The following is a 115,343-nucleotide window of genomic DNA, read 5'->3' as shown; positions in this document are numbered from 1 at the left end:
GCTGAAGGCGGCCGGGCCGGAGCCGACGCGGCAGAAGCTCGTCGACGCGATGAGCTCCGGCGCGCTGAAGGGGCCGGGCCTGACGCCGTTCGGGTTCTCGAAGGACTCGCACGCCGGCTACACCGGCGCGTACGTGTTCAAGATCAACCCGGACACCACGACGACGGTCATCCAGCCGCCGGCGGTCACTGACCGGGGCACCGGCGCGATCACGCCGTACTCCGGGGAACGCGCCACCCCCGAGCAGGTCGACCCGGCGAGCAAGTGAGGTCGCGGGCCGGGCTGTGCGGCAGCCCGGCCCGCCCCCTTGAATAGGGTGGCGACATGACGGTCAGGGACAAGGTGGTGCGGGCGGCGGTGCGCCTGTTCGCCGAGAAGGGGTTCGAGGCCACGACGGTCCGCGAGATCGTCGAGACGGCCGGTGTCACCAAAGGTGGCCTCTACCACTACTTCGAGTCCAAAGACGACCTGCTGTTCGAGATCTACGCGGCGATGCTGCGGATGCAGACCCGGCGGATGGAGACGATCGCGGCGTCGGACCTGCCGCTGCCGGAGCGGCTGCACGCGATCATCGCCGACGTCGTGGTGACCAGCATCGCCGACCTCGACGCGGCGACCGTGTTCTTCCAGTCGTTCCCCCTGCTGGAGAAGTCCAAGCAGGTCCAGGTGCGCGCCGAGCGGCGCACCTACCACGAGCGCGTGCGGGACCTGGTCGCCGAAGGGCAGCGCGCGGGGGTCTTCCGCGACGACGTCCCCGCCGACCTGGTGATCAACTACCACTTCGGCGCCATCCACCGCCTCGGCATGTGGTACCACGCCGACGGCGAGCTGTCCGGTGAGCAGGTCGGCGAGCACTTCGCGGACCTGATGCTGCGCAGTCTCCGTCCTTAGTGGACGGACTATCGTGGGGACATGCACATCGTGGCCGTCCTCGCGCTGGACCAGGTGGTGGCGTTCGACCTGGCCACCCCGATCGAGGTGTTTGCGCGGACGCCCGGCTACGAGGTCCGGATCTGCGGGGTCGGCGGCGAGGTCGACGCGGGCACGTTCACGCTGCGGCCGCCGTGGGACCTGACCGGGCTGGCGGACGCGGACACGATCATCGTGCCGGGCCGCTCGGCGAACCCGCCGGTGCCCGCACCGGTGGTGGCGGCGTTGCGGGCGGCGGCCGAGCGTGGCACGCGGATCGCGTCGATCTGCTCGGGCGCGTTCATCCTGGCGGCGACGGGCTTGCTGGACGGCCTGCGCGCGACAACCCACTGGGCGGCGGCCGCGGAGCTGGCCCGGCGGCACCCGGCGGTCGAGGTGGACCCGGACGTGCTGTACGTGGACAACGGCCAGTTCCTGACATCGGCGGGCGCGGCGGCCGGGCTGGACCTTTGCCTGCACCTGATCCGCCGCGACCACGGATCGGCGGCGGCGGCCGACGCGGCCCGCCTGTCGGTGATGCCACTGGAGCGCGAGGGAGGGCAGGCGCAGTTCATCGTCCACGACGCGCCGCCGACACCGCGCGGGTCCGAACTGGCACCGGTGCTGGCGTGGATCGAGGAGAACTGCGCGTCCGAGCTGACATTGGCGGGGATCGCGGCCCAGGTGGGGATGAGCACGCGCACGCTCAACCGGCGGTTCCGCGAGCAGACGGGAACGACGCCGCTGCAGTGGCTGCTGCGCGCCCGGGTCCGGCGGGCGCAGCACCTGCTCGAGGCGACGGGGGCGCCGGTGGACCGGATCGCGGGCGAGGTGGGGTTCGGGTCGCCGACCGCGTTCCGGGAGCGGTTCAAGCGGGTGGTCGGGACCAGCCCGCAGGCCTACCGGGCGAGCTTCCGCGCTGGTGGAGTGTCTTGAGCGGCGCGGCGGAGGGTCGCGAATGAGTCATTGGGGACCGCTGGGGTCTCGAATGAGTCATTCGCGACCTCGCGGCGGGCGCCGCCACGGCATCGCGCGGCGGGGGCGGCCATGGCACCTGCGGCGGGCGGCGGGGCGGCGTCTTGAATGACTCATTCAGGGCGTGGGAGGTCCTGAATGACTCATTCAAGACGCGCGGGCGGTAGGGTCGGGGGCGTGTCGAGCCCCGAAGCGTCCAGGGCCGGGCTGTCGGTCCACCCGGCGGCCCGATAACTTCCCGCACCCTCCCGGGTCACCGGGTGACCACGAAATCGTCCTGTCGATCTCGTGATCCCTGGAGCCGTTCGTGCACCTGTACCTCCTGGCCCTCGGCGTGTTCGCCATGGGCCTCTCCGAATTCATGCTCGCCGGGCTCGTCCCCGGCATCGCCACCGCCCTCGACGTCTCCGTCGCGCAGGCGGGCTCGCTGACCTCCGCGTTCGCCGCCGGGATGGTCGTCGGGGCGCCGGTGATGGCCGCGCTCGCCCGGACTTGGCGGCGGCGGACCGCGTTGCTGTGCTTCCTGGTCGTCTTCGTCGGCTCGCACGTCGCCGGCGCCGTGACCACCTCGTTCGGTGTCCTGCTCGTGACGCGGTCGGTGGCCGCCGTCGCCAACTCCGGGTTTCTGGCCGTTGCCCTCAGCGCGGCCGCCGCGCTCGTGCCGCCGGAACGCACCGGTCGCGCCCTCGCCGTCCTGCTCGGCGGGACGACCCTGGCCTGCGTCGCCGGGGTTCCCGGCGGGGCTCTGCTCGACGCCGCCCTCGGGTGGCGTGCGCCGTTCTGGGTGGTCGCCGGGCTTTGCCTGCCCGCGCTCGCCGGGGTGCTCCGGATTCCCGACACCGTGGGCGGCGGCTCGGCCGACCTGCGCCGTGCAGCTCGCCGAACTCCGGCCGGTCGGCGGGGTGCTGCTGCTCGGCGCGCTCGTCAACGCCGCCACCTTCGGCGTCTTCACCTTCCTGGCGCCGGTCGCGGACGGCGTCGCCCCCGTGCCCGTGGTGCTCGCCGCGTTCGGCGTCGGCTGCTTCGCCGGGGTCACCGCGGCCGGGCGGCTCGCGGACCGGTGGCCGGGACGCGTCGTCGCGGTCGGCGGGCCTCTGCTGCTCGGTGGCTGGGTCGCGCTGGCCTCGGCGGCCGAGGTGCCGGTCGCGCTGGTCGGGCTCGCGTTCGTTCAGGGCGGGTTGTCGTTCGCGGTGGGCGGGACGGTGATCACCCGGATCCTCCGCTTGGCGACCGGTGCTCCGACGATGGCCGGGTCGTACGCGACCGCGGCCCTCAACGTCGGCGCCACGGCCGGACCCGTGCTCGCCGGGGCCGCCGCGAGCCCGTTCTGGGTCGCGGCGGCCTTGGTCGCCGGGGCGCTGGTGGTCGCCGGGCTCGTGCGGAACGCCTTGGCTAGCGATCGCGCTTGAGCGTGAAGGTGAAGTCGCCGGAGACTTTGCCGCTCAGCCGGACCGCCGACACGAGCTTTCCGTCGTCGAGCAGCCGGGCCACCTCGGCCCGGGAAAGCCCGCAGCCGTCGGCGATCAGGCGCACCGGCCGGACCGGGATCCTCGCCGCGAAGTGGACCGCCACGTCGATCACTTCGCGATCGAGGATCCCCGGCCCGCCGGCGTCGAGGCGCCAGGCCCCGTCCCAGTCGAGGGCGACGCGGTTGCGGTGCCGCACGACCGGGTCTTGCAGCAGCTCGGCCGCCAGCACGGGATCGTTGCCGTGCAGGCCGTCGAGCAGTTCACGCGGGATCGTGCGTACGTTCACCCGCTCGAGGACCGTGAGCTTCACGGTGTCCCCGCAGCCGGTGCACAGCGCGAGCAGCCAGATGTCGAGGAGCTTGTGGTGGGCGTTGACGCGGAACTTTCCGTCGACCCGGAAGCGCTCGGCGGCGCACCGGTGACAACGACGGATGACGAACGGAAGGCAGGTGGGGACGACCACCCAGGATTCGAGCACGGCAGGACACCGTTTCTGTGAGAAATCCGCAGCAAAAGGCGGCGCGACGCGGAAAGCGCGACGCGCGACGGTTCAGCGTTCGGGAGGTCTCACAGGGTGTACAACGGCACTTCCTCGCAGCCGGCGACAGGGGCTCGCGGCACGGTAACCGCGGACCGGGCCGCCGTTCCACCGGTTTTCTAACGCCGCCGCCGGACGTAGTGGACGATCAGCGCCACCAGCGCGATGGTCGCGATGGCGCCCGCGGTGATGCGGATCGGGTCGGGCAGTCCGGTCAGGGACCCGGCCGCGTTGACCCCGGCGCCGAGGACCAGGACCAGCCAGAGGAGGACGGGAGACGAGGAAGTGCGAGTGGGTGCGTTCATGCCGGAAACGCTAGAAAGCCGCGGGCCGCGAAACGATCCCGGCGGCACCCGGATCGGGGGTGGTGCCCGCGCTACCCCGCGTCGCGGCCGAGGTAGGCCAGCACCGCCAGCACGCGCCGGTGGCCGCTGCCCTCGTCGGACGGCAGGCCGAGCTTCGCGAAGATGTTGCGGATGTGCTTGAGCACCGCGCCGTCGCTGACCACCAGCAGCTCGGCGATCGTGCTGTTGTTGTAGCCCTCCGCCATCAGCGCCAGCACTTCGCGCTCGCGGGCGGTCAGCGCGGCCAGCGGATCGGCCGTGCGGCGGCGGGACATCAGCTGGCCGATCACCTCGGGGTCCATCGCCGTGCCGCCCTTGGCGACGCGGTTCAGCGCGTCGAGGAACCGCTCGACCTTGCCGACGCGCTCCTTGAGCAGGTAGCCGACGCCGCCGACGCCGTCCGCGAGCAGTTCCACCGCGTAACTCGTCTCGACGTGCGCCGACAGCACCAGCACCGGCAGCGCCGGGTGGATCTCGCGGGCACGCACCGCCGCGCGCAGGCCTTCGTCGCGGTGGGTCGGCGGCATCCGGACGTCCATCACGACCGCGTCCGGCCGCTCGCCTTCGACGAACGCGAGGAAGTCCTCGGCGTTGTCGAACGTCGCGGCGACCTCGATGCCCGCCGTCTTCAGCAGCAGCGCCAGTCCTTCGCGCAGCAGCGCGTCGTCCTCGGCGATCACGACCCGCATGGCAGCTCCACTCGCAGCACGGTCGGCCCACCGGGTGGGCTCGTCAACTCCAGGGTTCCGTCGAAAGCCTCGGCGCGGCGCCGGATCCCGGCCAGCCCGCTGCCGCGGGACTCGTCCGCGCCGCCGCGGCCGTCGTCCCGGATTTCCAGGCACAGCAGCGAAGCCGTGCCGCCCAGCGTGATGTCCACTTCGGACGCTTCGGCGTGCTTGGTCACGTTGGCCAGCATCTCCGCGACGACGAAGTACGCGGCCGCCTCCACCGCGGCCGGGCGGCCCGCCTCGTACTCGACGGTGACCGCCGTCGGCACCGGGCAGTGTTCGGCGAGCGCGCGCACCGCCCCGGCCAGTCCGCGCTCGCTCAGCAGCGGCGGGTAGATGCTGCGCACGACCGTCCGCAGCTCGGCCAGCGCGTCGGTCGCCGTGTCCTGCGCCTTCACCAGCAGGTCGCGCGCCGCCGCCGGGTCGCGCTCGTAGAGCTGGCCCGCGACGCCCAGCTGCAGCACCACCGCCGCGATCCGGGCCTGCGTCCCGTCGTGCAGGTCACGCTCGATGCGCCGCAGCTCGGCCCCGTGCGCCTCCAGCGCCGCGGCGCGCGTCGCGGTCAGTTCGGCGACGCGGTCGGCGAGGACCACACCCGGCCCGGGCGAGAGCAGGGAACGCGCGGTGCGGGCCTGCCAGCGCGCGGCCCGCGGCAGCAGGAGGGTGGCCGCGGCCATCGCGGCCCCGACGACGAGGGTCAGCGCCGCGCGCGGCCACGAGTTCACCATGATGCCGAGCGAGCCCTCGATCCCGCCGGGCACCGCGGGCCACACGAACGCCGTGACGACCTGCTGGACCGCGCCCAGCGGCAGGCCGACGGCCAGCGCGCCGAGCAGCAGCCCGGTCGCCGCGTGCAGCGCGAGCCACGCGAGGTCGCGGCGGGTCGCCGGGTCCTTCAGCGGGGAACCGTCGCGGTAGGGCTCGGGGATCGGCTCGCCCAGCCGTCGCGCGGCCCGGCGGCGGTCGACGCCCACCGGCCACCGCGCGAGCCGGATCGCCGGGGCCAGCGATGGGATCCCGACGCCGAACGGGCACAGCAGCAGCACGGCGAACAGCCCGGTGAGGGCGAAGATCGACAGCATCGACGTGCCGGCGCCGACGACGAGGTAACGAGCCGCCGACCAGCACTCACGCAGGCGGGTCGTCACGCCCACAGTGTGCACCCCACCACCGGGGTGGTGCCCGCGCTACCCCCGGTTCTCCCCTCCACGGGATCGATCGGGGCGCGCCGCGAACCTAGTTTTCCTTACGTGAAAACGATGACCACAGCGCACGCGCTGGAACTGTCCGCGGTGCGGAAGGTGTACGGCTCGGGGGACGGCGCCGTCACCGCCCTCGACGGCGTCTCGGTGACGGTGGAGCGGGGCACGTTCACCGCGGTGATGGGCCCGTCCGGCTCGGGCAAGAGCACCTTCCTGCACTGCGCGGCCGGGCTGGACCGGCCGACGTCGGGGCGGGTGCTGCTCGGCGGCACCGAGATCGGCGGGCTCAAGGAGGGTGAGCTGACGCGGCTGCGGCGCACCCGGATCGGGTTCGTCTTCCAGGCCTACAACCTGATGCCGTCGCTGAACGTGCTGCAGAACATCACCCTGCCGCTGCGGCTGGCCGGCCGGAAGCCGGACCCGCGGTGGCTGCGGGAGGTCGTCGAGGGCGTCGGGATGGCGAACCGGCTCGAACACCGCCCGGCGGAGCTGTCGGGTGGGCAGCAGCAGCGCGTCGCGATCGCGCGGGCGCTCGTCACGCGGCCCGACGTCGTGCTGGCCGACGAGCCGACCGGCGCCCTCGACACGCGCACCGCGCGGCAGGTCCTCGACCTGCTCCGTGCCGTCGTCGAGGGGATGGGCCAGACCGTGCTGATGGTGACCCACGACCCGGTCGCGGCCTCGGCCGCGCACGGCGCGCTCTTCCTGGCCGACGGCAGGCTGGCCGGGCACCTCCCGCACCCCACGCCCGAGCGGGTGGCGGAGCGGATGACGCACCTCGGGGAGTGGTGAACGTGCTGACGCTGGCTTGGCAGACGATCCGCAGCAGGCTCGGTGGGTTCACCGGCGCGTTCGTCGCGATCCTGTGCGGTACGGCTTTGGTGGCGGCCTGCGGGGTGCTCATGGAGTCCGGCCTGCGTGCCGGGGTCCCGACCCAGCGGTACGCCGCCGCGGCCGTCGTCGTCGGCGGCGCCCAGACCGTGCGGCCGCCGGGCGCCGACGCGCTCACCTTCGAGCAGGTCGGCGAGCAGCCGACGGTCCCGGCGGACCTGGCCGGGAAGATCGCCGGGGTGCCCGGCGTCCGCGCGGCGGTCGCCGAGCGGAGCTTCCCCGCGCACGTAGTGACCGGCGACGGCCAGGTGCTCGGCGGCGCGGAATCCCTGGGCCACGGCTGGGACACGGCCGCGCTGGCGCCGTTCACCCTCCGGGCGGGACAGCCACCGGCCGCGCCCGGCGACGTCGTCCTCGACGCCGACCTGGCCCGCCGCGCCGGGGTGGCCGTCGGGGGGCAGGTGCGGATCGCGACGCGGTCGGTGCCGGAGACGTTCCGGGTGACCGGCGTCGTCGACGGCCTTTCGCGGCAGTCCGCGCTGTTCTTCACCCCGGCGCGGGCCGCGGACCTGGCGGGACAGCCGGGCCGGGCGCACGCCATCGGCGTCCTGGCCGAGCCGGGCGTCGCGCCGGAAGCCCTGGCGGAACGGGTGCGCGCGGCCGCACCGGACGTCGAGGTGACCACCGGCGTCGAGCGCAGCTCCGTCGAGTTCCTCGACGTCAGCCAGACGCGGACGCTGCTGCTGGCCATCGCCGGGTCGTTCGGCGGCTTCGCGTTGCTGGTGGCCGTGTTCGTGGTCGCGAGCACCCTGGCGCTGACCATCAACCAGCGGCGCCGGGAGTTCGCGCTGCTGCGCGCGGTCGCGGCGACCCCGCGGCAGATCCGGCAGCTCATCGGCGCGGAGACGACGTTGGTCGCGCTCGTCGCCGGGGTGCTCGGCGGCGTGCTGGGACTCGCGCTCGCGTCCGTGCTGCGGGACGCGTTCGCCGCGATCGGCGTCGTCCCACCCGAGTTCGAGCTGGCGTTGAGCCCGCTGCCGTCCCTCGCCGCCGTGCTGCTCGGGCTGGGCGCGGCCCGGCTGGCCGCGTGGGCGGCGGCGCGGCGGCCGTCGTCGATCCGGCCGGTCGAGGCCCTGGGGGAGGCCGCGGTCGAACGGCGTGAGCTGGGCCGCGTCCGGGTCCTCACCGGCTGGGGGCTGGTGGCGGTCGGTTTCGGCGGCGCGCTGGTGCCGCTGTTCCTCCACGGCGAGGTGGCGACGGCGATCTCGACGATGGCGACCCTGGTCGTCGTCATCGGACTGGCGGTCGTGGGCCCGCAGGTGACCGGGCTGCTGGTGCGCGTGCTCGCGCCGGTGCTCGGGCGGGTTTGGCGGATCAGCGGTTACCTGGCCGGGGCCAACGCCGTGGCGAACACCCGGCGCGTCGCGGCGGCCGTGACCCCGCTGGTGCTGGCGATCGCGTTCGCGCTGTCGACGTTCTACAGCCAGACGTCCGCGACCGCGGCCGTGGCGGAGGAGTCCGCGCGGTCGACGACCGCCGACTACGTCGTGACCAGCCCGGCCGGGGTCTCGCCGGAGGCCGCCGCGGCGATCGGCGGGCTGCCGGGGGTGGCGGCCGCGACGCCGGTGGTGCGGACGTCGGTGATCACGGCGACGACGGTTGGCGACGGCATGGACGTCCAGCGGAACGCCGCGCAGGGCCTGGCGGGCGACAAGGTCCGGGGCGCGCTCGAACTCGGCGTCGACGCCGGGAACCTCACCGAACTGACCGGCGAAACCGTGGCGTTGAGCCGGTCGGAAGCGGACTGGCTGGACAAGAAGCTCGGCGACGACGTCGAGTTCTACTTCGGCGACGGCGTTCCGGCGAAACTGCGGCTGGTGGCGACGTACACGCGGGACAAGGCGTTCGGCGACTTCGTGCTGCCGGTCGAGCTGGCGCGGCAGCACACCGGCGGCCGCCTCGACGACTCGGTGCTGGTCCGGCGTTCCCCGGACGCGGACCCGGCGGCGGTGTCGGCGGCGCTGAAAGCCTTGCCGTACCCGGGTTTGACGGTCGCGCCCGCCGCGTCGATCGCCGCGCCCGAGGGCGGTGAGCGGCAGGCGCAGTTCTACCTGAACCTGGTCGCGGTCGGCGTGATCGTCGGGTACCTCGCGATTTCGGTGGCCAACACGCTGGTCCTGACGACGGCGCAGCGGGCCCGCGAGTTCGCGTTGCTGCGCCTGATCGGCACGACGCGCCGCCAGGTGCGGCACATGATGCGGCTCGAGGCGCTGGTGACGGTCGGGATCGCGGTCGTCGCCGGGACGCTGGTGGCGTTGGTACCGCTGGGGTTGCTCAACGTGGGCCTGCGCGGCGACCCGCTCCCGTCCGGGCCACTCACCGTCTACTTCGGAATCATCGGCGGGGCGGTGCTGCTCGGGATGGCGGCGATGGGGATCGCGACGCGGGTGGCGTCGCGGGCCCGCCCGGTCGAGGCGATCGGGCTGCGGGAGTAGGGGACCGGGCGCCGTCCCCCTCGGCCGGCGCCCGGAGTCTGTTCAGGCCGTTTTCGTGAGCAGGGCGGGGAAAACGAGCAGGACGGGCAGGATCGCGGCGACGGCCAGCACCGCGCAGCCGCCGTTCTCGGTGCCGCTGCTGTGCCGCGGCCGCGGTGGTGCCCCCGGGGTGTCGGGCGGTGGTTCGCCGGAGGAGAGCCACATGTCCACGGCGCGCCGCCGCACGACCCCGTGCGGGCCCTCCGCCAGGTCCTGCTTGGCGGCGTTGTTCCCGCCCGCGGCGGCTTTCCGGTACCACGGTTCGGCCCGCGACCAGTCGCCCAGCTTCTCGGCGTACAGGCGGCCGAGGAAGTAGGCGGCCTGCGCGTGGCCCAGTTCGGCGGCCTTCCGGTACCACTCGGCGGCTTCGGCGAGGTCGCCGACGCCTTCGTTGGGTGGGCGTCCCTCCATGGTGGCGCGGGTCTGGCCCTCGACGATCAGCCCGAGCCGCGCCATCGCGTCAGGTGACCCGGCTGCCGCGGCTTCCCGGTAGCGGCGCTCGATCTCGGGCAGATCCTCCAGCGAGCCGAAGAACTCCAGCTGGTAGGCGGCCTGGAAGAGCTCGTTCGCGGTCATTCCGCGGAAGCTAGTGCCTCATCAAGGAACGTTGACGCGGTAACCGTGTCGCGTGGACATCCGGGCCGGTGAGCGCGAGGCTGGCCGGTGGAGGTGAGGGATGGCGCGTCAGCCGGAGGTGTTCGCGCGGTCGTTGGAGCCCGAAGAAGCGCAGCGGCTGGTCAAGATCACGAGGTCGACTCGGGATCGGGTGCGTCTGCGGCGGTCCGGGATCGTGCTGGCCTCGTCGCAGGGTCGGTCCGCGGGAGAGATCGCGACGAGGTTCGCCGCGACCGAGGGATATGTGCGGGAGGTGATCCACGCGTTCAACGACTCTGGGTTCGCGGCGTTGTCCCCAAAATGGAAGGGCGGCCGACCTCGTAAGTTCGGGCCGGCCGCCCGTGAACAGATCTGCCGCGTCGCCGCCTGCAAACCGACCGAACTGGGGTTGCCGTTCACGACCTGGAGCCTGGCCAAGCTGGTCGACTACCTCACCGACCACGCCTGGATCAAGGTGAGCACCGAAACCGTCCGGCAGATCCTGCGCCAAGAGGGCGTGTCCTGGCAGGCGACGAAGACCTGGAAAGCCAGCAAGGACCCGGACTTCATATCGAAGAAGACCCGCATCCTCGACCTCTACGACCACCCACCCGCCGACGGACGGGTGATCTGCGTCGACGAGTTCGGGCCGCTGAACCTGCAACCCCGTCCCGGTCGCGGCTGGTTTCCTCGCAGCCGACCGGCCCGCCTGCGCGCGACCTACACCCGCACCAAGGGCATCCGGCACATGTTCGCCGCGCTCGACCTCGCCACCGGGCAGATGTTCTACCGGTTCCGTGACCGCAAACGCTGGCCGCAGTTCCTCGACTTCTGCAAGCAAATCCGCCGCCGCTTCCCGGCCGGGAAGCTCTACCTGGTTTGCGACAACTACGGACCGCACGGCAAGGTCGAGGTCACCGCGTGGTGCGCCGCCAACGGCATCGAGCTGGTCTACACGCCCACCAACGCCTCGTGGTTGAACTGGATCGAGTGCGAGTTCACCGCGGTTCGCTACTTCACCCTCGACGGCAGCGACTACCCCAGCCACGCCGCCCAGGAGACAGCGATCGCGGGCTACCTGCGCTGGCGCAACCGCCACTGCCACCCCAAGCGCCACTTCGCCGTCAACTCCAAGATCCGCCGACCGGATTACCTACCCAACGTTGCTTGATACGGCACTAGGCCGGTGCGCTGAAATTCCGGTGAAACGCCAGCTCAGCCGATCGTGACCACGAACGCGACGAGGGCGAGCAGCACGGCCAGCCCCACGACGGCGGCCAGCACGGCCCAGCCGCCGTCCGGCCGGTTTTCCCGGGACGGCCACGGCTCACCGTGCGGGCCACCGGCCAGCCGCCGGCGGGCTTCGTCGTGGCCACCGCGGGCGGCTCGCCGGTACCACGGTTCGGCTTTGGTCCAGTCGCCGAGCTTCTCGGAGTACAGGCGCCCCAGGGAAAAGGCGGCGTGCGGATCCCCGCGTTCGGCACCCCGCCGGTACCACTCGGCGGCTTCGGCGAGGTTTCCGACGGCCCGGCCGGGCCAGTGGCCTTCGAATTCCGCGCGCGTCCGCCCTTCGAGGAGCAGCCCGAGCCGGGCCATCGCCGCCGCCGAGCCGGCCGCCGCGCTCCGCCGGTAGAGGTGTTCGATTTCGGGCAGATCCGCGACGGAACCGCCGCGCTCCAACCGGTACCCCGCCTGGTACAACTCGTCCCCGCGCATGCCGCGACGCTAGGCGGGGGCGATGAAATCCGGATGAAACGCGGGCGATCGGGAAACCCTGCCGTACTCCCGAAACTTATCGAAAGTTATTGCCCCACCAGCGATGTCGATCGCATGCTTTCGCCATCCTGGCTCGCCTGCCAGCCTCGACGAGGAGGAAGCATGCTCACCAAGAACCGCTTCAGGGTGTTCGCCGGTGGGGCCGCCCTGGCGCTCATCGCGACGCTCGTGCCCGGGGTCGCCCGGGCCGACACCGTCATCACCACCAGCCAGACCGGGAACAACGGCGGGTACTACTACTCGTTCTGGACCGACGGCGGCGGCTCGGTCCAGATGACGCTGGGTTCCGGCGGCAACTACCGGATGAACTGGAGCAACGTCGGGAACTTCGTCGGCGGCAAGGGCTGGAGCAACGGCAGCCGCCGGACGGTCAGCTACTCCGGCAGCTTCAACCCGTCGGGCAACGGCTACCTCGCGCTCTACGGCTGGACGTCGAACCCGCTCGTCGAGTACTACATCGTCGACAACTGGGGCACCTACCGGCCGACCGGGACGTACAAGGGCACGGTCACCAGCGACGGCGGCACGTACGACATCTACCAGACCACGCGGTACAACGCGCCGTCGGTGGAAGGCACGAAGACGTTCAACCAGTACTGGAGCGTCCGCCAGCAGAAGAAGACCGGCGGCACCATCACGACGGGCAACCACTTCGACGCGTGGGCGCGCTACGGCATGCGGCTGGGCAGCTTCAACTACTACATGATCCTCGCGACCGAGGGCTACCAGAGCAGCGGCAGCTCCAACCTGACGGTGGGCTGAGCGGTGCGACCCTGGATCCTGGCCGCGGCGTTGGCGGTCTCGAGCGCGGTGGCCGTCACCCCGGCGGCCCACGCGGCGGCGTGCACCGGGTACGTCGGCCTGACGTTCGACGACGGGCCGTCGTCCGGGAACACCCCGGCGTTGCTGAGTGCGTTGCGGCAGAACGGGTTGCGGGCCACGATGTTCAACGAGGGCCAGTACGCGGCGGCGTACCCGGCCCAGGTGGCGGCGCAGGTGAGCGCGGGCATGTGGGTCGGCAACCACAGCTACACCCACCCGCACCTGACCCAGCTCGGCCAGTCCCAAGTGGACTCCGAGATCGGCCGCACCCAGCAGGCGATCGCCTCGGGCGGCGGCGGAACGCCCCGGCTGTTCCGGCCGCCGTACGGGGAGACGAATTCGACGGTCCAGACGGTGGCGTCGAAGTACGGCTTGCGCCAGATCATCTGGGACGTGGACTCCCAGGACTGGAACGGCGCGAGCGTGGACGCGATCGTCGCGGCCAACGCCCGGCTGCAGAACGGCCAGATCATCCTGATGCACGAATGGCCGGCCAACACCCGGGCGGCGATCCCCCGGATCGCGCAGACCCTGGCGAGCCGCGGCCTGTGCGCGGGAATGATCTCGCCGCAGACCGGGCGGGCGGTCGCCCCGGGCTGAGCCGGGGGCGGCGGGGCCTGTTCCGGTGTGGTCGCCGCACCGGAACAGGCTTCCCGGCGTGCTCAGGGCGATCTCAATGAGGTGGCGGGCTGTGCCGGGGCTGGTCTCGGCGCGGACCGGGCTGGCCGCCGCCCGAGGCTGCTCCAGCGGCAGACCCGGCTCCCCGTCACCGGGTCGGCGAGTGTGCTTCCGCCGAGGTGATCGCGGCCAGCGCACCCGGCAGTTCCGCGACATCCGCGAGGCGGGCGCCGATGTGCCCGTCGGGCCGCACGAGCAGGGCACCGCGCATCCCGAGCTGCTCCTCCGTCACCCGCTCGACGTGAAGCGGCCAAGACCCGGCCGGTGCCCCACCAGCGGTCGTGAAGAGGGCGAACCCCTCGCGGCAGGCGTCGAGCGTGGACCTACCAGGCGCCAGCCAGAAGTGCGGCATCCGGTGCCCCGGCCGAAGCGTCGGCACGTAGTCCGTCCCCGGCTCGGCAAGCTCGCCCGGATCGAGCACGGCGGAGGAGCGATACGCGACGCCGAGGACCAGCCCGAGCTGGGCGAAGTACTGCTCCGACCACGGCACCTCCCCGTCCCGGACCGCCATCGTGCGGCGGGCGTTGGCCACCGCCTGGGTGAGCGTCCGGTGCGCCACCGGGTGCCGTTCCGCCTCGTACGTGTCCAGCAGGCACGTCCCCGCCCAGCCGCGGAGCACGCCCGCCAGCTTCCAGCACACGTTGTGCACGTCGGCGACCCCCGTGTTCATCCCCAGCCCGCCGATTGGTGGCACCGCGTGCGCCGTGTCCCCGGCCAGCAGGACCCGCCCGCGGCGGAAGCCCGTCGCGACGAACGCGCTCATCTCCCACCGCTGGACCCGCCGGACCTCGACCGGGACCTCCGCGCCCAGCGCGCGCGAGACCACGGCTGGCCAGTCGGCGTCCGGGACCGTCGGGCCGAACCACGCCCAGCCGCCCTCCGGGTAGAGCGGGGTCAGCGTGCCGTGCGGGGTGAAGCACACGCCGGTCGGCGGGAGGCCGCCGAGGTCCGCGTCGAACACGGCCGTCGTGAAGGTCCCCAGCGACCCCGGCCCCTCCGTCCCGATGCCCAGCCGGTCCCGGACCGTGGACTTCGCGCCGTCGGCGGCGAGCACGAAGTCCGCGTGGACCTCGGTGCCGTCATCGAGCACCGCCCTCACATCGTCGGCTTCCTCGACGACGTCGACGAGTGCCGTGCCGAATCGCACCGGGGAGTCCGCCGCGGCGAGCAGGACGGGCTCGAGCCGGTCCTGCGAAGTGACGACGCCCAGCGCAGGGGACGCGGGCACCGGGTCGTGCACGCCCAGCATCGGCGCGGAGGCGAGGTCGGGGCCGCTCAGCGTGTCGCGGAAGCGGACGCGGCCGTACTCGCGTGCGAAGGCGACCGCCGTGATCGCGGCGTCGAGGCCGAGGGCGCGGTAGATCTCCATCGACCGCACGTTGACCAGGCGCGACCGCGGGAACGGCGACAGCTCACGGCGTTTCTCGACCAGCAGCGTCCGCACACCCCACCGGCCGAGCAGGGCTCGCGCGGTCAGCCCGACCGGCCCGCCGCCGACGATCAGCACCTCGGTGTCCATGCCGGTCACGCTCGCGCGAGGTCGCGGCGGTGGCAACGTCCGCTCGGGCAGCACAACGGGCGTGGCCGGTCAGGCGGGACGGCCGCCGTCGGTGAGGAACACCTGGTGCGCCCCGCCGTCGCACGGGTCTTGGATGAGCTGCACGCCGGGGTCGGCGCTGGCCTGGTAGACGCCGACGCACCACTTCGCGCCGGCGACCGACCGGAGCCGGTAGCCCGCGACGGGCGTGGTGACGGGTTCGAAGGTGAACAGCTGGTCACGGCGGCCGTCCTGGCAGTCGCCACCGGCGAGGAGGACTTCGATGGTCGTGCCGCCCTCGTCGACGGTGACGCAGCCGACGCCCTTGTCGGGGTGGCGCATGACGAGGCGGTAGGAGCCCTCGGCCGGTTCGGCGGTGATCGGCGGGAACGCGGTCTCGCAGGGGTGCTGGCCGACGACTTCCCTGGCCTGGCTGACGAAGCGTTCCCGGCCTTCGCCGAGGCAGAAGCCGGTGTGGGCGAGCCGGAGCCGGAACCCCGGGGAGGCGGCGGGTGCCGGGGCGCCGCTGGGTGCGGTCTCCTGGCCATCGGTGTCCCGGCTGAGCAGGACGAGCCCGCCGATGACGACGGCGACGACGGCGACGACGGCGACCACGGCGACCGGCAGCACGAGCCGTCGCTTCGGCCGGGGTGCTTCGGGCGCCGGGGGTTCGGGCGTGGTCCGGTCGGCGAGGTCCGCCCGGACGGAGATCCACCGGTCGACGGTGGCGGCATCCCCACCGCAGGCTTGGACGAACGCGGCGACCAGATCGGCGCGGGGCAGGGTGTCCCGGCTGAGGGCACCGCTGATGGTCGAGCTGGGCAGGGCGGAGCCGGCCTTGGCGGCCCGTCGTTCGAGGGACCGGTAGCTCAGATCGGTGACAACGCGCAACCGTCGCATGGCGGCGACGAAGGCGGCCGGATCGGTGGCCTCGCGCGGGTCGGGCCAGTCGTCGGGCACCGTCGCTCCTCCCCCTGGTGAGTGACTCGTCGCGCGAGTGTAGCGCCGTCCGGGAGTGTCCGGGACCGTCCGGAATGCTTGTCCGAGCAGGGCGCGGACGGCTTGGTTCGACAGCGGTGACCACCGAGTTCCGAGGAGGACAGCACCGATGCCGAAACGCCGGTTCCGCCCGGTTCGCCGCCGCCGCCCATGGGTCTGGGCGGGCTTCGCGGGAAGTGCCGCTCTGGGAGCCTTGACGGCAAGTTTGATCACAGGAAGTGATGACGGATCACCAGCCGCGACGCAGCTCGCCGCGGGGCAGCTGCCGGATGGGGTCAAGGAGCTGATCGAGAGTTATCTCGATGCCGAGGGGTACCGGGTGGAGGTGCCGCCGGGGGAGCCCGAGGTGCCTGATGTTCCCGCGGCGCCTGATGTTCCGGCTGCTCCGGCCCCGGTGGTCCCGGTGGCACCGGTTGCGCCGGTGCGGCCGGCGGTCGCGTCGGGCGGCGCGGGTGCGCCGCCGTGGCCGGTGGTCGTGGTGCCGGATCCGCTGCCCGGTTCGGGGGCCCGCGGAGGAGTGGCTGCGTCGGCGGGGCCGGTCGAGCTGCCGTTGGCCTTGCGCGCCGGGGCCGGGCTGAGCGGGGTGCCGGGGTCGCGTGCCGGGACCGGGCCGGGTGAGGTGCCGTCGGCGTCGCGGGCCGAGGCCGGGGGCGAACCGGCCGCGTTCTCGGCGGCGGAGCCGCTCGCGGCGCGGGAGGAGGATTTCGCGCGGGGTGAGCCGACGTTGCCGGCCGACCGGGGTGAGCCGGAGCTGTTCGCCGGTCAGGACTGGTCGGCTGAGCCGGAGCGGCTCGCCGGCCGGGGTGATTCGCAGGTGGGGCCGGAGTTGTTCACCGGTCGGAGCCAGTCGGCCGTGTCCTCGCGCGAGCCGGAGTCGCTCGCCGACCGGGGTGAGCCGGAGCTGGTTGCCGTTCCGGATGGGTCGCCCGCGTTCTTCGGCGAGCCGACCGCGCTCGCCGCTGCGGGGCAGCCCGGTTCGTCCACCGCGGGCGACGATTCGATCGCCCTGGCCGGCGCGCCGGAACCCGCCGAGCCGCCGACCGCGAGTGGACCCGAGGCGTTCGCCGGGACCGAAGGCGCGGGTGTCGAGGTGGCACCCGCGCCCTCGAAGGCCGCCGAGCCGACGGGTAAGCGGCCTGGCAAGGCGGCCGGAAGCTCCCGTGGCGGGCATGCGGGGGTGAAGCACGGCGGCGGTTCGCGGACCGGCGAGCCGATCGAGGTCTCCCGCGGCGGGCACGCGAAGGCGAAGCACGACCGCGACTCCGTGGAGGCATCGCGAGACGACCGCGAGGAGCGGACGGCCACCGGCTCGGCGGCCGCGTCCAGCACCGACCACGAGGGCATTCCGTTCCACGGCTCCGCGGATGGCGACCTCCCGGCGGGTGAGCGATGAACCCGCTCTTCAAACCCCTGCCGGGCACCGCCGTCGCGGCGGGGCTGCTCTCCGCCGCCGTACTCGTCTCCGGGCTGTCCGCGCCGCCGTCCCCTGAGCAAGCCGTCGCGCGGCTCGCGGCCGTCGATGTTCCGGGGGACAAGCGGTTCGAGGCCCGGGTCGACGCCGATGGCAACGTCCGCTTCTACCAGAACGGCAAGCAGCTCGGCGTGCCGATCCCGCCCAGCGCGTTGCGCGCCTACGCCGACTACGACTCGTCCGTGCCCGACGACCTGCCCGACAACTACCGCTGGGATCCCGACCGCAAGCGGTACCTGCCCAGGGCCGACCCCGACGGCGATCTCCCGGCCCGGTCCGACGAACGGAAGCGGCGGACCAGGAAGACCGCCGACGCGAGCACCGAACACGGCGCCCCGCTCGGCGAGAAGATCGAAAAGTTCACCAAGACCATGCAGGACGCCACGAAGGCGGCGCGGCAAGCGGGCCAGCTCGTCGGGCAGGTCCCCGGTAAGCCCGCCGTCTCGATGCCGGTCTCGGGGGACCTCACCCTGTCCGGACTGGCGACCCTCGTCGGGCTGACCGCCTCCGGTGTCGGCAACTGGGTGCGCAACCGGGACCAGCGCGCCGAGAATCGCGCCGCCCAGGGCAAGGTCGACCGGCGGACGCAGCGGGAAGCCCGTGACGCCCCCAAGGTCGTCGCCGACGCCAAGGCCAAGGAACAGCACGCCCGGACCCTCGCGGCCGACGCCCGGCGACTCGCCCGCGCCGGCCACCCCGAGGCCGATGCCGCCGCCGAGCGGGCCGACGTCGCCCGCGAACAAGCCGCGGCCGCCCGGGCCAAGGCCAAGCGGTACGAGGCCTCGTACGTGCGCTATCACGTCCAGGACGAACAGAAGAACGTCCACCGCGCCGAGCAGGCGCACGAGGCGGCCCGGCGGGACGTCGAACCCGCCGCGGAGGCGACCCGGGAGTCCTCCGGCAAGAAGGGCAGCCGGATCGTGCGGGATGCCCGCGTCCGGCGGACCGGCGAGGAAGCCGCCCGGCACCGGGCGACACTGGCCGCCGCCACCAAGCGGGCCCAGCGGCAGCTCGCCGACGAGGTCCGGCGGCACGGCGGGCCGGGCGATCCCGACGATCCGCCGAAGACCGTCACGCCGAAACAGCCCACCTCGCGCGACGGCACCGGTGGCGCGCGGCAACCCATCCCGGAACCGGCCACGGCCGTCGGCAGGAATCCCGTGGTTCCGTCGCGGCTGAGCAGCTTCTCGGCGATGCGCAGTGCCGTGCAGGTGCGGGCCGGGATGGGGATGCTGCAGGGGGTCGCGCCGCCGTACTCGTACAAGGAGATCCACGACAACCCCTACCTGCCCACCGCGTTCGGCCTGGCCCAAGGACTGCAGGACGCCGAGATGACCGGGGACCCGGAGAACGTGCGGTGGCTGGAGAACGCGATCATCAAGTACCACCTGCCCGACCCGCACAAGCGCAAGACGTTCCTCGAGGCACTGGCACGCACCTACCGCCCGCAGATCGTCAAGGTCGACGGCGGTTACGCCGAGGCAGTGAACCCGATCCGGACGTGGTGGGAGGACTACGTCCGCCTGCACTACCCGGTGAAGGTGCCGACGCCGCGGGAGCTGGCGGTCCGGAAGCAGGATCAGCTCGCTGCGCGCGATCGGCAGGACGGCACGCTCAAGCGGCCGTTGACGCCGCGGGAGGTGGCGGTCCGGAAGCAGGAGCAGCTCGACCGGCGTGACCGTCAGGACATGGGGACGCCGAAGAAGAAGGTGCACGTTCCGACGGGTCGTGAGGTGGCGGTCCGGAAGCAGGAGCAGCTCGACAAGCGCGACCGCCAGGACGCGGGCGCGCCGAAGAAGAAGGTGCACGTCCCGTCGAGCCGCGAGGTGGCCGTCCGCAAGCAGGACCAGATCAGCAAACGAGACCGTCAGGACGCGGGCAAGACACCCCGCACCAAAGCCCAAACCGCCAAAACCACGGCACCGAAGTCGGCACAGTACAAGGCGGCCCTGAAAAAACAGAGCATGCCGGCCTGAACGGTGTGGTGGCCCCCGAACGGCGAGGGGGCCACCACACCCACGAAACTCGAGCCGCCCGCGACGTCCACAGTGGACGTCTCAGGCGAACAGCTCCGGCCGCCGGTCGGCCAGGTAGGGGCTCAGCTGCCGAGCCGGCGGGATCTCCGCCAGGTCGATCTCGGCGATCCGCAACGGACCGTCGCCCGTGCGGACCCGGCCGTCGGGGCCGACCACGCGGCTCAGGCCGCAGAACGCCGGAGCCGCCCAGTTGCTGTACGCGACGAACAGCTGGTTCTCGAACGCCCGCGCGGGCACCAGCCCGGTCGCGACGAAGCCGCACGGCTCCATCAACGCCGTCGGCACGAGGAGCAGCTGCGTCCCGGCCAGCGCGTGCGCTCGCACGGCTTCGGGGAACTCGACGTCGTAGCAGATCAGCACGCCCACCGTGACGCCGTCGAACGACGTCTGCACCACGCCGTCGGAACCGGGGTCGAACGCCGCGCGCTCGATCGGCCCGTACAGGTGGCTCTTGCGGTAGCGCAGCAGCTCGCGGCCGTCCCCGCCGACCAGGCGGGCCGAGTTGTACACGTGCGGACCGTCCGCTTCGGCCCACCCGTGTACCAGCGCGATCCCCGTCTCGGCCGCGATCGCCGAGACCTCACGGCAGTGCGGCCCGTCCGGCGGCTCGGCGAGGGACCGCAGGCGCGCGGGGTCGTCCAGGTAGCCCGTGCCGGACAGCTCGGGCAGCACCAGCAGCGCCGCTCCCGCCGCCGCCGCGCGGGCGGCCACCGCGCGCAGCCCGGCCGGGGAGATGCCGCCCGGTGCGGCCTCCCAGCAGGCGATCTTCACCGCCCAAGCGTAAGCGCGGCGGCGAAAACCCGACAACCCCTACTCTGCCCCACCACGGGGGGCCGGGCGGGCGATCATGCGGCAGACTGCTGGTCATGGACAAGGTGCTCCGCGGCCTGAGGCTCCCCGAGAACGTGGCGCCGGGCTGGCTGGTGGTGCAGCTGCTGGGGTCCGTCGTGATCCTGGCGACGCTGCTGACCACCGCGGAGACCCAGCCACTCGTGTGGACGGCCTACGGCGCCGCCGCCGCGTGCTGGGTGGGGTTCCTGCTCGTCCACGAACGACTCCCGCGGACCGCCGCCGGGCTGCTCGCCGCCGGGGCCACCGTCGTCGCGCCCGTCATCAGCCTCGCCTCGGACACCTCCGCGCTCGTCATCGGCGTCGTCATGCTCGGCCGGTTCGCCGCGCTGACCACCCCGCGCGTGCGGGTGATCGTCGCCACCGGGTGCGCCGACATCGCGCTGTGCGTGCTCGGCGGCCTGCTCGCCGACGTCTCGCTCGGCGAAACCCTCGGCAACCCGCTCGGGCTGGTGATCATCCTCCTGTTCGGGCTGAACCGGCGGCAGTACCGGATCCACCTCGCCCAGACGCAGGCGTTGCTGGAGCAGACGAAACGCGCGCAGGCCGAGCAGGCGCGCGCGGCCGCGCTCGACGAACGCACGCGGATCGCGCGCGAGATCCACGACGTGCTCGCGAATTCCCTTGGCGCGCTGGTCGTGCAGCTCGAGCTGGCCGAGGCGCTGATGGAGAAGAACGAAGACGGCCAGGCGCTGGAACGGATCCTGGTCTCGCGGCGGCTGGCCGTGGACGGGCTCGCCGAGGCCCGCAACGCCGTGGCCGCGCTGCGCGCCGACGTCCCGCCGCTCGCGCAGGCGCTGGCGGATCTCGCGCAGCGGCACGGCAAGATGAACGAAACCGAAGTGTCCTTCCGGACCGAAGGCGAGGTCCGGGCACCCGCTTTCCCGGTGGTAGCCTGCCTCGTGGCGACGGCGCGGGAGGCGTTGACGAACGCCGCGAAGCACGCGCCCGGCCGTCCGGTGACGATGGTGCTGGGGTTCGAGCCGGAGTCGGTCCGCCTCGCCGTCCGCAACCCGCTGGACGGCGAACCGAAGCAGGGGAAGGGTTTCGGCGTCACCGGGATGCGGGAACGGCTGGCCCAGGTCGGTGGCCGGCTGTGTGCCGGGCCGGAGCGGGGGGAGTGGCAGGTGCTCGCGGAAGTGCCGGAACCCGACGGAGGGGATCATGGGTGAGCCGCAGACGATCAAGGTGATCGTGGTCGACGACCAGCAGATCGTGCGGGAAGGCCTGGTCGCGCTGATGAGCCTGCTCGACGACGTCGAGGTGGTCGGCTCGGCCGCGAACGGCGCCGAGGCGCTCGACCTGATCGGACGGCTCGACGCGCTCGACGTCGTGCTGATGGACCTCAACATGCCGGTGATGAGCGGGGTCGAGGCGACCAAGCGCATCACGCAGGAGCACCCGGACGTCGCCGTCGTCGTGCTGACGACCTACTCGGACGACGAGTCGATCGCCGGCGCGCTCGCCGCCGGGGCCCGCGGATACCTGACGAAGGAGGCGGGCCGCGGTGAAATCGGGTCCGCGCTGCGGGCGGTGGTCGCCGGGCAGCTCACGTTCGGCGCCGACGTCTCGCGCCAGGTCGTCAGCGCGCTGTTCGACTCGGGTGGCCAGGGCGCGGCGAAACCCGTGCCGCACAAGGAAGGCCTGCCGGACGGGCTCACCGCGCGCGAGGCCGAGGTGCTCGGCCTGATCGCCGCCGGGCTGAGCAACGGCAAGATCGCGGCCGAGCTGTTCATCGGCGAGGCGACGGTGAAGACGCACATCAACAACGCGTTCGCGAAGATCGGCGTGCGCAACCGCGTCGAGGCGATGCGCTACGCCGTCCGCAACGGGCTGGAGCGGGAGCCGAAGTCGCGCTAGGCCGGAACGGCTTCCCGGCGCGGCCGCAGCGCGAGCTTCGGGTTGTGCGCGTGGAGCCGGAACTCCTTCGCCCGGGGGACCCGGCTGAAGAGGTTGTCCGTCCCGCAGAAGTGCAGCTCGGTGACGCCGAGCCGGTGCAGCGAAGCGGTGACCGACGGCCAGCCGATCGGCCGGTCGAAGGTGTCCAGCAGCATGGCGCGGACGCCGTCGGCGGTGGTCACCACCGCACCGTCCTGATCGGACACCAGCGGGATTTCCGGGTCCCGCAGCGGGCAGTCGCCGAAGCCCGCCGCCGAAGCCCGGTGCCGCAACGCCTCGAACGCGGGCGCGTGCACCGGCGGCCGCATCGTGTACAGCGAATAGCCGCCCACCTCGCTGATCCGGCGGGTGAACCCGGCCAGCTCGCCTTCGCGCAGCGAGACCAGGTGGAAGCCGTCGTCGACGACGCCGGAGATCTCGTACCAGGTCAGCTCGCCGAGCACCGTGCGCCAGCCGTCCTCGGGCACGCGCATGACCGTGTGCGTCACGACGTCCTGGTGCTGCGAGGCGAAGTACTCCGCCTCGCAGTCCGCCTGGACGGCGGTCAGCCGCACGGCGTCGGCGAAGGTGAGCGCGCCCGAGTACACCGCGGCGGCCTTCTGCCCGAAGCTCAGGCCGGTCACCGCGTCCGGCCGCGTGTCGATCGCGTCGGCCAGCGCCACGCAGCTGACCAGGAAGGCCAGCTGCGCGGCGGGAGAGTAGTCGTGCTCGCTCTCGGCGTAGGCGTCCAAAATGGAGTAACCGACGACATCGTCGGCCTCCGCGACGCGCCGCCGGGCCCGGGCGTCCAGGACCAGGAACTTGGTCAGCTCCGCGAACTTGCTCGGCGCCATGCCCGGGAAGACGAACGCGGTGCTCATCCGTCGAGCCCCGCCTTCGCCAGCTCCTCCATGTGCTTCTTGTCCGGCTTGCCGTTGCGGTTCACCGGGAACTGGTCCACGACGACGACGCGGTTCGGCTGCTCGTAGGCGGGCAGCACCTCGGTCAGCTTCTCGCGCCAGTAACCGCTCTCGCGCCGCTCCGGGTCGGCGACGAAGAACACCAGCTGGGCACCCTTGCGCTCGTCCGGCAGCGAGATGATCCGCGTGCTGCAGCCCCGCGCGGCGACCTTCCGCTCGATGATCTCCGGGTGCAGCGTGTAGCCCATGCGGTGCACCGCGGCCTTGCGGCCGGCGATGAACAGGTTCCGGTGCTCGTCCAGGTACCCGAAGTCGCCGGTCGGGTACCAGCCCTGCGGGACCGGGGTGATGGCGCCGTCGTCGCCGAGCAGCCCGGTGAGCATGTCCGGGCAGTCGATGACGACCTCGCCGATCTCGTTCGCGGCGACCTCGCGGCCGTCGTCGTCGACGACCTGGACGCCGATGCCGTCCATCACCTGGCCGGTGCCGACCGGGTTGTCCAGCGTGGCGAAGGCGAGGTTGCCCAGCTCGGTGCTGCCGTAGCTGTCGAGCAGGGTCATGCCGAACTCGGCTTCGTACTCGGCGACCACCGGGCTGTCGAGCGGGGCGGCGCCGCTGCAGAACATCCGGACCTTGGCCAGTGCGGCGCGGGCCTCGGGGCGCTTGCGGACGATGTTGAGCATGCTCTGGTAGGTGGTCGGGGCGGCGTCGACGACGGTCGCGCCGCACTGGCCGGCCATCCGCAGCGCGCGGTCCAGCCGCCGGTAGGGGGCGATCACCAGCGAGCAGCGGGTCAGCCAGGCGATCATCACCATGGAGATGCCGTACTGGTGGGAGAAGGGCAGCAGCGGCAGCAGCACGTCGTCGGGGCGGTGCCCGACCTGCTCGGCGTTGCGCCGCATGTTCTTGAGGAACCGCGCGCCGTTCTTGACGATGCCCTTGGGTGAGCCGGTGGAGCCGGACGACCACATGATGATGCTGTCGGGCAGCTCGCCCCACCGGTCGAAGCTCAGCCGCTCGCCGGGCTCGGCCGGCACCGCGTCGGCGAGCAGTTCGTACAGGTAGACGGGGGTTTCGCCGTCGGGCAGCGGGGCGTCGTCGTCCACGATGGACATCCGGACGCGCGCGCGGTCGATGATCTCCTGCGTCTGCTGCGCCTTTTCCTGCGGGTCGACCAGCACGATCGACACGCCCAGGTGCATCAGGGCGAACAGCGTGGTCACGTAGCCGGCGGAGTTGCCGGCCTTCAGCATCACCCGGTGGCCGGGCAGCAGTCCCCGCGCGCCCAGCGCGTCGGCCACGCCCAGTGCCCGCGACTCGAACTCCTCGAGGGTCTGCACCGAGTCCGCGGCAAAGAGTTTCGACGGCATCGGCCCGTCCTTTCGGTGGGAATTGGCTGCGGCTCGAATATAGGAATGGGTGGCGAACACCCACCACCCCTATCTCGCGCGGACCGCCAATAGGGGGTGGATCGCCAGGTCGGGACCGCTTCCGACGAGCCGAAGCTAGGGGCGGTTAGGGGTGGGTGCGGCCGCCGCGCGTCGGTAGCCTCCCCGGAGGGTGCGGGAATTCCCGCCGATTCCCGCCGGGAAAACGATCGCTGGAGAACGAGGGAAAAATGGTGAACCCCATCCGGGACCTCGGAGACCTTTCCGCCTACGACCGTTCCCGCGTGCTCGGCGAATTCGTGCGGACGCACCTGGCCGCGGTGCTCGAGGAGCCGCCGTCCGACGTCCACCGGTCGTTCCTGGACCTCGGCCTGGACTCGGTCGCGGCGGTCGCGCTCCACGCGCGGCTGGTCGAGGAGACCGGCCTGAGCCTCCCGGTGACCCTCGCGTTCGACCACCCGACTCCGGCACGGCTGGCCGCGTACCTGGAGGAACGCCTGCTCGGCGGCAGCGCCCCGGCCCCGGTGGAGACGTCGTCCTTCGACGGCGAGCCGATCGCGATCGTCGGCATGAGCTGCCGTTTCCCCGGCGGCGCTTCGACCCCGGAGGAGTTCTGGCGGCTGATCGCGGACGGCACGGACGCGACGTCGGAGTTCCCGGCGGACCGCGGCTGGGACCTGGCCGCCCTCTACGACGCGGACGCGGACCGGCCCGGCACGACGTACACGCGTCGCGGCGGCTTCCTGCCGGACGCGGCCGAGTTCGACGCGGCGTTCTTCGGCATCAACCCGCGTGAGGCCGTCGCGATGGACCCGCAGCAGCGGCTGCTGCTGGAGAGCAGCTGGCACGCGCTGGAGGACGCGGGCATCGACCCGACGGGCCTGCGCGGCAGCCGCACCGGCGTGTACGTCGGGGCCGAGGCGCAGGACTACGGCCCGCGCCTGGAGGACGCCGACGGCGCCGAAGGCTACCTCGACATCGGCACGGCGGGCAGCGTCGCCTCCGGACGGATCGCCTACACGCTCGGCCTGGAGGGGCCCGCGATCACCGTCGACACGGCGTGCTCGTCTTCGCTGGTGGCGTTGCACCTGGCGGTGCAGGCGCTGCGGCGTGGCGAGTGCGGGCTGGCGCTGGCCGCCGGGGTCGCCGTGATGTCGAGCCCGGGTGGGTTCTTGTCGTTCAGCCGTCAGCGGGCGTTGTCGTCGGACGGCCGGTGCCGTGCTTTCGCGGCCGACGCGGGTGGTACCGGCTGGGCCGAGGGCGTTGCGACGGTGGTGGTGCAGCCGCTGTCCGAGGCGCGGGCGCAGGGGCGCCGGGTGCTGGCGGTGGTGAGCGGCACGGCGGTCAACTCCGACGGCGCGAGCAACGGGCTCACCGCACCGAGCGGGCCCGCCCAGCAGCGGGTGATCGAGCAGGCGCTCGCCGACGCGGGCCTCCCGGCGGCCGAGGTGGACGCGGTCGAGGCGCACGGAACGGCGACGCTGCTCGGCGACCCGATCGAGGCGAACGCGCTGCAGGGTGTGTACGGAGCCGGGCGCCCGGCGGAGCGGCCGCTGTGGCTGGGTTCGGTGAAGTCGAACATCGGCCACACTCAGGCGGCGGCCGGGCTCGCCGGAGTGGTGAAGATGGTGCTGGCCCTGCGCGAGGGCACGTTGCCGAGGACGCTGCACGTGGACGAGCCGACCCCGCACGTCCAGTGGGACGGCGGCGGCGTGCAACTGCTGACCGAAGCGCGGCCGTGGCCGGAGACGGGGCGGCCGCGGCGGGCGGGGGTTTCGTCGTTCGGGATGAGCGGGACCAACGCGCACGTGATCCTGGAGGCGGCGCCGGAGGAGAAGCCGACAGAACTGAAAGGTGAATCCTCCGGTCCTTACCTCCTGCCCATCTCCGCGAAGACCCCTGCCGCCCTCAAGGCGCAGGCCGCCGCCCTCGACGACTACCTCGATCGCTACCCCCTCGCCGACCTCGCCGTCGCGCTCGGCACCACCCGGGCCGCGCTCAAGCACCGCGCCGTCCTCGTCGCCGCCGACCTCGCCACCGCGCGCGCCCAGCTTCGCGCTCTCGCCACCGGCGAAGACGCTCCCGGACTGATCCGCGGCCGCGCCACCGACGGCGGTCTCGCCGTCCTCTTCCCCGGTGACCGGCCGTCGGACATCGACCACCCCGTCTTCGCCGAAGCACTCGCCGAGGCCCGCGCCCACCTGGACATCCAGCTCGACACCCCGCACCCCCTCGCCGAAACCTTCGCCGCCGGGGTCGCCCGGTACCGGCTCTTCGAGCACTGGGGCGTGCGCGCGGACGTCGTCGCCGGGCTGGGGATCGGGGAACTCGCCGCGGCGCACGTCGCCGGGGTGCTCTCACTTTCAGACGCCTGCGCACTGGCCGGCACCATCGCCAGGGGCGCGGGACAAGACGAGCTGCGGAGGCTCGCCCGGGCACTGTCCTTCGATCCCCAGCGGGGGCCGGTGCTCGACGTCACGACCGGTGACGAGGTGACGGCGGCCGAACTCGCCGACGCCGGTCACTGGGCGCGGCTCGCGGAGCCGGTCCAGCCGGAAGCCGGCTGGCTGGACCGGCACGGCGTGCGCGACGTCCTCGAACTCGGGCCGGACCCGATCGAGGCGCTCGCCACGCTGTTCGCCCGCGGTGGCGAGGTCGACTGGCGCGCCGTCCACGGCGATCGCGACGTGCGGCACGTGCGGCTGCCCGGCTACGCCTTCCAGCGGGAACGCTTCTGGCTCGACGCCACCGGGCCGCGCGGGACGCTCTTCGAGACCGTCCTCACCCACGCCGCGAAGGACGAGATCACCCTCACCGGGCGGCTCTCACTCGGCACCCACGCCTGGCTCGGCGACCACTGCGTCCACGGCGTCGTGGTCCTGCCCGGCACCGCCTTCCTCGAGCTGGCCGTGCAGGCCGGCGCGCAGGCGGGCTGCCGCGCCGTGGCCGAACTGACCCTGCACGCCCCGCTCGTGCTGCCCGAGCCGGGCGTGACCGTGCAGGTCACCGTCGGCGAGCCGGACGACGACGGGACGCGCCCCTTCACCGTCCACTCGCGACAGGACGGGCCGTGGACGCACCACGCCTCCGGGACACTGGCCGTCGCGCCCGTCGACGCCGTCGAAGTGCCCCAGCCCACCGAAGGCGCTCTCGACATCAGCGACGTCTACCCGGCCCTCGCCGACACCGGTCTCGGCTACGGCCCCGCCTTCCGCGGGCTCACCGCCGCGTGGCGCACCGGTGACGAGGTCGTCGCCGAAGTCGCGGTCCCCGACGGCGTCCCGGGTGGTTTCGCCTTGCACCCGGCCCTTTCCGACGCGGCCCTGCACGCCCTCGAGCTGTTCGAAGGCGCCTTCGGCCAAGACGGCCGCGCCTGGCTGCCGTTCTCGTGGAGCGGCGTCACCGTCCACGCGACCGGTGCGACCCGCGCCCGGGTGCGGCTGACCCGGACCGGCGCCGACACGGTCGCCCTGGCCGTCGCCGACCTCGCCGGGAAGCCGATCGCCGCCGTCGAGTCGCTGACCCTGCGGCCGGTCTCGGCCATCTCCGACGACCTGTTCACCACCCACTGGGAGCCGTTGACCGCGGCCGAGGCCACCGGCACCTGGGCGACGCTCGGCGAGCCCGCGCACCCGGATCTGCCCGCTCTGCTGCTGTCCGAGATCCCGGACTTCGTGCTCTCCCCGGTCGGCGCGAACAGCCCGCACGCGGCCGCGTCCGACGTCCTGGGCCTGCTCACCTCCTGGCTGGCGACCCCGCGGACGGCGGACTCGCGCCTGGTCGTGCTCACCACCGGCGCGCTCGCCGTCGGCGACGAGGCCGTCCCCGGACTCGCGCAGGCCACCGTTCCCGGGCTCGTGCGGTCCGCGCAGGACGAGGAGACCGGCCGGATCGTGCTGGTCGACACCGACGGCAGCGCCGCCAGCCGGGCCGCCCTGCCCGCCGCGGTGGCGGCCGCCGTCGCCGCGGGGGAGACCGAACTCGCCCTGCGCGACGGCGTCGCCCTGGTGCCGCGGCTCGGCCGGGCACCGTCCACTGAGGACACGACGACGCTGGACCCCGACGGCACCGTCCTCATCACCGGCGGCACCGGGGTGCTCGGCCGCCTGGTCGCGCGGCACCTCGTGCGGCGCCACGGGATCCGGCACCTGGTGCTGGTCTCCCGCACCGGAAAGGCCCCGGACCTGGGCCTCGACGCCGAGGTCGACGTCGTCGCGTGCGACGCGGCCGACCGCGAAGCCCTCGCCGCCGCCCTCGACCGCATCCCGCGGCTCACCGCCGTGGTGCACGCGGCGGGCGTCCTCGACGACGGCGTCCTCGGCTCGCTCACCGCCGAACGGCTGGCGAAGGTCCTCACCCCGAAGGTCGACGCGGCCCTCGCGCTCCACGAGCTGACGAAGGACCGGCCGCTCGACGCCTTCGTGCTGTTCTCCTCCTCGGCCGCGCTGCTCGGCGGGGCCGGGCAGGCGAACTACGCTGCCGCCAACACGTTCCTCGACGCCCTCGCCCAGCACCGCCGCGCCACCGGGCTGCCCGCGCTGTCGCTGCAGTGGGGTCTGTGGGAAGAGGCGAGCGGCCTGACCGCGCGGCTCGGCGAGGCCGACCACGCCCGGCTGCGGCGCTCGGGGATCGCCCCGCTGCCGACGGACCGCGCGCTGGCGATGCTCGACGCGGCACTGGGCGCGGCGGATCCCGTGGTGGCGCCGGTGATCCTGGACTACCCGGCCCTGCGCGCGAAGGACGACGTCCCGCCGCTGCTGCGCGGGCTCGTCCGGGCGACGCCGAAGGTCGCGCCCGTCGCCGAAACCGGCCCCGCCGACCTGACCGACCTGGTCCGCGAGCACGTCGCCGCGGTGCTGGGCCACTCCGCGCCGCAGGCCGTCGAGCTCGACCAGGCCTTCACCGAGCTGGGGTTCGACTCGCTGACCGCCGTCGAGCTGCGCAACCGTCTGGGCACCGCCCTCGGCAAGCGGCTGCCCGCCACGCTCGTCTTCGACTACCCGACCCCGGCCGCGCTCGCCGCCCACCTCGCCGAAGAGGCCGGGACGCGCGTCACGGCCGCCGTCACGACCAAGGTCGCGGACGAGCCGATCGCGATCGTCGGCATGGGCTGCCGCTTCCCCGGCGGGGTCACCGATCCCGACGGCCTCTGGCGGCTCGTCGCCGACGGCACCGACGCGATCGGCGACTTCCCGGCCGACCGCGGCTGGGACCTCGACGCGCTTTACGACCCGGACCCGGCCGCACCCGGCAAGATGTACGTCCGCAACGGCGGTTTCCTCCCGGACGCCCTGGAGTTCGACGCCGGGTTCTTCGGCATCTCGCCGCGCGAGGCGCTGGCCATGGACCCGCAGCAACGCCAGCTCATGGAGGTGACCTGGGAGGCCCTGGAGAACGCGGGCATCGACCCGAGCCGCCTCAAGGGCAGCCGCACCGGCGTCTTCGCCGGGATCATGTACCACGACCACGCGGCACGGCTGCGCGAAGTGCCCGAGGAGCTGGAAGGCTTCCTCGGCAACGGCAGCGCCGCCAGCGTCCTCACCGGCCGCATCGCCTACACGCTCGGCCTCGAAGGGCCCGCCGTTTCGGTGGACACGGCGTGTTCGTCGTCGCTGGTCTCCCTCCACCTCGCCGCGCAGGCGCTGCGCCGCGGGGAGTGCACGATGGCCCTGGCGGGTGGCGTGACCGTGCTGTCCACGCCCGAGGTGTTCGTCGACTTCAGCCGTCAGCGCGGGCTCGCCCCGGACGGCCGCTGCCGCGCGTTCTCCGACGACGCCGACGGCACCGGCTGGGCCGAGGGCGTCGGCGTGCTGGTCCTGGAACGGCTTTCGGACGCCCAGCGCAACGGCCACGAGATCCTCGCCGTGGTGCGGGGGTCCGCGGTGAACCAGGACGGCGCGTCGAACGGCATGACGGCCCCGAACGGCCCGTCGCAGCAGCGGGTGATCACCGCCGCGCTGGAGGACGCCGGGCTGAGCACCGCCGACGTCGACCTCGTGGAGGCGCACGGCACCGGCACCGCGCTGGGCGACCCGATCGAAGTCCAGGCGCTGCAAGCCACTTACGGCGTCGGCCGGACCGCCGACCGTCCACTGTGGCTCGGTTCGCTCAAGTCGAACATCGGGCACGCGCAGGCGGCCGCGGGCGTCGGCGGCGTGATCAAGGCGGTCCAGGCGTTGCGGGCCGGGGTCCTGCCGAAGACGTTGCACGCGGCGACGCCGTCGTCGAAGATCGAGTGGGACGGCGGTGGCGTGGAGCTGCTGCGCGAGCCGCGGCCCTGGCTGTCGGACCGGCCGCGCCGGGCCGCGGTGTCGTCGTTCGGGATCAGCGGCACCAACGCGCACGTGATCCTGGAGCAGGCCCCGGCGGTCTTGAATGAGTCATTCAGGACCTCCGAAGACTTGAATGAGTCATTCAAGACGCGCGTCGTCCTGCCGGTGGTGCTGTCCGGGCGGACTCCGGAGGCCCTGCGGGATCAGGCCGCGCGGTTGCGGGAGCACGTCCTGGCGCACCCGGATCTCTCCGTCGCCGACGTCGGTTACTCGCTCGCGACCGGGCGGACGGCGTTCGCGCACCGCGGCGCTGTGGTGGCCGCCGACCGCGACGAGCTGCTGAAAGGCCTCGCGGATCTCGCCTCGGGCGGGGAGTCCGCGGTGACCGGCTCCGGTTCCGGGGACGCCCGCGTGCTGATGGTGTTCCCCGGCCAGGGCTCGCAGTGGGTCCACATGGGACTGGAACTGGCCGGGCACGAGCCGGTGTTCGCCGAGCGGCTGCGCGAATGCGACGCCGCCCTGTCGGAGTTCGTCGACTGGTCGGTGTTCGACAAGCTGGCCGACGAGGAATCGCTCGGCCAGGTGGACGTCGTTCAGCCGCTGCTGTGGGCGATGATGGTGTCGCTGGCCGCGTTGTGGCGTTCGTACGGGGTCGAGCCTGCCGGAGTGGTGGGGCACTCGCAGGGTGAGATCGCCGCCGCGACCGTGTCGGGCGCGCTGTCGCTGAGTGACGGCGCGCGGGTGGTCGCGTTGCGGGCCAAGGCGTTGCGGGCCCTCGAAGGCATCGGCGGGATGGCGTCGGTCCTCGTGTCCGCCGAACGCGCCGCCGAGCTGATCGCGCCGTGGGGTGAGAAGCTGGCTGTCGCGGCGGTGAACGGTCCGGCGCAGGTGATCGTCTCCGGCGATGTGTCCGCTTTGGACGAACTGGCCGCGCGCTGTGAGAAGGAAGGCGCGCACTACCGCCGGATCGGCGTGTCGTACGCGTCGCACCACCCGCAGGTCGGGCAGCTGGCCGACGTCATCCTCGGTGACCTCGCCCCGGTCACGCCGACGTCGACCGGGATCCCGTTCTACTCCACGGTTTCCGGCCGAGCGATCGACACGAACGCGCTGACCGGCGAGTACTGGCTGGAGAACCTCAAGAACCAGGTCCGCTTCTACCCGACCGTCGTCAAGGCGCTCCAGGACGGCTTCACGCACGTCCTGGAGATCAGCCCGCACCCGGTCCTCGGCGCGCCCCTCGAAGAAGCGGCGCAAGGCATCCCGGTCCTCTCGACCCTGCGTCGCGGCGACGGCGGACCCGGCCGGTTCCGGACGTCGGTGGCCGAGTTCACCGTCGGCCAGGGCAGCCTCGACTGGACCGAGCTGTACCTGAAGGCGGGCGCGCGCCAGGTTCCGCTGCCGACGTACGCCTTCCAGCACGAGCGCTACTGGCTCGACGCGCGCCAGGGTACCCAAGACGTCGCCACCGTCGGGCTGGCCCCGGCCGGGCACGGGCTGCTCGGCGCCGTCATGCACGCCGCGGGCGACGGGACGGTCTACCTGTCCGGCCGGCTTTCGCTGGCCACCCAGCCGTGGCTGGCCGACCACGCGCTCGGCGACACCCCGCTCCTGCCCGGCGCGGCGATGGTCGACATGGCCGTGCACGCGGGTGACCAGATCGGCTGCCCGCACCTGGAGGAGCTGACCCACCACGCGCCACTCCTGCTGCCGCGCACCGGGTCCGTGGTCGTCCAGCTGATGGTGACCGCGCCCGACGACGACGGCCGCTGCGGCCTGACCCTCCACTCGCGACCCGAGGAGGACGGCGAGTGGGAGCTGCACGCTTCCGGTCTGCTGTGCCGCGAAGCCACCGAGCGCCCCCAGGCCCCGGCCACCTGGCCGCCGGCGGGCGCGAGGCGGATCGACACGACCGACGCGTACCACGTCCTCGCCGGTCAGGGTTACGCGTACGGCGCGATGTTCCAGGGCCTCGAAGCCGCGTGGCGCGACGGCGACGCGCTGTACGCCGACGTCAGCCTCGCGGACTCCCTGGAAGAGGACGGCTTCCTGCTGCACCCGGCGTTGCTCGACGCCGCCCTGCACGTCATCAGCCTGGCGAACCCGGGCGAGGACACCGCGATCCCGTTCGCCTGGCAGGGCGTCACCGTGCACGCGAGCGGCGCCCGGCGGCTGCGCGTGTGCCTCACCGGTAGCGCGGACGACACCGTCGCCATCACGGCCTTCGACCCGGCCGGGACGCCCGTGCTGGACGTCCGCGCGCTGGTTTCCCGCGCGCTGCCGACGCAGGCGCTGTCCCAGCTGGTCAACATCCGCGACAGCCTGTTCCAGGTCGACTGGCCCGAGTGGACGGCCGAAAGCGGCTCGACGGTCGTGGTCGACAAACCGGCTTTCGGGATCCTCGACGACACCAGCGGCCTGCGGGCGTGGTTCGCCGAAGCGGGTTGCGAACCCGTTCTCTACCGCGGCTGGGACGAAGTCGCCGTCACGCGGGAGACGCCGGACCTGGTGCTGTGGGACACCGCGTCGCTGCTGCGCCGCCCGGTCGGCCTCGACGACGGCCCGGAGCTGGCCGAAACCGCGGGCCGTCTCGTCGAAGCGGTGCTGCTGCGGCTGAAGCGGTGGCTCGCGCTGCCGCAGTCCGAGCGCACGCGGCTGGTCGTGGTGTGCTGGGGCGGCCCGGCCGTCGCCGGCGTCGCGGGTCTGATCCGGTCGATGAGCACGGAGTTCCCGGACCGCCTGGTGCTGCTCGACGTCCGCGGCAAGGGCGCGGTCGACGTCCCCGCGCTGATGTCCGTGCTGGCCACCGACGAGAACGTCGTCGGCCTGCGTGACGGCGTCGTGTGCGTACCCCGCCTCGAACGGACGGTTTCCGAGCTGGCCATCCCGGACGGTGAAGCCTGGTCGGTCGCCTCCGACGGCCACGGCACCCTCGACGGCGTCGGCCTGGTCCCGTCGGCCGCGGCCACCGCCGAGCTGGGCCCGGGCGAGGTGCGGATCGCGGTCCGCGCCGCGGGCGTGAACTTCCGGGACGTGCTGATCAGCCTCGGGATGTACCCCGACGAAGGCGCGATGATGGGCAGCGAAGCCGCCGGAGTCGTCCTGGAAGTCGGCTCGGACGTGCGCTCGGTCGAACCCGGCGACGCCGTGATGGGCTTGTTCACCGAGTGCTCCGGCTTCGGTTCGCACGCGGTCACCGACGCCCGGCTGGTCGTCCCGGTGCCCGAGGGCTGGTCGTTCGAGCAGGCGGGCGCGGCCCCGGTCGTGTTCCTGACCGCGTTCTACGCCCTGCACGACCTCGGCCGCTTGGCCGCGGGCAAGCGGATCCTCATCCACACCGCCACCGGCGGCGTCGGCATGGCCGCGTTGCAGCTGGCCCAGTACTGGGGTGCGGAGGTCTACACGACCGCGCACCCGAGCAAGTGGCCCGTCCTGCGCACGCTCGGCGTGCCGCGGGAGCGGATGGCGAACTCGCGCACCGCGGACTTCGAGGCCGAGTTCCTCGCCGCCACGCGCGGCGCGGGCATGGACGTCGTGCTGAACTCCCTGGCCAACGAGCAAACCGACGCGTCGCTGCGGCTGCTGCCGCGTGGCGGCCGTTTCGTCGACATGGGCAAGACCGACGTCCGCGACCCGGACGTCGTCGCCAAGGAGCACCGCGGGGTCAAGTACCGGGCGTTCGACCTCATCGAGGCCGGGCCGGACCGGATCCACGACATCCTCACCGCGCTGCACGAGCTGTTCACCGCGCGGGTGCTGCTGCCGCTGCCGGTGAAGGCGTGGCCGATGCAGCAGGCGCGGCGGGCGCTGCGGTTCGTGCGGGAGGCGCGGCAGATCGGCAAGGTCGTGCTGACCCTGCCGGAGGAGATCGACCCGGACCGCCCGGTGCTCGTCACCGGCGGCACCGGCACGCTCGGCGGGCTGCTGGCCCGGCACCTGGTCACCGAGTACGGCGTCCGCGACCTGGTGCTCACCTCGCGCCGGGGTCTGGGCGCGGTCGGGGCAGCGGCCTTGCGGGACGAGCTCCTCGACGCCGGTGCGGAGTCGGTCGCCGTCGTGGCCTGCGACGTCGCCGACCGCGACTCCCTGGCGGCGTTGTTCGAGCAGACCGGCCCGGTCGGGGCGGTGTTCCACACGGCGGGCGTGCTCGACGACGGCCTCTCGGTGAACCTCACCCCCGAGCAGGTGCGTCGGGTGCTGGCGCCGAAGGTCCAGGCGGCGACGTACCTGCACGAGCTGACCCTGGACATGGGCCTGTCGCACTTCGTGCTGTTCTCCTCGGCGGCGGGCGTGCTGGGCGACGCCGGGCAGGCCAACTACGCGGCGGCCAACACCTACCTCGACGAGCTGGCCGCGGCCCGGCGGGCACTCGGCCTGCCCGCGCTGTCGCTGTCGTGGGGCCTGTGGGCCGACGAGTCCGGGATGACCGGGCACCTCGACGACGTCCACCACGACCGGATGGCCGCGAACGGCATGCGGGCGCTCTCGGCCGGGCACGCGCTGGGCCTGCTGGACGTCGCGCTGACGTCCACGCACCCGCACTACGTGCCGATCTCGCTGAACGTCGGCACGCAGGCCGAGCCGATCTTCCGGGCGCTGGTGCAGCCTCGGCGGGCCCAGGCCACCACTTCGGCGGCCGCGGAAGACGGCCTGACCGAACGGCTTTCCGTGCTCAACGCCGAGCAACAGCTGCAGCTGCTGGAGAAGCTCGTGGCCGCGCAGGTCAACCTCGTGCTCGGGCACGCAGAGGAGCACGCGGTCGACCCGGACCAGCCGTTCACCGTGCAGGGCTTCGACTCGCTGACCGCGGTCGAGCTGCGCAACCGCCTGAACGCGCAGACCGGCACGCACCTGCCGGCGACGTTGATCTACGACCACCCCACCCCGCGGCACATCACGCGGCTGCTGCACAAGATGCTCGCGCCGGAGCAGGAGCCGCTCACCGCCGACGACGAAGACAAGCGGCGGCTGCAGGAGGTGCTGGCGAACGTGCCGGTGTCCCGGATCCGGGAGATCGGGCTGTTCGACGCTCTGCTGAGCCTGGCCGAGGAACCGGACGGCGCGAGCCTCGCCGCGCCGGCGGCGAACGTGGACGACATGGACACCGACGCACTCATCGCGTTGGCGATGGAGGGATCCGAGAACTCATGACTGCTCCCGAGGAGAAGGTCGTCGCCGCACTCCGGGCGTCGGTCAAGGAGACCGAGCGGCTGCGCCAGCAGAACCAGCAGCTGCGCGCGGCTGCGCACGAACCCGTGGCGATCGTGGGCATGGGCTGCCGGTTCCCGGGCGGCGTGGGTTCCGCCGAGGACCTGTGGCGGCTCGTCGCCGACGGCGCGGACGTGATCGGCGAGTTCCCCGCCGACCGCGGCTGGGACGCCGACGCGTTGTACGACCCCGACCCGGAGGCGGCCGGGAAGTCGTACGTGCGCACCGGCGGTTTCCTCCACGGCTCCAACGGGTTCGACGCCGAGTTCTTCGGCATCTCCCCGCGTGAAGCCCTCGCGATGGACCCGCAACAGCGGCAGCTCCTCGAAGTCGCCTGGGAGACCCTGGAAAACGCGGGCATCGACCCGGTCACGCTGAAGGGCAGCCCGACCGGCGTGTACGTCGGCGTGATCCACAGCTCCTACGCCGACCGGCTCCCGTCGGTGCCGGGTGAGCTGGAAAGCTATGTGGACAACGGGAACCTCAGCAGCGTGGCGTCCGGGCGGATCTCGTACACCCTCGGGCTGGAAGGGCCCGCGGTGTCGGTCGACACGGCGTGTTCGTCGTCGCTGGTGGCTCTGAATCTCGCGGTGCGGGCGTTGCGCAACCGGGACTGCACCCTCGCGCTGGCCGGGGGCGCGACGGTCATGGCCAGCGAAAGCTCCTTCGTCAACTTCAGCAGGCAGCGCGCGGTCGCGCCCGATGGTCGTAGCAAGGCGTTCTCGGATTCCGCCGACGGTTTCGGGGTCTCCGAAGGTGCCGGTTTCCTGCTGCTGGAACGACTTTCCGACGCCGTGCGGAACGGCCACGAGATCCTCGCCGTCGTGCGCGGTTCGGCGGTGAACCAGGACGGCGCGTCGAACGGGCTGTCCGCTCCTAACGGTCCTTCCCAGCAGCGCGTGATCACGGCGGCTCTCGAAGACGCTCGCTTGTCCGCCGCCGACGTCGACCTGGTGGAAGCGCACGGCACGGGGACCGCTCTCGGTGACCCGATCGAGGTTCAGGCGCTGCAGGCGACTTATGGGGTTGATCGTCCGGCGGACCGTCCACTGTGGCTGGGTTCGCTGAAGTCGAACATCGGGCACGCGCAGGCGGCTGCTGGTGTCGGCGGGGTGATCAAGGTGGTGGAGGCGTTGCGGGCCGGGGTGATGCCGCGGACGCTGCACGCGTCGAGGCCGTCGTCGAAGATCGAGTGGGACGGCGGTGGTGTGGAGCTGCTGCAGGAGTCCCGTCCGTGGGACTCTTCGGGCCCACGGCGGGCGGGGGTGTCGTCGTTCGGGATCAGCGGCACGAACGCGCACGTGATCCTCGAGCAGGCCCCGGCGGTCGTGAGTGAAAAACAGTGTTCTAACACTGTTATCCACTCACGAGCCGATGCGGTGCCGTTCGTGCTGTCCGGGCGTACGCCGGAGGCCTTGCGGGACCAGGCCGCGCGGTTGCGAGCCCATGTCTTGGCGCACCCGGAATTCTCCCTGGGTGACCTCGGGTTCTCTCTTGCGGGCCGGAGTCTGTTCGCGCACCGGGGTGCGGTCGTCGCGTCGGATCGGGACGAGCTGCTGGCCGGGCTCGAGGATCTCGACCTGGTCGGTGCGGGCTCTGGGCCGAGCCGGGTGCTGATGGTCTTCCCGGGTCAGGGTTCGCAGTGGCTGCGGATGGGCCTGGATCTGGCCGAGCGTGAGCCGGTGTTCGCCGAGCGGCTCCGCGAGTGCGACGCGGCCTTGGCCGAGTTCGTGGACTGGTCGGTGTTCGACAAGCTGGCCGACGAGTCCGCCCTCGGCCAGGTCGACGTTGTGCAGCCGCTGCTGTGGGCTGTGATGGTGTCGCTGGCCGCATTGTGGCGCTCTTATGGCGTCGAGCCAGCCGGGGTGGTGGGTCACTCGCAGGGTGAGATCGCCGCCGCGACGGTCTCGGGTGCGTTGTCGTTGCAGGACGGCGCTCGGGTTGTTGCGTTGCGTGCGAAGGCGCTTCGGGCGCTCGAGGGCTTGGGCGGGATGGCTTCGATCCGGGTCTCGGCCGAGGAAGCTGCCGGGCTGATCAGCGACAAGCTGGCGATTGCGGCGGTGAACGGTCCGGCGCAGGTGATTGTGTCCGGTGATGTGTCGGCTTTGGACGATCTTGCCGAGCGCTGTGAGAGCTACCGGCGCATTGATGTTTCGTATGCCTCGCACCACCCGCAGGTCAGCCAGTTGGCTGATGTGATCCTGGAAGACCTCAAGCCGGTGTCGCCGGACAGCACGGAGATCCCGTTCTTCTCGACGGTGTCGGGCGAAGCGATCGACACCGCGACCCTGACCGGGGACTACTGGCTGGAAAACCTGCGCAGCCAGGTCAAGTTCTTCCCGACCGTCGTCGAGGCGCTGAAGCAGGGATTTACCCACGTGCTCGAGGTGAGTCCGCATCCGGTGCTGGGCGCGCCCCTGGAAGAGGCGGCTGAGGGCCTGCCGGTGCTGGCGACCCTCCGTCGCGACGGCGGTCAGGAGCGGTTCCGGACCGCGCTCGCGGAGCTGCACGTCCGCGGTGGCCACGTCGACTGGACACCGCTGTTCGAGGGCGCGAAGAGGGTCCCCCTGCCCACTTACGCCTTCCAGCACCAGCGCTACTGGCTGGAGTCCGGGGGAGACGCGTCCGCCGGGCACGGGCTGCTCGGCGCCGTCCTGCACGCGGCGGACACCGGCGCGGTGTACCTGTCCGGACGGCTCTCGCCCGCCACCCAGCCGTGGCTGGCCGACCACGCCCTCGGCGACACCGTGATCCTGCCCGGCGCGGCGATGCTGGAAATGGCCGTGCACGCGGGCGACCAGCTCGGCTGCCCGCGCGTCGAGGAGCTGACCCACCACGCGCCCCTCGCGCTGCCCGCCGAAGTGCAGGTCACCGTCCAGGCCCCCGACGACAGCGGCCGCTGCGCCTTCACCCTCCACTCCCGCGCCGCCGACGACGACTGGGTCCAGAACGCCGAAGGCACCCTCGTCAAGGGCACCGCGGCCGCCGACACCGGGCTCGTCGTCTGGCCGCCGCGGGACGCGCTCCCCGTCGACGTCGACGCGTTCTACCCGGCGCTCGCCGAGGCCGGGCTCCGCTACGGACCCGTGTTCCAGGGCCTCCGGCGGGCCTGGCGGCGCGGCGACGAGCTGTTCGCCGAGGTCGTCCTGCCCGACGACCAGCCCGTCGACCGGTTCGTCGTGCACCCCGCCCTGCTCGACGCGGCCGTGCAGACCGCCGAGCTGGACGGCGACGGCACCACCCGGCTGCCCTTCTCCTGGCGCGGCTTCTCCGTGTTCGCCACCGGGGCCCGGGCGCTGCGCGTCCGGGTCGCCCCGACCGGCGACGACGGCGTCAGCGTCACCGTCGCCGACTCCGCCGGGGCGCCGGTCGCCCGGGTCGACGAGCTGATCTCGCGGCCCGCCCAGGCCACCGGTCCGGCCGTGCGGCTGCGGGACGCGATGTACCGCGTCGACTGGCAGGACTGGACCCCCGCGTCGGGCTCACAGCCCCTGGACACCGAAACCGTGCGGTGGCGGGCGCCCGAAGGCGACGCGAGCGACGTCATCGCGGCGACCCTGCGGCGGATTCAGGAGTGGCTGGCCGCGCCGGGTGACGCGCGGCTGGTCGTCGAATGCGCCGACACCCTCGACACCGCCGGGCTGCCCGGCCTGGTCCGCACGGTGGCCGCCGAATACCCGGGCCGCGTCTCGCTGCTGGTCACCGACTGGTCCGAAGTGGACGATGCGGCCCTGGCCACCGACGAGCCCGTCGTCGGCGTCTTCGACGGGGTGACGCGGGTGCCACGGCTCGGCCGCGTCGGCGCGGAACTCACCCTCCCCGAAGGCGGCTGGCGGATCGGCTCCACCGCCGAACCCGTGCCCTACGACGTCGCCACCGCGCCCCTGGAGCCCGGGCACGTCCGGGTCCGCGTGCGCGCGGCGGGCGTCAACTTCCGGGACGTCCTCATCGGCCTCGGCATGTACCCCGACCCCGACGCGGTGCCGGGCAGCGAGGCCGCGGGCGTCGTCGTCGAGGTCGGTCCCGGCGTCGAGTCCGTGCGGGTCGGCGACGCCGTGATGGGCCTGTTCACCGAGTGCGCCACCTTCGGCGCTCAGGCCGTGACGGACGCGCGGCTGCTCGTCGCGGTCCCCGACGGCTGGACGTTCGAGCAGGCCGGGTCGACGCCGGTCGCGTTCCTGACCGCCTTCTACGCCCTCGCCGACCTGGCGAACCTGGCCGCGGACGAGAAGCTGCTGATCCACACGGCCACCGGCGGTGTCGGGCTGGCGGCCCTGCAGCTGGCCCGGCACTGGGGCGCGGACGTGTTCACGACCGCGTCGCCGGGGAAGTGGGACACCCTGCGCGCCCTCGGCATCCCCCTCGAACGCATCGGCAACTCGCGGGCCCTCGACTTCGAGGCCGACTTCCGCGAGGTGAGCGGCGGCCTCGACGTCGTCCTGAACTCCCTGGCCCACGAGCACACCGACGCGTCGCTGCGGCTGCTGCGCCCCGGTGGCCGGTTCGTCGACATGGGCAAGACGGACATCCGCGACCCGGAGACCGTCGCCGCCGCGCACGACGGCGTGTCCTACCGGGCCTTCGACCTCATCGAGGCCGGGCCCGAGCGGTTGCACGAGATCCTGACGCAGCTGCACGCGCTGTTCACCGAAGGAGTGCTGACGCCGCTTCCGGTGCGGGCGTGGCCGATGCAGCAGGCGCGGGCGGCGCTGCGGTTCGTGCGGGAGGCCCGGCACGTCGGCAAGGTCGCGTTGACCCTGCCCGAGCCGCTCGACCCGGGCCGTCCGGTGCTGGTCACCGGCGGCACCGGCACGCTCGGCGCGTTGCTGGCCAAGCACCTCGTCGGCAACCACGGCGTCCGGCACCTGGTGCTCACCTCCCGCCGCGGCCTCGACGACGGACTCCGCGACGAGCTGCTCGAAGCCGGTGCCGAGTCGGTGGAGATCCTCGCTTGCGACGTCGCCGATCGCGACGCCGTGCGCGTGTTGTTCGCCGCGCACCCCGGCATCGGCGCGGTGTTCCACACGGCGGGCGTCCTCGACGACGGCCTGTCGGTCAACCTCACGCCCGAGCAGCTGACGAAGGTGTTGCGCCCGAAGGTGATCGCGGGCACGCACCTGCACGAGGCCACGCGGCACCTCGACCTCTCGCACTTCGTGCTGTTCTCTTCGGCGGCCGGCGTCCTGGGTGACGCGGGCCAGGCCAACTACGCCGCGGCCAACACGTGGCTCGACGAGCTGGCCCGCCGTCGCCGGGCCGAGGGCCTGCCGGGGCTGTCGCTGTCGTGGGGGCTGTGGGCCGACGCGTCCGGCATGACCGGGCACCTCGGCGACGCCGAGCGGGCGCGGATGGCGGCCGACGGCATGCGCCCGCTGACCGCCGAGCACGCCCTCGGGCTGCTCGACGCGGCGCTGACCTCGACGCACCCGCACTACGTGCCGATCGCGTTGACCGTCGGCTCGCAGCCGGAGCCGCTGTTCCGCGCGCTGACCACGGCCAAGCGGGCCGACGCGCACACCGCCGTCACCACCGGCGGGCTGCCCGAGCAACTGGCGACGTTGAACGCGGACCAGCAGCTGCACCTGCTGGAGACGATCGTCGCGGCGCAGGTCAACCACGTCCTGGGCCACGCCGAGACGCACGCGGCCGACCTGGACCAGCCGTTCAAGACCCAGGGGTTCGACTCGCTGACCGCGGTCGAGCTGCGCAACCGGCTGACCGCGCGGACCGGCGCGCGGCTGCCCGCGACGCTGATCTACGACCACCCGACCCCGCGGCACGTCGCCCGGCTGCTGCACGCCGAGCTGGCCCCGGACCAGGTCGCCGGCTCCCCGGTGCTGGCCCGGCTCGACGCCCTCGAAGCCGCGCTGGCCGGCCCCGGCGGCGACGAGGACCGCGCGGAGGTCACCGCGCGCCTGCGGGCCCTGCTCGACCGCTGGTCCGGGAGCGACGAGGCCGACGACGTCGACGACGCCTCGGCCGACGAGCTGCTCGACATCATCGCCAAGGAATTCGGAAGGTCCTGACCCATGCCGAACGACGAGAAGCTCCTCAAGGAACTGAAGTGGATGACCACCGAGCTGCGGCGCGCCCGCCGTCGCCTGGTGGAGGTCGAGGACGCCGCCCACGAGCCGGTGGCGATCGTCGGCACGGGCTGCCGCTTCCCCGGCGGGGTGACGTCGGCCGCGGACCTGTGGCGGCTGGTCACCGACGGCGCGGACGTGATCGGCGAGTTCCCCGCCGACCGCGGCTGGGACGTCGACGCGCTGTACGACCCGGACCCCGACGCGGCCGGCAAGACCTACGTGCGGTCGGGCGGATTCCTGCGTGGCTCCACCGACTTCGACGCCGAGTTCTTCGGCATCTCCCCGCGCGAAGCCCTCGCCATGGACCCGCAACAGCGGCAGCTCCTCGAAGTCGCCTGGGAAACACTCGAAGACGCCGGGATCGACCCCGGCTCGCTCAAAGGCAGCCTGACGGGCGTCTTCGCGGGCGTGCTGCAGAGCGACTACTCGACGCGGCTGAGCGCCGTGCCCGCCGACCTCGAGGGCTACCTCGACAACGGCAACATGGCCAGCACCGCCACCGGCCGCATCGCCTACACCCTCGGCCTCGAGGGGCCGACGATATCGGTCGACACGGCGTGTTCGTCGTCGCTGGTCGCGATCGACCTGGCGGTCCGGTCGCTGCGGAACCAGGACTGTTCGCTGGCGCTGGCGGGCGGGGTCACGGTCATGTGCACCCCGGCGACGTTCACCAGCCTCGGCAGGCAGCGCGCCCTGGCCCCGGACGGCCGGTGCAAGGCGTTCTCCGACGACGCCGACGGCTTCGGCGCCGCCGAGGGCATCGGTTTCCTGCTGCTGGAACGGCTTTCGGACGCTGTGCGGAACGGGCACCAGGTGCTCGCGGTCATCCGGGGGACGGCCGTCAACCAGGACGGCGCGTCCAACGGCCTCACGGCGCCCAACGGGCCTTCGCAGCAGCGCGTGATCCAGGCGGCTCTCCGCAACGCGCGGCTGTCGGCGACCGACGTCGACCTCGTGGAGGCGCACGGTACCGGGACCGCTCTCGGTGACCCGATCGAAGTCCAGGCGCTCCAGGCTGCTTACGGGGCTGATCGCCCCGCGGACCGTCCTTTGTGGCTGGGTTCGCTGAAGTCGAACATCGGGCACGCGCAGGCGGCGGCTGGTGTCGGCGGGGTGATCAAGGTGGTCGAGGCGCTGCGGGCCGGGATCATGCCTCGGACGCTGCACGCGTCGACGCCGTCGTCGAAGATCGAGTGGGACGGCGGTGGTGTGGAGCTGCTGCAGGAGTCCCGCCCGTGGGATGCCGACGGCCCGCGCCGGGCGGGGGTGTCGTCGTTCGGGATCAGTGGGACCAACGCGCACGTGATCCTCGAGCAGGCCCCGGCGGCGGTCGTGAGTGAAAAACAGTGTTCTAACACTGTTATCCACTCACGACCCGCTGCGGTGCCGGTGGTGTTGTCCGGGCGGACGCCGGAGGCTCTGCGGGACCAGGCTGCGCGGTTGCGGGCGCATGTCTTGGCGCATCCGGAATTCTCGCTGGGAGACCTCGGCTTCTCGCTGGCCACTGGACGGGCGGCGTTCGCGCACCGCGGGGCCGTGGTCGCCGCGGACCGGGACGAGTTGCTCGCCGGGCTGGAGAACCTGCCTTTGGTCGGCTCGGGCTCCGGGCCGAGCCGGGTGCTGATGGTCTTCCCGGGACAGGGCTCGCAGTGGGTTCGCATGGGACTGGAGCTGGCGGAATGCGAGCCGGTCTTCGCCGAGCGGCTGCGCGAATGTGATGCGGCCTTGGCCGAGTTCGTGGATTGGTCGTTGTTCGACAAGCTGGCCGATGAGTCCGCGCTTGGTCAGGTCGATGTGGTGCAGCCGCTGTTGTGGGCGGTCATGGTGTCGCTCGCGGCCTTGTGGCGTTCGTATGGGGTTGAGCCTGCCGGGGTGGTGGGTCACTCCCAAGGCGAAATCGCTGCGGCAACCGTTTCGGGCGCGTTGTCGTTGCAGGACGGTGCTCGGGTTGTCGCGTTGCGTGCGAAGGCGCTTCGGGCCCTGGAAGGGCTTGGCGGGATGGCTTCGATCCGGGTCTCGGCTGAGGAAGCCGCGGAGTTGATCGGGGAGAAGCTGGCGATTGCGGCGGTGAATGGTCCGGCGCAGGTGATCGTGTCCGGTGATGTGTCCGCTTTGGACGAGCTGGCCGAGAAGTGTGAGAGCTACCGGCGCATTGATGTTTCGTATGCCTCGCACCACCCGCAGGTGGGGCAGCTGGCTGATGTGATTCTCGAAGACCTCAAGCCGGTCTCGCCGGAGAGCACGGAGATTCCGTTCTTCTCGACGGTGTCCGGGGAGGCGGTGGATACGGCCACCCTCACGGGGGACTACTGGCTGGAGAACCTCCGCAGCCAGGTCAAGTTCTTCCCGACTGTGGTGGCGGCGCTCGCGGAAGGCTTCACGCATGTTCTCGAGGTGAGCCCGCATCCGGTGCTGGGCGCGCCTCTCGAGGAGGCGGCTCAGGGGCTTCCTGTGCTCGCGACCCTCCGTCGTGATGGTGGTCAAGAGCGGTTCCGGACCGCGCTCGCGGAGCTGCACGTCCGCGGCGGACACGTCGACTGGGCACCGCTGTTCGAGGGCGCGAAACGGGTTCCGCTGCCCACCTACGCCTTCCAGCACCAGCGCTACTGGCTCGACGCCCCCGAAAACACCGGGGCCGCCGACGCCGTCTTCTGGAACGCGGTCCGCGAGGACGACGTCGACGCCGTCGCCAAGACCCTCGGCGTCAAGGACGAGCAACGCGACGCCCTCGGCACCGTCCTCCCGGCGCTGTCCGACTGGCAGCGCCGCCGCGAGGAGCGGGCCACCCAGGACGCCCTCCGCTACCGGGTCGCCTGGACCCCGGTGCCCCGCCCGGCCGCGCCGCGGCTCACCGGACGCTGGCTGGTCCTCACCCCGGCCGGGGCCGAGGCACCGGCGCTCGACGGCCGGGGCGCCGAGATCGTCCACGTCGAGCCCGCCGCCACCGACCGGGCCGCGTTCGCCGAACTCCTCTCCGGCGCGCCGTACACCGGCGTCCTTTCGCAGCTCGGCCTGGTCGAGACGCTGCACCTGACCCAGGCCATGGGCGACGTCGAATCCCCGGCCCGCCTGTGGTGCCTCACCCGCGGCGCGGTCTCGCCGACCCGCGACCCGGGCGACGTCGACCCGGTGCAGGCTCAGCTCTGGGGGTTCGGCCGGGTGGTCGGCATCGAGGCCCCGCACCGCTGGGGTGGCCTCGTCGACCTCCCGGCCGACACTGACCCGGACCTGCTGGTCGCGGCGCTGTCCGGTACCGAAACCGAGGTCGCGGTCCGCGACGGCGAACTCTTCGGTCGGCGGCTGGTCCACAGTCCGGTCGGCGGTGCCGCCGGAAGCGAATACCGGCCGCGCGGGACCGTCCTGGTCACCGGGGGCACCGGGGCGCTGGGCGCGCACGTCGCCCGCTGGCTCGCCGGAAACGGGGCCGGGCACGTCGTGCTCACCAGCCGCCGCGGTGAGGCCGCCGAGGGTGCTGCCGAACTGGCGGACGAGCTGCGGACCTGGGGTGCCGAGGTCACCGTCGTGGCCTGCGACGCCGCCGACCGCGACGCCCTGCGCGAACTTCTCATGACCGTCGGACCGCTCAGCGCCGTCTTCCACGCTGCCGGCGTCCTCGACGACGGGGCACTGGACTCGCTGACCCCGGAACGGTTCGCCACGGTCCTGCGGCCCAAGGTCGACGCCGCCCGCAACCTGCACGAACTCACCGACGGCCTCGACGCGTTCGTGCTGTTCTCGTCCTTCGCCAGCGTCATCGGCAACGCCGGGCAGGCCAACTACGCCGCCGCCAACGCCTACCTCGACGCCCTCGCCGAACAACGCCGCGCGGCCGGGCTCCCGGCCACGTCGGTGGCCTGGGGCGCGTGGGGCGGCTCCGGCCTCGCCGCGGACGACGCCATCGCCGACCGGCTCGGCAAGGAAGGCGTCGCTCCGATGGCCGCGCCGACCGGCGTCGCCGCGCTCGGCGTGGCCCTGGACCACCGGGACGTCGCCGTCGGGGTCGCCGACGTCGACTGGCCGCGGCTGGTCGAGCGGCACGGCCCGCGGCCCCTGCTCGACCAGCTGCCCGAAGCCGTCCGGCCCGTGGCGGCCGCGCCGGTCGTCGCCGCGGCCGACGCCGGAGCGGCCCTGCGGCAGCAGCTCGCGGCCGCCCCGGCCGCCGAGCGGGAGGCCCTGGTGCTGGACGTGGTCCGCACCCAGGCGGCCGCGGTGCTCGGGCACGCGTCGGCGTCGGCGATCGACCCCGACCGCGGCTTCACCGAGCTGGGGTTCGACTCGCTCACCGCGGTCGAAACGCGGAACCGGCTGAACGCCCTCACCGGGCTGCGGCTGCCGACGGCGCTCACCTTCGACTACCCGACTCCCGCCGTCCTCGCCCGGTACCTCACCGGACGGCTCGCGCCCGAAGACACCACCACGGCCGCATCCGTGCTGGCCCAGCTGGACGAGCTCGGCCGGGTCTTCGCCGCGTCGGCCCCGGACGGCATCACCAAGGCCCAGCTCAAGGTCGGCCTGGGCTCCTTCCTCGCGAAATGGGCCGACGAATCGATTTCCGCCACCGAGGAATTCGATTTCGGCACCGACGAGGAACTGTTCGAGTTCATCGACAACGGCCTCGGCGCCTGACCCTCCCCACCCCTGCGCCCCCGGCGAGCTTCCCCAGCTCGGCGGGGGCGCAGGGGTGTCTAGGGGAACGGTAGGGGTTGTCGCCGCCGCGGCCGGTCCATAGCGTGAAAAGGGAATTCGCGGTGGGAAAACCGCGCTCATCCCCGCTGAATGAGGTCGTGGCTGAATGGCGAACGTGGAGAAGCTCCGGGAATACCTCAAGCTCGTCACGGCGGATCTGAAGCAGACCCGGCAGCGCGTCCGGGAGCTCGAGGACCACGATCCGATCGCCGTCGTCGGCATGGGCTGCCGCTACCCAGGTGGCGTGCACGGCCCGGACCAGCTCTGGCGGCTCGTCGCCGACGAGGTCGACGCCATCTCCGGGTTCCCCACGGACCGCGGCTGGGACCACGACGCGATCTTCGACCCGCGGCCGGCCAAGCCCGGCAAGACCTACGTCCGCCACGGCGGCTACCTGGCCGGCGCCGACCGCTTCGACGCCGAGTTCTTTGGGATCTCGCCGCGCGAGGCCGTCGTCATGGACCCGCAGCAGCGGCAGCTCCTCGAGGTCTCGTGGGAGGCGATCGAGCACGCGGGCATCGACCCGCGCGCGCTGCGCGGCAGCCGCACCGGCGTGTTCATCGGCGGCTGGTCCGACGACTACACCGCGGCCGCCCGCGGCATCTCCGAGGAGTACGAGGGCTACCTGTTCACCGGCAGCGCGGCCAGCGTCCTCTCCGGCCGGGTGGCCTACACGTTCGGCCTCGAAGGCCCGGCGGTCACCGTCGACACGGCCTGCTCCTCGTCGCTGGTCTCCCTGCACCTCGCGGGCCGCGCGCTGCGCAACGGCGAGTGCACGCTCGCGCTCGCGGGCGGCGTCACGATCATGTCGACCCCGCAGGGCCAGATCGAGATCAGCCAGCAGCGCGCCCTCGCCCCCGACGGCCGCTGCAAGGCGTTCGGCGACGGCGCCGACGGCTTCGGCGCGTCCGAGGGAGTCGGCGTCGTGGTGCTGGAGCGCCTGTCCGACGCCCGCCGCCACGGCCACGAGGTCCTGGCCGTCGTGCGCGGCACGGCCACCAACCAGGACGGCGCGAGCAGCGGCCTGAGCGCCCCGAACGGCCCGTCGCAGCAGCGGGTGATCCTGGCCGCGCTGCAGGACGCGCGGCTGTCGCCCGCCGACGTCGACGTCGTGGAGGCGCACGGCACCGGCACCGCGCTGGGCGACCCGATCGAGGCCGACGCGCTGATCGCCGTCTACGGCAAGGACCGCACCCCCGAACGGCCGCTGTGGCTGGGATCGCTGAAGTCCAACATCGGCCACTCGGCCGCCGCCGCGGGCGTCGGCGGGGTGATCAAGATGGTGCAGGCCCTCCGCGCCGGGGTGATGCCGAAGACGCTGCACGCCGAGACGCCGTCGTCGAAGATCGAGTGGGACGGCGGCGGCGTCGAGCTGCTGCAGGAGTCGCGTCCGTGGGAGTCGGACGGGCCGCGGCGGGCCGGGGTGTCGTCGTTCGGGATCAGCGGCACGAACGCGCACGTGATCCTGGAGCAGGCCCCGGCGGTCGTGAGTGAAAAACAGTGTTCTAACACTGTTATCCACTCACGACCCGCTGCGGTGCCGGTGGTGCTCTCGGGGCGTACGCCGGAGGCTTTGCGTGACCAGGCCGCCCGGCTGCGCGAGCACGTGCTGGCGCATCCGGAGCTGCCGCTCGCGGACCTTGGGTTCTCGCTGCTGGGCCGCACGGCGTTCGCGCACCGCGGCGCCGTCGTGGCCGCCGACCGCGACGAGCTGCTCGCCGGGCTGGCCGACCTGCCGCTGACCGGTTCGGGGTCCGGCGGGCCGAGCCGCGTGTTGATGGTCTTCCCCGGCCAGGGCTCGCAGTGGGTCCACATGGGACTCGAACTCGCCGTGCTGGAACCGGTGTTCGCCCGTCGGCTGCGGGAGTGCGACGCGGCCCTGTCGGAGTTCGTGGGCTGGTCGGTGTTCGACAAGCTGGCCGACGAGGAAGCACTGGGCCAGGTCGACGTCGTGCAGCCGCTGCTGTGGGCGGTCATGGTCTCGCTGGCCGCGTTGTGGCGTTCGTACGGTGTCGAGCCCGCCGGGGTGGTGGGCCACTCCCAAGGTGAGATCGCCGCTGCCACGGTGTCGGGTGCGCTCTCGTTGCAGGACGGTGCTCGCGTGGTGGCGTTGCGCGCGAAGGCGTTGCGGGCGCTGGAAGGCCTTGGCGGGATGGCGTCGATCCGGGTCTCGGCTGAGGAAGCCGCGGAACTGATCGGGGACAAGCTGGCGATCGCGGCGGTGAACGGCCCTTCGCAGGTGATCGTGTCCGGCGACGTGTCCGCTTTGGACGAACTCGCCGAGCGCTGCGAGAGCTACCGGCGCATCGATGTCTCGTATGCCTCGCACCACCCGCAGGTGGGGCAGCTGGCCGACGTGATCCTCGAAGACCTGGAGCCGGTCTCGCCGGAGAGCACGAACATTCCGTTCTTCTCGACCGTGTCCGGCGAAGCGATCGACACCGCGACGCTGACCGGCGAGTACTGGCTGGAGAATCTGCGCAGCCAGGTCAAGTTCTTCCCGACCGTCGTGGCCGCTCTTGAGCGCGGCTTCACGCATGTTCTCGAGGTGAGTCCGCATCCGGTGCTGGGTGGGCCCCTGGAGGAGGCGGCCCGAGGCATCCCTGTGCTGTCGACGCTGCGCCGCGACACCGCGCAGAAGCGGTTCCGGACCGCGCTGGCCGAACTGCACGTCACCCACGGCCACGTCGACTGGGCGCCGCTGTTCGCAGGCGCGAAAAGGGTTCCCCTGCCCACCTACGCCTTCCAGCACCAGCGGTACTGGCTGGAGCCGCGGCCGGGCACCCGGGACGTCGCCACGCTCGGCCTCCGCCCGGCCGAGCACGGCCTGCTCGGCGCGGTCCTGCATGCCTCCGACACCGGTGCCGTCTACCTGTCCGGACGCCTTTCCCTCGCGGCTCAGCCGTGGCTGGCCGACCACGCCCTCGGCGGCACCGCGGTGCTGGCCGGGTCGGCGATGCTGGAGATGGCCGCGCACACCGGCGAGCGGCTCGGCTTCCCGCGCGTCGAGGAGCTGACCCACCAGGCGCCGCTGGTCCTGCCGCCGACCGGCGCGGTCACCGTCCAGGTCACCGTGCACGACCGCGCGTTCACCCTCGCTTCCCGCGCCGAGGACGACGACGAGTGGGTGGTCAACGCGACCGGCCTGCTCGCCCCGGCCGTCCCCGAAGGGGGCGACGCCGAACTCGCGGTCTGGCCGCCGCGCGACGCGGAACCCCTGTCCCTCGAAGACTTCTACGAGCGGATGGCCGACGTCGGCGTCCACGCGGGCCCGGCCTTCCAGTGCGTCAACGCGGCCTGGCGCCGCGGCGACGACGTGTTCACCGAGCTGGCCCTGCCGGGGGACCTGCACCGCGAGGCGGGCTCGTACGTGCTGCACCCGGCGCTGCTCGACGGCGCGCTCCAAGGCGCGTGGTTCGGCGTGCTGGGTGACCCGGGACAGGGCCGTGGCCCGTTCAGCTGGAGCGGCGTCAGCCTGCGCCGCCCCGCCGGGACCACGCTGCGCGCCCGCATCCGCGCGGCCGGGCCCGACGCGCTTTCCGTGCTGGTGAGCGACGAAACCGGCGCCGAGGTCGCGGCCGTCCGGTCGCTCGTCATGCGTCCGGTCGGCGACGACGTCGCGCCGGTCGAACCGCCGCTGCGGGTCGACTGGGTGGACCACCCGGAGATCGCGCACCCGACGACGTCCGCGACGTTCGCCCTGCTCGGCGCCGACGAACTGAAGCTCGGCGACGCAGTCGACGCCGAGCGGTACGCCGACATCGCGGCGCTCGCCGCGGGACCGGCGCCCGAGTACGTCTTCCTGACGCTGCCGCCGAAGCCGTCGGCGAACCTGGCCGAGCAGGCGCGCGCCGCCACCACCACGATGCTGAAGACCGCCCAGGACTGGCTCGCCGAGCCGAACCTGCGGCACTCGCGCCTGGTCGTGGTCACCTCCGGCGCGGTCCGCGTCGGCGACCAGGACGACATCGACCTCGCGCACGTCCCGGTGTGGGGGCTGCTGCGCTCGGCGCAGGCCGAGTACCCCGAGCGGTTCGTGCTGGCCGACACCGACGGCACCGCCGAGTCGACCGCGGCCCTGGCCGGCACGCTCCTGGCCGGGGAGAACCAGTTCGCGCTCCGCCGGGGTCACGCGTCCGTGCCGCGGCTGACCCGGATTTCCCCGCACCAGCAAGGGGAAACGCCGAAGTGGGACAGGGGGACGGTGCTCGTCACCGGCGGCCTCAAGGGCGTCGGCTCGCTGGTCGCCAAGCACCTCGCGGCCACGCACGGCGTCCGCCGCCTGCTGCTGCTCGGCCGCCGCGGCGCGGACACCCCGGGCGCCGCCGACCTCGTCGCCGAGCTCGCCGAGCTGGGGGCCGACGCCCAGGTGCGGGCCTGCGACGGCGCCGACCGCGACGCGCTTTCCGCGGTGCTCGCCGAGATCCCGGCCGAGCACCCGCTGACCGCCGTCGTGCACTCCGCCGGCGTGTTCGACGACGGCCTCCTCCCGGACCTCACCCCGGGCCAGGTCGAACGGGTCTTCGCCCCCAAGGTCGACATGGCGCTGAATCTCCACGAGCTGACCGCCGAGGCCGACCTCGCGGCGTTCGTCCTGTTCTCGTCGTTCGCCGGGACCTTCGGCGGCGCGGGCCAGGGCCCGTACGCCGCGGCGAACCTGTTCCTCGACGCCTTCGCCGCCCACCGCGTCGCCCAGGGCCTGCCCGCGACGGCGCTGGCCTGGGGGCTGTGGGAGGAGCGCAGCGGTATGGCCGGGGCCCTCGGCGACGCGCAGCTGCAACGCCTGGAAGGCGGCGGGCTCGTCCCGATGACCGCCGAGCACGGCACCGCGTTGTTCGACGCGGCCTGCGCGTCGGGCGAGACGGCGCTGGTCCCGGTGCCGTTCGACCGCGCCCGGCTGCGGGCCGACGCGAAGGCGGGGGCGCTCCCGGCGATCCTGTCCGGCCTGGTGCCCGCCCCGGCGCGGGGGAACGAGCCGCGGACCGTCGACTCCGCCCGCTTCCGCGCCGAACTCGCCGCACTGTCCACTGAGGACCGCGAGAAGCGGCTGCTCGACCTCGTGCGCACGACGGCCGCGTCGGTGCTCGGCCACGCCGGGCCCGCCGCGGTCGGCGCGGACCGGGCGTTCGGCGCGCTGGGCATCGACTCGCTGACCGCGCTGGAGCTGCGCAACCGGCTGACCGCCGCGACCGGGCTGCAGCTGCCCGCCGCGCTGGTCTTCGACTACCCGAACCCGCGGGCCGTCGCCGGGTTCCTGGCCGGGGAGCTGGGGGAGCCGGAAGCACCGGCCGCCGTCCCGCTGCTCGCCGAGCTGGACCGCCTGGAAGCCGCGCTCGCCGCGCTCACCCCGGACTCGCTGGCCGCGCTCGTCCCCGACGAGACCGCGCTCGCCCGCATCACCAGCCGCGTCCAGGCCCTGCGCCCGCGGTGGGACGAGGTCCGCGGCGTCACCGCGGCGCCGCTGGAAGCGGCCACCGACGACGACCTGCTCGACCTGCTGGGCGACCGCTTCGGCACGGCCTGACGTCTTCGAAGAGGGACTACGCATGGACAACGAAGAGAAGCTCCGCCGCTACCTCAAGCGGGCGGTCGCCGAGCTGGACGACACCCAGGCGCGGCTGGCCGAGGCCGAGCGGCGGGCCACCGAGCCGATCGCGATCGTCGGCATGGGCTGCCGGTTCCCCGGCGGCGCGGACACCCCGGAGAAGTTCTGGGCCCTGCTCGAGAACGGCGTCGACACGGTCGCCGAGGTGCCGGGCGACCGCGGCTGGGACCTGGCCGCGCTCTACGACCCGGAGCTGAGCCGTCCCGGCACCAGCTACGTCCGCAGCGGCGCCTTCCTCGACGCCGCCGGGGACTTCGACGCGGACTTCTTCGGCGTCTCCCCGCGCGAGGCGCTGACCATGGACCCGCAGCAGCGCGTGCTGCTCGAGACGTCGTGGGAGGCCGTCGAGCGCGCCGGGATCGACCCGGCGTCCCTGCGCGGCGAGCGCGTCGGCGTGTTCGCGGGCACCAACGGCCAGGACTACGGCAACCTGCTGCTGCAGGCCCCCGAGGGCGAGGGCTACCTGTCCACCGGGTCGGCCGCCAGCGTCGTCTCCGGCCGGATCTCCTACACGCTCGGCCTCGAAGGCCCGTCCGTCACGGTCGACACGGCGTGCTCGTCTTCGCTGGTCACGCTGCACCTTGCCGCCCAGGCCCTGCGGAGCGGCGAGTGCTCGCTGGCGCTGGCCGGCGGCGCGACCGTCGTCTGCACCACCGACCTGTTCGCCGAGTTCAGCAAGCAGGGCGGGCTGTCCCGCGACGGCCGCTGCAAGCCGTTCTCCGCGGCCGCCGACGGCTTCGGCATCGCCGAGGGCGCCGGGATGCTGCTGGTGGAACGCCTGTCCGACGCGCAGCGGCTCGGGCACCCGGTGCTCGCCGTCGTCCGCGGCTCCGCGGTGAACTCCGACGGCGCGTCCAACGGCATCACCGCGCCCAACGGCCCGTCCCAGCAGCGCGTGATCCGGCAGGCCCTGACCGCGGCCGGACTGTCCACTTCGGACGTCGACGTCGTCGAGGCGCACGGCACCGGCACGTCGCTGGGCGACCCGATCGAGGCCGACGCCCTGCTGGCCACCTACGGCCGCGGCCGCACCGAGCCGCTGTACCTGGGCTCGGTGAAGTCGAACGTCGGCCACACGCAGGCCGCGGCCGGCGTCGCCGGGGTGATCAAGATGGTCCTGGCCCTGCGCCACGACCTGCTGCCGCCGACGTTGCACGCCGACGAACCGACCCCGCACGTCGACTGGACGTCCGGCGCGGTCTCCCTCCTGACCGAAGCCCGCCCTTGGCCGGAGTCGGACCGCCCGCGTCGCGCGGCGGTGTCGTCGTTCGGCATCAGCGGCACCAACGCCCACGTGATCCTCGAGCAGGCCCCGGCCGTCGTGAGTGAAAAACAGTGTTCTAACACTGTTATCCACTCACGAGCGGGGGCGGGGCCGGTGCCGCTGCCGTTGTCCGGGCGGACTCCGGAAGCCCTGCGGGCGCAGGCTGCCCGGGTGCTTGATGTCGTGCGCAGCGGGGCGCGGCTCGTCGACGTCGGGTTCTCCCTCGCCCGCAGCCGGGCGGGGCACGAGCACCGGGCCGTCGTGGTCGGGGATCCCGAACGCGCGCTGGCCGCGCTCGCCGCCGGAGAACCGGACGCCGACGTCGTCACCGGGTCCATTGTGGACGGCAAGGTCGCCTTCCTCTTCTCCGGGCAGGGCGCGCAGCGGCTCGGCATGGGCCGCGAGCTGTACGGGACGTCCGAGGTGTTCGCCGCGGCGTTCGACGCCGTGCTCGCCGAGCTGGACCCCGGCTTGCGCGACGTGATCTGGGGCGACGACGCCGACGCCCTCAACCGGACCGGCAACACCCAGCCCGCGCTCTTCGCCATCGAGGTCGCGCTGTTCCGGCTGGCCGCGTCGGCCGGGATCGAGCCGGACTTCGTCGCCGGGCACTCGATCGGCGAGATCGCCGCGGCCCACGTCGCCGGGGTGCTGTCCCTGGCCGACGCCGCCCGGCTCGTCACCGCCCGCGGCCGCCTGATGCAGGCCCTGCCCGAGGGTGGCGCGATGATCGCGCTGCAGGCCACCGAGGCCGAGGTGACGCCGCTGCTCACCGAGGACGTCTCGATCGCCGCGGTCAACGGCCCGCAGGCCGTGGTCGTCTCCGGCGCCGAGGCCGCGGTGACCGCGATCGCCGCGCACTTCGCCGACCGCAAGACGAAGCGGCTGCCCGTGTCGCACGCCTTCCACTCGCCGCTGATGGCGCCGATGCTCGACGAGTTCCGCGCGGTCGTCGAGGGGCTCACCTTCGCCGAGCCCGCGATCCCGGTCGTCTCGACGCTCACCGGCGGCGAGGCCGACCTCACCGAGCCGGAGTACTGGGTGCGGCACGTGCGCGAGGCCGTCCGGTTCGCCGACGGCGTCGCCAGCCTGCGCGAAGCCGGGGTCCGCACGTTCGTCGAACTCGGCCCGGACGGCGCCCTGTCCGCGTTGGTCGAGGGCGCGATCCCGCTGCTGCGCAAGAACCTCGACGAGCCGCGGGCCGTGCGGAACGCGCTCGCCCGGCTGCACGTCACCGGGACGCCCGTCGCCTGGGACTTCCCCGGCGCCCGGCTCGTCGACCTGCCGACGTACCCGTTCCAGCACAAGCACTTCTGGCTCACCCCGGGCGAGACCGGCGGCGACGCCGTCGCGTTCGGCCAGGGCGTGGGCACCCACCCGCTGCTCGGCGCGACGCTGACCCTGCCCGATGGCGCGTTCGTCGCCACCGGACGGCTGTCCCCGCACAGCCACCCGTGGCTCGCCGACCACGTCGTCCTGGGCACGGTGATCCTGCCCGCGACCGCGTACATCGACCTGGCCCTGCACATCGGCGACGGTGACGGCCTCGCGGAACTCACGCTGGCGGCGCCGCTGGTGGTGCCGGAGCAGGGTGCGGTGGCGATCCGGCTGTACGTCGGCCCGCCTGGGGAAGACGGCCGTCGCGCCCTCCGCCTCGACTCCCGCCCGGACGGCGAGGACGACTGGACCGCGCACGCGAGCGGCTTCCTCGGCACCGACGCGGGCGAAGCTCCGCAACCGCTGACCGAATGGCCGCCCGCGGGAGCCGAGCCGGTCTCGCTCGACGGGCTCTACGACCGCATCGCCGACAGCGGCCTCACCTACGGCCCGGCGTTCCGTGGGGTCCGGGCCGTGTGGCGCGGGGACGACGAGATCTTCGCCGAGGTGTCGCTGCCCGAGCACGTCCGGCCCGACGGCTTCGGCGTGCACCCGGCCCTGCTGGACGCGGCCCTGCACCCCGCCGTCGGCATCCCCGGGCTGCTCGCCGAAGCCGCCGACGCGGGCCTGCCGTTCTCCTGGACCGGCGTCCGGCTGCACCGCGGCGGCGCCGACACGCTGCGCGTCCGGCTGGGCGCGACCGGCACCCGCGGCCTCCGCGTCGAGGTCGCCGACAGCGAGGGCAACCCGGTCGCCTCGGCGGAATCCCTGGTCTCGCGGCCGCTTTCGCCCGAACTCCTCGCCGGGCCCCGCGCCAAGAACACGCTGTTCACCGTCGACTGGGTTCCGGTCCAGAGCACGTCCTTCCCGCGCGGCCGCGTCGCCCTCGCCACCTCGGACGACGACCCCGCGTGCGCGTTCGCGGACCTCGGCTCGTTCGCCAACCTGCCCGCCCTGCTCGCCGAGCTGGCCGAGCTGCCCGCGCCGAGCATGGTCTTCACCTCGCTTCCGGCGGACGACCCGCACGCCGCCGCCGAACAGGCGCTGCACCTCGTCCAGGCGTGGCTGGCCGACGCCCGGCTCGTCGACGCTCAGCTGGTGTTCGTCACCAGCGGCGCGGTGGCGACTTCGGCGGGCGAGGACGTTCCGGACCTGGCGCACGCGACGGTGTGGGGGCTGGTGCGGTCGGCGCAGTCCGAGCACCCCGGCCGGTTCGTCCTCCTCGACACCGACGGCGCCGCCCCCGCGTTCGCCGCGGACGAACCGCAGCTCGCCGTGCGCGGGTCGCGGACACTGGCGCCGCGGCTGGCGAAGGCGGAAGCGTCCGAAGTGGACTCATGGCCGACCGATGGCCCGGTCCTGATCACCGGCGGCACCGGCGGCCTGGGCTCGATCGTCGCCCGCCACCTGGTCGACCACGGCGTGAAGCACCTGGTCCTGGCCTCGCGCCGCGGCCCGGACGCGCCGGGGGCCGAAGAGCTGCTGGCTCTCGAGGCCGAGGTCGAGATCGTCGCCTGCGACGTCGCCGACCGCGCCGCCGTCGAGAAGCTGATGACGGCACACGAGTTCGCCGCGATCGTGCACACCGCCGGAGTCCTGGACGACGGCCTGGTGACCAGCCTGACGCCCGAGTCGCTGCACCAGGTCCTGTCGGCCAAGGTCGACGCGGTCCGCAACCTGCACGACCTGGCCGGAGACGTCGGCGCGTTCGTGCTGTTCTCCTCGGCTTCGGGTGTCCTGGGCAGCCCGGGCCAGGCCAATTACGCGGCCGCCAACGCGTACGTCGACGCACTGGCCCAGCACCGCCGAGCCCAGGGCCAACCCGCGATTTCGCTGGCCTGGGGTTCGTGGGAGCACACGGGCGGCGGCATGACGAGCACCCTCGGCGACGCCGACCGCGGCCGGATCAACCGCAACGGCGTCCTCCCACTGTCCATAGAGGACGGCCTGTCGCTCCTGGACACGGCTCTGAGCAGCGAACGCCCGCTGCTGGTCCCGATGCACCTGGACTTGCCGACTCTGCGCGCGAAGGCGGGCGACGGCGTCCCGCCGTTGCTGCGCGGCCTGATCCGCACCCCCCGCAAGGACCCGGCACTTTCACGTGAAAGTGCCGCCTCGGTCCTCGGGCGGCTGGCCGGGTTGGCCGGGGACGAGCGGGCGAAGGCGCTGCTGGACCTCGTCCGGACGCAGGCCGCGCTCGCGCTCGGGCACAGCGGCCCGGCCGACGTCGGTGCCGAACGCGGCTTCCTCGACCTCGGCTTCGACTCCCTCACCGCGGTGGAGCTGCGCAACCAGCTCGACGCGGCCACCGGCCTGCGGCTGCCCGCGACGCTGATCTTCGACTACCCGAACCCGGCCGCGCTGGCGAAGTTCCTCGACACCGCGCTGCCCAGCGCCGAGGCCGAAGCCGGGGGCGCGCTGCGCGCCGCGCTGGACGGCGTCGAAGGCCTCCTCAAGGCCGTCGACGCCGAAGAGGCCCAGCGCGCCGCCGCCCGGCTGCGGGCCCTCGCCGCCCGGTTCTCCGGCAGCACGCCGGACGAACTGGAGTCGGCGACCGCGGAAGAACTTTTCGACCTGCTCGACACCGAGCTGGACAGCTAGGAGCCCCGCTGTGGCGAACGAAGAGAAGTACCTCGAATACCTCAAGCGGGCCACGGCGGACCTGCGCGAGACCCGCCGCCGGCTGCGCGAGGTCGAGGAGGCGAGCCGGGAACCCATCGCGATCGTCGGGATGGCCTGCCGCTTCCCCGGCGGGGTGCGCACGCCCGAGCAGCTGTGGCGGATCGTCGCCGACGGCGTCGACGCGGTCGGCGACTTCCCCGCCGACCGCGGCTGGGACCTGGCCGAACTGCACGACCCCACCATGACCCGCCCGGCGACGAGCTACATCCGCACCGGCGGGTTCCTCGACGACGTCGCCGATTTCGACCCCGCGCTGTTCGGCATCTCGCCGCGCGAGGCACTGGCGATGGACCCGCAGCAGCGGCTGCTGCTGGAGACGTCGTGGGAGGCGATGGAACGCGCCGGGATCGACCCGGCGTCGTTGCGCGGCAGCCGGACCGGCGTGTTCGCCGGGATGATGTACCACGACTACCACACCCGCCTCGGCCGCGTTTCCGAAGAACTCGAGAACTTCCTCGGCAACGGCAACTCCGGCGCGGTCGCGGCCGGGCGCGTCTCCTACACGTTCGGGCTGGAAGGCCCGGCGTTGACCGCGGACACCGCGTGCTCGTCTTCGCTGGTCACCCTGCACCTGGCCGTCCAGGCGCTGCGCAACGGCGAATGCTCGCTCGCCCTGGCCGGCGGCGTCGCGATGATGGCCATCCCCGAGCCGTTCATCCAGTTCAGCCGCCAGCGCGCGCTCGCGAAGGACGGCCGCTGCAAGGCGTTCGCCGACGCCGCCGACGGCACCGGCCTCTCCGAAGGCGCCGGGATGCTGCTGGTGGAACGGCTTTCCGACGCCCAGCGCAACGGCCACCCGATCGTCGCCGTCATCCGCGGCACCGCGGTCAACCAGGACGGCGCCAGCAGCGGCCTCACCGCGCCGAACGGCCCGTCGCAGCAGCGCGTGATCCGGCAGGCGCTGGCCAACGCCGGACTGTCCACAGCGGACGTCGACGCCGTCGAAGGGCACGGGACCGGCACCTCGCTCGGCGACCCGATCGAGGCCCAGGCCATCCTGGCGACGTACGGCCGGGACCGCGACCGGCCGCTGTACCTCGGCTCGCTCAAGTCGAACCTCGGCCACACCCAGGCCGCCGCCGGGGTCGGCGGGATCATCAAGATGGCGCTCGCCCTGCGGCACGGCGTGCTGCCCGCGACGCTGCACGTCGACGCTCCGTCGTCCAAAGTGGACTGGTCGGCCGGGTCCGTCGAGCTGCTCACCGAGGCACGGGAGTGGCCGCGCGGCGAGGAGCCGCGCCGGGCCGGGATCTCGTCCTTCGGCATCAGCGGCACCAACGCGCACGTCATCGTGGAAGAGCCGCCCGCCGTCGAACCCGCCGAGCGCGCCGAAGCGACGTTGCCGCACACGCCGTGGGTGCTGTCCGGCAAAACCGCCGATGCCCTGCGCGCCCAGGCCCGGCAGCTGGCCGACCACCTGCGCGAGCACGAGGTCGACCCGCAGGCGGCCGCGGCGACGCTGTACACCGGCCGCGCCCGCCTCGACCACCGCGCGGTGATCCTCGCCCCGCGCGGCGAAGTCCCCCTGGCCGCCCTGGACGCGGTCGACAGCGCCATCACCGGGACCGGCACCGACGGCGCCCTCGCGGTCCTGTTCTCCGGCCAGGGCTCGCAGCGGCCGGGCATGGGCCGCGAGCTGTACGAGACGTTCGACGTCTTCGCGAAGGCGTTCGACGAGACCTGCGCCGCCCTCGACGAACACACGCGCGTGCCCGTCAAGACCGTGGTCTTCGGCGAAGAAACCGAGGCGCTGTACCAAACCGAACACACGCAGCCCGCGTTGTTCGCCGTCGAGGTCGCCCTCTACCGGCTGCTGGAGTCGTTCGGCGTCCGCCCGGACTACCTGGTCGGGCACTCGATCGGCGAGCTGACCGCCGCGCACGTCGCCGGGGTGCTCTCGCTGCCGGACGCGGCCGGGCTCGTCGTCCGCCGTGCCCAGCTCATGCAGACGCTGCCGCCGGGCGCGATGGCCACCCTCGCCGCGACCCCGGACGAGCTGACGCTGGACCCGGCCGCCGTCTCGATCGCCGCCGTCAACAGCCCGGACTCCCTGGTCGTCTCCGGTGACCCGGACGCCGTCGCCGCGCTCGTCGACGAGTGGAAAGCCCAGGGCCGCAAGGCGAAGCCGCTCAGGGTCAGCCACGCGTTCCACTCGCCGCACACCGAGGCGATCCTCGCCGAGTTCCGCGATTACGCGGCCGGGCTGACCTTCCACGAGCCGCGGATCCCGATCGTTTCGAACGTCACCGGTGAGCTCGGCGGCGCGGTCACCGACCCGGACTACTGGACGCGGCACATCCGCGAAGCCGTCCGGTTCGGGCCCGCCGTCGAAACCCTGGCCGCCCAGGGCGTCACCGGCTTCGTCGAGGTGGGCCCGGACACCACCCTGACCACCCTCGTCGGGCATACGCTCGGCGCCGGAAACCACGCGACCGCGGCCCTGCTGCACCCCGGCCAGCCCGAGGAACGCAGTGTCCTCGCCGCGCTCGCCACGCTGTACGCCCGCACGTCGGTCACGCCCGACCTCAGCGCGTGGCTCCCCGCGCGCGAGACGGCCGCGCTGCCGACGTATGCCTTCCAGCACAAGCGCTACTGGCTGGACGCGACCGACACCAGTGGCAACGTCGCGACCGCCGGGCTCGGCACCGCCGGGCACCCCCTGCTCGGCGCGGCCACCGGCCTCGCGGGCGGTGACGGCTTCCTGTTCACCGGACGGCTGTCCACCGCGACGTCGCCCTGGCTCGCCGACCACGTCGTGCTCGGCAACGTCCTGCTCCCGGCGACGGCCTACGTCGACATCGCCCTGCACACCGGCGCCCACGTCGGCGCCGAGCACCTCGCCGAGCTGACCCTCGCCGCACCGCTGGTCATCCCGGCGGACAGCGCGGTGCGGCTGCAGGTCTTCGCCGGTCCCGCCGACGCCGACGGCCGCCGCGAACTGACCGTGCACTCCCGCGACGAGCGCGCGGACGACGACGAGCCGTGGCAGCTCCACGCCACCGGCCTGCTCGCGGCCGCGCCTGCCGCGTCGCCAGAGGTGGTGGGGGAGTGGCCGCCGCGGGACGCCACCCAGGTCGACGTCAGCGACCTCTACGCCGACCTCGCGGCCGCCGGGCTGGACTACGGGCCCGCGTTCAGCACCGTGCGGGCCGCGTGGCGCCGCGGCGACGAGATCTTCACCGAGGTCGCCCTGCCCGAGGACCGCCACGAGGAAGCCACGGCGTTCGGCCTGCACCCGGCGCTGCTCGACGCCGCCCTGCACGGCATCGGCCTGTTCGCCGAGGACGGCGGTGCGCCGGAGCTGCCGTTCGCCTGGCAGGCCGTCGGCCTGCACGCGGCGGGCGCCACCGAGTTGCGGGTCCGCCTGAGGCGCGGCGAAGGGACCGTCGCCGTGACGGCGTTCGACGGCACCGGTGCCCCCGTGCTGGCCGCGGAGTCGCTGCGGACGCGCGCCGCCGAGCGGCCGCAAGCCCGTACGGAACCGGTGTTCCAGGTCGACTGGACCGTCCTCGACCCGGCCGCCGCGCCGCGGCCCGAGCGGATCGGCGTCCTCGGCGCGGACCCGATCGGGCTGCCCGCGGCCGTGCGCTACCTCGACGTCTCCGCCGTGGCGGCCGCCGAGGAACCGCCGCAGATCGTGTTCGCCGCGGTGTGCCCCAACGGATCCGGCGACCTGGCGGCCGATGCCCACGCGGCCGCCGAGCAGGCGCTGACCCTAGTGCGGTCCTGGCTGGCGGACGCCCGCCTCGAAGGCACGACGCTGGTCCTGGTCACGCGCGGCGCGGTCGCCGCCGGCGACGAGGACGTGCCCGGCCTCGCCCACGCCCCGGTGTGGGGCCTGGTGCGGTCGGCGCAGTCGGAGCACCCCGGCCGGTTCGCGCTGCTGGACACCGACGGGCCCGTCGCGGCGGACCCGGTGTTCGCCGCGCTGGCCGCGGGGGAGCCGCAGCTGGCCCTGCGCGGTGACCGGCTGCTGGCCCCGCGCCTGGCGACCACCCAGCTGTCCACTGTGGACGCACCCGCGTTCACGCCCGACAGCCGGGTCCTGATCACCGGCGGGACCGGCGGCCTGGGTTCTGCCGTGGCCCGGCACTTGGCCGCGTCCGGCGTCCGGCACCTGGTCCTGCTGTCCCGGCGCGGCCTCGACGCCCCCGGCGCGCGGGAGCTGCGTGACGAACTGGGTGCGGAGATCGTCGCCGCCGACGTCACCGACCGCGCCGCCCTCGCCGACGTCCTGGGGCGATTCGAGATCACCGGCGTCGTGCACACCGCGGGTGTCCTCGACGACGGGCTCGTCGACGCGCTGACGCCCGAGCAGCTCCACCGCGTCCTGGCCGCGAAGGTCGACGCGGCCACCCACCTGCACGAGCTGACCCGCGACCTCGAGCAGTTCGTGCTGTTCTCCTCGGCGTCCGGGGTGCTGGGCAGTCCCGGCCAGGCCAACTACGCCGCGGCCAACACGTTCCTCGACGCCCTCGCCCAGCACCGGCGGGCGGCGGGACTGCCCGCGCACTCGCTGGCGTGGGGCTCGTGGGAGCACACAGCTTCGGGCATGACGACTGAGCTGACCGACGCCGACCGCGGCCGCCTCGAACGCTCCGGCGTCACCGAGCTGACCGTCGACGAGGGCCTGCGGCTGTTCGACCTCGCCTGCGCCGCCGACCGGGCCCTGCTGGTGCCGATCAAGCTGGACCGTGCCGCCCTGCGCGGAGTGCCGGACCTGCCGCCGCTGTTCGGCGGCCTGGTGCGAGCGCGGCCGCGTCGCGTCGCGCAAGCCGCCGCCCCCAAGGCCGAAGGCGCGTTCACGTCGTTGGAGGCGTTGTCGGCGCTGGTCCGCGGCCAGGTCGCCGCCGTGCTCGGCCACGAGTCGGCCGCCGACGTCGAGGAACACAGCGCGTTCAGCGAGCTCGGCTTCGACTCGCTGACCGCGGTCGAGCTGCGCAACCAGCTCGCCGCCGCGACCGGCCTGCGGCTGCCCGCGACGCTGATCTTCGACTACCCGAACCCGAAGGTGCTGGCCGCGCACCTCGCCGCGGAGCTGTTCGGCGCGGACGCCGCCGTCACGGCCGTTTCGGCGGTGCAGGCGGCCGACGACCCGATCGCCGTCGTCTCGATGGCCTGCCGCTTCCCCGGCGGCGTCAGCTCGCCCGAGGGGCTGTGGGACCTGGTCAGCGCGGGTGCCGACGCCATCGGCGAGTTCCCCGCCGACCGCGGCTGGGACCTCGCCGACCTCTACGACCCGGACCCCGACCGCACCGGCAAGCTCTACACGACCCGCGGCGGCTTCCTCTACGACGCGGGCGACTTCGACGCCGAGTTCTTCGGCATCTCGCCCCGCGAGGCACTGGCGACCGACCCGCAGCAGCGGCTGCTGCTGGAGACGTCGTGGGAGGCCATCGAAGGCGCCGGGATCGACCCGAGGTCGTTGCGCGGCAGCCAGACCGGCGTGTTCGCCGGGGTGATGGGCGCCACCTACGGCACCGGCGTCGGCGACATCCCCGACGAGGTCGAAGGCCACCTGAGCACGGGCGCGGCGGGCAGTGTCGTGTCCGGGCGCGTGTCGTACACGTTCGGTCTCGAAGGCCCGTCGATGAGCATCGACACGGCGTGTTCGTCGTCGCTGGTCGCGCTGCACCTCGCCGCGCAGGCCCTCCGCTCGGGCGAATGCACGCTGGCGCTCGCCGCCGGGGTGCACGTCACGCCGACGCCCGACGCGTTCGTGTTCTTCAGCCGCCAGCGCGCGCTCGCGGCGGACGGCCGCTGCAAGGCCTTCTCCGAGGACGCCGACGGGTTCGGCGCTGCGGAAGGCGTCGGCGTCGTCGTGCTCGAACGGCTTTCCGAGGCACGGCGGCACGGCCACCCGGTGCTCGCGGTCGTCCGCGGCTCGGCGGTCAACCAGGACGGCGCGTCCAACGGGCTCTCCGCGCCCAACGGCCCATCGCAGCAGCGGGTGATCCGCCAAGCCCTGGCCAACGCCGGACTGTCCGCAGCGGACGTCGACGCGGTCGAGGCGCACGGCACCGGCACCCCGCTCGGCGACCCGATCGAGGTCCAAGCCCTGCAGGCGACCTACGGCGCGGACCGCGCGCCGGACCGGCCGCTGTGGCTGGGCTCGCTGAAGTCGAACATCGGCCACGCCCAGGGCGCGGCCGGGATCGGCGGGCTGATCAAGGTGGTGCAGTCGCTGCGCGCGGGCGTCCTGCCGCGCACGCTGCACGCGTCGACACCGTCGTCGAAGATCGAGTGGGACGGCGGCGGCGTCGAGCTGCTGCAGGAGTCCCGCCCGTGGCCGGAAACGGGCGCCCCCCGCCGGGCCGCGGTGTCGTCGTTCGGCATCAGCGGCACCAACGCACACGTCGTCCTCGAGCAGGCCCCGGCGGTCTTGAATGAGTCATTCAGGACCTCCGAAGACCTGAATGAGTCATTCAAGACACCGGGTGCCGTGCCCGTCGTGCTGTCGGGGCGTACTCCGGAAGCCCTGCGGGGCCAGGCCGCCCGACTGCGCGAGCACGTCCTGGCGGAGCCGGACCTCGTCCTGGCGGACCTCGGTTTCTCGCTCGTCTCCGGGCGCACGGCGTTCGCGCACCGCGGTGCCGTCGTCGCCGCCGACCGCGACGAGCTGCTCGCCGGGCTCGCCGAGCTGGCCGCGGGCGAGGACGAGAACGTCGTCGTCGGCACCGGCTCCGGCACGAACCGGGTGCTCATGGTCTTCCCCGGCCAGGGCGCCCAGTGGGTCCACATGGGACTCGACCTCGCCGAGCACGAGCCCGTGTTCGCCGCGCGGCTGCGCGAATGCGACGCGGCCCTCTCGGCGTTCGTCGACTGGTCCCTGTTCGACGTCCTCGCCGACGAAGCCGCGCTCGAGCGGATGGACGTCGTGCAACCCGCGTTGTGGGCCGTGATGGTGTCGCTGGCCGAGCTGTGGCGCTCCTACGGCGTCGTCCCGGCCGGGGTCATCGGCCACTCACAGGGCGAGATCGCCGCGGCCACCGCGTCGGGCGCGCTCAGCCTGGAAGACGGCGCGCGGGTCGTCGCCCTGCGCGCCAAGGCCCTCCTGGCGCTCGAAGGCACCGGCGGGATGGCTTCAGTGCTCATGACGCCGGAGCAGGCCGCTGAAGCAGTCGAGCCGTGGGACGGGAAGCTGACCGTCGCCGTCGTCAACGGCCCGTCGCAGGTCGTCGTCGCCGGGGACAACGCCGCCCTCGACGAGTTCGGCGCGGCCTGCGATCGCGACGGCGTCCGGTTCCGGCGGGTCAACGTCTCCTTCGCGTCGCACCACCCGAGCGTCGAGGCGTGCGAAGCCGAGATCACCGAAGCCCTGCGGCCGGTCAGCCCGGTCGGCACGGACATCCCGTTCTTCTCCTCGACGCGCGGCGATGCGGTCGACACCGCGCTGCTCACCGGCGACTACTGGTTCGAGAACACGCGCAACCCGGTGCGGTTCCACGACACCGTGCTCGCCGCGCTGGCGCAGGGCTTCACGCACCTGGTCGAGGTCAGCCCGCACCCGGTGCTCGGCGGCCCGCTCGCCGACGCCACCGCGGGCCGCCCGGTCCCGGTGCTCGGCACCCTGCACCGCGACGGCGGCCTCCGGCGCTTCCTGACGTCGGTCGCCGAGCTGCACGCCCACCACGGCGCCGTCGACTGGTCGAGCTTCTTCAGCCGCGCCGGCGCGCGGAAGGTCCCGCTGCCGCCGTACGCGTTCCAGCGACGTCGCTACTGGCTGACCCCGCGTCCGGGCCAGGGCCACTCCGCCGGGCTCAACCGCGGCGGCCACCCGATCCTGACCAGCGCCACCGACCTGCCCGAGAGCGGCACGCACCTGTTCACCGGGCAGGTGTCGCTCGGCAGCCACCCGTGGCTGGCCGACCACGCGGTCGGCGGCGACCCCCTGCTGCCCGGCACGGCCCTGCTCGACCTCGCGCTGCACGCGGGGTCGCGCACCGGCCGTCCGCACGTCGCCGAGCTGACCCTGCAGAACCCGCTGATGCTGCCGTCACGCGGTGCCGTCCAGATCCAGGTGACGGTCGGCGCGAACGGCGAGGTCGACATCCACTCCCGCGGCGCCGAAGAGGACAGCCAGGGCCCGTGGATCCGGCACGCCACCGGCCTCCTCGCCGAGACCGCCCCAGCCGGGAACTTCACGCTGGCCGCGTGGCCGCCGCCGGGCGCCGAGGAGGTCGACCTCGACGGCCTCTACGACCAGCTCGCCGCCACCGGCTTCGGCTACGGGCCCACGTTCCGGGGCCTGCGGGCCGCTTGGCGAGACGGCGAAGACGTCTACGCCGAGGTCGTCCTGCCCGAGCCGGTGCGTGAAGGCACCGACGGCTTCGGCGTGCACCCCGCGCTGCTGGACGCGGTGCTGCACGCGATGTCGCTGGGAGAGTTCGTCACGCCGAGCGAGGACCCGAACCTGGTCCGGCTGCCGTTCTCCTGGGCCGGGGTGAGCCTGCACGCCACCGGCGCGACCACGCTGCGCGCCCGGCTTTCGCCCGCGGCGAAGAACATCGTCGCGGTGCGGTTGGCCGACCCGGCCGGGGCACCGGTCGCCGAGATCGAAGCATTGGAGTCCGCCGAGGTCGACGTCCGGCAGCTCGGGGCGTCCGCCGTCGCGGCGAACGACACGCTGTTCGGGCTGGACTGGACGCCGGTCGCGCTGCCCGCCGCGACCGGCGGCGGGGTCGCCGTGCTGGGCACCGACCACCACGGCGTCGCGACCGCGTTCCCCTCTGCGGACGAGGACGCCGACGTCGTGCTCGCCGCCCCGCAGTCGGTCAGCGAGGCGCTGGAGCTGATCCAGGGGTGGCTCGCCGCGGACCGGGACGGCCGATTGGTGCTGATCACCGCGCTGGCCGTGGGCCCGGACGTCACCGACCTGGCCACCGCCGGGATCTGGGGCCTGACCCGGTCCACGATGTCCGAGCACGGCGACCGCTTCGCGCTGGTCGACCTCGACGGCACCGAGGAGTCCCTGACCGCGTTGCCGTCGGCGATCCGGAGCACCGAGCCGGAACTGCTGCTGCGCAAGGGTTCCGCGCTCGCCCCGCGGCTCACCCGGACCCCGGAAGCCGTCGCGGAACCGCGGACGTTCGACCCGGACGGGACCGTCCTCGTCACGGGCGGCACGGGCGTGCTCGGCTCGCTGGTCGCGCGGCACCTGGTCGCGTCCGGGGCCCGGCACCTGCTGCTCACCTCGCGGTCCGGGGCCTCGGCGCCGGGCGCGGAGGAGCTGCGGGCCGAGCTGACGGCGTCGGGTGCGTCGGTCACCGTGGCCGCGTGTGACGCGGCCGACCGCGAAGCCCTGTCCGCGTTGCTCGACGGTATCCCCGGCGACCACCCGCTCACCGCGGTGATCCACACCGCGGGCGTCCTCGACGACGCCGTCGTCACCAACCTGACGCACGAGCAGCTGGACCGCGTCCTGCGGCCCAAGACCGAAGCGGCGTGGAACCTGCACGAGCTGACCAAGGACGCCGACCTCGCCGAGTTCGTCCTGTTCTCCTCCGCCGGCGGCGTCTTCGGCGCGCCCGGTCAGGCGAACTACGCGGCGGCCAACGCGTTCCTCGACGCGCTCGCGCAGTTCCGCGTCGCGCAAGGGCTTCCGGCCTGCTCGCTGGCGTGGGGCCTGTGGTCGGACACGAGCGCGTTGACCGGCGAGCTCAGCGACGCCGACCGGGCCCGCCTCGGCGCCGGGCTGAGCGCCGCCGAAGGGCTCGCGCTGTTCGACACGGCCCGCGCCCACGGCGCGGCACTGCTGGTGCCCGCGAAGCTCGACCTCGCGGGTGTCCGGGCCCGCTCCGCCGAGGTCCCGGCCCTGCTGCGAGGCTTGATCCGGTCGACGACGGCCCTGCGGTCGGCCGCGGCGGCGTCGGCGGCCACGGCGGACGCGCTGCGCCAGCGGCTCACGCCGATGACCGGCGCCGAGCGCGAACAGGCCCTGCGCGACCTGGTGCTCACCGAGGTCGGCCGGGTGCTCGGCTTCGCGGCGGGCACGGCCGTCGACGCGGCCGCGCCGTTCACCGAGCTCGGCTTCGACTCGCTGACCGCGGTCGACCTGCGCAACCGGCTGGGTGCCGCGACCGGCATCCGGCTGCCCGCGACGCTGGTCTTCGACTACCCGACGGCGACCGCGCTGGCCGAGTACCTCGACGGCGAGCTGGCCCCGGCCGAGCCCGCCGCACCGCCGGTGCTGGCCGAGCTGGACCGGCTGGAGGCGTCGCTCGCCGACGTCGGCGACGACGTGCGGCAGCAGGTCCGCGACCGGCTCACCGCCCTGCTCGGCGCGTGGGACGGCGACCGCGGCGACGACGTCGCCGACCGGCTCTCGACGGCCACCGACGACGAAATGTTCGAGTTCATCGGCAAGGAACTGGGGATCTCATGACCGGCACGGAGGACAAGCTCCGGCACTTCCTCAAGCAGGTGACCGCGGAGCTGCACCAGACCCGGCAGCGGCTGGCGAAGGCCGAAGAGGAAGAGCCCATCGCCATCGTCGGCATGGCGTGCCGGTTCCCCGGCGGCGTCGACTCGCCGGAGTCGTTGTGGCGCCTGGTTTCCGAAGGCGTCGACGCGGTGAGCGAGTTCCCCGCCGACCGCGGCTGGGACCTCGAGCGCCTCCTCGACCCGGACGGCCCGGACTCGTCCTACACCCGCCACGGCGGGTTCCTCGACGGGGCGACGGAGTTCGACCCCGCGCTGTTCGGCATCTCGCCCCACGAGGCGCTCGGCATGGACCCGCAGCAGCGGCTCTTGCTGGAGACGTCGTGGGAGGCGTTGGAGCACGGCGGGATCGACCCGCTCTCGCTGCGGCGGGCGAAGGTCGGCGTGTTCGTCGGCCTGATGAACAGCAGCTACGCCAGCGGCGCCACGGAGATCCCGGCGGAGACCGAGGCGCACGCGGCGCTGGGCAACTCGACGAGCATCGCGTCCGGCCGGATTTCCTACACCTTCGGGCTGGAGGGGCCGTCGGTCAGCGTCGACACGGCGTGTTCGTCGTCGCTGGTGACCCTGCACCTCGCGGCCCAGGCCCTGCGCGGCGGCGAGTGCTCGCTGGCGCTGGCGGGCGGGGCGACGGTCGTCGCGCAGCCGGACGCGTTCGTCAGCTTCAGCCAGCAGCGGGCGTTGTCCCCGGACGGCCGCTGCCGCGCGTTCGCCGACGAAGCCGACGGGTTCGGCATGGCCGAGGGCGCCGGAATGCTGGTGCTGGAGAAGCTGTCCGACGCCCAGCGGCTCGGGCACCCGGTCTTGGCCGTCGTCCGCGGCTCGGCGGTGAACTCCGACGGCGCGTCGAACGGCCTCACCGCGCCGAACGGCCCGTCGCAGCAACGCGTGATCCGCGCAGCTTTGTCGGCGGCCGGACTGTCCACTTCGGACGTCGACGCGGTCGAGGCGCACGGCACCGGCACGTCGCTCGGCGACCCGATCGAGGCCCAGGCGCTGATCGCGACCTACGGCAAGGACCGCCCGGCCGACCGCCCGTTGCTGCTCGGCTCGCTGAAGTCGAACATCGGCCACTCGCAGGCCGCGGCGGGCGTCGGCGGCGTCATCAAGATGGTGCAGGCGCTGCGGAACGGCATCGTGCCGAAGACGTTGCACGCGGAGCACCCGTCGTCGCATGTGGACTGGAGCGCGGGGACGGTCGCGCTGGTTCCGGAGAACGTGCCGTGGCCGTCGGTGGACCGCCCGCGGCGCGCGGCCGTGTCGTCGTTCGGGATCAGCGGCACCAACGCGCACGTCATCCTGGAACAGGTCGTCGAGGAGGCACCGGCCGCGTCGCCGGATGGTCCGTTCCCGTTGGTTCTGTCCGGGAAGACGGCGGCCGCGTTGCGTGATCAAGCTGTTGCCCTGCGAGAGTTCCTGACCTCGGACTACTCCCGGGCCGACGTCGCTTACACCTTGGCGACGGCTCGCGCCGCGTTGCCGCACCGCGCGGCGATCACCGGCGACGTCCGTCTCGGCCTCGACGCCCTGGTCGAGGACCAGCCGAGCGACTTCGTGGTCCGGGGAACCGCTCGCGGCCCGGGCAAGGTGGCGTTCGTGTTCCCCGGCCAGGGTTCGCAGTGGCCCGCGATGGCTCGTGAGCTGCTGGCCGACGCACCGGCGTTCGCCTCGGCGGCCGAGGAGTGCGCGAAGGCGTTCGACGCGCACCTCGACTGGTCCGTGCTCGCGGTGCTGCGCGAGGAGCCCGGCGCGCCGGAGCTGAACCGCATCGACGTGATCCAGCCGGTGTTGTTCACCGTGATGGTCTCGCTGGCGGCGTTGTGGCGGGCGAACGGCGTCCAGCCCGCGGCGGTCGTCGGACACTCCCAAGGCGAGGTGGCCGCCGCGTACGTCGCGGGCGGCCTCGACCTCGACGACGCCGCACTGATCGTCGCCGCGCGCAGCCGGGTGTCGGCGCGGCTGTCCGGCCACGGGGCGATGGCGACCGTGGCCTTGAGCCGGGAAAAGCTGGAGCCGCGCCTCGAACCGTGGGGCGAGCGGCTGTCCGTCGCGACGGTGAACAGCGCGTCTTCCTGCGGAGTCTCGGGAGAACCCGAGGCTCTCGCCGAATTCCTCGCGGCCTGCGACGCAGACGGCGTCTGGGCGAAGCGAGTGCCGGGCCTCGACACGGCGGCACATTCCGCGCAGGTCGACGCATTGCGCGAAGACCTGCTGCGTGACTTGGCCGGGATCCGCCCGCGCCGGTCGGCGATCCCGATGTACTCGACGGTCACCGGAGCGGTCCACGACACCGCGGACTTCGACGCGGAGTACTGGTACCGGAACCTGCGCCAGGCCGTGCTGTACGAACCGGCCGTCACGGCGCTGGCCGAAGACCGGCACACGGTGTTCGTCGAGTGCAGCCCGCACCCGGTGATCGCGTTGCCGACCCGGCAGACACTCGAAGCCGCGGGAGCCGAGGCGGCGGTGGTCGCGACGCTGCGCCGCGAGGACGGCGGCCTGCCGCGCTTCCTGGCCGCGCTCGCCGAGGCCCACGTGCACGGCGCCGACGTCGACTGGGCGGGAGTGGTTCCCGGCCGTCTCGTGGACCTCCCGACCTACCGCTTCCAGCGGCAGCGCTACTGGCTGGACACGCTGAAGACGGCGGCTGGTGACGTGTCCGCGGCCGGTCTCACGGGCACGGGCCACCCGCTGCTCGGGGCGGCGGTGTCGCTCCCGGAGTCGGACGCGGTGCGCTACACGGGCCGCGTCTCCCTGGCGACGCACCCGTGGCTCGCCGATCACGCGGCGATGGACGCGGTCCTGCTGCCAGGGACGGCGTTCGTCGAGATGGCGATCGCGGCCGGGACCGAGTGGGGCTGCGGGACCCTCGCCGACCTCACCCTGGCCGCGCCGCTGGTGCTGCCCGCGGACGCGTCGGTTCAGCTGCACCTGGCCCTGGGCGCGGAGACCGACGGCACGCGCGCGGTCGACGTCTACTCGCGTGTCGACGGCGCGGAGTGGACGATGCACGCGACGGGTTCCCTGACAGCGACTTCCGCTCCGGAGCCGTTCTCAGAGTCCTGGCCGCCCGCCGGTGCGTCGCCGGTGGACCTGGAGCACATCTACGCCGAGCTGGCGGCGATCGGCCTCGCGTACGGTCCGGCGTTCCAGGGGCTGCGGGCGGCGTGGCGGCGTGGGGACGAGGTGTTCGCCGAGGTCGGCCTGGACGCCGAACCGGACGGGTTCGCCGTCCACCCGGCGCTGCTGGACGCTTCGCTGCACGGCGCGTTGCTGGGCGGATTGCTCGGTGACGGACGTCCGGGGCTGCCGTTCTCGTTCACGGGCGCGCGGCTGGAGGCATCTTCGGCGACGGCGTTGCGGGTCCGGCTCTCACCCGGCTCGTCCGGGATGCGGCTGTCGGCGACGGATGCGTCGGGCACGCCGGTCTTCTCGGTCGACGCCGTGCGGACGCGGGACCTGCCATCGGCCGACCCGCTGTACCACGTGGACTGGACGCCGGTTCCGCTCGGCGAGCCCACTGCTGTGGTTTCGCTGGGTCCGGACCGGCTCGGCCTGAATCTGCCGGTGATCGACTCCGTTGCCGACGCTCCCGCCATCGTTCTGGCCACTGTGGACGATTCGGGTCCGGATCTCGCCACCGCGGCCAGGAACGCGGCCCGTTCCGCCCTGGAGCTGGTGCAGCGCTGGCTCGCCGAAGCACCTTCCGGGAGCAAGCTGGTGCTGGTCACGCGTGGCGTGGCGGCGTCGACTGCCCGCGGCCTGCTGCGCTCGGCGGCCGCGGAGGAGCCCGGCCGGTTCGCCATCGTCGACGTCGACGCCGACTCCCTGGCCGCCCTTCCCGCGGCAGTGGCCCTCGACGAACCCGAACTGGCCTTGCGCGACGGCACGGCGTTGGCCCCCCGGCTGGCGAAAACCCCACCCGCGGACGGCCTTCGTGCGGTGGACCCGGACGGCACGGTACTGATCACGGGCGGCACGGGAGCGGTCGGTTCGCTGCTGGCGCGGCACCTGGTCACGGCGTACGGCGTCCGGAATTTGCTGTTGGTCAGCCGTCGCGGCCCGGCCGCGCCAGGTGCGGACGAGCTGTCGGCGGACCTGGCGGACCTCGGGGCGACAGTGACGATCGCGGCGTGCGACACGACGAACCGCGACCGCTTGGCGGAGGTGCTCCGGACGATCCCGGCGGCGCACCCGCTGACGGCGGTGGTGCACTCGGCGGTGGTCCTCGACGACGGGCTGGTCACGGGCCTGACACCGGAGCGCCTGGACGGAGTGCTGCGGCCGAAGGTCGACGCGGCGGTGGCGTTGCACGAGCTGACGGCGGACGCGGACTTGGCGGCGTTCGTCTTGTTCTCCTCGGCGGCGGGGGTGTTCGGCAACCCGGGCCAGGGCGCTTATGCGGCGGCGAACGTCTTCCTCGACGCTTTCGCGGCGCACCGACGGTCCCTCGGCCTGCCGGCGCATTCGATGGCGTGGGGGTTGTGGGAGGAGCGCGGCGAGTCGACGGAGTCGGTCACGGGCGGCGGATTGTCGACGAAGGCGGGCTTGGCGTTGTTCGACGCGTCGCTGGCGGGGGAGAGGGAGCTGACGGTGCCGCTGCGCCTGGACGTGGCGGCGGCCCTCCGGGCGGCGGACGGGGTGCCACCCTTGCTGCGCGGACTGGTCCGGATGCCAGCGCGGCGCACGACATCGTCGTCCCAGTTGCGATCCCGCATCGCGACGGCGGACCCGGCGGAGGCGGAGAAGCTGCTGGTGGACATGGTGCGCGGGCACCTGGCCGACGTCCTGGGCCTCCCCGACGCGGCCGAGATCGCGGCGGGGACGCGGTTCTTGGAGCTGGGCGTGGATTCGCTGACGGGGGTGGAGCTGCGCAACCGGATCAACGGGGCGTTGGGGCTGACGCTGCCCGCGACCCTGGTGTTCGAGCAGCCTTCGGTTCTCGAGGTGGCGCAGACGGTGTTGTCATCGTTGAGCGGACCTGCTCCGGTGGCGGCGTCGGGGGTGTTCGGCCCGATGCTGACGGAGGCGTCACGATCGGGCCGGTTCGGCGAGTTCGTGGAACTGCTGGCCCGGGCGGCTCGGTTCCGGCCAACGTTCTCTGTGGGCGACCAGCCAGACGGCATCGATGTGGTGCGGCTGGCGAAGGGGAACGCCGGGGCTGAGTTGATCTGCGTGCCGTCGGTGCTGGCGATGTCCGGGCCGCAGGAGTACGCGCGGTTCGCTTCTTCCTTGCGGGACCTTCGGGACACCTCGGTCCTCACCCTGCCTGGTTATCGGCCTGGTGAATCGTTGCCTGCTTCGGTGCCTGCGCTGGTGGCGGCGCTGGCCGAGGCGTTGTTGCGGCACACGGACGGGTCACCGTTCGCGTTGGCGGCGCACTCTTCGGGTGGGCCGGTGGCTTTCGAACTGGCTCGGCACTTGGAGTCTCTCGGTTCTGGGCCGTCTGGTCTGGTCCTTCTGGACACCTACCTGCAGAGTGCGTCAGTGCTCGCCGACGTCCAGGGCGAGTTGGCGGGGGAGATGTCGGTTCCGTCTGTCGGCGACTCCCAGCTGACGGCCATGGGCGGCTATCTGGAGATCTTCGACGGGTGGCAGCCGTCGTCGTTGAGCGCGCCGACGTTGTTCCTGCGGGCGGGGGAGCCGTTGCCGTCGTGGCAGGGGCGTTCCGGTTGGCAGGCTACGTGGGATGTGCCGGGGACTTTGGTGGAGGACACTCCGGGGGATCACTTCACGATGATGCGCGACCATGCGGCCGTTACGGCTCAACGGGTGCACTCCTGGCTCTCTCGGTAGCGCACGGTAGGCGAAGGCGGGCTTCCCAGGTGGAGGCCCGCCTTTGTCGTTCATCCCAACGGTTTCACCGGATCGTGTGGTGAACGGATGTTCGAAGGTCGGCTAACGTGGCTGGCATGGAAACCAAGCCAGCCCTGACCGATATCCCTTCCATGCCAAGCCATCCCGTCAACCACACTTCTCTTCGGGCTGCGCCCGTGGCCCCGGCGCTCCCCGATCTCGCCGGCCGTCTCCCGATCTCTCCGGTCGACGAAGCCGCGGCGCCCAAAGGCAACCGCGGCTCGCCGTCAACTCTGTCTTATGCGGCCGCCAGCCGGACACTTCCGAACCGCCTGCCGTCGCCCAGCCACCCGGCGAACGGCAAAGCCGCGGCCCCCAAGGGAACCGCGGCCCGCCATCAACTCCGACCTACCAGGAAGCCACCTCATGCCGCGGCATCTGCTCAACCTCACCGGCGTGCGTCAGCCACCGGTGCCCGCTGGGAAGTTCCGTCCGCCGATTGATGTTCAGCTTCCGGTAAACCCGGGTGAGGTGCTGCTCCACAGTGGAAACGGTGATGTAAAGCTTCCGCCCGATCTCCCGATTCGTGTGCCCGAGCGAGGCAAGCGAAGCAACCCGCTGCTCAGCGGCACTGAGCGTCGAAGGGCTCAGCTCCTCGGCAACCTGCTCGGTGACCGCGGGAGCCCCAGCCGGAGTGAGGCTCCGCCACAAGGGATCCGCCCCACACGACTTGGCCAGCTGAACCGCGCGCCGCTGAGCCGTCCGAGCCCGGTTGTAGTCGCCCAGCATCTGGGCGCACTCGCTGAGCCCGGCGAACACATGGGCCAGCTCGTACCGGTCATCGCAGGTCTGCAACTGCTCAGCCGCCTTGCGCAGCATGGGAAGGCGCTCCTTGAACTCACTCACCTCCGCCAGCGCGCGCAGGCACACGGCGTGAGCACGAACTCGCTCCTCACCACACCGGTCAAGCTGGTCGCGCAGAAGCTTGCGCGCCTGGTCGGCGCGGCCGAGACGGGCGTGCGCCTTCGCCGCGCTCAGCCGCCACGGCACCAGCTCCGGGTGGTCGATGTCCCACCGGACGGCCAGCGTCCGGACGGTCGCGAAGTCCTCGAGCGCCGCGTGCAGCCGGTCGGTCGCCAGGTAGTGGTTGCCGCGCGCGGTGAGGTACTGCAGCCAGATCGCCGTCCGGCGCATGCCCGGCGGGATGTCGCGCTTCAGCTCGGCCGCCGCCTCCTCGTAGCGGCCCATCCTGGTCAGCGCGTCCACCAGGTGCGCCAGCGGCAGGCCGATCAGCGTGCCCCAGTTCTGCGCCGGCAGGATCGTCAACGCCTCCCGCGCGCACCGTTCGGCCGCGTTCAGGTCGCCGAGCCGCAGCGCGACGCCGGCCTTCACGTCGGTGATCACCGCGCGCAACGTCGGCGACGCCTGCACGGCCTTCATCCGCAGCAGCTCGTCGCACCAGCGGTCCGCCCGGTGCGGCTCGCCGGCGAGGATCAGCGCCTGCAACGCGGCGGCGACCTCCTCCAGCTGCGGCACCTCGATCAGCCAGCAGCTCTCCAGCACCTGCTCGGCCGCGGCCAGCGCCTCTTCGCGGTACTTCGACGACAGCGCCAGGGAGAGCGCCTGACCCGAGCACGCGCTGTCGTAGCGGTCCGTGGCCCGCCGTTCGCCCGCGACCTCCGGGTACCAGACGCGCACCCACTGGCTGTCCGCGAAGCACTCCGCGGCCGGCTGGGCCAGCACGCTCGCGGCCCGGTCGAGCCGTCCGTGCCAGAGCAGCGAATAGACGTAGTCGGCGGTGTGCTGGGTGCTGAGGTGCCCCTGGTCGAACGACTCGCCGAGCGCGCCCAGCCGCATCGCCGCGGCCGCCGGGTTGGTGCGGTTCTGGATCTGGACCAGCCGCGCGGTGAACGCGGCCGCCTCGCGCGGGGTCATGTTCTCCGGCGAAGGCAGCGTCAAGCACGCCACGGCGACGTCGGTGCGGTCCTCCCGCACGGCTTCCTGCGCGGCGTTCCACAGCACGGGCAGCGCCCACGCCTCCGCGGCGCCCCCGCGCAGCAGGTAGTCCGCGACGACGCCGTCCGGCTTGCCCTGCTGGTGCAGCCGCAGTGCGACCTCGAGGTGCAGCGCCCGTGACTCGTCCTCGGGCAGCTCGCCGCGCACGGCCTTCGCGGCCCGCTCGTGGCGGAACCGGTTGTGCTCGACGAGCCCGCTGTGCTCGAGCGTGTTCAGCGCGGCGGCCACTTTGGACTGGTCGAGCCGCAGGATCTGCGCCAGGTCCTCGTCCCCGCCGTGCCCGTCGAGGACGGCGACGGCCCGGGCCGTCCGGACCAGGTGCGCCGGGCTGCGGTGCAGGCAGCTGAGCACGGCGTGTTCGTAGGCGATGCCCGCGGTCAGCTCACCGCTGCCGGCCGACTCGTAGTCGTCGGCGAGGGCGTGCGTGAGCAGCGGGTTGCCGCCGGTGAGCCGGTGGCAGGCGGCGGCCAGCCGGCCGGCCGCCTCGGTGCCCAGCCGCTCGGCGAGCACCTTCGCGACCCCGCCGACGGACAGCGGCGGAACGGTCAGGTGCCGAGCGTGCGGCTGCCGGATGATCTCCGAGTGCAGCCGCGACCGCGCCGGCCGCGCGCTCGCGCTCTCCGTCAGGATCATCAGGATCCGCGAGACACCGATCCGGTGCTGGATGTAGAGCAGCGTCCGCAGCGACGCGCGGTCGGCGAACTGCATGTCGTCGACCATGATGACGAGCGGACGTTCCTTCGACAGCTCCAGCAGCGCCACGCAGATGCCGTGCGCGACCCGCGCGTCGAAGCGCAGGCCGCTGTCCGCGTCCGCGGCCGACCCCATGATCCGGTGCGCCTGCGTCACCGTCTCGGGCGGGAGCAGGGGGTTGCCGAAGAGCTGGTCCAGCATCCCCAGGTGGACGTCTTCTTCCGCGAAGGAGCCGCAGGCGCTCAGCACGAGCGCCCCGGAGTCGCCGGCCCGCTCGGCGAACCGGCGGAGGAGGCTGGTCTTCCCGCTGGCCACGCCACCGGTCAGGAGGGCGACGACCCCGTTGCCGCCGCGGCTTTCGTCGAGGAAGCTCGATCAGACTGTCTAGTACCTTTTCCCGTTCCACCAAAGCCATGTGCCAATCACCCCAGTGATGTTCCCGCCGAAGGTGTGTGACCACCCCAGTGACAACCTTCGGCGTAGCTTGCTATCCCCAGTTACTTCCTGTGACGAACAGCCGGTAACTGTCAACCGGCTGCTCTTCGACAAAAACAAACGTAGCCGGATGGGCACGGGTTGACCAGCGCAGGTGGAGGCGGGTGCGAGTCCATCCCACCGCCCGCCGGGACGGCATTCACCAGCCTGAAAAGCCTTCGTTTTTCCCGTCGGCCGACGAGCGCGCCCGTGGCTTCAATCACCCATACGAGTGAAAAACCGCTTCCGGAGCGTCAGTTGACCCCGGTTTTTGACGGTTGGTGGCAGGCCCGTCACGGAGGGATGCAGAACGCACGAGCGGGGCAGGCGGAACGAATGGGGTAAATCGGACGTCGAGTCGGAATCGATCGAGGGTCTAACTCGTTCGGCCTAAACTACGGCGCTCCGTGGTCGAAGGGGCGGTCGAACGCTACTCACCGTGGTCGCGTCCGAGGGGTGAGAGCGGGCGCAGACCACCGTCCGCCCGCGTTTTTGGAGATGATCTCCAGGTCGGGGCCGGGAAGCGGCATTACCGTACGGGGCAGAATTCTGACAAGGAGTCATATACCGTCACCCGTTCGGACTACAACTGACGCTCCACCCGGTCGTCGGCGGGGTGTCCGGGGTCTCCACCCGAGGTGGACGGGATCGGTGTGACCCGGATCCCCGGCCGGTGCCCCGGAGTAGGGGGCGAGTAGGGGTTCCGGTCCCCACGGCTACCCCTGAAGCGGGCAAACCGGACATGCGAATTCGGCGGGCAGCCGGAGATCTCCACCCTCTTGAGGACCCGACCGCCGCCCGGGAGCCGTTTTGGCGGGGCTGGACGACGCGGTAATGGGCCGCGGCGGAAAGCCGCCGGAATTCCGCGGGGCCCGGTGAGCGGGAAGACGCGCCCGGGCAAACGGAAACCTCACAAGAGGCGGATGTCCGCGCCGAGAACGGGTCTTGCCAGGTCATTCGCGAGAAGAACGATTTCGGTCACGTGATCCGCGCGGCTTTCGCAGCGCGACGCCGCGTGCGGGGGCAGCGTGCGATGGCGAGGTGGCGTGCGACGGCGCGGGGTGCGAGGTGGTGTGCGACTGGCGGCGTGCGAGCGGCGTGCGACGGCAGCCTCGGCGGCCGAGATCGCGGCGCGAACACCGTCGCCAATGACTCATTCTGGACCGCGGATGTCCCCAATGAGTCATTCGCGACGCTCGGCGAGCTGGGCTGCCAAGCCGAGCACGGGCGCGAGGTGGCGTGCGACGGCGCGGGGCGTGAGGTGGCGTGCGGGCGGCGTGCCACGCCGCGGGGCGCAGGCCAGCGAACGACGGCGCGGACGCGGGACGGCGCGGAAGGCGGTGCGACGGCGCGGGGCGCCGTCGCCAAGGCGGCGGGGAAGGCGGAACTACCGGCTGCCGTCGACGCTGGGAGGAAAGGACCCTTCAACGCACCAGACGCGACGAACGTCCCCTTCAGCGCACCAGATGCGATGAAAGTCCCCTTCAGCGCGCTCGGGCCACGCCACTTCGCCGAGCCCCCAACAGCGCAAAACCCCGGGCACGAGAAAGGCCACCCCGGCAACAGCCGAGGTGGCCTCCCACGCGAACAAACCCTACAAGCTGGTCACCGAAGCAACCTCACCCGCGGCCCCGGTCGTGTCGAACAACCGCTCAGCCGCCCCCAGCACCTCAGCCGTGTACTCGCGGTGCGGCTGCAGCAGCACCACCAGATCAGCCGAAGCCATCGCCTCCGCCAGATCCGGCACGCACTGCAGCCCGGCGAACACGTCCACATAAGGATCGTGGAACGACACCGAAGCCCCGCGCTCGAGGAACTGGTGGACGATCGGCTCGGCCGGTGTCTCGCGCGTGTCCGCCACGTCCGGCTTGTACGTCACGCCGAGCACCAGCACGTTCGCGCCGTCCACCGCTATCGAACGGTCCTCCAGGTGCTTGCACACCCGGTCGGCCACCCACAGCGGCATTCCCTTGTTCACGTTGTGGGCCGTCTCGGCCATCTTGAACCTCAGGCCCAGCGTGGTCGCGTGGTGGACCAAATACAACGGGTCCGCCGGGATGCAGTGGCCGCCCACTCCCGGGCCCGGCCAGAACACCTTGAACCCGTACGGCTTCGTCGCCGCCGCCTTGATCGTGTCCCACACGTCCAGCTCCATGCTGTGGCACAGCTGGGCGAACTCGTTCACCAACGCGATGTTCACCTGGCGGAACGTGTTCTCCAGGATCTTCGCCGCCTCCGCCTCGCGCATGCCCTTCGTCAGGTGCACCAGCGTCACGCCACGATAGAACTCCGCCGCCCGGTCGCGGGACTGGTCCGTCAGCCCGCCCACCAGGCGCGGGGTGTTGCTCAGGTCGAAGTTCGCGTTGCCCGGGTCGATCCGCTCCGGCGAATACGCCAGGTCGAAGTCGACGCCCGCCAGCAGGCCCGACTCCTCCAGGATCGGCAGCAGCAGCCCGTCCGTCGTGCCCGGGTACGTCGTCGACTCCACGATCACCAGCTGGCCCGGCTTCAAGTGGTCCCGGACCGTCGCGATCGCCGACTCCAGCGGCACCAGGTCCGGCTGGTCGTCCTCGCGCACCGGGGTCGGGGCGCACACCACCACCACGTCCGCCTCCGCGAGCACCGACGGGTCGGTCGTCGCGGTCAGGTTCCCCGAAACCGACGCCAGGTCGGAGTCCAGCACAGTGTCCACAGGGGACCGCAGCGCGTTGACGGCTTCGACGCGCTCCGTGCTGATGTCGAAACCCGTCACCTGGCGGCCGAGGCGCGCCTGCGCGACAGCCAAGGGCAGACCGGTGTACCCGATCCCCAGAATTACTATGTGCCGATCGGTGTCAGCCATGGCGATTTCCTCGAATTCTTCCGGTTGGCGGACGGCGGTCACCAGGACATCCGGTACGGGACGAACGATTCGCCGTATTCCCAGCAGTGCGACCCGCCGGTGGCGGCGTCGATGGTGCGGACGTGCTTCAGCGACCGGGGCTGGTTCCCCGGCCGCATCTGGGTGCCGTAGGCACGCAGCGCTTCTTCCTTGTCGGCCCAGTGCGCCGACGTGTCGACGTGGACCCACCACGGCTCCGAATCGGCCGACCAGCGGTCCTCGACGCCGCGGTACCCCAGCACCATCTTCGGCGTCGGCTTCAGGCCGGGGCCCTGGACGCGGGCGGCCGCGAACGCCGCGCGGAACACCGCCTGGTGGTCCTGGTGGTAGCCGCCGGCCGCGGGGATGACCAGCGCCGCCGGGCGCACCGCCGACAGCGAGCACTCCTCGTGCTTCTCGATGAGGTTGACCAGGTCACGCTGCTTGGTCGTGATGTCGAGCTCGCCGGTCTCGTCGACCCACGCGATCGTCCGCGTCGTGACGCCCAGCGCCTTGCAGGCCGTCTCGAACTCGGCCAGCCGCGTGTTCGGGTCGCTGTGCGAGCCCCACATCTTCGCGGCCCGCACCGTCACGCACAGCACGTGCACGCCGATGCCGGCGGCGGCGAGCCGGGCGATCGTGCCGCCGGGGCCGATCGTCTCGTCGTCCGGGTGCGGGGCGACGACGAGGACCTGGTCGCCCGTCGAAAGCCCGAAGGGGTGTCGTGCACTTTCGTTGGTCTGCATCGCGGACTCTTTCGTCTTACGGCCGCGTGCTCCCACGAGAATGAACAGGGGAAAGGTGACGGCCGATTTCCGGAAATCCCGGGATCCGTTTGCCTGAAGGCTAGTAAGACGACGAAGAGCGGACAACCCCTGCCGGGTTTCGGCGACCCCTACCGCGCCCCAGGATCGATGCCCCGGGGAATAGGGGTGCGGAAATCAGTCCGCGAGTCCGTGCTGGTAGACGTACCGGACAGCCTCGCTGCGGTTGCGCACGCCGATTTTCATGAACACATTGTTGGCGTGCGTTTTCACGGTCGCTTCGCCGATCAGCATCGCGGCCGCGATCTCGGCGTTGCTCAAGCCGCGTGCGATCAGGGAGAGCACTTCGGACTCGCGAGTCGTCAACCCGGGAATGACGGCGCGCGCCGGTGGAGGCGCGGCGGCGGGTTCGCCGGTGTGGTTGAACGCCGCCACCAGCCGCTGCGAAACGGCGGCGTCGAAGGTGATCTGGCCGGCCGCGGCGGCGCGCAACGCCGCCGCGATCTGCTCGCGGCCCGCGTCCTTGGTCACGTAGCCCTTGGCGCCGGCGTGCAGTGCGGCGGCGATCGACTCGTCGTCGACGTAGGTGGTGAGCACCAGCACCGCGACGCCGGGGTGCTCGGCGGCGATGCGCCGGGTGGTCTCGATGCCGTCGAGCACCGGCATGCGCAGGTCCATCAGGACGGCGTCGGGCGGGTCCTGCGCGATCACGCGCAGCGCCTCTTCGCCGTTGCCGACGTTGCCGATGACCTCGATGCCGTCCATCAGGTCGAGCAGCGCGACGAGGCCTTCGCGCATGATCTGCTGGTCGTCCGCCACGATCACGCGGATCGCCGGTCCGGTCATTCCGGGACCTCGGCCGTGACGAGCCAGCCGCCGCGGGCCGGGTCGGCGGGCCGCGCGACGAGCGAACCGCTGACCAGCGCCAGCCGTTCGCCCATGCCGACCAGGCCGTAGCCGGAGGGCTGCGGATCGGGCTCCGGGTCCGGCGGCGCGGGCACCGGCTCGTTGTGCACCCGCAGCGTCACCTTCTCCGCCGCGTAGTCGAGCAGGACGCTGACGGGCGCGCCGGGCGCGTGCTTCGCCGCGTTCGTCAGCGCTTCGCGGCCCGCGCGCAGCAAGGAAATCGCGGTCTCCGGACGCACGGACCGCGGGGCACCGGTGGTCTCGAAGGCGACCGGGACGCCGTGGTCGTGCTCGTGCTCGGCGGCCATCTCCGCCAGCGACGCCGGCAGCGGCGGGGTGTTGCGGCGCAACGCGGCGACCGCCCGCCGGGCTTCGTTCAGGCCTTCGTTCGCGAGCCGCCGGGACCGGCGCAGCCGCTCCAGCGCGGCTTCGCGGTCGCCCTTGACGCTCAGCAGTCCTTCGGCGAGATCCAGCTGCACACTCAGGGCGCCGAGCGAATGTGCCAGCACGTCGTGGATCTCCCTCGCGATGCGGGCGCGCTCCTGCAGCGCCGCGGCTTTGGCGTGTTCGTCGTGCATCAGGCGCGTCTGCTCCAGCAGCAGTTCCGCCTGGTGCGCCTGGACCTGGTACTGCCGCCGGTTCAACCCGAACAGCGTCGAAATCAGCATCACGATCGCGTAGCCGAGCATCGTCGCCCAGCCCTGGTGGGTCAGCGCGCAGCTGGCCACCTCGACGGCGATTTCGAAGCCGGCGAACGCGACGATGAGGTTGGCGCTGATCCCGGCCAGCGCCGCGAAGACGCCGAGCGGGACGCCGGCCATCAGGATCGCCGTGCCGTCCGTGCTGAGCCCGACCACGGGCACCGGCAGGAGCGAGCACAGCGCGAGCGCGGCGGTCGAGACCCGCGGCCAGGTCCGGTCGGACAGCGCGAAGAGCAGCCAGCAGAGGAAGCTCGCGCCGCAGACCGTCCACACCAGCGGGGACGCCTGCGCCGTCAGCAATGCGCCCAGCAGGAGCAGCGTGCTGACGACCTGGACGACGAGCCACCCCGGCGCGACCCGTTCGGCCAGCCCCAGTTCGGTGCTCTCGTCGCCGGACCCCCGCACGGCCCTAGCTCTTCTTCTTGAACATCAGGACGATCACGCCCAGCATCAGGATCGCGAGCAGGGCGATCCCGCCGATGATCAGGTACCGGTGCAGCATGATGTCCATGACGTCGCTCAAGCTCGTGTCGGCGAGCACGGTCGTGGTGTCCATCGTGGTTCCTCCCCGTCAGCCTTTTCCGGCTGTGGTCAGTCCGTTTCCTTGTGCTTGACGCCGCCCTGCTTTTCGCGCTCGCTCAGGTAGTCGAGCGCTTTGGTGCCGAGCGCGCCTTTGTAACCGGTGTTCTTGTTGAGCTTGTTGCGCACGACGGGTTCCACCATCTGCTTCGCCTGGTCGAACCGGCCGGTCTTCTTCAGCGCGAACACGACGACGCCGAGCAGCAGCAGAAGGAGAATGATGCCACCCCCGATCATGGCGAACCGGAGAAGCATGAAACCGATAACCTCACCCATGGCCGATTTACCTCCGTTGTCTTTTCCCGGGTGTTTCCCACGCCGGTTCCGGGTGCTTCCGACACGATGAACACTAGTGCTCCACCCGGGTGGAGCAGGACCTCCGCGCGGTGGAGATCCGGGTGGAGGTCCAGCGGCGGCGACCGGGGGAGGTGCCACCCACCCAGCGGTGGAAAACCGACGCTGACCTGCGCAAACAGCAGCCGGGCACGCGAGTGGCGTGCCCGGCTGCTGTCATACCCCCTGGATCGGCGCTGGGGGAGGGGGCGCCTGCTCCGGGGTGGCTCCGGCGACGAATACCTAATCCATCGGCAGGTCCACCGGGGCGAGTTCGGAAAAGAGGTCACCCGGCCCCGGATTGCCCGGAACCGTGGTGCCGCCGAGATGGTTCAGTACGCCCCAGACCGCGTTCAGCGCCGTGGTGACGGCGCCTTCCGCGAAACCGCCTGTCCACGATATGTCATCTCCGGCGAGAAAGAAACCCCGCTGTTCGGGGGACATCTCCTGCTGCATGAAATGGGTGTACAACCGCCGTTGGTAGCGGTAGTGGCCCGGCAGGTTCGCCTTGAACGCGCCGTTGAAGTTGGGCTCGTTCTCCCACGTGACCGTGATCGGCGGGCCGACGATGCGGGAGCGGATGTCCACGCCGGGGTAGATGCGCGCCAGCGCGGCGAGGATGCTGTCCAGCCGCTCGTCGTCGTCCAGGGTGGCCTGCTTCGCCGAGTCGTCGTTCCACGTGTAGGACAGGCACATCACGCCGGGGCGGTCCGGGCCGTCGTCCATCAGGTACACGCTGCGCGGCCCGCGGTCGGTGAGCGTCATGCTCAGCGTGTCGCGGCCGGTGCCAGGGTCGGCGTCCCGCCAGAACGGCCGGTCGGTGAGCACGAACACCTTGGACGAGCCCATGTAGTGCGTGCGCTCCACGGCGGTCCACAGTGGACGCGAAAGCAGGCGCTCGTCGGTGCGGATCCGGGTGGTCAGCAGCCGCACGTGCGGGGTGAAGACCACCGCCGGGTACGTCCGGCGGTCACCGCAGGTGTCCTGGACGGCGATGCCCGCGCCGTCGCGTTCCAGGCGCGCGACGCCGGGGCGCGGCTGGCCGCCGTGCAGGTCGGCGAGCGACGTCCCGTCCGGCCAGTGCGCGAGGCCGTGGTGGCGGTGCGTCCAGAGCCGCTCGGGCAGCTGCTGGCAGCCGCCGACGATGCTGCGCTGCTCGTCGTCCGCGCCGCTGAACACCACCCGCAGGATCTCCAGGATCGAGTTGGGGAAGTCGGTGTCCCAGCCGCCGGTGCCGAAGCCGACCTGGCCGAAGATCTCGCGGTGGCGGAAGGAGGAGAACGACGTCGAGTTCGCCAGGAACTCGTAGAAGGACTGGTCGTCCAGCCGGGAGACCAGGTTGTTCCAGATGGCCTTGATGGTCCCGACGTCGCGGCGGCGGATGGCGTCCTCGATCGCCGAGCGCTCGGCGTTCTCCTGCAGCGCCTTGTCCCACGCGTCGGACACCTGCTGGTAGATCGACGGCAGGTCGGCGGCGGTGCGCGCCCAGTGGCGGCGGCCCTCCAGGTCGACGACCGTGCTCGGGGTTTCCGGGCCGAGCGGGTTCGGGAACGCCTTCGTCTGCAGGCCCGCTTCGGTGATGTAGTGGTAGAGCGCGGTGGCCGAGACCGGGAACCGCATCGCGCCGAGCTCGGCGACCGCGTCCGGGTGGCCGTCGAAGGCTGCCGAGCGCATCCGGCCGCCGAGCTGCTGCTCCGCCTCGTAGACGACCGGGCGCAGGCCGAGGCGGAGGAGCTCGTGCGCGGCGACGAGGCCCGCGATGCCGCCGCCGACCACGGCCACCTCGGTGCCGTGCACCCCGTCGGGGAGGGTGCCCAGACCGCCGGGGTGGGCGAGCCAGTCGTCGTAGGCGAACGGGAAGTCCGGCCCGAACATCGTCAGCGGACCGGAAAGCGTCCCGTTCTCCCGCGGACGCTCGAGGGGGAAGGTAGTCATGCGCGATCGTGCCTTTCTGCGGGGCCGGGGATCGACTGCGGTGGCCGAGCACGAAATGGCTGAACAACGAACGGATACGTCGTGCCCGTGCCGAAGGTATTCGCGGAATCGTGTCCCCGGATACCCCTTTCCACCCCTAGCCCGTCACTCGGCTACCCGCGTGCGGCCGCACCAGGTGAACACCGGCACCTGGTCGCCGCCGCTGGTCGTGGTGAACTCGCCTTCGTGGGAGAAGTGCTCGTAGCCGGCGCCGTAGCTGACCTTCGCGACGTCGCCGATGCTGCCGACCGTCCACTCGCGGTGCCGCTCGATCAGCTCGGCGGGACCACCGGAAAGCGTGACCGTGATTTTCGACATGATTCGACCTCCGGTTCGTTCGTGGAGTGTTCCGCGAGAATTGCGGAATGTGTTCTGCGTCTCTCGAGGATGCCGGGCGCCCGATCTTCGTGTCAAGGTGGGCGGCTCCTATTCCGAAATGGCGTTGAACAGGGGTTACGAGGGTTTCGATAGGGGTTGTCCCCGGTGCCGCCGCACTGGGAACCTGCTGGCGGAAGACCTCGGAAAGGGAGCCGACGTGCACGAGAGCCGCTGGATCCGCAGTTTCCACCGCCGTCCCGGCGACGGCCACCGGCTGGTCTGCTTCCCGCACGCGGGTGGCTCGGCCAGCTTCTTCTACCCGATGGCGAAGGCGTTCGCGGCCGAGGGTGGTCCGGCGGAGGTGCTCGCCGTGCAGTACCCGGGCCGCCAGGACCGGCGCGCCGAGCCGTTCGCGGCGGGCATCGAGGAACTCGCCGGCGCGATCGCCGCGGTGCTGGCGGACGCCGACGACCGGCCGATGACGTTCTTCGGGCACAGCATGGGCGCGTCCGTCGCGTTCGAAGTGGCCCTGCGGGTGCCGCCCGCTGCGGTCGTCGTCTCCGGCCGCGCCGCGCCGTCGGAGCACCGCGGCGGGACGGCGCACCTGCTCGGCGACGACCAGCTCATCCGCGAGGTCCGGGCCTTGGCGGGCACCGACGCCGCGTTGTTCGCCGACGACGACCTGATCCGGATGGTGCTGCCCGCCATCCGCAGCGACTACCGCGCGGTCGAGACGTACCGGCCCGACCCGGACGCGGTCGTGGACGCGCCGATCGTCGCGCTGACCGGCACCGACGACCCCCGCGTCACGGTGGCGGAGATCGCCGCCTGGGAACGCCACACGCGCGGCGGGTTCGCCCTGCACACCTTCCGCGGCGGGCACTTCTACCTCGGCCACCACCTGCCGGAAATCGCCGCGCTCCTGCGCCCCGGCCTGCGGGAACGCGTCGTCGCGTAGGGGTGGCTAAGGGTTGTCGCCGCCCGAGCCGCGTCCCTAGTGTCCCAGGCATCGGCGATCCACAATGGAAGGTGTAGACCGTGCGAGTTCTGTGCACTGTGACCGGTTCGCCCTCGCACGCCAGGGCGATGCTCCCGATCGCCCGGGGTCTGGCGGAGGCGGGGCACGAGATCCTGGTGGCCACCTCGGACTACCTGGTGAAGACCTACGACGGCGAGCCGGTGGACGTCCACGTCACCATGCCGGACCTCGGCGAGGTCATCCTCAACATCCGCGAGTACTCCGCCGTGCACAACGGCGGCGTGCCCGACGAGCGCCTGGACATGATTTCGTTCGCCGGCGAGAAGCACGTGACGTCGGCGTACGAGAAGACTTTCCCGCTGGCCAAGGACTTCGCACCCGACCTCGTCCTCCGGGACGGCTCGGAGCTGTCGGGCTGCCTGATCGCCGAGGCCCTCGACGTCCCGCTGCTGTCCGTCCCGTCGGGCGCGGGCAACACCCTCGACCCGGACGGCCTCCTGCCGCTGCTGAACGAGCGCCGCCGCGAAGTCGGCCTGCCGGAAAGCACCGACCGCGACGCGATCTACAAGAACGGCCGGATCGACTGCATGCCGCACCGGTACTCGTTCGCGAACTACGCGCCCCCGCAGGCGTTCGCCTACCGGCAGCCGCTCGACATCAAACGCAACCTGCGGCTGCCCGCCGAGGTGGCCGCCCTCTCCGGTGACAAGCCCCTGGTCATCGCGTCGATCGGGACCACGCTCGGCATGGTCAAGACGATCCGCGAGCAGGGCGTGGCGGCCGACGAGCACTCGCCCGAGGCAGCCACCCCACTTGCCGCCATCGTCCGCGGCCTGTCCGAAGTGGACTGTCACGCGGTCGTCGCGACCGGGGGCTATCCGGTCGAGGTGCCGGTGGGCGACAACGTCCACCTCTACGACTGGATCCCGCAGCCGCTGCTGCTGCAGTGCGCGCAGGTCTTCCTGACCCACTGCGGTTACAACAGCACGCGGGAAGCGGTCGGCGCCGGGGTTCCGATGGCCGGGCTGCCGCTGATGGGCGACCAGGAATACCACGCCACGCGCGCCGAGGAAATGGGACTGGGCAAGAAGGTCCCGGAGGAGAGCGGGCCCGCGATCGCGGAGACCGTCACCGCGCTGCTCGGCGACGGCGACGTGCGCGCCGAGATGCGCCGCGCCCACCGCGAGATGCTCGCCCTGCCCGGTGTCGACGGCGTCGTCGAGCACCTCGAGAACCTGGTGCGATGAGCGAGTTCGCCATCGAGGCGCACGCGCTGACCAAGGCGTTCGGCAAGGCCCGCGCGGTGGACGGCGTCGACCTGGCGGTCCGCACCGGCGGCGTCTACGCGATCCTCGGACCCAACGGCGCGGGCAAGACCACCACCGTGCGGATGCTGTCGACGCTCCTGCCGCCCGACGGCGGCACGGCCCGCGTGCTCGGCCACGACGTCGTGACCGAGGCCGACCGGGTGCGCGGCCGGATCAGCCTCACCGGGCAGTTCGCCTCGCTGGACCAGGACCTGACCGGCCGCGAGAACCTCGTGCTGCTGGGACGGCTCTTCGGGTTCCGCGGCCGCGAAGCCCACGACCGGGCCGACGAGCTGCTCGCCGTCTTCGAGCTCACCGACGCCGCGAACCGCCCGGTGAAGACGTACTCGGGCGGGATGCGGCGGCGCGTGGACATCGCCGCCGGGCTGGTGGTCCAGCCCGACCTGATGTTCCTCGACGAGCCGACGACCGGGCTCGACCCGCGCAGCCGCAACCAGGTCTGGCAGATCGTCCGCGCGCTGGTCGCGGCGGGTACCACGGTGTTGCTGACCACGCAGTACCTCGACGAGGCCGACCAGCTCGCCGACCGGATCGCGGTGATCGACCACGGCCGCGTCATCGCGGAAGGGACTTCGGGCGAGCTGCAAGGCGTCCGTCGGCTCGGCCGCGCTGCGCCTGCGGCTCACCGACCCGGCCGACCGCGACCGGGCCCAGGCCCTGCTCGCCGGCCAGCTCGGCGTGGCCGTCCACCTCGGCGCCGAACCGGGGACCTTGACCGCGCAAGTCTCCGGCGCGGTCGCCGAGCAGGCGTCCGCCGCGCTGGCCGGGCTGTCCCGCGCCGACGTCGGGATCGCTGACTTCGGCCTGAGCCACCCGAGCCTCGACGAGGTCTTCCTGACCCTGACCGGGAAACCGGCCGCCGCCGAGGAGAAAGGCGTGCTGACGTGACGCGGACCCAGGCCCCGCCCGGCGACGAACTCGCGCTCGCGCACCTGCGCGGGGTGCTCACCTCCCGCCCGCGGCCGTCGCGTCCCGGGCCGCTCACGACGTCGCTGGTGTTCGGCAGGCGGACGCTGCTCAAGCTCAAGCACCTGCCCGAGCAGCTGATCGACGTGACGGCGTTCCCGATCATGCTGACCCTGATGTTCACCTACCTCTTCGGCGGCGCGATCGCCGGCTCGACCGGGGACTACCTGCAGTACCTGCAGCCGGGGATCCTCGTGCAGACCATCGTGATGATCACGATGACGACCGGGAGCGCGCTGAACACCGACCGCGTGTCCGGGGTGTTCGACCGCTTCCGCTCGCTGTCCATCTGGCGGCCGTCCGCGCTGGTCGGCGCCCTGCTCGGCGACGGCGCCCGGTACCTGCTCGGCTGCGTGATCGTCATGACGCTGAGCCTGATCCTCGGCTTCCGGCCCGCGGGCGGGTTCGGCGGCGTGCTCGCCGGGGTCGCGCTGGTGCTGGTGTTCTCCTTCAGCCTCGGCTGGCTCTGGACGATGCTCGGGCTGCTGCTGCGCACCCCGCAGGCGGTGACCAGCCTGAGCATGTTCGTCATGCTGCCGCTCACCTTCGCCAGCAACATCTTCGTCGACCCGAAGACGATGCCGGACTGGCTCGAGGCGGTGGTCGGCCTCAACCCGATCACCCACCTGACGACCGCGGTGCGCGCGGCGATGCAGGGCACGCTCACCTCCGGGCAGACGGCCGTCGTGCTGCTCTGGTGCGCGGCGCTGGTCGGCGTGTTCGCCCCGGTCACCATGCGGCTGTATCGGACCCGGCACTGAGCGTGAGCTCCTGGTACCGTGGAAAGTGAAGATCAAAACAGGGAGGAACGGGAAAAATGGGGTTGATCTCGAAGATCGCGGGGATGCTGGGCGGCAAGAAGGGCATCGACCGGGAGCGCCACAACCGGGAGAAGGACCTCGACAAGGAGCGCCGCCGGGACAAGAACGGCAACCGCCGCTGAGTCCTCTTAGGACAGCTCGCGCCGCAGCCGGTGCAGGCGCAGCGCGAGCTGGACGTCCAGCGCCCGGTCCCCGTCCTGCCAGTCTTCGCCCAGCAGGGCCGTGATCCGGTCCAGGCGCTGGTAGAGCGTGTTCGGGTGGATCGTCAGCGCTTCGGCTGCCGCCGACTTGCGGCGGCCGCACCGCAGGAACACCTCCGCGGTGCGGACCAGGTCCGTGCCGCGGTCCTCGTCGTGCGCCAGCAGCGGCGCCAGCGTCCGGCCGACGAACGCGCTCGCGTCGTCCCGCCCGGCTTGGCCGAGCAGGTAGCGGTACGGGCCGAGGTCGTCGGGCGTGGCCGTGGAACCGGTGCGGCCCAACGCTTCCAGCACGCGGACGCACGCGCTCGCGTCGTCGTACGCGTCGGCCAGCGCGCTCGCTCCGGTGGCCGGGCCCGCCAGGCCCGTCGTGCCCAGCTCCGCCGCGCGGACCGTCGCTTCGTCGGCGCGGAGGACGCCGACCGCCTGTCCGTCCACTGTGGTCACGAGACCGCCGTGGCGTGCGGCGAGTTCGCGCAGCCGGGGCAGGGCTTCGAGGTCCGGCGTCACCACGGCCAGGTGCGGGCGGCGCAGGTCGAGGCCCAATGACCGCGCCCGGCGCGTGAACGCTGGTTCGTCACGCACCCGCCGCGTCACCAGCTGTTCCAGGAGTTCTCCGGCCGTCCGGCGTTCGGCGTCGGTCACGGCCCGCTCGACCGACGCCACCAGCGCGACGGTCATCGCCGCCCGCTCCAGCAGCCGGACCTCGGCGTCGTCCAGTGGCGCGGCCAGAACCACTTGCAGAGCGCCGAAATACGCGTTGGCCGACGCGACCGGCACGGTGATCGTCTTGTCGCCGACGTGCGTGCGCCGCGCCGCCGGATCCGCGAACCACGCCGACGGCGTGCCGTCGAGCACCGCGTCCACCGGGACGCCGTCACGGGCGGCCGCGCGGACCTCGTCGTGCTCGTCGGCGACGACGACCAGCCCGGGCACCAGCTCCGACAGCGGGACGACGACGTCTTCCGCCGCGCCGCCGTGCAGCGCGACCGCCAGCAGCCGGTCGTGCAGCCGTACCGCGCGTTCCAGCCGGTCGTTCGCCGCGCCCAGCGCCGTGACGAGCTTGGCGTTCTCGATGGCGATCGCGGCGAACGAGCCCAGCGAAGTCAGCAGCGACGACTCCGCCGCGGTGAACCGGCGCACCGCGCGCTGCGACACCATCAGCACCCCGGCCACCTTGCCCCGCAACCGCAACGGCACCCCGAGGATCGTGCGCAGGCCTTCGTCCTCGGCGACGCGGTCGACGTCGCCGAGGTGGGTCAGCGCGGCGTCGCCGAGGTAGTCGGCGCTCTGCACCGGTTCCCCGGTGTCGGCCACGCGCCCGGCCAAGCCGCTGTGCGGCGGCAGCACGACCCCGCGCAGCCGCGGCCCCAGCGACCCGTCGGTGACGCGGATGACGAGCGAGCCGTCCGGTTCGGCCAGCGCCAGGTAGGCGACGTCGACGCCGAGGAGCCGCCGGGCGTGGTCGACGACCTCCTGCACCAGCGCGTCGAGGTCGTGCACCGCCGACAGGCGCAGGACGAGGTCGTACAGCTCGCGCAGCCCGTGGGTGTCCATCAGCCCAGTCGCGTTGTCGTGTCCTCGGGCCAGCCGGGGGATCCGGTCGCGGCGAACCGCGTCCAAGCGGCGTTGACCTCGCGGGCCAGCTCCGCCGGGGCGTCGTCGCCGACGAGGCTCGCGGCCGCGGGCAGGGAGTCGAACACGAACGGCAGCTCCACGCCGTGGCACGCGCCGAGCCTCGGCGACCGCCACTCGAACTCGTAGCGGAAGGTCCGGCCCTGGTGGCTCTCGACGAGTTCCTCGACACCATCACGGAAAACGAGGTCGGTCATGGCGTCGACGAGCACGTCGCCCGGCCGCCGCTCGCCGAGACCGTAGGCCCGCAGCACGCCCGCCGCGTCCGGGTGTGTCGCCGAGAGCATGTCCACGGCCTGCTCCTCGGTCAGCGTGTCGAGGATCCCGGTGGGCGCGAAGTACAGGAGCATCTCCTCGCGGCAGGTCCCGGCGATCAGGTCGACGTCGGCGCCCGCGCCGTTCCGGATCGCCTGGCCCGGGTGCACCGGGAGGACGTCGTCGCCGACCAGCGGCAGGAACGGACTGAGGCCGTGGCTGCGGTCCCGGCCTTCGTCGTCGCGCAGGTCCGGGGCGGCACCGGGCCGCAGGACGGCGTCCTGGGCGCCGAGCAGCTGTTCGGCTGTCAGGGCTCGGAAGGCTTCGGCTCTCGGCTCGACGCCGAGGTTTTCGGCGACCACCTTGGCCAGCCGGTCCAGTTCCGCGCGTCCGCGCACCATGTTCGCATGTCCACTTTGGACGACGGCGCGGCGGAACAGTCCCGTCGCCAATGGGGAACCGAGCAGGCAGGCGACGCTGACCGCGCCCGCGGATTCGCCGAAGAGCGTGACGTTGCCGGGATCGCCGCCGAACGCGGCGATGCTGTCCTGGACCCAGCGCAACGCGGCGAGCTGGTCGCGCAGGCCGAGGTTCGTCGCGCCGCCCTCGAGCGGCAGGAAACCCTCGACACCCAGCCGGTACTGCACGGTGACCAGCACGGCGCCGCCGCGGGTGAACGCCGTGCCGTCGTAGACCGGGGCCGAGCCGGTGCCGCCGAGGAACGCGCCGCCGTGCACGAACACCAGCACCGGCAGCCCGGTCGCGCCCGGGTCGGGCGTCCACACGTCGACGGTCAGGTACTCCGCGCCGGGGCGCCACCCGGGACCGACCAGCGCCGTCAGGTCGAGACCCGGGATCTCGCGGTGCCGTTGCGGGGCGGTGGGTCCGGCTTCGCGGGCGTCGCGCACGCCGGTCCACGACGGCGCCGGGACGGGCTCGGCGAACCGCAGCGCGCCTTCGGGTGCGGCCGCGTAGGGGATGCCGCGGAACGGGACGCCGGTGGCGATCGGCTCGCCGCGGACGTCGCCGGCGGGGGTGCGGACGATCATGCGGGTGTCCCTTCGGGGAAGACCTTGCCGGGGTTGAGGATGTGGTGCGGGTCGAGGGCGTGCTTGACCGCGCGGTGCAGCGCGAGGACCTCGTCGCCGAGCTCACGGGCGAGGCCGGGTCGCTTGAGCAGGCCGACGCCGTGCTCTCCGGTGACAGTCCCGCCGAGGGCGAGCGCGTCGGCGATGATGTCTTCGAACGCGGCTTGGGCGCTCGCGCGGGCCGCGTCGTCGCCGGGCGGGGTGACCAGCAGCGGATGCAGGTTGCCGTCCCCGATGTGCGCGACGTTGGCGATGAGGACGCCGTGCTTGCTCGCGGCCGCGTCGATGCGGGCGAGCATCTCGGGCACGGCTTGCGTGGGGACGCAGACGTCCTCGGTGAGCACCGGGCCGAGGCGTTCCAGCGCGGGGTAGGCCAGCCGCCGGGCGGCGAACAGCGCGTCGGCCTCGGCCTGGTCGGTCGACTGCGCGGCCCACGTCGCCCCGGCCCCTTCGAAGCACGCGAGGATCTCCGCGGCTTCGTGCTCGCCCAGCGCGCCGGGAGCGTCGGTGCGGGCGAGGAGCACGACGTTCGCGTCCGCGCTCAGGCCCATGTTCTTCCACTCGTCCACGGCGGCGAGGCAGTGCCGGTCGACGAGTTCGAGCGCCGAGGGCAGCACACCGCGCGCCGCGACCGCCGCGGCGGCCTTGCCCGCGTCGACGGTCGAGTCGAAGTACCCGGCGACCGTGCGTTCGGCGGCCCGCGCGGGCCGCAACCGCACGGTGATCTCGGTGACGACGCCCAGCGTGCCCTCGGAGCCGACCATCAGCCCGGTCAGGTCGTACCCGGCGACGCCCTTCGCGGTGCGGCGGCCGAGCCGGACCAGTTCGCCGGTGCCGGTGACGACCTGCAGGCCCAGGACGTAGTCGCGGGTGACGCCGTACTTGACGCAGCAGATGCCGCCGGCGTTGGTGGCGACGTTGCCGCCGATCGTCGACCACGGCGAGCTGGCCGGATCCGGCGGGTACCAGAGCCCGCGTTCGGCGCAGGCGGCACGCAGGTCGTCGTTGACCACGCCGGGCTCGACGACGGCGTACCGCTCCCGCTCGTCGATCTCCTTGACCGCGGTGAGCCGGTCGGTGACCAGCACGACACAGCCGTCGACGGCGTTCGCGCCGCCGGAGAGCCCGGTCCCGGCGCCGCGCGTGACCAGCGGCGTCCGGTGCTTCAGGCAGGCCCGCACCACGGACTGGACTTCTTCGGCCGAGTGCGGCCGGACAACGACGGCGGGCAGTGCGTACGGCGCCCATTCGGCTTCGTCGTGGGCGAAGCTCCGCACCACGTCCGGGTCGCGCACCAGCCGGTCGGCGGGCAGCGCGGCCGCCAGGTCGTCGATCACCATCCGCGGGAACCTCCTCGTCACCTGGCCCCCACGCTAGGGCGGCGGACGAGGTCTGGCCATGGGGAAAGTCTCCACGGGATGGCCCCGCGGGTGGCGGAATGGCACAGTGCTCACGTGCTACCGGACTGGGTGCCAGCCTGGTGCCGGGACCGGCTGGGTGCCGGGCCCGTCGCCGTGCTGTTCCACGCGCGGCCGATGTCGTCGGTCTTCGGGCTCCGCCTGGCCGACGGCGCGGAGGTGGTGGTCAAGGCGCGCGCCGACGACGGCCGGGCGGCGTCGTGCGTCGCGGCGCAGGCCCGGCTAGCCGAACGCGGGTTCCCGTGCCCCCCGCCCGCTGACCCCGGTGGACGGCGTCGGCTCGCTGGCTGTGCACGCCGAGGAGTACCGGCCGGGCGGCGAGGTGCTGCGCGGCGATTCCCCGGACGTCGCCGAGCGGTACGCGGAGGTATTCGCGCTCCTGATGGCCGGACTGGCCGACGTGCGCGTCGCCCCGCCGCTGCCGAACCCGCGCTGGGCGCGGTGGGACCACGCCGATCCGGGGCTGTGGCCGTCGATCGCGGTCCTCGACGAGCGGGACCAGCGTGCGGTGCCCGCGCACGTCGTCGAGACGGCGGCGCGGGTCCGCGCGCGGCTGCGGGCGTCCGGTCTGCCGTGCGTGCTGGGCCACGCCGACTTCGAGGCGCAGAACCTCCGGTGGCGCGGCGGCGAGGTGTGGGCGGTGCACGACTGGGACAGCCTGGCGTGGCAACCGGAGGCGGCCCTGGCGGGAGCGGCGAGCGGGACGTTCGCGGGCGCGGGGCCGCCGACGTTGGCCCCCATCGAAAGCTCGGCGGCGTTCTTGGCGGCGTACGAGGAAATCCGCGGCCGCCGGTTCACGGCCGAGGAGCGCGAGATCGCCTGGGCGGCGAGCTTGTGGACGGCCGCGCACAACGCGCGCTGGGAAGCCCTGCACGGCGATGCCCCCGTGTGCGGCGACGCCGTCCGGGCGCAGGCCGCCGAACGCCTGCGCCGCGGGAACGCGTAGGCCTCAGGCGTGCGCGAGCAGCGCGGGCACGGCTTCAGCCGGGGAGGGCATCGCGGCGATCTCCGCAGCCACCGCGCGGGCCGCGTCGTGGACCGACGAGTCTTTCAGCAGCCCCGCGACCCGGTCGGTGATCACCTCCGCCGTCACCTCGTCGGGCGTCAGGCGGGCTCCCGCGCCCGATTCCGCCACCGCTTCGCTGTTCGCGAACTGGTCGCCGCCCTGGGGGAGGACCAGCTGGGGGAGGCCGGCGGCGAACGCGCCCAGCATCGTGCCGTTGCCGCCGTGGTGGACGACGAAGTCCACGTGCCGCAGCAGGCGGGCCTGGGGGACCCACGCCACGCTCCGGACGTTCGGCGGCAGCTCGCCCAGCGCGGCCGGGGCGATGGTCGGCCCCGAAGCCACGAGCACGTCGACGTCCAGCACGGCCAGGCCGTCGATCACCGTGCGCAGGACGTCCGCGCTGCCCATCACCGTGCCGAGCGTCAGGTAGACCAGCGGCCGGTCGCCGTCGGGCAGGTCCGGCAGCTCGCCGTCGGCGCTCCAGCCGACCGGGCGGACCGGCAGCCGCGGCACCAGCTCGCGGAACCCCGGGTGCTGCACGGAATCCGGGCAGATGTCGACGAAGGGGTGCCCGAGCTCGGCGAGCCCGAGCCAGTCGAGCCCGAACTCGGCGGCGAGCCGGGCCAGCGGCGCGACCTGCTCCTCGTCGGCCTCGACGCGCATGACGTGCCCGAAGGTGTGGCCGACGGCGGGAATCCCGGCCGCCCGCGCGGCGAACGAGCCCCCGAGGTTGGACGCCTCGTAGACGACGAGATCCGGCCGCCGCCGCTCGAACAACGCCGTGAGGTCGGCGAAGTAGCTGCGCGGCAGGACGTCGCCGAAGACCCGGCCCATCACCTCGGTCATCCGCTCCAGCGGCATCTCGGCCCCGGGCGTCTCCCCGGCCTCGGCGAAGAGCCGATCGAAGGCGACGCGCACGTCGAGCCCGGCGGCCACGGGTTCGACCCCGGCGTCGCGCAGCTGAGGCAGAAAACCTTCGGCGGTGGCGAAGAGAACCTCGTGCCCGGCCGCCCGCGCGGCGACGGCGAGCGGCAGCAGCGGGTAGACGTGCCCGTAGGCGGCCAGGGACGTGAAGAGGAGGCGCATCTCTTCGACGGTAGTGAGCCGGGGGTGCGTTCCGCTCTCCGACGGTGCGGACTTGCCGCCTCTCCTCGGGGTCAATGATAGTTGATGTGCAACAATCATTTCCGTGAGCGCCGAGACTCCGCGCGGGCGGACCGTCGTGCTGCTGATCTGCTGCCTGAGCGTGTCCGTGGCGGCCCTCGACGTGACGGTCGCGAGCGTCGCGCTGCCGTCGATCCAGCGGGAGCTGAACGCGCCCGTCAGCGGTCTGCAGTGGACCATCGACGCCTACGGCCTGGTCATCGCGTGCCTGCTGGTCTTCTCCGGCTCGCTGGCCGACCGGTTCGGCAGGCGACGGGTGTTCCAGACCGGGCTGGCGATCTTCTCCGCCGGGTCCCTGCTGTGCGGGCTCGCGCCGTCGCTCACGGCGCTGGTCGTCTTCCGCGCGTGCCAGGGCGTCGGCGGCTCGATGCTCAACCCGGTCGCGATGGCGATCGTCGCCACCACCTTCCCCGAACCGGCCGCCCGCGCCCGCGCGGTGGGCGTCTGGGGCGCGGTGGGCGGCCTCAGCATGGCGAGCGGTCCCGTGCTCGGCGGCCTGCTCGTCGACAGCCTCGGCTGGCGGTCCATTTTCTGGCTGAACGTCCCGATCGGCGCCGTGGTCATCTTCCTGACCGGGAAGTTCGTCCCCGAGTCGAAAGCCGTGCGCGGCAAGCGGTTCGACCCGCTGGGCCAGCTGCTGGTCTGCGCGTTCCTCGGCCCGGCCACTGCCGCGGTCATCGAGGGCCCGCGCTACGGCTGGGATTCGCCGCTGATCGTCGGGTTGTTCGCCGTGGCGGCGGTGTCCGTGGTCGCGCTGGTCGTGGTGGAGCGACGGCGCGCCGAGCCGCTGGTGGACGTGAAGTTCTTTCGCAGTCCGGTGTTCTCCGGCGCGGTCGTGGTCGGCGTGGTCGCCCTGATGGCGGTCGGCGGGTTCCTCTTCCTGAACACGCTCTACCTGCAGGACGTCCGCGGGTGCACGCCGCTTCAGGCGGGCTTGCTGACGATCCCGATGGCGGCGGCGGTCGCCGTCTGCTCGCCGGTGGCCGGGCGGATCGTGGCGGTCCGCGGCCCCGGCCCGGCGCTGGTCCTCGCCGGGCTGCTGCTGACGGCGGGCACGGCACTGCTGACGGCGACCGGACCCGAGACGAGCGTCGGGTACCTCGTGGCCGCCTACGTCGTGGTCGGCGCGGGCGCGGGCCTGGTCAACACGCCGATCACCCACGCGGCCCTGTCCGGCCTGCCGCGCGACCAGGCGGGGGTGGCCGGCGCGATCGCGTCGACGTCCCGCGCGACGGGCGGGGCGATCGGCGTCGCGGTGTGTGGTTCGATCGTGGCCGGAAGTGCGGCCGGGTTCCGGCCGGCGAGCCACGTGGCGTGGACGGTCCTCGCCTGCTGCGGCGGCGCGACGGTGCTGTTCGGCCTGGTTTCGTCCGGGCGGACCCGGCGGCGACTGGTGGATGAGGCTCGATGAGTGCGGAGAAGACCGCCGCGGCGGCCACGGCGTGGGCGGAGATGCTGGCGTTCGTCACGGGTCAGGACCGGCTCCGCGCGCTGCGGCTCGAACTGGACCTCGGGGTCGGCAAGGCCGAGCTGCTGATGAAGCTCGCCGAGGCCCCGATGACGTTGCGCGAGATCGCCCAGGTGGCCGAAGTGGACCCGTCGGCGGCCACGGTCGCGGTGGACCGTCTCGAACACCGCGGTCTCGTCCGACGGCAGCCCCATCCCGACGACAAGCGCCGCAGGCTGGTCCACCTCACTGACGAAGGGGCTCGCGCGGCCGAAGCGGCGAAGCGGATCCTGACCGACCCGCCCGCGGCGTTGACGGCGTTGAACACCAAGGACACGGCGGCCCTCGCACGCATCTTCCGCGCGTTGAACGCCGAACGCCGCTGACGTCGCCCGAGCTGAAGGGGACCTTCCTGGCATGACATGCGCTGAACGTCCCCTTCAGCGCATCACATGCACTGAACGTCCCCTTCAGCCCGCTTTCGGCGGCCCCCCTTGCTTTCGCGGCAAACGATCAGGCACGAGCGGGGTTATTCACTCTTTCCGGTGAGATCAGCCGGGATACCCGCCGTTCCCGGCGCGGGGTGTACAGAAATTGAACATTCGGTGCGACCGTCCACACGGCATGGTGTGGCCTCACCACTTCTCGAACCCGGTGGAACCCCTCCGCCGCCCCACCATGTCGAAAGGGGAGCAGTGTGACCCTCAGCCACGACGCTCCGAGCTTCCGAAGACGCAGCACGGGGCGTCTCCCGGCGCGGTTTCTTCGGCTACGTCCTCGCCGCCGGCACCCTCGTCGTCGCCGCCGACTTCGCGCAGGGCTCGCCGGCCGCCGCCGCCGTCCCGTCCCTGCCGCAGCCGCCCGAGCTCTACGACCTCAACGACGCGCTGACCGACGCCGCGCGCGCCACGTCGCAGCTCATCACCGTCACCGTGCACCCGGACGGCACCGCGTCGTTCGAGCTGCCGCGGATGGAGGTGGGCCAGGGCATCACCACCTCTTCGGCGATGATCATCGCCGAAGAGCTCGACCTGCCCGTCGACAAGGTCCACGTCACCCTCGCCCCGGCGCGGCCCGAGCTGATCTTCAACCAGCTCACCGGCGGCTCGAACACCACGATCTCCACGTTCACGCCGATCCGCGTCGCCGCGGCGATCGCGAAGCAGCAGCTGCTCGAAGCGGCGTCGATCCTGCTCGGCTCGGCCGTCGCCCTGCTCGAGTCCAAGGCCGGGGTCATCTCGGCGCCGGACGGTTCGTCGGCGACCTACGGCGAGCTCGCGACCAAGGCCGCGTCCAGCGAGACCAAGCAGGTGACACTCGACCCGAGCCAGCTCAAGTCCGCGAGCTCGTTCACGGTGCTGGGCAAGCCGCAGAACCGCGTCGACGCGCTCGACATCGTCACCGGGCGCAAGCAGTTCGCGATGGACATCGACGTCCCGGGCGCGCTGCCGACGATGATCTGCCGCCCGCCGACGCTCAACGGCAAGCCCAAGGCGGTCCTGAACAAGGCCGAGGTGCTGGCGCTGCCCGGCGTCGCCGGGGTCGCGATCATCCCGACCGGCGTGGCGGTCCGGGCGCAGACGTTCGGCCAGTGCATCGACGGCGTGCGCGCGCTGCGGGTCGACTGGGGCCCGGGCACCGTCGAGGGCCAGGACGACGAGTCCGTCCTGGCGAACCTGCGCAAGGCCGAGCTGCCGCTCGCGGTGCCGAAGGTGCCGCTGCTGACCCGGACCATCGACGCGGACTTCGAGTTCATGTTCCGCTCCAGCGCGGCCCTCGAGCCGTACTGCGCGGTCGCCGACGTCCGGGCGGACAGCGCCGAGGTCTGGGCCGGGCTCAAGTCGCCGATCGTCGCCCAGGGCGAGGTCGCGCAGGCGGTCGGCCTGCCGCAGGGCAAGGTGAAGGTCAACGTCGTCACCGGCGGCGGCTCGTTCGGGCACAAGCTGTTCGGCGACCACGCCGTCGAGGCCGCGCAGGCGTCGAAGGCGTTCGGCAAGCCGGTGCGGCTGATGTGGCACCGCGCGGACGAGCCGCGCCAGGGCCGGCTGCACCCGATGGCCACGTCCCGGCTGCGGGCCACGGTCCTCGCGGGCAACGTGCTGACGTTCGAGCAGCGGCACACCTCGGTCGAGACGTCGTTCCGGCACGGCCTCGGCGAGATGCTCACTTCGGTGGCGACCAAGCTGCCGACCGGCCTGGGCAACCTCGGCGTCGCGGAGACGGTCTTCGCGCTGACCCAGGAGGTGCCGTACAACTTCGGCGTCGTCGACCAGCTGCTCACCGAGACCGACCAGCGCTTCAACACCGGCTCGATGCGCAACGTCTACTCGCCGGACGTCGGCTGCGCCGCGGAGCTGATGGTCGACATCCTCGCCAAGGCGTTGGGCAAGGACCCGCTCGGGTTCCGGCTGGAGTTCGTCAAGAGCGACGTCGTCAAGGGCGTGCTCCGCAAGGTCGCCGAGGTCGGCGGCTGGGGCCGGAAGCTGCCCGCGGGCTGCGCGCAGGGCATCGCGATCCACAAGGAGTACAAGGGCGCGAGCGCGTGCCTGGTGGAGATCGACTGCCGCCCGGAGACGGTGAACCGCAAGATCCGCGACGGCGTCGGCGGGCCGCGGGTGACGAAGGCGGTCATCGCGATCGACGCCGGTCTCGTGGTGAACCCGCGCGGCCTGGAAGCCCAGATGATGGGCTGCTTCGCCGACGGGATGGCGCTGGCGCTGACCAGCAGCGTCCACCTCAAGGACGGGCACTTCCTGGAAGCCAGCTGGGACAACTACTTCTACACGCGCCAGTGGAACGTGCCGACGGACTTCACGGCCATCGCGATGCCGTCGCACGGCGAGCAGCCCGGTGGCGGCGGGGAAGCGGGTGTCGCGTGTTCGTTCGCCGCGGTGGCGAGCGCGTACGCCCGCGCGACCGGCAAGATGCCGAAGCGGTTCCCGATCAACCACGACGACCCGATCGGGTTCGACGTCAAGTCGTTCGTCCCGCCCGTGCCCGAGTCGCCGACCGACGGCCTCGACTACACCTTCTGAGGAGAAGCCCGATGAGCAAGCACACCTTCGTCCTCAACGGGAAGCCGGTGACCGTCGACGTCGACGACGACGTGCGCCTGCTGTGGGTGCTGCGTGACGTCCTCGGCGTGCGCGGGCCCAAGTACGGCTGCGGCATCAACGTCTGCAAGGCGTGCACGTCGCACTTCAACGGCAAGGCGTTCAACCCGTGCTCGGTGCGGGTCGCCGACGTCAAGGCCACGGACGAGATCACCACGATCGAGGGCCTGCCCGCCACGGTGGGCAAGGACCTGCACCCGATGCAGGAGGCGTGGCTGGAGAAGGACGTGGCCCAGTGCGGCTACTGCCAGCCGGGCCAGATCATGGCGGCCGTCGCCAAGGTGAAGCAGGTCCGGGCCCAGGGCCGCGAGATCAGCGACAGCGACCTGGACGAGATCCGCAACGTCTGCCGCTGCGGCACGTACTCCCGCATCCGCGAAGCGATCAAGGCGGGCGCGGCGAAGATGTAGGGCGCACGACGGGCCGGCTCACCCGCGGGTGAGCCGGCCCGGTCACGCTCGGTCGTCCCAGCTGGGCTGCCGCATCCCGTGCAGGTTGCGGTAGGCCGCCGGTTCCGGTGGCCGCCAGCCTTCCCGCAGCTCGTCGGGGATCCGGTGGACCTCGACCGCCAGCGGGCGGCACACCTCGAGCGGGTCTTTCGCGTCCGGGCCCCACATCGGCACGGACAAGTCACCGCCGGGGCAGGTCGAGCACCGCGGGCGTCAGGTTCGAGTGGCCGCGGTAGGCGAAGTCCTCGCCGGTGAGCATGCGGTCGGCGTAGTCCGCAGCGGCCGCAGGAACGGCAGCGTCGACCAGAGCCGGTCGAAGGTCGTGACGTGGGCCGCCTGCAGCCGGCGGGAACCCCGTCGGGCACCCTCGCTGTGTCCGGTGTGGACGGTCAGGACGGGGCGCTTCAGCCGTCAGTCGGTGACGAACATGCCTTCGGGGACCCCGGCCATCTCGATCCCGCGCCAGATCGACCGCCACCGCGGCAGCTCGTGGTAGCGCCGCAGCGCCGCGATGCCGCCGAGCCAGCCCGCCCAGCCCGGGTACGGCGGGTTGTCCGGGTCGAAGCCGCTTTCCACCAACGTGAGCCGGGTCTTGCCCTCCGAGCCCTCCAGCTCCCACGCGTCCGTGATGCCGTCGGCGAAGCGCAGCGTCGCTTTGCGGCCCGGCTCGAACTCGACGAACGTGGCGCCGCCCGGGTCCAGGTCGAAGCCGCCCATCGCGAAGCGGCCGCCCAAGCGCGGCTCGATGTCCACGTTGGCGCCGAACCACTCGCGGAACCGTGCCGGCTGGATCATCGAGTCGAACACCTCGTCCGGTGCCGCGTCGATCACCACCGAAGCGCGCAGCTCGGTCGAGGTGAAGTCGCACTTCGGGGTCAGCTCGCGGCCGGACAGGTAGTCGGCCAGGTTGGCGATCGCCAGCGACCAGAACGTCTGCAGCGCGCCGCGGGCGCCGGCCTTGTCGGCGATGATGTCCTCGAAACTCGGCAGGTCGCTCTGGCTCAGCGTGACCAGCGTGCCGTCTTCGTCGTCGGCCAGCTCGATCTGCGAGATCGTCTCCACGCCTTCGACGGTCCAGGCGAGCCGGATCGTGCGCTCGTCGGCGTGCAGGACGCGCTGGTGCGGCTCGGCGCCGTCGGGCGTGTGGCGGCCCCAGAACTCGTATCTGCCCGGCAGGTCGACTTCGGCGTGGTCGGTGAGCCACACGCGCAGCGCGGCCGGGTCGGTCAGGGCCTCGTACACGACCTTCGGCGGGGCCGGCACGACCGCGCGCAGGCGCAGGTCAAACTCGGTCATCGGGATCTCCCTTCGGGTAGCAGGCGACGGCCAGGCGGAACGCGTCGCCCTCGGCCCCGCCGTAGCGGGTGAACAGGTCCTGCAGCGTCCCTTGCAGCTCGTCGAGGAACGCCTTGCGCTGCTCCGGGCGCACCCGGATCTCCCCGGACACCCCGATCGAGGGCAGGTCCGGCCGGCTGAGGTCGAGCGCGGCGACGTCCGCCTGCACCTCCTCCATCAGGTCCAGCAGGTGGCCGAGGCTGAGCCGGTCCCGGGTCTGCCGCAGCCCGATCCGCCCCACCAGCCGCGGCGACAGCCAGTACGACCGCGCGGCGGCCTGGTAGATCCCCTCGTGGATGCCCCGCACCCGGCGTTCGGCGACCTGCCGCACGAGCCCGGCCTCGACCAGCCGTTTGACGTGGTAGTAGACCCGCTGCGGCGACTGGTCCAGCACCCCGGCGACCTCGGTGCACGACCGGGGCTCGGCGAGCTGCCGCAGCACGTCGATCCGCTGCGGCTTGAGCAGGGCCTCGGCCTGCTCGATCTGCTCGAGGTAGACGACATCTCTCATGGCGAAAACGAGTCTTTATGTAAAAGAAGTTTTTGTCAATGGCAGGATCGGGCCCATGACCTCGGAAGAGCGCGCGAACGACTACGACGGCCTCGCCACCGCCTACACGGCCGAGAACGAGACCAGCCTGATGAACGCCTACTACGAGCGACCGGCGACGTTGGCCCTGGTGGGCGACGTGACCGGACGGCGGATCCTCGACGCGGGCTGCGGATCCGGCCCGCTGTCCGCGGCCCTGCGCGACCGGGGCGCGATCGTGACCGGCATCGACTCCAGTGCCGGGATGCTGGCGCAGGCCCGGCGGCGGCTCGGTGCCGACGCGGACCTGCGCGTCGCCGACCTGGCCGACCCGCTGCCGTTTCCCGACGACGCGTTCGACGACGTCGTGGCGTCCCTGGTGCTGCACTACCTGCGGGACTGGGCGCCGACGCTCGCCGAGTTCCGGCGCGTCCTGCGGCCGGGTGGTCGGCTGATCGTGTCGGTCGATCACCCCTTCGCGATCAACCTCATGCACCGCCAGTCCGGCCCGAGGCCCGACTATTTCGCGACGTACAACTGGACCGAGGAATGGACGTTGGACGGGAAAAGCGTCCCGATGAGCTTCTGGAACCGGCCGCTGCACGCGATGACGGACGCCTTCACCGCGGCCGGTTTCCGGATTTCGGTCGTCCACGAACCGCGGCCGGTGGCAGCCGCCCGCGAGCTGTTCCCCCAGGATTTCCCTGTCCTGGACACGTTTCCGAGCTTCTTGATCTTCGTCCTGCGGCTCGGCTGACCGCTGTTCGGGGCAGCGCAATCGAGGAGACGTCGGCGTTCCGCCCGGTCGGCACTATGGGAACACGCACGGCGAAGGTATGAGGAACGCATAGGACGGCAGTGAGTCGCACCCGATGGTGGGCCACGCCGACGCAGCCTCTAAGCCGGGCGTTTGTCCCGATAACCAACGAGGAAGGAACCACCCGGAAATGCTGGAGATCTTCGAGTCCTTCGAGAACGAGAACGAACTCGCCATCCTGGCGAACAACAACGTCGCCCCGGAAATCGAGTTCAGCTGGGACGAGGACTGATCCCACGATGATCGGATCGGTCCCCGGGGTGCGTCCCTAGCACACCCCGGGGGCCATCCGGCACGTCCAGGGTAACGCGCGCAGCGGCGTGGAGGAAGCAGATGTCATCTGAATGGATCGCCGGACACGTACGGGTCGTCGCCGACGGGCCGGACCGCTGCCTGCTGGTACCGCCGAGCCGGACCGTGCTCCGCGTCCGCGTCGCGGCCGGGCCGATGCGCGACTGGCTCGCGCTCCTGGACGGCACCCGGACCCGGGAAGAGCTGCTGGCCGTGGCGCCCGGTGAGTTCGCCGAGGTCTGGGCCGCCCTGACCCGCGACGGCTGCGTGCAGCCCGTCGCCGACACCGGCGACCGGTCCTGGTACCGGTTGCTCCCGCAAGCCCTGCGCACGCAGCGGCTGCGCGACTACCGGTTCCTCTGGCTCGGCCCGGCTGAGCCCGTGACGGCGCTGGCCGAGGCCTGGCAGGCCGCCGGACTGCGCACCGACGTCCGCGAATGCGCCCAGGACGACCTCCTCGCCGCCGCCGAACAGGCGCGGGCCGAGTTCGGGTCGCGGCTGGTCGTCTGCCCGGTTTTCCGCCACGCGACGGCGAAAACCGTGATCGCGCTCGACGACGAGCTCGAACGGCTCGACACCCTTCGCTTGGTCGTCCGGCTGTTCGACCACAAGGTCTTCGCCGGGCCCGTCATCAAGCCCGGCTTCGGCGCCACGATGTCGGACGTCTACCGCCGCCGGGAAGCCGCCGCGGCCTCGCCCGCGTTGTTCCTCGCCGAGCACGGGGATCCGCCGCCACCCGAGCCGGATTCGCTGCGGCCCGCGGAACTGCGCTGGGCCGCCGCGACGCTGGCCGTGCAGGCCGAACGCTGGCTCGCCGGGGCCGCGCGCGCCGAAATCCAGTCGGCCGAGCTGGTCCTCGACTGCGCGCACCAGACCGTCGACCACCACGGCGTCCTCGCCCTGCCCGACCAGGACCGGCGGCGCCCGGTCCGCCGCACCGACGCCTGGCACCTGCGCGACCCCGAGGCCGGGGTGATCCGGTCGGTGAAGACGCAGCCGACGCCGGCGCACTTCCCGCGTTCCCTGCACATCGCGGTCGCCCGCGCCGCCGACATGCGCCGGGTGATGGACTTCCCCAACGACCTGACGGCGTTCGGCTCCAGCTGGGAGAGCGCGGCGGCCGCCGAAGGCCCGGCGATCGGTGAGCTGATCGAGCGCTACTGCGCGAACTGGGTGTCGCCGCGGACGCCGATGGTGTCGGCGAGCTACACCGAACTCACGCGCCGCGGGCTGGCCGCGGTGGCGCCGGGCAGCCTCGTCGGCTACTCCGCCGCCCAGCACGCCGAGCGCGGGTTCCCGTTCGCCCCGCTGGCCGACGACACGACCGTGGCGTGGGTCCCCGGCCGCGGGCTGGTGAGCGGCGCCGAGCGGTGGGTCCCGGCGTGCTGGGTGTACGTGTCGTGGAACGCCGTCCGGCCGGACGGCGAACAACGGCACCTCTACCCGAACCTGTCGGGCATCGCGGGCGGGCGGACCTGGGCGGAAGCCGTCGCGAACGGCCTGTCCGAGACGATCGAGCGCGACGCCTCCATGGTGTGGTGGGCGAACACGCCGGTGCTGCCGCGGGTTCCGCTCGAGGAGTTCGCGCCGGAGCTCGCCACCGAGCTCGGCGACCGGTTCCGGACGGCGATCATCCCGCTCTCCGAGCGCTACGGCATGGCCACCGTCGCCGCCTGCGTGCAGGACGTGCGGTCGGACTTCCTGGCCATCGGGTTCGCGACCCGGCCCGGCTTCACCGAAGCGGCGCGGAAAGCGCTCGCCGAAGGCGTCGGTCTGCAGTGGACCGGGCTGACGATGGCGGGGGCGCGGCCGGGCAGCGCGCAGGCGAACGTCCTGTCCGCGCAACGGAACCTCAAGCCGTTCCGCGAGGACGCCCGGTACCTGGACTCCTACCGGCCCGACTTCCGGGACGTCAAGGACCTGTCCTGCCAGCTGCAGATCTACCTGGACCCGCGGGCGGGCGCGTACGTCTCGCCGTGGACGCTCGACGTCCCCGCCGGCCCCCGCCCGGCCGAACCGGCGCGGGAACCCGAATCCGCCGACGCGCTGATCGCGCAGGTCGCCGGGGCGCTGCGGGCGGAGTTCGGCGAAGAACCGATCGCCGTCGACCTGACCACGCCGGACGTCGCCGAGGCCGGGTTCTCGGCGGTGCGCGTGCTCAGCCCCGGCCTGGTGCCGAACTTCGCGGCGGCGTTCCCGCAGTGGGGCCGCGACCGCGTGCGCCGCGCCGCCGTCGACCTCGGCTGGCGCGAGACGCCGCTGCCCGAGGCCGAGCTGAACCGCTTTCCGCTCGCGCACTACTGAGGAGGCCGGATGTTCGCCCGCTGGACGCAGCTCGACCTGACCCGCATCCCGCGGGGCCGGTCCGTGCTCGCCTCCGTCGCCATCGACTCGGTGGCCAGTGGTGCCCTGCTGCCGTTCGTGCCGCTGTACTTCGTCTTCCGGGCCGGGCTGTCCCAGTCCGCGGTCGGCGTGCTGATGACGCTGGCCGCGATCCTCGCCCTGCCCGCCGGGACCCTGACCAGCCGGTTCGTCGGGCGGTACGGCTCGGCGCGCTGCCTCGTGGTCATCAACTGCGTGCGGGCGCTGGCCGCGGTCGGGGCGTTGTTCGCGACCAGCCGGCTGCTCGCGCTGGTCGTCCTGCTGCTGTCGACGGCGGGGGACAACGCCTTCTGGGCGGGCAACTCGACGTTCGTCGCGGACATCACCGGGGACCAGCGGCGCCGGTGGTACGCGCTGGAAGGCAGTATCCGCAACGCCGCCATGGGGCTCGGCGCCCTGGCAGGCGGGGTCATCGTCGGGTTCGCCGGGAACGGCGGGCTGACCGTGTTCATGGCGCTGAACGCCGTGTCGTTCCTGGTCGCGGCCGTGCTCCTGCGCGGGGTGCGGACGACGCCGCGGGTCACCGGCGGCGACCGGCCCGCCCGCGCGTTGTCCGTCTACACCGACGTCAAGTTCAGCGTCTTCCTGATCGCCTCGGTGCTGCTGGTGGTGCCGCTGCTGGCGATGCCGTCCGTGCTCACGCTCTCCCTGGTCCAGAAAGGACAGTGGGGTGCCGGGCTGGCCGGGGTGCTGATCGCGCTCAACGTCGTGATCCTCGTGCTGACGCTGCCGGTGGTGTCGCGGCGGGTGGAGCGCTACCGGCACCGGACGGTGATGATCGCGGCGGCGCTGTCGATCGCGGCCGGTGCCGCCGTGCTCGGCGTCGGGTTCCTGCTGCCCACCTGGGGAACGGCGGTGTGCGCGGTGGTCGGCATGGTCGGGCTGACCGCCGGCGAGCTGCTCAGCACGTCGGTGATGAACGACTTCGTGGCCCGGATCGCGCCACCCGCGCGGCTGGCCCAGTACATGGCGGCCTACCAGCTCGGCTGGGCCGCGGCCGGGCTGCTCTGGCCGGTGGTCATGCTGTCGCTGACCGCCCGGGGCGGGACGGTGGTGTGGCTGGTGACGGCGGCGTGCGGCGCGGTCGCCGCGGCCGCGTGCACGCTGGTCCGCCCGGCGCCCGTGGCGGTGGTCCGGTGATCGTCGTCGAGCGGCAGCCGGGCCGCGCACTGCAGACGGTCTGCCTCACCTTCGGGCGCGGGCAGCGCGACGAGCCGCTGCCAGGCCTGGCGCACCTGGTGGAGCACGTGTTCCACTGCCGGGGAACCGGCGGGTCGGCGCAGTTCTTCGCGGCGCTGCGCTCGGCCGGGGCGATCTGCAACGCGTACACGGGCGCGGACTACGTCCAGTTCTGGGTGAGCGCGCCCCCGGCCGGGCTCGGGCACTGGGCGCGGATCGCGCGGCGGCAGCTCGCCGATCCGGTGCACGAGCCGGAAACGGTGCGGCGCGAGCTCGACGTCATCGCGCAGGAGGTGGCGAGCAAGGTGCTGCGGCACCCGCAGCGCGGGTTCAGCACGCAGTACAACCGCGCGGCCCTCTTCGACGACGAAGCCAACGCGCACAGCGGTTTCGTCGACAACCCGGCACTGCGGGACCTGACTCCCAGTGACGTGGCCGACGGGTTCCGGTTCTTCCTCGACCCGGCGGTCGCGCAGATCGCGAGCGTCGGGCCGCTCGGGTCGGCCGAGCTGGTGGAGCTGCTTTCGCCGGTGCTCGAGGTGCTCGAGGGCGGTGCCGTGCCGGACGCGCCGCGGCCGCACGAGCTGAGCGGGCCGCGGGTGGTCCGGATCGACCGGGCCGACGACTCGCCGCATGCCCACGCGGTGTGCTTCCCGGTGGTCCGGACCGGACCGTGGCTGACGGACCTCGCGGTGGCCCAGGTCGTCGCCGCGCTGCTCGGCCAGGGCGGCGGCCGGTCGCTGGCCGGCCGCCGCGCGCCCGCCGGATCGAGCGTGACGGCACGGGTCGGGATCAGCGGCGACCCGAACGAGGACCGCTCGCCGACGTGCCTGACGGTCGAGGCGACGGGGGAGACGGAGTGGCTGCCGGACGCGCTGACGTCCGCGCTCGGGACGCTGGCCGACGGGCTCGACCCGGCGGTCGTGGCCGACGCCGCGCGCTGGGTGCGCATCGGGGCGGTCAAGCGGTTCGACCGGGCGGTGTCCCGCACGCGCGCCGCCACCTGGCTGCGGATGTTCGCGCGCGCGTCCGTCACCGACTACCTCGCCGCGCTGTCCGATGTGGACACCGAGCGGGTCGCGAAGCTCGCGGTGGAGCTGGCCGCGCACGGAGGCCGGGAGATCGTGCTGTGACCGCGGTCTTGAACTGCTTGCCACAGCCGATCGCGACCGCCTGGCCCGCCGCCGCGGTCTACCGGTCCGGGATCGCGTCGGGGCTGGCGCACGTCCGGGTGACGCTGGCGTCGGCCGGCGCCGCGACGCCGGTCGCCGAGGCGTGGAAGCGGGCGGTCGTCGCGCGGCCGGAGTGGCGGGGGCTCGCCGCGCGCACCGGCGGCGGGGTGGGCACGAAGGTCCTCGCCGGGAGCCCGGCGTTGTCGTTCACGGTGACCGAAGACCGGCTCGGCGAACTGCTCGGCTTTCTCGACGACACGGCGTTGACCTGGGCGGACCTGGACGTCACCGCCGCCGGACGCGCGGGGACCCCGCGGCTCGCCGCCCGCAAGCTCGCCGCGGCCGACGGCACGGGCGCCCGGCCGGAAGGGCCGCTCCGGACGCACGTCACGGTCCTCGCCGACGTCGACGGAACGCCCGAACCCCTGACGATTCGCGAAAAACCGGCGGAAGCCCCGGTGCCGGGCGGCGGTGAGACGCACCGGGCCGGAACCGGCGACCAGACGTGGTACGCGGTGTGCTGGAGCCTGCCGCCGGTCGACGCCGGAGAGGCCGCGGCGGCGGAGCTGTTCCTGTTCGCGGTGGCCGGGGCGCCGTTTTCGCCGCTGTACCAGGCACTCCGCGACGACCTCGGGATCACCTACGGCTTGCGCACGAGCGTCCAGCGCCGTCCGGGCGACGCACGGGCGTGGCTCGAACTGGCCTTCCCGACGGCGCGTGAGGCCGAGGTGCGGGCCGCGATCGAGCGGGTGCTCGGCCACCCCGGCGTCGGACGGTGGATGGAGAACGCGCGGAACGTGCTGCTGTCGTCGGTGCTCGCCGCGCTCGATCACGGGAGCGGGCAGGCGGACGCGCTCGCGTTCGGGCACCTCATCGGCGATCCGGCACACTCGTGGGCGGTGGCGGACCACCTGGGCGCCGGCGGGCTGCTCGACCGCGTCCCCAGCCGGCTGGGCACGCTCGCGACCGCGAACGTCGGCAGCTACCAGGCGTGAGGAGGGGGACTGTGCGGATCCGAGCGGCTGTCGAGGACGACCTGACCGCGATCGCCGAGGTGGGGCACCGGACGTGGCCACCCACGTACGAACCCTTGGCGGGCAAGGAGTACGTGGCGAACGGGCTGGCCCGGTGGTGGTCCGCCGACCTCCTCCGCCAGGCCGTGGCGCGCACGTTCGTCGCGGAGGACGCGGCCGGGGCGGTCGTCGGGATGACCAGCTACGGCGAGGTCGACGATCGCGTGGTCGTGTGGAAGCTCTACGTCGTGCCGGAAGCGCAGCGGTCGGGCGCCGGGAGCGCGTTGCTGCGCGAGGTGCTCGCGGCGGCGGACGGCCGGGCGGTGCGGCTCGCCTACATCGACGGCAACGACCGGGCGGCGAAGTTCTACGCCGGCCACGGCTTCGCGTACCTGAGGCGGGAGCCCGACGCGAACGGCGGCCCGGATTCCGTGTGGCTGGAGCGGGCCGCGTCGCGTCCGTGACGGTCGTCAGGCGACGACGACCACTTTGCCGTGCACCGCGCCCTCGGCGGCCCGTGCGTGCAGCTCGGCCAGCTCGGCCAGCGGAACCCGCTCGGCGACGTCGATGCGCAGCTCGCCGCGGTCGACCTGGCCCACCAGCTCCGCCAGCTGCCCGGCGTCGCTGCGGACGTAGAGGTCGATGCCGCGCACGCCGCGTGCCTCGTCCGACGGCGCGGGCATCCACACCGTCGTGTTGACCACGGCCCCGCCCGGCCGGACGAGGGTGACCAGCGCGGCCAGCTCCGCCGGGTCGACCGGCGCCAGGTTGAGCACGAGGTCGACGGGCTCGGTCACGGCCGCGGTCACCGGGGTGGCGGTGTGGTCGACGACCTCGTCGGCCCCGGCCGCCTTGACCGCGTCGCCGCTGCGCGCGCTGGCCGTGGCGATGACGTGGGCGCCCGCACCCTTGGCCAGCTGCACGGCGTAGCCGCCGACCGCGCCACCGGCACCGTTGACCAGCACGCGCTGCCCGGACCGCAGCTGACCGTGGTCGAACAGGGCTTGCCGCGCGGTCAGCCCGACCACCGGCAAGGCGGCGGCGTCGGCGAGCGGGACGGACCGCGGCGCGGCGGTCAGGACGTCGGCCGGGGCGAGGACGAACTCCGCGGCGGCGCCGGGGCGGTCCATCGGCAGGAAGCCGATGACCTGGTCGCCGACCCGGAAGCCGTCGACGCCGTCGCCCAGGGCGTCGACCGTGCCGGCGACGTCGAGGCCGGGGGTGTGCGGCAGGACGACCGGGATGGGGTCGCGCATGAAGCCACCGCGGATGTTTCCGTCGACGGAGTTGAAGGACGTCGCGGCGACGCGGACGCGGACCTGCCCGGCGGCCGGGACCGGCTGCTCGGCGTCCTCGTAGCGCAGGACGGTGGGGTCGCCGTACTCGTGGAAACGCACTGCCTTCATCGGAGTCTCACCTTCGTCGGTTCGCTTCGAATTCGAAGCAACTGGAAGCGACGGTACAGCTGCTTCGAATTTGAAGCAAGTGACGTCGGTCACGACCTGTTCGAATTCGAAGCAGTAGGCTGACGGGCATGGCTGACTCATCCCCGTCGCTCGACCCCGTGGAGCTGGGCGCGTACTTCGACCTGATCGAGGTGACGAGCCTGCTCCGGCACGCGGTCGAGCAGCAGCTGCGCGAGGCGGGTGAGCTGAGCTACGTGCAGTTCCAGCTGCTGGCCCGGCTCGGGGACGCCCCGTCGGGCAGCCACCGCATGACCGACCTGGCCGACGGCGTGGTCTACAGCCGCAGCGGCTTGACGTACCAGGCGGGGTTGCTCGAGAAGGCGGGTCTGGTGATCCGCACACCGTCTCCGGACGACGAGCGGAGCACGACGGTCACCATCACGGAGGCCGGGCGTGAGCGGTTGGCCGCGGTGCTGCCGGGACACATCGAGGTGGTCAAGGGCTTGCTGTTCGAGCCGCTGTCGCGTGACGACGTGACGGCGCTCGCCGGGTTGCTGGCGCCGGTGCGGGAACACATGCGGGCGACGCCTCCGCGGTCCGCCGCGCCCCGGCGTCGTGGGAAAGTCAGCTGATTCGTCCGGCGGCGGCGCAGCGACGATGGTGGCCACCGACGTCAGCCCGCACCGGCCGCTGCTGGTCGACGGGGTGGACGGCAGCTTGCACGCGCTGCACGTGAGCGTCGATCTCGAAAGCGGAGCGTGGATCGAGGAGTACGTCGAGGCCGTCGCCGCCGGAGGGGCGGTTCCCGACCACGTACGCTCACGTTTGCCGCGGCGGCCGGTCGGGCGCGCCGCGCGGTGGCGGTTGTCGGGGCCGAACCCCGAACCAGGCTGATCGGGCGGAGAAGGGGAGGCTGACGCCAGTGGCACGGCTGCACGTCGGCTGCGCGATGTGGACCCACAAAGCCTGGCCGGGACGGTTCCTGCCGCCGTCCCTCCCGGCGGTCGAACGTCTGCGCGCCTACGCGAGCTGGTGCAACGCCGTCGAAGGCAACACCACCTTCTACGCCACCCCCGCCCGGACCACCGTCGAGGCTTGGGCGCGGCAGACCGACGCCGACTTCCGGTTCGTGGTCAAGATTCCCAAGGTTGTCACGCACGAACGGCGGTTCGCCGGGGTCGAGACCGAGATGCGGGCCTTCCTCGACGCGCTCGAACCGCTCGGCGACCGGGCCGTCCTCTGGACCCAGCTGCCCGGCTCCTTCGGCCCGTCCGACGTCGATGCCCTCCGCCGCTTCCTGCGCCGCCTTCCCGCCGATCGGCGCCGCGCGGTCGAGGTGCGGCACCCCGGGTTCTTCACCGACGCCCGGTCGACGTCGCTGCTGGAGAAGGCGCTCGCCGACGCCGATGCCGAATGGGTTCCCTTCGACACCACCGTCTTCTTCCAGCGGCCGCCGGCCAGCGAAGCCGAGCAGGACGCGTGGGCCAAGAAACCGCGGCTGCCGCGGCGGACGCGCGCGCTGACCGATCGGCCCGTCGTCCGGTACCTGGGGCGGGACTCGGTCGAAGAGACCGTCGAGGGGTGGCGGCCGTGGACCGAGGTCGTCGCCGCCTGGCTGCGGGAAGGCCGGTCGCCGACCGTTTTCGTGCACACTCCCGACAACGACGACGCCCCGGCCCTCGCCCGCCGCTTCCACGACGACGTGCGTGCGCTCGTGCCCGGCCTGGAACCCCTGCCCGAGCCGGAGCCGGTCGAACCCGCGACCCTGTTCTAGCCGTTCCCGGCCGGGAGTCCGGTCAACCGGGTCACCGCCGTGAAGCCGTCAGGGGTCCCGGGCCAATGGGCGCGAACAGCCTCGAGCCCAGCGCGGCGAACCACCCCGCGCAACACGGCCGTGACCACGATGGCGTCGTCCGCGTACCCCAGCACCGGGATGAAATCCGGGATCAGATCGATGGGCAACGCCAGATAAGCCAGCAACAACCCGAGCCGGATCCGGACACCGCGCGGCAAGTCCTTGTCCGCCGCCAACCGCCGGATCAACCGCAGCACATCCGGCAGCAGCCGCAACGCCTCGCGCAACAAGCTGCCGCGCGGACGGATCACGAGCAACGCCACGACCAGCGCGAGCCACGCCAGCACCAGGGCGGCGGCCACCCCGATCAGCAGGTCCCACCAGAACGACCCGGTCATGACGGCTCGACCGCGCGCAGCCGCGGCGCCGCACGATCCGGGGAATCGGCGCGCAGCGCGGCTTCCTCGAAGGCCGCGAGGTCGGCGGCCACCCGCTCGACGGCGTCGCGGGCCGACTCGCCGACCGGGGCGGCGAAGTAGTCGCGGGCGGCGATCTTGCCCAGCCAGCTGCGGAACCGCTGCAGGTCCGCTTCGGACTCCTCGACCTCGGCGTACGTGACGTTACCGCGAGCCTGCTCGTCGGCGAGCTCGCGACGCAGCTCGGGCAGCCGCCCGAGGACTTCGGTGTACTCCGTGTCGCGGGCGGCGTTCAGCTCGGCGATCACCGACCGCTCGTCGGCCGGGTCGGTGAACGTCATCGGCAGGACCCGCGCCGTCCCGCCCTGGTGCCGGACGCGGTCGGCCAGGCGGCGGACCTCCCGGACCACCGCCGGCCGGGCGGGCAGCAGGCACACCGACTGCTGCAGGTAGAGCGCGCCCAGGGAGCGGAGTTTGCGCCAGACCTGCACGCGCAGCGAGTCGGGCGCGCCGGCGGTGGACACGCTGATCACCAGCCAGCCCGGCTCGGGGGTTTCGACAGTCACGGCGCTACGTTACGTCCGTAACAAGGCGTTGGTCCAGTTGTAACGCGGAAACCGGGTGGGCGGCGATCGTCGCCGCCCACCCGGTGGGGTGTCCGCTCAGGCCAGGACCGGGCGGCCCAGGGGCAGCGGCTTGCCACCCGTCGCGGCGGACACCGCGCCGGCGAACAGGTACACCCCGACCGCCGTGAACGCGAAGACGGCGTACCCGCCCGCCGTCGTGGCCGCGGTCGAACCGGCCACCGTGCCGTACAGCACGAGCGCCAGCGCGAGGTCGACCAGCACGAACAGCACCGTGAACGCGGCGGGCAGGCGCAGGGTGGTCAGGGTCAGCAGGCCGATCGTGACCAGCCAGGCGATCAGGAACAGGCCCTGCGTGGCGGTCGCCGCTTCGGGCGTGATGCCGAACCAGCCGTGGATCAGCCCGAGCACCAGGGCCGCGTAGCTGAGCCAGAAACCGGCGAAGATGCCGAACACGGAGGCGACGGCGCTTTCCCCGAGCGCGGCTGCCCAGACCGCCGCGACGAGCTGGCCCACGCCGGTCGCGGGCAGGATGATCGCGATCGACGCGCCGACCGCGGCGGCCGGGACGTAGCCGGTCAGCACCAGGCCGAGCGCGGTCGCGCCGACGATGAAGGTGGGTACGCCGATCAGGGCGGGGTCGCCCGCGGGCGCGGATTGCACCGGGGCTTCGGTGGCGATGGCGGTGGTGGTCATCGGTTACTCCTCGTTGAGCTGCGGATGATCCTCGAAGCAAGGGGCGGGGAAGGAGAGACGGGAAGGCGGCCCTACCGGGATTCGGGCCACAGGCGCGACAGCTCGGGGTGGTCGTCGTCGAGCAGGCGGTGCGCCAGCGCGATCGCCTCTTTCGGGTCGATCTGGTCGAACTCGGGATCCCCGTTGGCGATGCCTTCGAAGGCGTCCGCCAGTTCGTTCGCCGCGGCGGGGGACAGGCTGGTGTCCTGACTGCATTCCACGTAGCGCAACCGGATCACCCCGGCGGCCTGCAACATCAAGGCGCAGTAGGTGTCGTGCGCGCCCGACTTGGCGGTTTCCACGACGGCGCT

At 72.7% G+C, this 115,343-nt stretch carries 66 protein-coding genes and 6 pseudogenes (1 of these 72 only partly in view); 39 read left to right on the top strand and 33 right to left on the bottom strand.

What is annotated here, in order from left to right; all coding sequences use genetic code 11:
* From QP939_RS05410 to QP939_RS52165, 4 genes and pseudogenes are all read left to right on the top strand, one after another.
* Positions 1 to 268 carry the 3' portion of an ABC transporter substrate-binding protein gene (locus tag QP939_RS05410; protein ID WP_285455434.1) on the top strand. The gene continues 1,046 nt to the left of window position 1, outside the view, so the window shows 268 of its 1,314 coding nt (coding positions 1,047-1,314); its start codon lies off the left edge, out of view; it ends in the stop codon at positions 266 to 268.
* A gap of 56 nt (positions 269 to 324) precedes the next feature.
* Positions 325 to 891 (top strand): TetR/AcrR family transcriptional regulator, encoded by a 567-nt coding sequence (locus QP939_RS05405; protein WP_285455432.1) that lies wholly within the window; start codon positions 325 to 327, stop codon positions 889 to 891.
* A 21-nt stretch (positions 892 to 912) separates the two neighbouring features.
* Entirely contained in the window at positions 913 to 1,845 is a 933-nt protein-coding gene (locus QP939_RS05400) for a GlxA family transcriptional regulator (RefSeq protein WP_285455431.1), read from the top strand.
* A gap of 382 nt (positions 1,846 to 2,227) precedes the next feature.
* A pseudogene (locus QP939_RS52165) lies at positions 2,228 to 3,293 on the top strand (MFS transporter).
* On the opposite strand, the gene QP939_RS05385 reads toward QP939_RS52165, so the two are convergent.
* The 4 genes from QP939_RS05385 to QP939_RS05370 form a co-directional block, all read right to left on the bottom strand.
* Positions 3,277 to 3,831 carry a DUF1062 domain-containing protein gene (locus tag QP939_RS05385; protein WP_285455430.1) on the bottom strand — a complete coding sequence of 185 codons (555 nt, stop codon included), beginning with the start codon at positions 3,829 to 3,831 and terminating at the stop codon, positions 3,277 to 3,279. The pseudogene QP939_RS52165 and the gene QP939_RS05385 sit on opposite strands and share 17 nt — an antisense overlap.
* 179 nt (positions 3,832 to 4,010) lie before the next feature.
* Positions 4,011 to 4,196: a hypothetical protein gene (locus tag QP939_RS05380; RefSeq protein WP_285455429.1), complete on the bottom strand. Its 186-nt coding sequence runs from the start codon at positions 4,194 to 4,196 to the stop codon at positions 4,011 to 4,013.
* A gap of 71 nt (positions 4,197 to 4,267) precedes the next feature.
* Positions 4,268 to 4,924, bottom strand: coding sequence for a response regulator (locus QP939_RS05375; RefSeq protein ID WP_285455428.1), 657 nt, complete (start codon positions 4,922 to 4,924; stop codon positions 4,268 to 4,270).
* Positions 4,912 to 6,111, bottom strand: coding sequence for a sensor histidine kinase (locus tag QP939_RS05370; protein WP_285455426.1), 1,200 nt, complete (start codon positions 6,109 to 6,111; stop codon positions 4,912 to 4,914). The genes QP939_RS05375 and QP939_RS05370 overlap by 13 nt, the downstream gene beginning before the upstream one ends.
* Positions 6,112 to 6,222: 111 nt before the next feature.
* Between QP939_RS05370 and QP939_RS05365 the strand changes: the two genes are divergently transcribed.
* Together QP939_RS05365 and QP939_RS05360 are read left to right on the top strand one after the other, a co-directional pair.
* Entirely contained in the window at positions 6,223 to 6,957 is a 735-nt protein-coding gene (locus QP939_RS05365; protein ID WP_285455424.1) for an ABC transporter ATP-binding protein, read from the top strand.
* Between the two features lie 2 nt (positions 6,958 to 6,959).
* Positions 6,960 to 9,491: an ABC transporter permease gene (locus QP939_RS05360; RefSeq protein WP_285455423.1), complete on the top strand. Its 2,532-nt coding sequence runs from the start codon at positions 6,960 to 6,962 to the stop codon at positions 9,489 to 9,491.
* 42 nt (positions 9,492 to 9,533) lie between these two features.
* Here QP939_RS05360 and QP939_RS05355 read toward each other — a convergent pair whose 3' ends face one another.
* Positions 9,534 to 10,106 (bottom strand): tetratricopeptide repeat protein, encoded by a 573-nt coding sequence (locus QP939_RS05355; protein WP_285455422.1) that lies wholly within the window; start codon positions 10,104 to 10,106, stop codon positions 9,534 to 9,536.
* 100 nt (positions 10,107 to 10,206) lie between these two features.
* On the opposite strand from QP939_RS05355, the gene QP939_RS05350 reads away from it, so the two are divergent.
* A complete protein-coding gene (locus QP939_RS05350) occupies positions 10,207 to 11,295 on the top strand; it encodes an IS630 family transposase (RefSeq protein WP_285455421.1) in 1,089 nt (362 codons plus the stop codon).
* A gap of 44 nt (positions 11,296 to 11,339) precedes the next feature.
* Here the strand turns inward: QP939_RS05350 and QP939_RS05345 are convergent, their stop codons facing one another.
* On the bottom strand, positions 11,340 to 11,840 hold the full coding sequence (locus QP939_RS05345) for a tetratricopeptide repeat protein (protein ID WP_285455420.1): 501 nt from the start codon (positions 11,838 to 11,840) through the stop codon (positions 11,340 to 11,342).
* A 162-nt stretch (positions 11,841 to 12,002) separates the two neighbouring features.
* Between QP939_RS05345 and QP939_RS05340 the strand changes: the two genes are divergently transcribed.
* Together QP939_RS05340 and QP939_RS05335 are read left to right on the top strand one after the other, a co-directional pair.
* On the top strand, positions 12,003 to 12,662 hold the full coding sequence (locus tag QP939_RS05340) for a glycoside hydrolase family 11 protein (RefSeq protein ID WP_285455419.1): 660 nt from the start codon (positions 12,003 to 12,005) through the stop codon (positions 12,660 to 12,662).
* Positions 12,663 to 12,665: 3 nt separating this feature from the next.
* Positions 12,666 to 13,322 carry a polysaccharide deacetylase family protein gene (locus tag QP939_RS05335; RefSeq protein WP_285455418.1) on the top strand — a complete coding sequence of 219 codons (657 nt, stop codon included), beginning with the start codon at positions 12,666 to 12,668 and terminating at the stop codon, positions 13,320 to 13,322.
* Between the two features lie 166 nt (positions 13,323 to 13,488).
* Here QP939_RS05335 and QP939_RS05330 read toward each other — a convergent pair whose 3' ends face one another.
* Both QP939_RS05330 and QP939_RS05325 read right to left on the bottom strand, forming a co-directional pair.
* The gene (locus tag QP939_RS05330; RefSeq protein WP_285455417.1) at positions 13,489 to 14,919 is read right to left on the bottom strand and encodes an FAD-dependent monooxygenase; all 1,431 of its coding nucleotides are present in this window, start codon (positions 14,917 to 14,919) and stop codon (positions 13,489 to 13,491) included.
* Between the two features lie 69 nt (positions 14,920 to 14,988).
* Positions 14,989 to 15,897: an RICIN domain-containing protein gene (locus tag QP939_RS05325; RefSeq protein ID WP_285455416.1), complete on the bottom strand. Its 909-nt coding sequence runs from the start codon at positions 15,895 to 15,897 to the stop codon at positions 14,989 to 14,991.
* Positions 15,898 to 16,339: 442 nt separating this feature from the next.
* On the opposite strand from QP939_RS05325, the gene QP939_RS05320 reads away from it, so the two are divergent.
* Entirely contained in the window at positions 16,340 to 17,329 is a 990-nt protein-coding gene (locus tag QP939_RS05320; protein ID WP_285455415.1) for a hypothetical protein, read from the top strand.
* Positions 17,326 to 19,383, top strand: a complete 2,058-nt coding sequence (locus QP939_RS05315; protein WP_285455414.1) for a hypothetical protein — start codon at positions 17,326 to 17,328, stop codon at positions 19,381 to 19,383. The genes QP939_RS05320 and QP939_RS05315 overlap by 4 nt, the downstream gene beginning before the upstream one ends.
* 81 nt (positions 19,384 to 19,464) lie before the next feature.
* Here the strand turns inward: QP939_RS05315 and QP939_RS05310 are convergent, their stop codons facing one another.
* Positions 19,465 to 20,214 carry a carbon-nitrogen hydrolase family protein gene (locus QP939_RS05310; protein WP_285455413.1) on the bottom strand — a complete coding sequence of 250 codons (750 nt, stop codon included), beginning with the start codon at positions 20,212 to 20,214 and terminating at the stop codon, positions 19,465 to 19,467.
* Between the two features lie 95 nt (positions 20,215 to 20,309).
* Between QP939_RS05310 and QP939_RS05305 the strand changes: the two genes are divergently transcribed.
* Positions 20,310 to 21,464, top strand: coding sequence for a sensor histidine kinase (locus tag QP939_RS05305; RefSeq protein WP_285455412.1), 1,155 nt, complete (start codon positions 20,310 to 20,312; stop codon positions 21,462 to 21,464).
* On the top strand, positions 21,457 to 22,152 hold the full coding sequence (locus QP939_RS05300; protein ID WP_285455411.1) for a response regulator transcription factor: 696 nt from the start codon (positions 21,457 to 21,459) through the stop codon (positions 22,150 to 22,152). The genes QP939_RS05305 and QP939_RS05300 overlap by 8 nt, the downstream gene beginning before the upstream one ends.
* On the opposite strand, the gene QP939_RS05295 is transcribed toward QP939_RS05300, so the two are convergent.
* Positions 22,149 to 23,051: an ACP S-malonyltransferase gene (locus tag QP939_RS05295; protein WP_285455410.1), complete on the bottom strand. Its 903-nt coding sequence runs from the start codon at positions 23,049 to 23,051 to the stop codon at positions 22,149 to 22,151. The two genes, QP939_RS05300 and QP939_RS05295, sit on opposite strands and share 4 nt — an antisense overlap.
* Entirely contained in the window at positions 23,048 to 24,460 is a 1,413-nt protein-coding gene (locus tag QP939_RS05290; protein WP_285455409.1) for a class I adenylate-forming enzyme family protein, read from the bottom strand. The genes QP939_RS05295 and QP939_RS05290 overlap by 4 nt, the downstream gene beginning before the upstream one ends.
* Positions 24,461 to 24,711: 251 nt before the next feature.
* On the opposite strand from QP939_RS05290, the gene QP939_RS05285 reads away from it, so the two are divergent.
* The 7 genes and pseudogenes from QP939_RS05285 to QP939_RS05255 all read left to right on the top strand — a co-directional run.
* Positions 24,712 to 35,901: a type I polyketide synthase gene (locus QP939_RS05285; protein WP_285459662.1), complete on the top strand. Its 11,190-nt coding sequence runs from the start codon at positions 24,712 to 24,714 to the stop codon at positions 35,899 to 35,901.
* A complete protein-coding gene (locus tag QP939_RS05280) occupies positions 35,886 to 41,984 on the top strand; it encodes an SDR family NAD(P)-dependent oxidoreductase (RefSeq protein WP_491624969.1) in 6,099 nt (2,032 codons plus the stop codon). Before QP939_RS05285 ends, QP939_RS05280 begins: the two co-directional genes overlap by 16 nt.
* Positions 41,985 to 41,987: 3 nt before the next feature.
* Positions 41,988 to 46,670: a type I polyketide synthase gene (locus tag QP939_RS05275; protein ID WP_285455407.1), complete on the top strand. Its 4,683-nt coding sequence runs from the start codon at positions 41,988 to 41,990 to the stop codon at positions 46,668 to 46,670.
* Between the two features lie 175 nt (positions 46,671 to 46,845).
* Complete coding sequence (locus QP939_RS05270; RefSeq protein ID WP_434219670.1) at positions 46,846 to 52,254, top strand: type I polyketide synthase; 5,409 nt, start codon at positions 46,846 to 46,848, stop codon at positions 52,252 to 52,254.
* Between the two features lie 28 nt (positions 52,255 to 52,282).
* Positions 52,283 to 57,577 (top strand): annotated as a pseudogene (locus QP939_RS05265) (SDR family NAD(P)-dependent oxidoreductase); the annotation flags it as partial.
* 10 nt (positions 57,578 to 57,587) lie between these two features.
* Positions 57,588 to 68,042 carry a type I polyketide synthase gene (locus QP939_RS05260; RefSeq protein ID WP_285455404.1) on the top strand — a complete coding sequence of 3,485 codons (10,455 nt, stop codon included), beginning with the start codon at positions 57,588 to 57,590 and terminating at the stop codon, positions 68,040 to 68,042.
* Positions 68,043 to 68,050: 8 nt separating this feature from the next.
* Positions 68,051 to 73,894: pseudogene (locus tag QP939_RS05255) on the top strand (SDR family NAD(P)-dependent oxidoreductase); the annotation flags it as partial.
* 408 nt (positions 73,895 to 74,302) lie between these two features.
* Here QP939_RS05255 and QP939_RS05250 read toward each other — a convergent pair.
* From QP939_RS05250 to QP939_RS05205, 10 genes and pseudogenes are all read right to left on the bottom strand, one after another.
* The gene (locus QP939_RS05250) at positions 74,303 to 74,683 is read right to left on the bottom strand and encodes a helix-turn-helix domain-containing protein (RefSeq protein WP_285459660.1); all 381 of its coding nucleotides are present in this window, start codon (positions 74,681 to 74,683) and stop codon (positions 74,303 to 74,305) included.
* A 1,884-nt stretch (positions 74,684 to 76,567) separates the two neighbouring features.
* A pseudogene (locus QP939_RS05245) lies at positions 76,568 to 76,960 on the bottom strand (AAA family ATPase); the annotation flags it as partial.
* A gap of 1,711 nt (positions 76,961 to 78,671) precedes the next feature.
* On the bottom strand, positions 78,672 to 79,919 hold the full coding sequence (locus tag QP939_RS05240) for a nucleotide sugar dehydrogenase (protein WP_285459658.1): 1,248 nt from the start codon (positions 79,917 to 79,919) through the stop codon (positions 78,672 to 78,674).
* A gap of 38 nt (positions 79,920 to 79,957) precedes the next feature.
* Positions 79,958 to 80,683, bottom strand: coding sequence for a PIG-L deacetylase family protein (locus QP939_RS05235; RefSeq protein ID WP_285455401.1), 726 nt, complete (start codon positions 80,681 to 80,683; stop codon positions 79,958 to 79,960).
* A 195-nt stretch (positions 80,684 to 80,878) separates the two neighbouring features.
* The gene (locus tag QP939_RS05230; protein WP_285455400.1) at positions 80,879 to 81,547 is read right to left on the bottom strand and encodes a response regulator transcription factor; all 669 of its coding nucleotides are present in this window, start codon (positions 81,545 to 81,547) and stop codon (positions 80,879 to 80,881) included.
* A complete protein-coding gene (locus QP939_RS05225; protein ID WP_285455399.1) occupies positions 81,544 to 82,713 on the bottom strand; it encodes a sensor histidine kinase in 1,170 nt (389 codons plus the stop codon). The genes QP939_RS05230 and QP939_RS05225 overlap by 4 nt, the downstream gene beginning before the upstream one ends.
* Before the next feature lie 4 nt (positions 82,714 to 82,717).
* Positions 82,718 to 82,864 carry a hypothetical protein gene (locus QP939_RS05220; RefSeq protein WP_285455398.1) on the bottom strand — a complete coding sequence of 49 codons (147 nt, stop codon included), beginning with the start codon at positions 82,862 to 82,864 and terminating at the stop codon, positions 82,718 to 82,720.
* Positions 82,865 to 82,899: 35 nt separating this feature from the next.
* Complete coding sequence (locus QP939_RS05215) at positions 82,900 to 83,142, bottom strand: hypothetical protein (protein ID WP_285455397.1); 243 nt, start codon at positions 83,140 to 83,142, stop codon at positions 82,900 to 82,902.
* Positions 83,143 to 83,463: 321 nt separating this feature from the next.
* The gene (locus QP939_RS05210) at positions 83,464 to 85,155 is read right to left on the bottom strand and encodes a flavin monoamine oxidase family protein (protein ID WP_285455396.1); all 1,692 of its coding nucleotides are present in this window, start codon (positions 85,153 to 85,155) and stop codon (positions 83,464 to 83,466) included.
* A gap of 144 nt (positions 85,156 to 85,299) precedes the next feature.
* The gene (locus tag QP939_RS05205; RefSeq protein ID WP_285455395.1) at positions 85,300 to 85,512 is read right to left on the bottom strand and encodes a DUF5988 family protein; all 213 of its coding nucleotides are present in this window, start codon (positions 85,510 to 85,512) and stop codon (positions 85,300 to 85,302) included.
* A 217-nt stretch (positions 85,513 to 85,729) separates the two neighbouring features.
* Here QP939_RS05205 and QP939_RS05200 point away from each other — a divergent pair, with 217 nt between their 5' ends.
* The 5 genes and pseudogenes from QP939_RS05200 to QP939_RS05180 all read left to right on the top strand — a co-directional run bounded on the left by QP939_RS05200 (position 85,730) and on the right by QP939_RS05180 (position 89,728).
* Complete coding sequence (locus QP939_RS05200) at positions 85,730 to 86,470, top strand: thioesterase II family protein (protein ID WP_285455394.1); 741 nt, start codon at positions 85,730 to 85,732, stop codon at positions 86,468 to 86,470.
* A gap of 80 nt (positions 86,471 to 86,550) precedes the next feature.
* A complete protein-coding gene (locus QP939_RS05195) occupies positions 86,551 to 87,738 on the top strand; it encodes a glycosyltransferase (protein WP_285455393.1) in 1,188 nt (395 codons plus the stop codon).
* Positions 87,735 to 88,707, top strand: a pseudogene (locus QP939_RS05190) (ATP-binding cassette domain-containing protein). The gene QP939_RS05195 and the pseudogene QP939_RS05190 overlap by 4 nt, the downstream one beginning before the upstream one ends.
* Positions 88,704 to 89,546 carry an ABC transporter permease gene (locus QP939_RS05185; RefSeq protein ID WP_285455392.1) on the top strand — a complete coding sequence of 281 codons (843 nt, stop codon included), beginning with the start codon at positions 88,704 to 88,706 and terminating at the stop codon, positions 89,544 to 89,546. Before QP939_RS05190 ends, QP939_RS05185 begins: the two are co-directional and overlap by 4 nt.
* 56 nt (positions 89,547 to 89,602) lie before the next feature.
* Positions 89,603 to 89,728, top strand: a complete 126-nt coding sequence (locus QP939_RS05180) for a hypothetical protein (protein WP_285455391.1) — start codon at positions 89,603 to 89,605, stop codon at positions 89,726 to 89,728.
* Between the two features lie 6 nt (positions 89,729 to 89,734).
* On the opposite strand, the gene QP939_RS05175 is transcribed toward QP939_RS05180, so the two are convergent.
* Genes QP939_RS05175 through QP939_RS05165 form a run of 3 tightly spaced genes read right to left on the bottom strand, consistent with a single transcriptional unit; the run spans position 89,735 to position 94,121 of the window.
* A complete protein-coding gene (locus QP939_RS05175) occupies positions 89,735 to 91,426 on the bottom strand; it encodes a helix-turn-helix domain-containing protein (RefSeq protein ID WP_285455390.1) in 1,692 nt (563 codons plus the stop codon).
* Positions 91,360 to 92,742 carry a carboxylesterase/lipase family protein gene (locus QP939_RS05170; protein ID WP_285455389.1) on the bottom strand — a complete coding sequence of 461 codons (1,383 nt, stop codon included), beginning with the start codon at positions 92,740 to 92,742 and terminating at the stop codon, positions 91,360 to 91,362. Before QP939_RS05170 ends, QP939_RS05175 begins: the two co-directional genes overlap by 67 nt.
* Positions 92,739 to 94,121, bottom strand: coding sequence for an FAD-binding oxidoreductase (locus QP939_RS05165; RefSeq protein WP_285455388.1), 1,383 nt, complete (start codon positions 94,119 to 94,121; stop codon positions 92,739 to 92,741). Before QP939_RS05165 ends, QP939_RS05170 begins: the two co-directional genes overlap by 4 nt.
* A 195-nt stretch (positions 94,122 to 94,316) precedes the next feature.
* On the opposite strand from QP939_RS05165, the pseudogene QP939_RS05160 reads away from it, so the two are divergent.
* Positions 94,317 to 95,145: pseudogene (locus QP939_RS05160) on the top strand (phosphotransferase enzyme family protein).
* 3 nt (positions 95,146 to 95,148) lie between these two features.
* On the opposite strand, the gene QP939_RS05155 reads toward QP939_RS05160, so the two are convergent.
* Entirely contained in the window at positions 95,149 to 96,291 is a 1,143-nt protein-coding gene (locus QP939_RS05155; RefSeq protein ID WP_285455387.1) for a glycosyltransferase, read from the bottom strand.
* Between the two features lie 103 nt (positions 96,292 to 96,394).
* Between QP939_RS05155 and QP939_RS05150 the strand changes: the two genes are divergently transcribed.
* The 4 genes from QP939_RS05150 (at position 96,395) to QP939_RS05135 (ending at position 101,339) form a co-directional block, all read left to right on the top strand.
* Positions 96,395 to 97,780 (top strand): MFS transporter, encoded by a 1,386-nt coding sequence (locus tag QP939_RS05150; RefSeq protein ID WP_285455386.1) that lies wholly within the window; start codon positions 96,395 to 96,397, stop codon positions 97,778 to 97,780.
* On the top strand, positions 97,777 to 98,202 hold the full coding sequence (locus QP939_RS05145; RefSeq protein ID WP_285455385.1) for a MarR family transcriptional regulator: 426 nt from the start codon (positions 97,777 to 97,779) through the stop codon (positions 98,200 to 98,202). The genes QP939_RS05150 and QP939_RS05145 overlap by 4 nt, the downstream gene beginning before the upstream one ends.
* Before the next feature lie 546 nt (positions 98,203 to 98,748).
* Complete coding sequence (locus QP939_RS05140; RefSeq protein WP_434219632.1) at positions 98,749 to 100,851, top strand: molybdopterin cofactor-binding domain-containing protein; 2,103 nt, start codon at positions 98,749 to 98,751, stop codon at positions 100,849 to 100,851.
* 11 nt (positions 100,852 to 100,862) lie between these two features.
* Positions 100,863 to 101,339, top strand: a complete 477-nt coding sequence (locus QP939_RS05135) for a (2Fe-2S)-binding protein (protein ID WP_285455383.1) — start codon at positions 100,863 to 100,865, stop codon at positions 101,337 to 101,339.
* Between the two features lie 42 nt (positions 101,340 to 101,381).
* On the opposite strand, the gene QP939_RS51775 is transcribed toward QP939_RS05135, so the two are convergent.
* The 3 genes from QP939_RS51775 to QP939_RS05120 all read right to left on the bottom strand — a co-directional run bounded on the left by QP939_RS51775 (position 101,382) and on the right by QP939_RS05120 (position 103,224).
* A complete protein-coding gene (locus QP939_RS51775) occupies positions 101,382 to 101,558 on the bottom strand; it encodes a hypothetical protein (protein WP_352250402.1) in 177 nt (58 codons plus the stop codon).
* Between the two features lie 231 nt (positions 101,559 to 101,789).
* Positions 101,790 to 102,674: an SRPBCC family protein gene (locus QP939_RS05125; RefSeq protein ID WP_285455381.1), complete on the bottom strand. Its 885-nt coding sequence runs from the start codon at positions 102,672 to 102,674 to the stop codon at positions 101,790 to 101,792.
* Positions 102,661 to 103,224 carry a winged helix-turn-helix domain-containing protein gene (locus tag QP939_RS05120; protein WP_285455380.1) on the bottom strand — a complete coding sequence of 188 codons (564 nt, stop codon included), beginning with the start codon at positions 103,222 to 103,224 and terminating at the stop codon, positions 102,661 to 102,663. Before QP939_RS05120 ends, QP939_RS05125 begins: the two co-directional genes overlap by 14 nt.
* A gap of 55 nt (positions 103,225 to 103,279) precedes the next feature.
* On the opposite strand from QP939_RS05120, the gene QP939_RS05115 reads away from it, so the two are divergent.
* The 6 genes from QP939_RS05115 to QP939_RS05090 all read left to right on the top strand — a co-directional run bounded on the left by QP939_RS05115 (position 103,280) and on the right by QP939_RS05090 (position 110,560).
* Positions 103,280 to 103,999, top strand: coding sequence for a class I SAM-dependent methyltransferase (locus QP939_RS05115; protein ID WP_285455379.1), 720 nt, complete (start codon positions 103,280 to 103,282; stop codon positions 103,997 to 103,999).
* A 393-nt stretch (positions 104,000 to 104,392) separates the two neighbouring features.
* A complete protein-coding gene (locus QP939_RS05110; RefSeq protein ID WP_285455378.1) occupies positions 104,393 to 106,654 on the top strand; it encodes a YcaO-like family protein in 2,262 nt (753 codons plus the stop codon).
* Between the two features lie 9 nt (positions 106,655 to 106,663).
* Positions 106,664 to 107,872, top strand: a complete 1,209-nt coding sequence (locus tag QP939_RS05105; RefSeq protein ID WP_285455377.1) for an MFS transporter — start codon at positions 106,664 to 106,666, stop codon at positions 107,870 to 107,872.
* Positions 107,869 to 109,044, top strand: a complete 1,176-nt coding sequence (locus QP939_RS05100; protein ID WP_285455376.1) for a M16 family metallopeptidase — start codon at positions 107,869 to 107,871, stop codon at positions 109,042 to 109,044. Before QP939_RS05105 ends, QP939_RS05100 begins: the two co-directional genes overlap by 4 nt.
* Positions 109,041 to 110,078 (top strand): insulinase family protein, encoded by a 1,038-nt coding sequence (locus tag QP939_RS05095; RefSeq protein ID WP_285455375.1) that lies wholly within the window; start codon positions 109,041 to 109,043, stop codon positions 110,076 to 110,078. The genes QP939_RS05100 and QP939_RS05095 overlap by 4 nt, the downstream gene beginning before the upstream one ends.
* 11 nt (positions 110,079 to 110,089) lie before the next feature.
* Positions 110,090 to 110,560 carry a GNAT family N-acetyltransferase gene (locus tag QP939_RS05090; RefSeq protein WP_285455374.1) on the top strand — a complete coding sequence of 157 codons (471 nt, stop codon included), beginning with the start codon at positions 110,090 to 110,092 and terminating at the stop codon, positions 110,558 to 110,560.
* 6 nt (positions 110,561 to 110,566) lie between these two features.
* Here QP939_RS05090 and QP939_RS05085 read toward each other — a convergent pair whose 3' ends face one another.
* Positions 110,567 to 111,502, bottom strand: a complete 936-nt coding sequence (locus QP939_RS05085) for an NADP-dependent oxidoreductase (RefSeq protein ID WP_285455372.1) — start codon at positions 111,500 to 111,502, stop codon at positions 110,567 to 110,569.
* 128 nt (positions 111,503 to 111,630) lie between these two features.
* On the opposite strand from QP939_RS05085, the gene QP939_RS05080 reads away from it, so the two are divergent.
* The 3 genes from QP939_RS05080 to QP939_RS05070 are packed head-to-tail and all read left to right on the top strand — an operon-like array spanning position 111,631 to position 113,276.
* Positions 111,631 to 112,134, top strand: coding sequence for a MarR family winged helix-turn-helix transcriptional regulator (locus tag QP939_RS05080; protein WP_285455371.1), 504 nt, complete (start codon positions 111,631 to 111,633; stop codon positions 112,132 to 112,134).
* 25 nt (positions 112,135 to 112,159) lie between these two features.
* A complete protein-coding gene (locus tag QP939_RS05075) occupies positions 112,160 to 112,396 on the top strand; it encodes a hypothetical protein (protein WP_285455370.1) in 237 nt (78 codons plus the stop codon).
* Between the two features lie 28 nt (positions 112,397 to 112,424).
* Positions 112,425 to 113,276: a DUF72 domain-containing protein gene (locus tag QP939_RS05070; RefSeq protein ID WP_491624963.1), complete on the top strand. Its 852-nt coding sequence runs from the start codon at positions 112,425 to 112,427 to the stop codon at positions 113,274 to 113,276.
* Here QP939_RS05070 and QP939_RS05065 read toward each other — a convergent pair.
* From QP939_RS05065 to QP939_RS05050, 4 genes are all read right to left on the bottom strand, one after another.
* Positions 113,273 to 113,695: a YkvA family protein gene (locus tag QP939_RS05065; protein ID WP_285455369.1), complete on the bottom strand. Its 423-nt coding sequence runs from the start codon at positions 113,693 to 113,695 to the stop codon at positions 113,273 to 113,275. The two genes, QP939_RS05070 and QP939_RS05065, sit on opposite strands and share 4 nt — an antisense overlap.
* Entirely contained in the window at positions 113,692 to 114,279 is a 588-nt protein-coding gene (locus tag QP939_RS05060; RefSeq protein ID WP_285455368.1) for a Chromate resistance protein ChrB, read from the bottom strand. Before QP939_RS05060 ends, QP939_RS05065 begins: the two co-directional genes overlap by 4 nt.
* A gap of 96 nt (positions 114,280 to 114,375) precedes the next feature.
* Positions 114,376 to 114,993 carry a GPR1/FUN34/YaaH family transporter gene (locus QP939_RS05055; RefSeq protein ID WP_285455366.1) on the bottom strand — a complete coding sequence of 206 codons (618 nt, stop codon included), beginning with the start codon at positions 114,991 to 114,993 and terminating at the stop codon, positions 114,376 to 114,378.
* Positions 114,994 to 115,064: 71 nt separating this feature from the next.
* Positions 115,065 to 115,334, bottom strand: coding sequence for a hypothetical protein (locus tag QP939_RS05050; protein ID WP_285455365.1), 270 nt, complete (start codon positions 115,332 to 115,334; stop codon positions 115,065 to 115,067).
* Between the last annotated feature and the right edge of the window lie 9 nt (positions 115,335 to 115,343).

This window comes from Amycolatopsis nalaikhensis (genome assembly GCF_030264295.1).
GTDB lineage: Bacteria > Actinomycetota > Actinomycetes > Mycobacteriales > Pseudonocardiaceae > Amycolatopsis > Amycolatopsis nalaikhensis.
The sequence above is the reverse complement of the archived record's forward strand: the minus strand, read 5'-3'. Positions and strand labels throughout refer to the sequence as shown.

What these genes read in the sequence shown, in the direction of transcription:
- QP939_RS05405 (WP_285455432.1), top strand. Translation starts at nt 325, where the DNA reads ATGACGGTCAGGGACAAGGTGGTGCGGGCGGCGGTGCGCCTGTTCGCC.
- QP939_RS05400 (WP_285455431.1), top strand. Translation starts at nt 913, where the DNA reads ATGCACATCGTGGCCGTCCTCGCGCTGGACCAGGTGGTGGCGTTCGAC.
- QP939_RS05380 (WP_285455429.1), bottom strand. Translation starts at nt 4,196, where the DNA reads ATGAACGCACCCACTCGCACTTCCTCGTCTCCCGTCCTCCTCTGGCTG.
- QP939_RS05375 (WP_285455428.1), bottom strand. Translation starts at nt 4,924, where the DNA reads ATGCGGGTCGTGATCGCCGAGGACGACGCGCTGCTGCGCGAAGGACTG.
- QP939_RS05365 (WP_285455424.1), top strand. Translation starts at nt 6,223, where the DNA reads ATGACCACAGCGCACGCGCTGGAACTGTCCGCGGTGCGGAAGGTGTAC.
- QP939_RS05355 (WP_285455422.1), bottom strand. Translation starts at nt 10,106, where the DNA reads ATGACCGCGAACGAGCTCTTCCAGGCCGCCTACCAGCTGGAGTTCTTC.
- QP939_RS05350 (WP_285455421.1), top strand. Translation starts at nt 10,207, where the DNA reads ATGGCGCGTCAGCCGGAGGTGTTCGCGCGGTCGTTGGAGCCCGAAGAA.
- QP939_RS05345 (WP_285455420.1), bottom strand. Translation starts at nt 11,840, where the DNA reads ATGCGCGGGGACGAGTTGTACCAGGCGGGGTACCGGTTGGAGCGCGGC.
- QP939_RS05340 (WP_285455419.1), top strand. Translation starts at nt 12,003, where the DNA reads ATGCTCACCAAGAACCGCTTCAGGGTGTTCGCCGGTGGGGCCGCCCTG.
- QP939_RS05330 (WP_285455417.1), bottom strand. Translation starts at nt 14,919, where the DNA reads ATGGACACCGAGGTGCTGATCGTCGGCGGCGGGCCGGTCGGGCTGACC.
- QP939_RS05315 (WP_285455414.1), top strand. Translation starts at nt 17,326, where the DNA reads ATGAACCCGCTCTTCAAACCCCTGCCGGGCACCGCCGTCGCGGCGGGG.
- QP939_RS05305 (WP_285455412.1), top strand. Translation starts at nt 20,310, where the DNA reads ATGGACAAGGTGCTCCGCGGCCTGAGGCTCCCCGAGAACGTGGCGCCG.
- QP939_RS05300 (WP_285455411.1), top strand. Translation starts at nt 21,457, where the DNA reads ATGGGTGAGCCGCAGACGATCAAGGTGATCGTGGTCGACGACCAGCAG.
- QP939_RS05295 (WP_285455410.1), bottom strand. Translation starts at nt 23,051, where the DNA reads ATGAGCACCGCGTTCGTCTTCCCGGGCATGGCGCCGAGCAAGTTCGCG.
- QP939_RS05290 (WP_285455409.1), bottom strand. Translation starts at nt 24,460, where the DNA reads ATGCCGTCGAAACTCTTTGCCGCGGACTCGGTGCAGACCCTCGAGGAG.
- QP939_RS05275 (WP_285455407.1), top strand. Translation starts at nt 41,988, where the DNA reads ATGCCGAACGACGAGAAGCTCCTCAAGGAACTGAAGTGGATGACCACC.
- QP939_RS05250 (WP_285459660.1), bottom strand. Translation starts at nt 74,683, where the DNA reads ATGCTGGGCGACTACAACCGGGCTCGGACGGCTCAGCGGCGCGCGGTT.
- QP939_RS05240 (WP_285459658.1), bottom strand. Translation starts at nt 79,919, where the DNA reads ATGGCTGACACCGATCGGCACATAGTAATTCTGGGGATCGGGTACACC.
- QP939_RS05235 (WP_285455401.1), bottom strand. Translation starts at nt 80,683, where the DNA reads ATGCAGACCAACGAAAGTGCACGACACCCCTTCGGGCTTTCGACGGGC.
- QP939_RS05230 (WP_285455400.1), bottom strand. Translation starts at nt 81,547, where the DNA reads ATGACCGGACCGGCGATCCGCGTGATCGTGGCGGACGACCAGCAGATC.
- QP939_RS05220 (WP_285455398.1), bottom strand. Translation starts at nt 82,864, where the DNA reads ATGGACACCACGACCGTGCTCGCCGACACGAGCTTGAGCGACGTCATG.
- QP939_RS05215 (WP_285455397.1), bottom strand. Translation starts at nt 83,142, where the DNA reads ATGCTTCTCCGGTTCGCCATGATCGGGGGTGGCATCATTCTCCTTCTG.
- QP939_RS05210 (WP_285455396.1), bottom strand. Translation starts at nt 85,155, where the DNA reads ATGACTACCTTCCCCCTCGAGCGTCCGCGGGAGAACGGGACGCTTTCC.
- QP939_RS05205 (WP_285455395.1), bottom strand. Translation starts at nt 85,512, where the DNA reads ATGTCGAAAATCACGGTCACGCTTTCCGGTGGTCCCGCCGAGCTGATC.
- QP939_RS05180 (WP_285455391.1), top strand. Translation starts at nt 89,603, where the DNA reads ATGGGGTTGATCTCGAAGATCGCGGGGATGCTGGGCGGCAAGAAGGGC.
- QP939_RS05170 (WP_285455389.1), bottom strand. Translation starts at nt 92,742, where the DNA reads ATGATCGTCCGCACCCCCGCCGGCGACGTCCGCGGCGAGCCGATCGCC.
- QP939_RS05165 (WP_285455388.1), bottom strand. Translation starts at nt 94,121, where the DNA reads ATGGTGATCGACGACCTGGCGGCCGCGCTGCCCGCCGACCGGCTGGTG.
- QP939_RS05155 (WP_285455387.1), bottom strand. Translation starts at nt 96,291, where the DNA reads ATGCGCCTCCTCTTCACGTCCCTGGCCGCCTACGGGCACGTCTACCCG.
- QP939_RS05145 (WP_285455385.1), top strand. Translation starts at nt 97,777, where the DNA reads ATGAGTGCGGAGAAGACCGCCGCGGCGGCCACGGCGTGGGCGGAGATG.
- QP939_RS05135 (WP_285455383.1), top strand. Translation starts at nt 100,863, where the DNA reads ATGAGCAAGCACACCTTCGTCCTCAACGGGAAGCCGGTGACCGTCGAC.
- QP939_RS05125 (WP_285455381.1), bottom strand. Translation starts at nt 102,674, where the DNA reads ATGACCGAGTTTGACCTGCGCCTGCGCGCGGTCGTGCCGGCCCCGCCG.
- QP939_RS05120 (WP_285455380.1), bottom strand. Translation starts at nt 103,224, where the DNA reads ATGAGAGATGTCGTCTACCTCGAGCAGATCGAGCAGGCCGAGGCCCTG.
- QP939_RS05115 (WP_285455379.1), top strand. Translation starts at nt 103,280, where the DNA reads ATGACCTCGGAAGAGCGCGCGAACGACTACGACGGCCTCGCCACCGCC.
- QP939_RS05110 (WP_285455378.1), top strand. Translation starts at nt 104,393, where the DNA reads ATGTCATCTGAATGGATCGCCGGACACGTACGGGTCGTCGCCGACGGG.
- QP939_RS05105 (WP_285455377.1), top strand. Translation starts at nt 106,664, where the DNA reads ATGTTCGCCCGCTGGACGCAGCTCGACCTGACCCGCATCCCGCGGGGC.
- QP939_RS05085 (WP_285455372.1), bottom strand. Translation starts at nt 111,502, where the DNA reads ATGAAGGCAGTGCGTTTCCACGAGTACGGCGACCCCACCGTCCTGCGC.
- QP939_RS05080 (WP_285455371.1), top strand. Translation starts at nt 111,631, where the DNA reads ATGGCTGACTCATCCCCGTCGCTCGACCCCGTGGAGCTGGGCGCGTAC.
- QP939_RS05075 (WP_285455370.1), top strand. Translation starts at nt 112,160, where the DNA reads ATGGTGGCCACCGACGTCAGCCCGCACCGGCCGCTGCTGGTCGACGGG.
- QP939_RS05065 (WP_285455369.1), bottom strand. Translation starts at nt 113,695, where the DNA reads ATGACCGGGTCGTTCTGGTGGGACCTGCTGATCGGGGTGGCCGCCGCC.
- QP939_RS05055 (WP_285455366.1), bottom strand. Translation starts at nt 114,993, where the DNA reads ATGACCACCACCGCCATCGCCACCGAAGCCCCGGTGCAATCCGCGCCC.